This window comes from Pedobacter sp. Leaf170, assembly GCF_920984665.1.
In the GTDB taxonomy this organism is placed as follows: Bacteria; Bacteroidota; Bacteroidia; order Sphingobacteriales; family Sphingobacteriaceae; genus Pedobacter.
Map to the genome: position 1 here is coordinate 576717 of NZ_CAKLBP010000002.1, position 115343 is coordinate 692059.

Genomic DNA, 115343 nt, shown 5'->3' on the forward strand with positions numbered 1-115343 from the left:
GAAGGTAAGCCCTATACCGATGTAGAAATTAAAAATTTAGAGCGTGTTGCGGTAATTTCTAAAGAGACAAAGGAGGCTTATTTTGGTGATGTAAAATCAGTTATTGGTCAATACATTTCTGCTGATAATATTAACTATAGGGTTATTGGTGTAGTAGAAAATGTTCCGGGCTCGGTGCGCAATTTTACTGGAGATATGTACTTGCCATTTACACTTTCGAGAGATAAAAAAGATACCGGTTTAATGGGGTCATGTAATGGCGTATTGCTTGGTCGAACTGAAAGCGACTTACCCAAAATGAAGAAAGAATTTGCTCAAATGGTTAATAAATTGCCTATTCCGCCAGAGTTTGATAAAATTTATTGCAATGCAGATAAGCATTTAATTAGCATAACACGTAGAATGGCCGGAAATTCTACCGATGATGGTGTTACTAAAGTAATTACCATTGGCGGTGTTTTTGTTTTACTTTTCTTGCTGCTTCCAACCATCAATCTGGTTAACATTAACATCACCAGAATTATGGAACGTTCATCAGAAATTGGCGTCCGCAAAGCCTTTGGCGCATCTTCCAAAACCTTAGTTTACCAGTTTATTGTCGAGAATTTAATTTTAACTTTTATAGGTGGGTTGATAGGAATTTTGCTTTCTGTGCTGGTTATTTACCTGATAAATGATTCAGATTACATATCAAACTTCAACCTCAGCATGAATTTAAAAGTCTTTTTTATAAGTCTTTTAACATGCTTTTTATTCGGGTTAATTTCCGGAGTTTATCCGGCCTGGAGAATGTCTAAATTAAATATTGTTAAAGCTTTAAAGGCTTAAATCGCCATAAATAAAATATATATGTTTAAGCATCTATTTAAATTAATATGGAATAAAAGGAAGCAAAACTTTCTTTTTTTAACAGAAATTCTGATTTCGTTTCTGGTTGTGTTTGCTGTTTTTTCTTACATAACTTATTACTATCAGAACTATTCAAGGCCTTTAGGTTTTGATTATAACAGGGTTTGGGCAATTGCTTATAGCGGTGAGCAATTGTCTAAAAACCCTGATACCTTAACTACCTTTTATGCTAATCTGGAGAAAAGTTTAAAATCTATGCCAGAGATTAAAGAAGTTAGTTTTTCGCATTCTAATTTTCCATACTCTTCTAGTTTTATGAACAGAGGGTTAAAATATGGAAAGAAAGATTTTAATATGATTAATCATTACGTAGTTTCTAACGATTATAACAAAGTATGGGATGTGAAACTGAAATATGGCAGGTGGTTTTTGCCCGAAGATTTGGTTACGAAAGATAAAGCCATCATTATTAATGAATCTTTAAGACAGGAAATGTTTGGAAAGGAAAAGGGAATAGGTAAAATAATAGGCGATGAGAAAGAAAAGTTAAAAGTTATTGGCATTGCAAATGATTTCAAATCAGACGGAGATTTTGCACCGATGAATAACATCATGTTTGTGCAGCTTGATACAGCTAATTTAAAATGGACAAGTAACATTTTAATAAAAGTAAACGAAACTGCCGATGCAACTTTTGAAAGCAAGCTGTATAAATTTATGACAAGCACCACACGCAGTGCTGTAGAAATACAGCACGTTGATGAAATGCGGGCATCAAGAAACAGAACTACACTGATACCTATATTTCTGTTTGTAATTGTTGCCGCTTTCTTGATTATAAATGTTGCGCTTGGCTTGTTTGGCGTATTGTGGTACAACATTAATAAAAGAAAAGGAGAAATTGGATTAAGGCGGGCGATTGGTGCAAGTGGTGCCTCGGTATCTTTACAAATGGTTTTAGAATCATTAATACTAACTACAATTTCGTTATTATTAGGTTGTTTTTTTGCTGTTCAGTTTCCGCTGTTAAATGTTTTTGCCATACCTGCAAGCGTTTATGTTATAGCCATTTTATTAGCAATATTATTTATTTATACATTGGTTTTGGCTTGTTCGTTGTATCCGGGTAAGCAAGCGGCGGCAATTCATCCTGCCATTGCATTGCATGAAGACTAATTTTTTAACTTCGTATATGATTTTAGTTGTTGATGATGATATCGCGGTAAGAGCTTCAATTTCGCTTCTGCTAAAAGGAGCCGGGAATGAGGTGCTTACGGCTGATAATGCTGTTGAAGCTTTTGAAAGGGTGCAATCAAAAAAGCCTGATCTGATTATTTTAGATTTAAATTTTTCTAACGATACATCTGGTAAGGAGGGAATGAGTTTGCTTAAAAAAATCAGAGCGGTTGATACCAAAGTGCCAATTATTTTAATTACCGGATGGGCAAGTATCGAACTTGCAGTAGAGGGTATGAAACTTGGCGCCAATGATTTTGTTAACAAACCCTGGAATAACGAATATCTCTTACAAACCGTTGAAACCCTTTTGCAATTAAATGTAAGGCAAGCTATTTCTCAAAGCCGGAAATCACTAACAAAAAAATATAATTTCTCGCAAATTATCGGTGAAGATGCCGGGTTAATTAATATTTTAGAAACTATTGGTAGGGTAGCAGGAACAAATGCTTCTGTGTTAATTACCGGCGAAAGCGGTACGGGCAAAGAATTAATTGCAGAAGCTATACACGAGAACAGTGCCCGCTCTTTAAAGCCTTTTGTTAAGGTAAATTTGGGAGGCATTTCTACCTCATTGTTTGAAAGTGAAATGTTTGGCCATGTTCGCGGTGCCTTTACCGATGCTCGTTTCGACAGAATCGGGCGCTTTGAAATGGCCAATAAGGGCACAATCTTTTTAGATGAGATTGGCGATTTGGAAGCTTCTAGTCAGGTAAAGCTTTTAAGGGTTTTGCAAGATAGAACTTATGAAGTTTTGGGCAGCAGCCGAACCAAAACTGTTGATGCAAGGGTTGTTTGCGCAACCAATAAAAACCTGAACGAAATGGTAGGTTCGGGATTGTTTAGGGAAGATTTACTCTACAGAATAAACCTGATAACTATTCATTTGCCTGCGTTGAGGGAGCGTTCGGGTGATATCCCGCTTCTGGTAAATTTCTTTATCGAAAATATGAAAGAGCTCTACAATAGGCCAGATTTACAGGTTATACCCTCAGCGGTGCGTTGGTTGCAGCAATTGCCTTTGCCGGGAAACATTCGCCAGTTAAAAAATCTGGTAGAACGAACCGTTCTTATCAGCAATAAAAATGAATTAGGTATTGATGATTTTAAGTCGCAGTTAAATTTATCGCCTTTAAAAAACGATAAAGTGAAATTACCGGGTGTTGGTACCATGACTCTTGAGCAAATGGAGGCTGAAATGGTAAAGCAGGCTATGAATTTCCATAAAAACAGAATTACAAAAGCGGCTGCATCTTTAGGTATAACCAGAAATGCACTTTATCGCCGCCTGGAGAAGCATCAAATTCCTTTTAATGAAACTGAAGACTAAGTATATTTTATTTATCGTAATTCTGCACATCATTTGTTTGGTGCTGAGTTATTTCATTTTCCAAACAGAAAAGCTCATTTTCATCGTTTCTGAAGTTGCCATCTTATGCTCGGTTGTTATTTCTATCAATCTGTATAAACAATTAATTAGTCCGCTTACCTATTTAAAACAAGGAATTTCTGCAATTAAGGATAAAGATTTTAACGTAAAATTTGTAGAAACCGGCAAAAAAGAAGTTGATGAATTGGTTGGCGTTTATAACCGCATGATTGATGAATTAAGGGCAGAACGAACCCGACAGGAAGAACAGCATTTTTTTCTGGAAAAACTGATTCAAACTTCTCCAACCGGGATTATTACACTCGATTTTGATAAACAGATTAAACAGATTAATCCTAAAGCATTGGCGATTTTGAAAACAAATCCTGAATTGCTCGAAACACATATACACAACATGCAAACCGGTACTGCTAAAATGATTAGGATTGATGGCTTACATAACTATAAAGTGCAAAAATCTAAATTTATGGATAGGGGTTTTGAGCGCATATTTATTATGTTGGAAGAAGTAACTGCCGAAATTTTTGCAGCCGAAAAAGGGGTTTATAATAAGGTTATCAGAATGATGGCACATGAAGTTAACAACACAATTGGTCCGGTAAATTCGATAATGAATACTGCATTGGCTCAACAGAGTTTGTGGGCCAACGATAAAGAGTTAATGATAAAAAATGCGATGAAAGTAGCTATCGACCGAAATCAAAATTTGAGCATTTTTATGCGGAATTTTGCTGATTTAGTTAAGCTACCTAAAGCCAATCGTAAGCAGATTGATTTGGTTTCTTTGCTTATTTCGATAACGGAACTACTGCATTTTACACTTCAGGAGAAAAATATCGAATTCAAATTTAATATTCCAGATAAACCTTTTTTTATTCTTGCTGATGTAGAACAGATGGAGCAAGCGTTAATTAACATTGTAAAAAATGCTGTTGAGGCTATTGGAAAAAATGGTATAGTCAAAATCTATATAGATTTTGAAGATTATAGATTGGATATTTCTAACTCAGGAAATGGCATATCGCCAGAGCATGAAGACATGTTATTTAGCCCGTTTTTTACAACTAAGAAAGACGGACAGGGCATAGGCCTAACTCTGGTCCGGGAAATATTACTAAATCATAATTTTAGTTTCAAACTAAAAACCTATGGTATAGATGATACCAGATTTGAGATAAAATTTAAAGAAGGTAATCAGACATTTCCCATCTAAAATTAAGGCATTATTCTGCGGTATTTTTGCCTAATTTTTTATCTCTTCGTTTTTAAAATACTTTAGCTACAAATTAACTATCCATGTCGCTAAATCATCATCTGTAGATAAACCTATTTTTTTCCTGATTCTATATTTACGGCTTTCTACGGCTCTTAAAGATGTTTTGCTAAAGTATGCTATCTCTTTTGTATTAAATCCGAGTTTTAACTTAGCGCATAAATCTAAATCTGATGATAGAATATCGGGGGAGTGTTTAGTCAGCTTGTAGATAAAAACAGGGTGATGCTCTTTAAATTTAGCATAAAATGAGGGGTCGTTGTCTTTTACAAGATTGTTAATTTCTTTCAACACATCTTCGCTCAATTTATCTACCTGCAATTCCTCAAACTTCCTATTTAATAATGTTTTTTCTTGTTGATGGGTTTTAACTGAATTGCTATGCTTGTTTCGCAGATGAAAGAAGGCCAGGATAGATGCAATTACGGCAATAATAGCTGCCACAATTAGCGTAACGTAAGTCATCCGGCTTTTTTCGTGGTGAGTTTCTTTCTCAGCAAGTATAATTTCTGCAGTTACCTGAGAAGAAACTTTATTTGCAGCTGCAATACTATCAGTAATAGCTGCATACATGCTTGCGTAATTTTTAGCATTATCTTTATCGCCCAGTTTTTCGTAAAGCTGCGCAATTAACCTATAGCTTGCTTTTATATTGCCTACTCTTTTACCCTTTTGGGCAATTTTTAATGCGGTTTTATAATATAATAATGCACTATCTGTTTCATTTCGCTTTGTGTAAATCTGACCTAAACCCAGAAATGATTCTATGCTCAGTTTAAGAAGTTTTAGTTTTTCAGCCAATGCATTTGATGCTTCAAAATAATGCTTCGCAGAATCAAGCTGGCCTTTGTTGAGATAAAATGTACCAAGTAAAGAAGCATCAATTACCAATGCGTTTTTCAATTTTTTATTTGAAATAAATTGCTGGATATTATAACTTTTTTTTCGGTAGTATAAAACCGAATCTAAGTTAACAGGTACGGTTTTGTTGTTTTCAATATTCACCGCCCTTAATCGATATACTCTTCCTAAATTAAAATTCCTTAAATCCTTCTCTTCTATTTTTTTAGCATAAGTTTCAGATTCTAAGAGATATTCTTTACTCTTATTAAAGAAAAATAAATTTCCATAGCAATTCGCTTTTAATGCAAAGAGATGAGAAAGACTTGCAGGATTTTTTAATGCTCTAACTTCAGGCTCAATTTTTTGGATGGTTTTAAGTGCTTCATCGAACTTGCCACTATTATAAAGATTTACGCACCTTAAAATTAAAAAGGTTAACTGTTCCTTGTTGGTATTGGTGTGCCCTGGTTTGCTTTAATAGTTTTTGTATCATCAAATCACTGGAGTCAACATCAGTCATATCTCTTCCAATTAGATATGCTTTATCCATTGAGTGTTTGCTAGGCGATTGAGCAAAGCAAATCGTACTGATTAAAAAAATGATGACAAATAGTGATAATTTCAAAAAAAGGGTGATTTTAAAAGTTAAACATGGATACTAAAATAAATAAAAGGGAGGACTTGCTTAGCACAATTAGGAATATATTTTCTACATGTGCTTTTTGTATTAAAGAAAAAAGCTGCTTTACATTTGTAAAGCAGCTTCGTAGCCCGTAGGGGAATCGAACCCCTGTTTCCAGAATGAAAATCTGGCGTCCTAACCCCTAGACGAACGGGCCATTTTGATTTGCGATTTCGGATTTAAGTGTTACGATTGGTAAAATATACAATCATTAATCTAAAATCGCCATTCAACTTGGTAGCGGGGACACGACTCGAACGTGCGACCTTCGGGTTATGAGCCCGACGAGCTACCAACTGCTCCACCCCGCATTATATTTGGTGTTTTTAATTCGGCATTAGCTCTAACGAGCGTAATCCCGAAACTTCGGGACTCCACCCCGCATTATATACAACTCGTTTTTAGCTTGAATTAAATCCTTAACTCTGTTTCCGAATTGGAATGCAAAGATATAATTCGTTTCTTTGTAGTGCAAATTTTTTTTAAAAAATATTTTAATGGCACATAAAGCAGGTTTTGTTAGTATAATTGGTAAGCCAAATGTTGGTAAATCAACCTTGATGAATGTGCTTGTAGGCGAGCGACTTAGTATTATTACACCTAAAGCGCAAACCACAAGACACCGCATTTTAGGTATAGTAAATGAAGAAGAATATCAGATTGTTTTTTCTGATACTCCAGGTATTATCAAGCCCAAATATAGTTTGCAAGAAAGTATGATGAGCTTTGTTAATGGTTCTTTAACCGATGCTGATGTGCTTTTATTTGTGACCGACATTAACGAAACACACGATGAAGACGACGTTTTAGATAAATTAATTAAACGCGACATTCCAACAATTGTACTGATTAACAAAATAGATACAGCGTTACAAGAGCAGGTGGATGAAAAAATTGCTTATTGGCAGGAAAAATTAAACCCGGTGGCCATTTATGCAATTTCTGCTTTGCACAAACATAATGTTGATGGATTATTAGAACGCGTTCTGGAAATGCTGCCCGAACATCCACCATATTACGATAAAGAAGAATTAACCGATCGTTCTGAGCGTTTTTTCGTGTCCGAAATCATCCGCGAAAAAATCTTTTTAAACTACCAGAAAGAAATTCCATACAGTACCGAAGTTATTGTAAAAAGCTTTAAAGAAGAAGAATTACGTTCTGGTAAAGAAGGTGATTTAATGGTTAGAATAAGCGCCGAAGTTGTGGTAGAACGCGATTCGCAAAAAAACATTTTAATTGGTACGGGTGGTAAAATGCTTAAAAAAGTGGGTACCGAAGCCCGCCTCGAAATTGAGAAGTTTTTAGGAAATAAAGTTTTTTTAGAACTGTTTGTTAAAGTAATTCCCGATTGGAGAAGCAAAAAGAATTACCTAAAGAGCTTTGGTTACGATAATTAAGCGTACCTTTGCAGCCCGAAATAAATCGGTTAGTAGTTGATAGTCAATGGCTGATAGCCCAATCGTTTAAGCAGCTTGCCTAAACACCGCGACCATTAACTATAAGCCATTAACTATCAATAACACATACAATGAGTAATATTATCGCCATCGTAGGCAGGCCAAACGTAGGAAAAAGTACACTATTTAATCGTTTAACAGAAAGTCGGAAGGCAATTGTTGATGATATGAGCGGCGTAACCCGCGACAGGCATTATGGTGTAGGCGAGTGGACCGACAAACAATTTACAGTAATTGATACAGGTGGTTACGTTGCAAACTCAGAAGATGTTTACGAAGCCGCTATCCGCGAACAGGTAATGATTGCCATTGAAGAAGCAAGTGTGCTTATTTTTATGGTTGATGTTACAACCGGTATCACAGATTTAGATGATGATATTGCCCAGGTACTTCGCAGAAGTAAAAAACCTGTTTTTGTTTGCGCCAACAAAGTAGATAATACCGCTTTATACAACGAAGTTCATACTTTTTATGGTTTTGGTTTAGGCGAAGTTTACCCCCTGTCTTCAATGACGGGTTCTGGAACCGGAGAGTTGTTGGATGAAGTAATTAAAAGCTTTAACGATGAGCCTGAAGAAGAAAATGAATTGCCGAAAGTAACCATCGCTGGTCGCCCAAATGTGGGTAAATCTTCTTTGGTAAACGCTTTAATCGGTAAAGAACGCAATATTGTAACCGCAAACGCCGGTACAACACGCGATTCAATTAAAATTCATTACAACCAATTCGGTCACGAATTTATGTTAATTGATACTGCCGGATTGCGTAAAAAAACTAAGGTTAAAGAAAATCTTGAGTTTTATTCGGTAATGCGTACCATTAAAGCTTTAGAAGAGGCTGATGTTGTGGTATTGATGATTGATGCCCAAGAAGGTATCGAAAGTCAGGATATTAACATCTTCCACCTGGCCGAAAAGAATAAAAAAGGTATTGTAATTTTGGTAAACAAGTGGGATTTAATTGAAAAGAACACCAAAACCATGAAGGTTTTTGAAGATGAAATTAGAGAACGCATCAAACCATTTACCGATGTGCCTATCGTTTTCACTTCTGTTTTAAACAAACAACGTATTTTTAAATCTATCGAAGCAGCTTTAGAAGTTCATAAAAACCGTAGCAAAAAAATACCGACGTCAAAATTAAATGATATAATGCTGCCATTAATCGAGGCTTTCCCGCCGCCGGCACTAAAAGGCAAGCACATTAAAGTTAAATACATTACTCAAATTAACGGAACATCGCCAATGTTTGCCTTCTTCTGTAATTTGCCGCAGTACATTAAAGATCCGTACAAGCGTTTCATCGAAAATAAATTAAGAGAAAACTTCGATTTTTCTGGAGTTCCGATTCAAATTTATTTTAGACAGAAATAAGCAAGAGTTTTTAAAAATAATTAGAAAAGCAGGGTTCGCATTCCATAGGAGAAAGCAGCCCTGCTTTTTTGTTTCAATCCCCGAAGAAAAATCGGGGGATTTCCACGTCAATCAGGTTTAGTTACAAAGTAATGTGCTTTTGGGGTAGGTTAACCACCCCTTGCCTCAGTTTCACATACTCTAAAAAAGCCGTTGTCAGTCTGAGCCTGTCGAAGACCTTTCTTGCAACCGAAAAACGAAAAATATATATCCTTCGATAACTTGTATCGATGCTTTGGGAAACTCAAGATGATAATATTTGTTTTCTCCCTAAATTGATAACATTTCGTGTTGGTTTTTGCGCCACAAACCCACAAATATTTACACTACAGAAGTTTTTAGCCCCGGTTGAAGTGATACCCTGCAGGGCTGCGAAGCGCCCGAAGCGTATAAACGGAAAACGGGAAGAAATGTAAATTTATGTAGTGCAATTGCGCTTCAAAAAATTAAATCATCCAAATTATTGAAAATTTTATTTCAATTGCTTTCCGTTTCCCGCATAGGCAGAATAACGGCGATTTGATAATTTGTTATAAAATCCTCCGCGTATTCCATGTTTCAGTGGTAAAAAACATAATTTTACATCATGCAAATTGAAGTTAAGAACAGCACAGCTAAGGATATTGATAAAATTTTTGAGTTTTACGATATGGCCGTTGCCCACCAGAAAAAGGTTTTTAATAAACATTGGCAAGGTTTCAGCAGGGATTTGGTAGAAACTGAAATTGCCGAAAACCGACAATACAAAATTTTAGTTGATGGAGTGGTTGCCTGCATTTTTGCAGTAACTTTTGATGATAAATTAATTTGGGGCGAGCGGGATAAAGATTCCATTTACATCCACAGAATAGTTACACATCCTGATTTTAGAGGATATGCTTTCGTAAAAGAAATTATTAAATGGGCTAAAGGTTTTGCAGCCGGAAATAATATTGCTTTTATTAGAATGGATACCTGGGCCGATAATGAAAAGCTTTTGGAATATTACACTGCTTGCGGTTTTGACTATGCCGGTGTGGTAACTATGGAAAAAACTGATGGTTTGCCGAAGCATTATGAAGGCATAAGTTTAAGCTTGTTCGAAATTAGGGTTTAGCTGCCGCAGCTTTTAGTAATTGTAGCGAATGATTGATGGCTTTTGGTGTATTTCCATCTCCATGACCCGGAATTAAAATCTTTGCAGCAGGAAATTTATTCTGCAGGTTTTTTAAACTCTGAGGCCATTGTTTAACATTTGCTTCACCGATATAACCTAAATCTTCTGAATCGATACTTTTTACAAAGCAACCGCCGTACAATAAATTAGCTTTATCAAACCAAACCACAATATTATCTTTAGTATGCCCTTCGCCGGGAAAAAATGTCTGGATTTTGTAACCGCCAACATTAAAAGTTGTATCGCCATTAAAGGTAAATTGAGCGGTGGGTTTATTTGTTGCAGCTAGTATTTTATTGGTTTTAACTGTAGCGTAAGTTTTAATTCCTTTGGCTTTAAAAAACCCTAATCCTCCGGATCTGTCATCGTGCGAATGCGTTGCGATGGCCAATACCACTTTTTGATTATGCTTTGCCTTTATGCTATCCAAAAACGGTTGAAACTGTGTAGCATCCCAGGGTGCATCTATTACCACAACGCCTTGCTTTGTTACCAGGTAAATGGCATTCGCATCTACAATATCTCCTTTGTAAGTGTTATATGAGGTGTATTTGTATAAATTGGGCGCTAGTTTTTCAATTTTTAGTTTTGGGTTTTGGGCAAAAACACTCGAAAATATCAGGCAAAGCATTGCAGATAATACTGATTTCATAGGTTATCTTAAATTTAGTTTCCAGGTAAACATGCCTTCGCCTTCGGCAATTTTTACAAAATTATTTTTTTCTAAAACGGAGTAGGAAGCTACATTATCGATTTCTGTAGATGCAGTTATGATTTTTACTTCAGGTTGCGTTGCTGCCCATCTAATTAATCTGCCAACGGCTTCGGTCATATAACCTTTGTTTCTAAATTGTTCATAGGTTCCATAACCAATTTCAATTTCTCCATTGGCATCGGGTTCGCCAACAAAACATATATCGCCAACCAATTTCTCATCATCTTTTGATATGATTGACCATAAAGTATTATACAAATAGTTCTTGTTAGCATCTATTACGTTTGGCAAAATGGTTTCGCGAATGGCTTCTTGCAATTCATCAGAAATTACGTTATGGCCATGCTTAAGCTTAAGCTCGTTTTCTAACGAATTATCATTTCTAACGTATTTTAAAAGTTGGTTATGAGTTAAGGGATGCAAAATCAATCTGTCTGTTTCAAGTGTCATGAGTAATGCCTGGAATTTTATTTACTGCAAGCTGTTTAAGGCTTGTTTAACTACATTATCGTTTTGGTTTGCAGCTCTATAATAGCCAACATCGCCTAAATAGTATCTGCAAAGTAATGCTTTCAAATCATTTAAAATTAAACCTTTAGAATTGTAGAGTTGAAAACGGTCTATTTGCACATTTTTACGCTGCAGAAAACCGATAAAATCTTTAAAATCTAAATCGTTAAGGTTAAAGGTATTGATATTCTGTTCGATGTATGTGGAACTATATTTTGTTGTTAAAATATTAAACACATAATCAGAAAGCACTTTTTTGCTTACCAAAGTGTTGTAGAATTTATTGTAACCTGTAGTGTCGAGTTTTACAAAAACATCAGGCTGTATGCCGCCAACAGTTTTTGGTTTTCTTTGCGAAACATTTACGCCGTTATTTTTTTCGAGAGAATCTTTAAACGAAGTTAAATCTCCGGTAAGTTCGCCGTCGTTTAAGCGTTCATCTAATTCATGTTTGTAAGCATCGTAACCTTTTTTGTAAGATTTTTGGATACTCTTACCAGAAGGTGTATAGTACCTTGCAATGGTAAGGTTTAATGCCGAACCATCTTCAAATGCAAATTGCTCTTGCACCAATCCTTTACCAAAAGAACGGCGACCAACAATAACACCTCTGCCTAAATCCTGGATAGCACCTGCAACAATTTCACTCGCCGATGCGGTGTTTTCATTAATTAAAACAGCTAATTTTCCTTGCTGAAAAGCGCCACTGCCTGTGGAGAAATAATCGGTACGTGGTTCGTGCTTGCCTTGCGTGTAAACAATCAGTTTATTTTCGCCTAAAAACTGGTCGGCTAAACCTGTTGCCGCACTAAAATATCCACCTCCGTTATCGCGTAAGTCGAGTATTAGCTTTTTCATGCCTCTGGCCTTTAAATTATTGGCAGCTACAGAAAAATCATTATCTGTATTGGCGCCAAATTTACTAATGCGAACATAGCCAGTTTCGCTATTAATCATGTATGCGGCATCAACACTACTAATGTTAACTTTTCCTCTGGTTACCATTACGCGGTTTGGTAGCTGGTTTCCGCTATGCTGTAATAAAACATTAACACCACTTCCGGCTTTGCCTTTAAAACGACCGGCTAATTGATCTTTGGGTAAGTTTTTGCCGCTAACAACGGTAGAATCTATGCTTAAAATTTTATCGCCAAGTTTTATGCCTGCCTGGTAAGCTGGTCCATCTTTAATAACGCCCGTTACCATCATGGTGTCGTTAAGCATGTAGTATTCCAATCCAACACCTTCAAAATTTCCTTCCAAATCTTCCTGCATATTTTGCGCATTTGTAGGTGGCAGGTAAACGCTATGCGGATCAAGTTGGTGTAAAACGCTGTCGATAGGTAAATTCTGTAAAGAATCTGTATTGATATCATCTACATAATTTCCGTTGATGATGTGCAGAATCTCTTCAAGTTTTTCGGAGTTTGCGGCTAGTTTTGTAGGTTTTTGAACGCCATATCCCTGGTCTTTGATAAACTTAATACCCAAAACCATACCTACTATTAAAATTACAGAATAGCTTATGGCAATTAAGGCATTATTACGGGAGTTTTTTTTCATTAGCGTTGCTACAAATTTATGAAAATAAGCGGTTTGATTAATTTTTTAACGCATTTTTATCATCTTTTGTTTATCATTTTTAACATTAAATAACTTTAGTTAAGTGTTTGCTAAATTTTTGTGACACATATTTTTGTTTTTTTGATTAGTTTTTAGAAAGAATTTACCGAATTTTATCAAAATTAAATTTATGGATAGAGTTACCGAGCAAGAATCAAAATACAACGACATCGAAAAAATGTCGGTTTTGGAGGTTCTTCAGGGCATTAATAATGAAGATAAAACTGTTGCTTTTGCAGTGGAGAAATCTTTGCCTCAGATAGAAAAATTAACTTCGGCAGTAGCTGAAAGAATGAAAAAAGGCGGTCGCCTTTTTTATATTGGTGCAGGTACCAGTGGCCGTTTGGGTGTGGTTGATGCCTCAGAATGCCCGCCAACTTATGGTGTGCCTTTCGATTGGGTAGTTGGTATTATTGCCGGTGGCGATACGGCAATTAGAAAAGCCGTAGAGTTTGCAGAAGATGATGCAGAACAAGCCTGGAAAGATTTGCAGGAATTCGATATTAACGAGAAAGATTGTTTAGTTGGTTTAGCAGCTTCAGGCACAACGCCTTACGTTATCGGTGGTTTAAATACAGCCCGCAAAATTGGCGTTTTAACCGGTTGTATCGTTTGTAACACCGGCGGACCAATAGCTGCTGAATCAGATTTTCCGGTAGAAGTTGTAGTTGGACCTGAATTTGTTACGGGTTCTACAAGGATGAAATCAGGCACGGCACAAAAATTAGTTTTAAACATGCTGAGTACCACCGTTATGGTTCAGCTTGGACGTGTTGTTGGAAACAAAATGGTAGATATGCAGTTAACCAATAATAAACTGGTTGATCGCGGAACGCAAATGGTTGCTGATGAGTTGCACATTAATTATGATGAAGCAGCAGATTTGTTAAATCGTTATGGCAGCGTTCGTAAAGCGGTAGAAGCAGGGCAATTGAATTTATGATTGTAGATTTACGACTTACGGTTGCTGCAACCCAATTTCAAATAAACTGATTTACGATTTTTCAATCTAAAATCGTAAATCTTTAAATCAAAAATTTAAGAAATGCACGAGATAGAGCCGTATTATCAATGGAGGGATGAGTATATCTCGGCAGAAGATGAACGTTCGCCGTTTTACAATACAGAATATTCTGAGCTATACTTCGATAAGCAGATTTACAATTTTCTTTTACATCCCCAATGGGATGAATTTGGTTCGAATACCTTATACATGAAAGTGCTTTTTGTTGATTATGATAGAAGTTATGCCATTATTGAATTTATTGGAGAATGGAACGACGCTATAAATAATGACATCATGTTGCTTAAACGCGATATTTTGGAATTAATGATGGATGAAGGCATTAATAAATTCATCCTTATAGGAGAAAATGTACTCAATTTTCATTCATCTGATGATAGTTATTATGAGGAATGGTTTCAGGAGGTTGAAGATGGGTGGATTGTGGGCATAAATTTTCAGGAGCATGTAATCCGGGAGTTTAAGGATAACAGCATCGATTATTACATAAACTTTGGTGGCTCCTTTGATGAAATGCCTTGGCGTACACTAAAACCGTTACAATTCTTTAAAAAAGTTGAAGAGTTGCTGACAAAAAGATTGAATTAAAATATCTATTTTTATATAATTTAAATACACAAAATAAAAAATGGAACAACAAAATTATCAATATCAAGATAACAGCGTTTTTGTACAACAAGGCTCTGTTTCTAAAAAATTCTTTGCAAACGTATTTACCTGGATGTTTGTAGCACTTAGTCTCTCAACAATTGCGGCTTACCTATTTAGTCAGAACGAGCAATTGATGCAATATTTATTAACTGTTAATCCATCAACAGGAAAAGTTGGTATGTCTATTTTCGGTTACATCGCAATGTTTGCACCACTTGGTTTAGTTTTATTAATGGGATTTGGTTTGAGCAAGCTTTCATATACTTCATTAATTGGTGTATTTGTGCTTTATTCTGTTTTAACGGGCATTAGCTTAAGCTTTATTTTATTGGCCTATACATCTGGTTCAGTTGTAAGCTGCTTTGCAGGTGCAGCTGGCATTTTTGGTATTATGGCGGTAATGGGTTACACGACTAACATCGATTTAAGCAAATTCGGTCCGATTTTAATGGTTGGTGTAATTGCTTTGGTAATTGCTAGTTTGGTAAATATGTTTATCCAAAGTGAGCAATTTAGCTTGTTTATGGCTTTCATCGGTATCGCAATTTTTACCGCTTTAACCGCTTATGATGTTCAAAAAATTAAAAGAATTGGTGAAGGTATCGAAGCAAACGGCGAACAGGTTTTACAAGTAGAATCTAAGAAAATGGCCATCGTAGCAGCCTTATCTTTATATCTGGATTTTTTAAACATTTTCCTTTTCTTACTTCGTATTTTTGGAAGCAGAAAATAACTTGTAACAGAACAATATTTTAAAGGCTGCGCAATTTTGCGTGGCCTTTGTAATTTTATTTGGCTTCAAGGCGATAATTTTTGGAATTGATGTTGCTTTGTTGCATTTTTGTATGCTTATTAAGAAAGACGGAGGGATTAGACCCAACGATGTCTTAGCAACCTGTGCCCACACAAGGTGCTAAATTCTAATCTCAGCAGTGGCGAGAGAAGATAAGTTAAGAAGGTAAATCAATCTGCCAACTTTTTAAATAAGCTTTAAGTATCAGGTATAAAGTATCAAGTATCAAGACGCACGTCTATATTTTGTGCTAATTATCTGCAGTTAGATTGATGTCTGGGAATCTTGATACTCGATACTAACTACTTGCTACTAGAAACAACAAATGAGTATAAGAGAAGAACTAGAGAAACGTATTTTGGTAATTGATGGTGCGATGGGTACCATGATTCAGCGTTATACGTTAACTGAAGAGGATTTTAGAGGGGAGCGTTTTAAGGATCATCCTTGTGATGTTAAGGGCAATAACGATTTGCTTAACATAACTCGTCCGGATATTATTAAGGCCATTCACCTGGAATATTTAAAAGCAGGTGCCGATATTATCGAAACCAATACCTTTAGTACGCAAAGGATTTCTATGGCAGATTACCAGATGGAAGATTTGTCGTACGAATTAAGTTTTGAGGGTGCTCGGGTTGCTAAAGAAGCTGCGTTAGAATTTATGGCTGAAAACCCAGACCGCAAATGTTTTGTTGCAGGTGCTATTGGTCCAACCAATCGTACGCTTTCTATGTCGCCAAATGTTAACGACCCAGGTTATAGAGCTATCTATTTCGATGAATTGGAAGAAGCCTATTACGAGCAGGTTCGTGGTTTGGTAGATGGTGGTTCGGATGTATTGCTTATTGAAACCATTTTTGATACTTTAAATGCAAAGGTGGCAATTGTGGCCATTAAAAAATACGAAGAAGTTATCGGTCGTAAGCTCGAAATTATGATTTCGGGAACCATTACCGATGCTTCTGGCAGAACATTATCCGGTCAAACAGCCGAGGCTTTTTTAAACTCGGTTATGCATGCAAAACCTTTGAGTATTGGTTTCAACTGTGCTTTGGGTGCAAAAGAAATGCGTCCGCATATTGAAGAATTAGCTACAAAAGCTGGTTGTTATGTTTCTGCTTATCCAAATGCAGGCTTACCAAACGAGTTTGGCGCTTACGATGAGCAACCGCATGAAACCGCTCATTTGGTAGATGATTTTATCCAGTCGGGTTTTGTTAATATTGTTGGTGGTTGTTGCGGTACCACGCCAGACCATATTGGCTGCATCGCAAAAAATGCAAAAAAGGCAGCGCCACGCAAAATCCCAGCTATTGAACCATTTATGCGTTTGAGTGGCTTAGAGCCGGTAACCATAACACCTGATAGTATTTTTGTAAATGTTGGGGAAAGAACCAATATCACAGGCTCGCCTAAATTTTCAAAACTTATTTTAGGTGGCGATTATGAAGCAGCATTAGCAGTTGCACTGCAACAGGTTGAAGGTGGCGCTCAGATAATCGATGTAAATATGGACGAAGGCATGCTTGATTCAGAAGCTGCCATGTCGAAATTTTTAAACCTTATTGCTTCAGAACCTGATATTGCAAAGCTTCCGATTATGGTCGATTCATCTAAATGGTCGGTTATAGAAAATGGCTTGAAATGTTTGCAAGGTAAAGGGATTGTAAATTCAATTTCACTTAAAGAAGGCGAAGATAAGTTTAAAGAAAGCGCCCGTAAAATTATGCAATTCGGCGCTGCCGTTGTAGTAATGGCTTTCGATGAACAAGGTCAGGCCGATAATTACGAGCGTAGAAAAGAAATTTGCAAGCGTAGCTATGATATTTTAGTTAACGAAATCGGTTTCCCACCGGAAGATATTATTTTCGACCCGAATATTTTAACGGTAGCAACGGGTTTAGAAGAGCATAACAACTACGCTGTTGATTTTATAAATGCCACAAGGTGGATAAAAGAAAACCTTCCTCATGCTAAAGTAAGCGGCGGTGTTTCTAATATTTCTTTCTCATTTAGAGGAAATAATGTCGTTCGAGAAGCGATGCACTCTGCATTTTTATACCATGCCATTCAGGCGGGTTTAGATATGGGAATCGTAAATGCCGGCATGCTCGAAGTTTATCAGGAAATTCCACCAGAATTATTAGAACGTGTAGAGGACGTGCTTTTAAACAGAAGGGAAGATGCTACAGAGCGATTGGTTGAATATGCAGATACTGTAAAATCAAAAGGTAAAGAACTTGTTAAAGATGAGGAGTGGAGAAAAGGAACGGTTGAAGAACGCCTTTCACATTCTTTGGTTAAGGGAATTGTAGAGTATTTGGATGATGATGTTGAAGAAGCCCGTCAGAAATACGCTCGCCCGATTCAGGTAATTGAAGGCCCGTTAATGGATGGGATGAACATTGTGGGCGATTTATTTGGTGCCGGTAAAATGTTTTTGCCGCAGGTTGTAAAATCAGCAAGGGTAATGAAAAAAGCTGTTGCTTATTTATTGCCTTTTATCGAGCAAGAAAAATTAGATAATCCGGATCAAAACCAAAGTTCATCGGCCGGTAAAGTTTTGATGGCAACCGTTAAGGGAGATGTTCATGACATTGGAAAAAACATTGTTGGTGTTGTACTGGCTTGTAACAACTTCGAAATTGTAGATATGGGCGTGATGGTTCCGGCACAAGACATCATCAAAAAAGCAAAAGAAATTAATGCAGATATTATTGGTTTAAGTGGGTTAATTACGCCTTCTTTGGATGAAATGGTACATTTCGCCAAAGAAATGGAGCGTGAAAATTTCACTATCCCTTTAATTATTGGTGGCGCAACAACTTCCCGAATTCATGCTGCGGTTAAGGTTGCTCCGAACTATTCTGGTCCGGCTATACACGTTCTGGATGCCTCAAGAAGTGTTACGGTTTGCAGCACTTTAATGAATCCGGAAACCCGGGATGACTATATTGCAGGCATCAAAGCTGAATACGATAAGGCTCGTGAAGCACATTTAAACAAACGTTCTGATAAACGTTTTAAAACTTTAGAAGAAGCTAGAGCAAATAAATTTAAGATAGATTTTAAAGCTGAACTTCCTATTCCGGCGTTTACCGGTACAAAGGTTTTTGATAATTATCCTTTAGAAGAATTAGTACCATACATTGATTGGACGCCCTTTTTCCATACCTGGGAATTACGCGGAAGTTATCCGAAGATTTTTGACGATAAAAATGTTGGTGATGAAGCCAAAAAACTTTTTTATGATGCACAAGTATTGTTGAAACGTATTCTTGATGAAAAATTACTAACAGCGAGAGGCGTAATTGGTTTCTGGCCGGCAAATGCAGTTGGCGATGATATTGTTTTGGATGTTAGCGGGAAAATGGAAAATGGAACGGAAAATTCCACCACTATTCACACGCTTCGCCAGCAGGCCGAAAAAGTTGACGGGCAGCCGTATTACGCTTTATCAGACTTTATTGCTCCGAAAGAATCGGGCATACAGGATTATTTTGGTGGTTTTGCAGTTACAACAGGGATTGGTATAGATGCTTTGGTTGAAGAATTTGAATCAAAACACGACGATTATAACAGCATCATGGCGAAAGCCTTGGCCGATCGTTTAGCAGAAGCTTTTGCAGAGCGCATGCATGAGCGTGTTCGTAAAGAATTTTGGGGTTATGCAAAAGACGAAGATTTAAATAATCAAGCTTTAATTAAGGAAGAATATGCAGGTATTCGTCCGGCGCCAGGTTACCCGGCTTGCCCCGAGCATACCGAAAAAGGTACTTTATTCGCCTTGCTAAATGCTGAAGAAGAAATAGGTCTTCGTTTAACAGAAAGTTATGCCATGTACCCAACAGCTGCCGTTAGCGGATTTTACTTTGCAAACCCAGAATCGAGATATTTTGGTTTAGGTAAAATAACTAAAGACCAAGTAGAGGAGTATGCCAAAAGAAAAGGTATGGAGTTGGAAGAAGCAGAGCGATGGTTGAGCCCGAATTTGGCATATTAGTTTTTTGGTATTTAGTACTTAGTGTAAAGTAATTAGACAAGATGCATAATTTCAGAGATCTTAAAGTTTGGAAAATGGGAATTCAAATATCGAAATCGGTATTTCAGCTCACCAGAACTTTTCCTGCAGAAGAAAGATATTCTTTAACATCTCAAATAACCCGCTCGGCTATATCGATACCATCAGATATTGCAGAAGGCTGTGGTAGAGCATCAGCTAAAGAATTCAATCGGTTTTTAAGCATAAGTTTAGGCTCTGCATTTGAATTAGAAACGCAGATAATATTAGCTTTCGAGTTCGGATATATTGATAAAATCAATTATGATAGAACAATAATTCAAATAAACGAAATACAAAAAATGATAAGTGGATTGCAAAGAAGTTTAAGCCTCTAATCATAATACTCAATACTTTATACTAAGTACTAAATGAAAATTACGCAACATATTCAAGAGGCAAAAGGTAAAACCTTATTCTCATTCGAACTCTTACCGCCGATTAAAGGACAAAGTATACAATGGATTTACGATGCGATTGATCCTTTATTGGAATTTAATCCACCGTTTATTGATGTAACTTCTTTACGCGAAGATTACATTTACAAAGAGCAGGAAAATGGTTTATTGCAAAAAGTTTCTTACCGCAAACGTCCGGGAACGATAGCCATTTGTGCAGCAATCATTCATAAATATAAAATTGATGCCGTTCCGCATTTAATTTGCGGCGGTTTTACTAAAGAAGAAACAGAAAATGCATTAATCGATCTGCAGTTTTTGGGTATTGATAATGTTTTGGCCTTACGTGGAGATGCCCGTGCCGCCGATCATTCTTTTGTGCCAACTAAAGGTGGCCATTGCTACGCTACAGATTTAATCGAGCACATCAAAAATCACAACGAAGGCAAATTTTTGCATGAAGATGTAGAAACTTTCAAAAGCGATTTTTGTATCGGCGTTGCCGGATATCCAGAAAAGCATTTTGAAGCTCCGAATTTAAATGCAGATTTTAAATTTTTGAAAAAAAAGGTAGATATGGGTGCTGAGTTTATCGTAACCCAAATGTTTTTTGATAATCAGAAGTATTTCGACTTCGTAAAAAAATGCCGGGAGAACGATATTAATGTACCGATTATACCGGGTTTAAAACCGATAAGCACATTAACGCAATTAAATGTGTTGCCAAAAATTTTCCATATCGATTTACCCGATGAACTTACGGACGCATTATCTCATGCAAAAAGCAATGCTGAAGCAAAAGAAATTGGTACAGAAGCCATGATTAAGCAATGTAAGGAGCTAATCGATTTTGGTGTTCCAGTGTTGCATTTTTATACCATGGGCAGGCCAGAGCAAACTAAGCAAATTGCAAAAGCGATTTTTTAAAATTTAAGTGTTTTTGCCAAAGGCTTTCTACGCTTTTGGGAAAATTACAAAACATTGATCTTAGCTTTTTTGTTAAACAATTTATACAACTTATCTTTGTAAGAATGAAGTTTATAAATTTTAAATATGTTTTAATTATTTGCGTAACACTAACCTTATTTTTTAAGGTGAGCAATGTGATGTCGTATTTAAAATTTTCTACCTCAACTATTGAATACACAGCACTAGCTGATGATTCTGAAAAAGAAGAGAAGAAAATTGAAAGTGAATACTTTGATGATCAACTTTTCGCTAATTCTTCCTTTCAGGTATTTTCAGCATCACCGGAGAAATTACCGGTTTCTGGAGATTCCTTTGTTTTAGCCCACTCTATTGAGGTTTTAACGCCTCCACCATCTATTTAAAGATAGTTTTTTCGTAAACAAATCTTTTTTCTCTGCCTAAAAAACAGTTTAGGCATCATTCATTTTTTTTTAATTTAATTATATCATAATATGAAACGAGCAATTTCACTCGCGGTATTTTTTGTAGCCGCATCATTTTCTCTTAGTGCACAAGAAGTTGTACAAAACAATGTTAAGCCTCTAAACAACTCTTTAGAAATGGTTTCTAAATTACAGCCGGTAAGTTTTAATTACGATAAAGCATGGGCCGAAAAGTTGAAACTTCCATCAACACCACAATATGGATTTGTTGGTTCAGATGCCAAAGCGGCCGTGCCATCAGTAGTTGCAGTGCAGGCAAAACAATACGCGGCAGGTAAAAATGCTTTTAATTCTGCTACGATGACTAAGGTAGATTACGAACGTTTAATCCCGCTTTTGGTTGGAAGTATAAAAGAACAACAACAGCAAATTGACGATCTTAAACGCGAATTGCAATTATTAAAAACACAAAAAGGTGAGTAGTAATGATAGGAATCAGCCGGAAGAAATTCCGGCTTTTTTATGCTTTACCAATTTATTTCATTCAATGCTTTTTTATAATTCTCTTTATCAAAACGATAAAGATTTGGTGCCTTATGTGCGCCACCTTTTCTAGGTTCATCGAGTTTAACCAAAATATTATAGCGCATAATTTTGCGGTAGAAATTACCTCTGTTTAATTTCTGACCAAGAATGGTTTCATACAAAGCCTGTAGTTCAGGCATGGTAAAGGTTTCAGGAAGTAAATTATATCCTATCGGTTTGTGGCTTATTTGTTCTCGCAAAGCTTGCAAAGCTTTTTGTAGGATATTCTTATGATCCATCACCAAGTTTGGAATGTTTTCGATAGAAATCCATTCACAAGAATCCGAATAAACATCAGTTACAGGATTAACATCATTGTGATTTACCAAGGCATAATAGCCCAAGGTTATGAAGCGTTGCTTATGCCATAAATTATCTGGATAGTCTTTAAAATAATCCTCTGAACGGTTCAGGTTTCCAAATACGCCAAAGGCATTTAAAAAAACTTTATCGGCTCCGGTTCTTTCAAAAAGTATACGTTTCGCCGCATCATCAATTGATTCATCTTTGTAAACATAGCCACCAGGAAGCATCCAGCTTTGTTCGCCTTTTAGCTTTGGCATTAGCACATTTAAACTGTTATTATGAAAGCCAAAAACCACACAATCTATAGAGATATGCGGTAACGCATTTTCCCATAATTCTGCACTTGCATCTTGAACTTCTTTAACAATCATCGGCTAGAATGTTTATAATAGGATACATCCAAAATAAATAAATTGTTTCCTATTTTTTGAAAACCTTAAGAGTTTGGATATAATTTTATGTAATGCTGAGACTTTCAGAATTTAAATTACCACCGCTCTTAATGATTCTGTTTTAATCTGCATTCTTTAACAAATAACTTTTAAATCCTTCAAAATCAGCACCTAATTTATCTGCATGATGTGCTTTGCTCTGTAGCGCTTTAACCTGTTTTGGAATTTCTATTTTAGCAGCAATATCTACAGGGAAAATATCTGGAAATTTGCAGGCATGTGCAGTAGATAAAAATACCGCTGCACTTTTATCTTCAGGATTTTCCTTTCTAAATTTTTTAATGGCTAAGTAGGCAATTGCCGTGTGCGGACAAGCTACATAATCAAATTTAGCATCTATCTCTTTGATGCCTGCAAGTGTTTCTTCATCATTAAAACGATAAGAAGTAATTATGTTTTTTAATGCTTCAACATCGTTATCAAATAAATCCATAATACGAACCCAGTTGCTTGGTGCACCAACATCCATTGCATTTGAATAGGTTTGTGTTGATGGTTTTGTTTCATAAACACCTGATTCTAAAAAGCGGGGAACGGTATCGTTAATATTGGTTGCAGCAATAAATTGTTTCACTGGTAAGCCTAATTTGTAGGCCAATAAACCAGCACCAATGTTTCCAAAATTTCCACTCGGAACGGAGAAAATTAAATCAATTAATCCTTGCTTTTTTAACTGCGCATAAGTGTTAAAGTAATAGAAGGTTTGCGGAATTAATCTAGAAATATTTATTGAATTAGCAGAAGTTAAACGGAATTTCGCGTTCAGGTCTTTATCGGCAAAAGCTTGTTTAACCAAGGCCTGGCAATCATCAAAAGTTCCTTTTACTTCAATGGCTCTAATATTTTGTCCGTTAGTAGTTAGTTGTAGTTCCTGTATCGGGCTTACTTTTCCCTCTGGATAAAGAATGGTAACTCTGGTATTTGTTACACCTAAAAAACCTAAGGCCACTGCACCTCCAGTATCGCCGGATGTAGCCACTAAAACATCTAGAAGCTGTTCGCCATCTTTTAGAAAATATGCCATTACGCGACTCATAAAACGAGCACCAAAATCCTTAAATGCTAATGATGGTCCGTGGAAAAGCTCCAACACAAAAGTTTTTTCATCTAGTTTTACCGCAGGCGCATCAAAATTAATAGCATCATCAATTAATGCTTTTAAATCATCAGCAGGAATTTCATCTTTTAATAATGCCGAAGCAACTTTATTTGCAATTTCAGGCAAGGTATATTTTTCAATATGTTCTATAAAATCCGCATCAAGCTGAGGAATTTCTACAGGCATATATAAGCCCTTATCTTGCGGCATGCTATTAAAAACAGCCTCTTTAAAAGAAACGCTTAGGTTTTTATTGTTGGTTGAGTACAATTTCATGGTTTAAGTTGTAGGTAATAAGTAATACGTTATAAGTTTTGAACTAGCAAACTTATAACGTATCACTTAAATAACTCTCGGTCCTTCGGCGTTAACCGAAGAAACAAAAGCTTTGCTGTTAATATTAATTTTATGTAGATGTTGTTGTTGTGCTTTGGTTATTTTTTTTGCCGTTTCTTCATCTTTTGTTAAGGCAAAAACCGATGGTCCTGAACCTGAAATACCAAAACCAATAGCGCCGTTTTCCATTGCCAGATTTTTCATCTCATCAAATCCAGGAATTAAAATAGAACGCGTTGGTTCAACCAAAACATCTTTCATGCTTCGGCCGATAAGGTCGAAATCATTCATAAATAATCCGCTTACCAGGCCTGCAACATTTCCCCATTGGGTAACTGCATCTTTTAAAAATACCTTGCTGCGAATCATCTGTCGGGCATCTTTTGTAGGTACATCAACTTCAGGATAAACAATTGCTGCATACATTCCGGCCGGGGCTGGGAGCGAAATTACATCAAGTGGTTCGTAACTTCTAACCAAAACAAAGCCACCCATAATTGCTGGAGCAACGTTATCTGCATGGCCGTAACCGCAAGCTAATTCTTCACCTTTCATGGCAAAAGGAACCAACTCTTTTGGCGTTAGTAAATCGCCCATTAGCTTATTAATAGCAAATAAACCCGCAACCGTGCTTGCCGAACTAGAGCCTAAACCGCTACCAATTGGCATCTTTTTGTGCAATTCAATTTCAACGCCAATATCTAATCGGTTAATGTGTTTCAAATAATGCTGTACGCTGGCACTCACGGTATTCTTAGCCGCATCTAAAGGTAAACGGCCATCATCGCCAGTAATTTTTTTGATGACAACACCCGGTGTTTCGGTTAAACACATCTCAACTTCATCGCCAGGCTCATTTACAGCAAAGCCCAATACATCGAAACCACAAACTACGTTTGCAACCGTTGCCGGAGCAAAAACTTTTATTTCTTTCATAATTAGAATAAGGATGAAGGGTTAAAGATTAAAAACCTTACGTCAACTCTTCAGAATTTATCTTCTTGTTTTTTGAATTTTTTGGTATCTGTTTAATTTTATAAGAACAGTCAGTCTGAGTTTATCGAAGACCTTTACCTAAAATGCTTCGACAAGCTCAGCATGACAATATCTATGCTTTTAACTTAAAGAACCTACATTTATAATATCTGCGAAAACGCCTGCAGCCGTCACTTCTGCGCCTGCACCTGGTCCTTTAACCACCAGCGGACGAGATTTATACCTGTCTGTTGTGAAAGAAATAATGTTATCACTTCCAGAAAGCATGTAGAAAGGATGGCTGTCATCAACCATTTGAAGACTAATTTCTACATTGCCATCTTCCAGTTTTCCAATGTAGCGTAACACTTTCCCGTCGCTCGCCGCTTTGGTTTTCAAATGCTCAAAATATGCTGCATTTTTCTGTAATTCTGAATAAAAATCTTCAACAGATGTTGCGTTTAAACATGCATCTGGCAAAATATTATCAATTTTTACATTTTCTGCTTCTAAAGGATAACCCGCATCTCTTGCCAGAATTAACATTTTACGCATGAAATCTTTACCATTTAAGTCATCACGCGGATCGGGTTCGGTGTAACCCAACTCTTGTGCTTCTTTAACCGTTTCGTAAAATCCGGCATCGCCCTTAAAATTATTGAAGATATAAGAAATGGTTCCCGATAAAATTGCTTCGATTCGGGCAACTTTATCGCCACTCATCATCAGTTCTTTTAACGTTCGGATAATTGGTAAACCTGCGCCAACATTGGTTTCGTAATAAAAATCTACACCAAATTTGCGGGCAGCATCTTTAAATGATTTGTATTGCGCAAAATCTGCTGAGTTTCCTTTTTTATTGCAAGTAACAACTGAAATGCTACTTTCAAAAATACCCTGGTAAAATTCGATTGGTGTTTCTGCTGCGGTATTATCAACAAAAACGCAATTTGGTAAGTTTAAAGTTTTCATGCGGTCTACAAAAACAGCTAAATCTGCTTGTTCGCCTTTATCATTTAGCTCATTTTCCCAATCTTCTAATGATAATCCTTCAGGATTAAAAATCATTTTACGGGTATTGCTAATGCCTGCAACTTTCACTTGCAAATCGTTATTTGCTGCCAAAAATGGCATTTGTTCTTTCAGTTGGTTAAATAATGTTTTACCAATATTTCCGGTTCCAAGGCAGAAAATGTTAAGGGTGCGTTTTAAGTCGGTGAAGAAAGCATCGTGAACGGCATTTACTGCTTTTGATAAATCGCCTGCGCTGATGATGACCGAAATGTTATATTCTGATGAACCTTGGGCAATTGCCCTGACATTGATACCATTTCTGCCCAAAGCATTGAACAATCGTCCGCTCATACCTGGTGTGCGCTTCATGTTTTCGCCTACGATTGCTAACACGGCTAAATTATTTTCAACCTCTGGTAAAGCCAGTTTATTGGCATCTAATTCAAGCTCAAACTCTTTCTTAATCAGTGCAATTGCCTGATTTGCATCGGTTGGTTTAACAGCAAAAGTGATACTATGTTCTGATGATGATTGCGTAATCAACACCACATTAATTTGTTCCCTAGAGAGTAGTGAAAACAATCTGCCACTAAAACCTGCTTTGCCAACCATACCGCTTCCGGTTAGATTAATAATGCTGATATGGTCGATAGAAGAGATTCCTTTTATTGGTAAACTCGATGCTTTAACATCGCTTTTTATGTATGTTCCTGAAAAATCTGGCTGAAATGTGTTTTTGATAACAATCGGAATTTTCTTCATGAAAGCCGGAATCATTGTTGGCGGATAAATCACTTTCGCCCCGAAATAACTTAATTCCATCGCTTCGGTATAGCTCAATTCTGGTAATGAAAATGCTTTTTTAACGATGCGTGGATCGGCGGTCATCATACCGTTAACATCTGTCCAGATTTCAATTTCCTCTGCATTTAAAGCTGCGCCCCAAACGGCTGCAGTGTAGTCAGAACCGCCGCGACCTAAAGTAGTTACGCGACCAGCTGCATTGCTCGAAATAAAACCGGTAACAAATAAAACATTGCTCTTATTGGCCTGATAGAAGTTATTAATCAACATTTCAGTTAATTCTGTATCTACTTTTGCCTGCCCAAAATTGCTATCGGTTTTAATTAATTCAGCACCATTTACGTATAATGCATTATTAAATTGTTGCGATGCAATGTGCGCAATCATGAAAGAGGAGCAACGTTCGCCGTAGCTTAAAATCTGATCTTTAGTTTGCAAGCTCAGTTCGCGGAGATTGGTTACGGCCTGTAATAAATCTTCTAGTTCGTTAAAGAAGATTTTTAAACGCGTAAAAACCGGATTTTGGGCTGCTGCCGGCAAAAGCGAACGGATAACTGCGAAGTGTTTCGCCTCAATGTCCTTAATGCCAGCATCGTAATCTTCGCCACGCTCGGCTTTTTCGGCCATATCGGTTAGCAAATTGGTTACGCCACTCATTGCCGATAATACAACTACCGGATTGCTCTGTAATTTTTCTTTGGCTACTATGCTCAGCAGCGTTTTAATGTTCTCGGCCGAACCTACGGATGTGCCGCCGAATTTTAATACTTTCATTATTTTATATAGTTTTTAACTGATTTATTTTTAAGGCTTTTAATTTACTATGAGCTTAAATTTTCAATCAGTTTCGGTTTAAGAGTTAAAAAAAAAGCGTCCCGATTTGTATCGGGACGCTTTCTGTGTTTTTATGTTAATTCAACTTACAACAAATTAGCCCCGCTGGTTTATCCCGGTGGTAATAATAATCGTTGTAATAATTGAAGTGTTAAAAATCATTCGCTAATGGTGTATTTTGTACACTGTAAAGTAGCAGATTATTTTTCTTAAATGCAAACAATTTTTAATTTTATTTAAAATTGTTTTAATAAAACGTTTAATTAGATTGAATGCTAGCATTTTTTGAACTGAAAACTAATGTGGGTTTTAGGGGTACGGATTTTTGCTGCCATCGTTTTTTCAAAGAGGTGTGACTGCAGGGCTGGGTGCAATCTACTTCGAGAGATGAACAAAAAATATTTCTATGTCTGTCAGGTTAAAAGGTACGCTCGTCATTGCGAGGCACGAAGCAATCTTCGAGCAGTCGCAAATCAAACCCAAAGTTGTAGGGATTGCTTCGTACCTCGCAATGACGAAATGTCGATTGACAGGTTTTGAATATTATTAAATATTGGTAAATTTTGTGCAATTCCATAATTTATATGCATAAATTATTAGCGCTTGAATTGTTACTTTTCGAAAGGTTCATATTGACGAATTGGAAAGGATTTTGTGCAACACCTTTAGTCTTTAAACCTGATTGACGCGAGCATGGAGCGCAGCGGAATAAAGCAGAAAGCAGGGAGAACGTTAAAATGAAACACAGGTTTTGCTTTTCAAATCTTTATAAATTCGCCTTCTATTTTTACTTCTTACATCTTCCATCCTTTTCATACCTTTGTTGCAAAATATGCAGGGCTTAATTATTAAATCTACGGGGAGCTGGTACAATGTTTTGGCCGATGATGGCGAACGTTATGACTGCCGTATTGTAGGGAAATTCAGAATTAAAGGCATTAAAACTACAAACCCAATTGCAGTGGGCGACCGGGTAAAATTCGACCTCGAAAAAGGTAGCAAACAGGGCTTGATTAATGAATTATTGCCACGTAAAAATTATATTATCCGCAAGTCGATTAACCTAAGTAAGCAGGCTCAAATTTTGGCTGCAAACTTAGATATGGCTATTTTGATAGTAACGCTGGCCTCTCCAAGAACATCTTTAGGTTTTATAGACAGGTTTTTGGTAACTGCCGAAGCTTACGATGTACCTACGGTTTTGGTATTTAACAAACTGGATTTGTTTAGCAAAGAAGGTTTAGAAATTCTGCAGGATTTTAAAGAAATTTACGAAAAAATAGGATATGCAACTTACGAGGTTTCGGCTTTGAAGGGCATCAATATTCCGGTTATTCAAGATTTAATTACCGATAAAATTACATTGATTTCGGGCCATTCTGGTGTTGGAAAATCGAGTTTGATTAACGCTTTATTGCCAGATAGAGATTTGCGAACCGGCGAAGTTTCTGATTGGAGCGATAAAGGGCAACATACTACTACATTTGCCGAAATGTTTGAGTTGCCACAAGGTGGTTTTATTGTTGATACGCCTGGAATTAGAGAATTAGGTGTTATTGATATAGAAAAAGAGGAGCTGGGTCATTTCTTCAGAGAGATTTTTAAAACTTCGCACAATTGCCGTTTTAATAATTGCAAACATGTTAACGAACCTGGTTGTGCGGTAATTGAAGCGGTTAATAATGATGAAATTGCGGTTTCGAGATATGAAAGTTACCTGAGCATTTATCATGGCAACGATACCAGGCATTAACTGCTGTTTTTTACAATAATTTCAAAATACTTATCTTTCGCATTATAATATCCCAAGGTTTAATATGCGAGCAGTTTTACAAAGAGTTACACAGGCTAATTGTGTTGTTGATGGTAACATTACCGGACAAATTGAAACCGGTTTTTTAGTGCTTTTGGGCATTGAAGATGCAGATACAATTGAAGATTTAGATTGGCTGGCTCAGAAAATTGTAAATATGAGGGTGTTTTCTGATGAAAACGACCTAATGAATAAGGCTCTTGCCAATGTTAATGGAAGCATTCTTTTAATCAGTCAGTTTACTTTATTTGCGGCTACCAAAAAGGGCAACCGCCCGGGATTTACCAGAGCAGCGAAACCTGATATCGCCATTCCACTTTACGAGAAAATGATTGAAAAGCTGTCGGCTTTGCTTGGTAAAAAAGTAGAAACTGGGATTTTTGGTGCAGATATGAAAATCAGTTTGCTTAATGATGGTCCGGTAACCATATTAATCGACACGAAAAATAAGGAGTGATGAAAGAAAAAAAATCGCCCTTTCTTGAAACAATCATACTTTCGGGCTTTATCTTACTTAAATTTGTTTTGAGTTATGCGTTGGTTAATAATGTTTATGAGCTTCATCGCGATGAATTTTTACATTTAGATCAGGGCCGTCATTTAGCAGCAGGCTTTACCTCAATTCCACCATTAACAGCCATATTTTCGGTAATTATAAATCTGCTTGGTGGAAGTGTTTTCTGGGTAAAATTTTTTCCAACATTATTTGGCGCATTAACTATGCTTTTCGCCTGGCAAATTGTAGATGCTTTGAAAGGTAATTTAATTGCCAAATGTTTGGTGGCACTTGCATATTTATGCTCTGTGTATTTAAGAATTAACATACTTTATCAACCAAATTCATTTGATGTTTTAGCCTGGACGGCCATTTACTATTGCCTTTTAAAATATTTTGAAGATCAGCAAATCAAATATCTATACTATTTTGCTATTTGGCTGGGCTTAGGTTTTCTTAATAAATATAATGTGATGTTTTTGGTTTTGGGAATATTGCCGGCTGTTCTCATTTTACCGAACCGAAAAATTTTTCAGAATAAACACTTATATTTTTCGGTACTCCTTGCGTTTTTAATCATATCGCCGAATGTAATATGGCAAATTGGACATCATTTTCCGGTAATAAGCCACATGAAGGAACTTGCAGAAACGCAATTAGTAAATGTAAAACGGTCTGATTTCTTTAAAGAACAAATCCTGTTTTTTATAAATGTGGTATTTATTTGGCTAGCGGGTTTCATTGGCTTAGCCATCTATAAACCTTTCCGTAAGCACCTTTGGGTTTTATTTTCTTATATTTTTACCATATCAATTTTTAGTTATTTCAATGCCAAATCCTATTATGCATTAGGTTTATATCCGGTTTTATTAGCTTTTGGAAGTGTTTACCTTACTATTGTTATTGGCAGAAAATACGTGATTTATGGGCTGCTTGTAGTTTTGACTGTTGGATCATTTTATTACATAGTTCCAATCTTGATGCCGGTATACTCGCCAATTGAAATTGTACAGCATAAAAAACGTTTTGAAAAAGTAGGTGCTTTGCGTTGGGAAGATGGAAAAAACCATAATTTACCACAGGATTATGCGGATATGCTTGGTTGGAAAGAGTTAGCAGCAATTGTAGATTCAGCTTACGCAAAAGTTAAAGATAAAACTGCAGTTGTTGTACGTACAGATAACTACGGGCAAGCAGGAGCAATTAATTATTATTCGAAATTTAAAAACATAGATGCAGTTTCTTACAATGCCGATTATCTTTATTGGTTTAAGATGGATAAACCTATAAAAGATTTAATTTTGATAAGAGAAGCAGGTGAGAGCGATCCTGAACGTAAGAAAGAGCAACCTCTTTTTGAAAAAATAACCAAAATTGGTGAATTGAGGAATACATTTGCAAGAGAAAAAGGTACAACAGTTTTCCTTTTGGAAGGTGCCAAGATAGACATTAATACTAGGCTGAAATTAGAGATAGAAGAACGTAAACATGACCATTGAAGAAGCACAACAAACTGTAGATAGGTGGATTAACACAACCGGTATCCGTTATTTTAATGAGTTAACCAATACGGCTATCTTAATGGAAGAAGTTGGCGAAGTTGCCCGTATTATGGCTCGCAAATATGGCGAGCAATCTTTTAAAAAAAGTGATGAAGAGGTAAACCTGGCAGATGAAATGGCTGATGTACTTTTTGTTTTAGTTTGCCTGGCAAACCAAACGGGCATTAACTTAACTGATGCCTTTGAGAAAAACTTGCAAAAGAAAAGCATCCGCGATGCGGATAGACATAAAAATAACGAGAAATTAAAATAGTAAAAAGCGTTAGCCTACAAATTCCATTAAAGTTCTGTAAGCCACGAAGCGATTTTTAAACTTTGCATTTAAATCTTCTTGTAGTGCCGGGGCATACTTTTCCTGATATTCGTTGTAATTTTCCTGGCTATCAGCTACGTATTGTGCGCAATAGGTAACACCTTCATTCGGAGAATCTACAACTTTTAAAAGGCGGTGAGATGCAAACATACCAGTAGCCATAACCGCTGGAATATGGATTTCTGTCATCCAATTAAACCACTCTTCGGCGGCAGTTTCTTCTAATATTAGGGTTACATTATATAAAAGCATGGCACAAATATAATTAATTAGCTTGGCTAACAAACTGAAATTGATTAGAGCGCCACAAAATGTAAATGTTATTATTTTTTTAATAAGTGAGAAATTTTTAGAACTTAGTGTTTTGGAATCATAATCACCCCCTAAATGAAATTCTTCCGTCCATATAGATGCTTTAAAGCATTTATTATTATTGCAATTTTAACTACAATTTGCTTTTTTGCATTTGTATCGGAAGATAGGCATGTTTTTGCACCAAATTTTCTGTTAAGTTCTTTGGCAGATTTGTATTCCTTTTTTCAATTTCCAACCCATACATTTTTGTGGAAATTTTTTAGTTCAAACACTTTCTTATACTTTTTTGGCTTGGTATTTAATTGTGCGCTCTATGCATTTATTATCGAAACCGGATTAGCCTTAGAAATGCAAAAACGCTATGGAAAAGAGGAGAGAGAAAACAAGGGTGCCGAAAACTAAACGCCGTCGCCGCGTAAATTTCTAAACCTTTTACGTGCTTCTGCGGTAAACATACTACCCGAATAATCGGTTATCAATTTTTGGAAATATATTTTTGCCTGCACCAAATCATTCAATTTTTTCTCGTACAAATCTGCAAGTGTAAAAAGCGCATCGTCAGTCCAGATTCCATCCTTATAATTTTCATCAACTTTCTTTAACATTGCCACAGCGTTTTCATATTGTTCGGCTTTAATAAATATTTTGGCTTTACTCATCAATATCGCATCGGCAAGTGTATTTTGAGGAAATGCGATTGAGATACTGTCTAGCTTTTTTATGGATTGCTCCGGTAAGTTTCTAAAAACCAACATTTCTGCATCAGCATACATTTTTAAAGCACTGCTATCGCCAGGTGTTTGAATGTTATCAGATATTAAAAGACTTAAATTTAAAGCATCGTTGGCAATTAGTTGGCTTGTTGCAGCTTTTAACACCATACATTGCCCCATGCTGTATTCAAAATTACCCTGGTAAAAAGAAAGTTTCGCACTTCTGAAACGGGCTTCATTACCAATGGGCTGCCCCTCAAATTGTTTACTTACCTGTTCATAAACTAAAAACGCTTCCCATGGTTGTTTGGTTAAAATGTAAATATCTCCTAAATCTAATTTAAGCTGCCCACTTTCCTGCGGACTTAAACCAGGCAATTTCAACGCTTCTTCTAAAGCGAGTTCTGCTTTTTTGGGCTGATTTAAATAATATGCCTGCAAAATCGACCACTTTTTAATCGCAAATAAAGTGTTTTTGTTTTTGCCGTTTTCATCTAACAAAACCTGATAATCTTTTGCTAAAATGTCTAAATCTGCCACCTTAAATTTCCCTTTGGTTTGAATGTTATATTTAGTGTTTAACAGTTCTATTTTGGCTGGCAAATAGTATTGATTTTCTTTGCCTTTCGTTATCAAATATTCGTAGGCCTTTATCGCTGCTTCGTATGCTCCATTATCAACAAAGGTGTAAACTGCATTAAATAAGGTTGTTCCATCTGCCTTTGTGCGTTTATCATAAGCAATAAGCTGGCGCAAGGCCATATCGTATTCTTGCTGCTGAATGTAATTCCAGGTTAATAGCTGAATGTAAATTTCTTCATCAGGAGCTTTCTGAATCTTTTTTAAAATTCCGGTTTGAAAGGTTTGATAATCTGCTTTATCTTCAAAAATCATTGATAAAACGGCTTCCGCCTGAGGAAGCATTTGCGGTGCAGTTGGTAAAATGTCTAAATATTCCTGCATCAGCATTGGCTTATCCTTTTTAAAACGATAAATATTTAATAATTCAAAAGCAAATGCCTTTTCATCATTTAAAATTTTTCTACCATGTTTAAAAGTTTGTATGGCATAATCGTAATTTTCGAAGCGATAAAAGTTGTTGGCTAACATTCTTATCCTAAATTCATCTTTAGGGAGCTTACTAATCACCTCTGAGAAAATTTTATTGGCTGCAGATGCATCACCTTTCTCTTGTTGCAGTTTACCCAGGGCCACAGTATACATTTCATTATCTGCAGATTGTTTGATTTGCTTTTTTACCGTTTTCTCTGCTAAATCATATTTTTTAAGTTTCAATAGAACATTAAAATAGATGTCAAAGTAGCCTTCATTATTAGGGCTTGCAAATATTTTCTCCAGCAAAACGGCAGCTTTTTCATATTCACCATCCTGATAATATTGGATGGCAAGCGATGCATCGTCATTTGCAATCTGTCTTCCAGGGCGAAAGTTCTGAGCATTTGATGCGATGCTAATCAATAATAAAAAACTTAGGATAATAGACTTCATTCTTAAAATATTCGTTTTAAATGTAACATTTTAATACCTAATTCTTTAAACTCAATCAACTGATAAAACGTATTTTAAATGTTACTTGTATTTTATTTTGACTATTTATTTTAAATACTAAATTGGAATCGATCGGGTGTTTTAAATGTTAGTAACATTCTTACTGTAAAATACCTTTTAGCTATCAGGTTATTATATTTTTGTCGTCCCAAACGAAGAAGATTATGGTGAAAAGAATTATTTTATTGGTTTTAGTAGCTTTTATTTGGGCCTGCAAAGGCACCAAAAAAGAGGATACTATTCCTGTAGATAATTTTTTCAGAACGCAGGATAAAGCTTATTATCATGTATCGCCCGATGGCAAAAGCCTTTCTTATCTTAAACTTCAGGATAAAAAATTAGATCTTTTTGTAGAAGACATTGAAGCCGGAACGGTAAAACAGCTAACGCATCTAAAAGAAAAAAGCATCAGTTTTTATTTTTGGACCAGTAATAACGAGTTGATTTATTATACCGAGGATGAATCTAAAGAGCGAAAATCAGATTTATTTGTAGTAAGTAAAGATGGCAGCAAGCAAAAGCAACTGAGCTCGAACGAGAAAAACCGCCTTCGCGTAATAGAAGATCAACTTATTGATGATAAATATATTATTGTAGCTTCTAACAAACGCGATTCTACCGTTTTTGATGTTTACCGTTTAAATGTTCGTACGGGTAACATGGAAATTGCGGCGAAAAACCCTGGCAACATCACCGAATGGGTAACAGATAATAAGGGCATCTTAAAAATTGCTGTAGCAAGTGATGGTGTAAACGAAACGCTTTTATATCGCGAGAATGAGCGCCAACCATTTAAAGCCGTAACATCCAATAATTTTCAAACTACGTTACAACCTGTTGCCTTTTCTGAGAGTGAAGCCGATGTGCTTTATGCCATTTCTAATGTAAATAGAGATAAAAATGCTTTGGTAGTTTTGGATTTAAAAACCGGTAAAGAGAAACAGGTTTTATTTGGTAATGATACTTTGAACGTTATTGATGCGAAATACTCCAAAGCGAAGAAGAAAATGATGTTCGTTACCTGTGAATCGTGGAAGAAGGAAAAGTATTACTTAGACGACAGCACCAAAACTACCTACTCGAAAATTGACCAGCTTCTACCGGGTGCAGAATGGCGCATTATGGATAAAGATAAAAATGATAATGTTTTTGTGGTTAGAACTTATACGGATAGAAATCCGGGTTCATATTATTTGTATGTAGTTAATCAGAATAAAATTAAGAAACTGGCTGATATTAACCCTTCAATTAAAGAGGAGGAAATGAGTGAGATGAAGCCAATTAACTATAAAACTAAAGATGGCTTAACCATAAATGGCTACCTAACTTTACCGAAAAACAAAAAACCAACAAATTTACCTGTAGTGGTTTTACCACACAACGGACCCGGAGGCAGAAATACCTGGGGTTATAATGCCGATGTTCAGTTTTTTGCAAACAGAGGTTATGCTGTTTTACAGGTTAACTATCGCGGCTCGGCTGGTTATGGCAAATCATTTTACGCCGCCGGTTTTAAACAATGGAGCGATAAAATTCAGGATGATGTAAATGATGGGGTGAGGTGGCTTATTGACCAAAAAATTGCTAACCCTAAAAAAATTGCCATTTATGGTAATGGTTTAGGCGGATTTATTGCATTAAATTGTTTGTATAAAAATCCTGATATTTATAGTTGCGGAGGTGCTAACTCTGGCGTAATTAGTTTATTTAGCTACTTAACTACAATACCGCCATTCCTTAAGTCGAATTTGCAGATGTATTACGAAATATTTGGAAACCCTGAAACTGATACCGATTACATTCGTTTCGCTTCGCCTGTTTTTCATGCTGATAGATTTAAAGCGCCTGTGTTTATTGCACAAAACCCTAAAGACCCACGAGTAAACGTTGCGCAAGGTGTTCAGTTTGTAAAAGAGCTTAAAAAACGTAATGTATCTGTAACGTATATCGAGAAAGAGGAGGGGCCTAATCCGGTTTTAAGGCAGCAAGGCAGAACGGCATTATATAAATCTTTAGAAGAATTTTTACAGGTAAACCTGATTAAGAAGTAGGTTATGTCCTTGGAAAAGAAAAGTGGTTATCGTAAAAATTTCTCATTGAGTGTCACTTTCATCGTGCTCATCTCAATTTTATTCATCCTTTCGCTTTTTTTAGCTTTTAATTACAGTAAAAAATCTATCGAGAATGAATTCGTATCAGAGAAGGTTAATGTTTTAGAGCAGAGTATACAACCATACAATGAGTTTTTTCAGAATAAAATTCCTGAAGTTTCGTACTACAATGGCTTTTTAGATTCTGCAACCGCATCCAAATTTGTAGATACGATAACCGTAAAATATCCTTTTGTTTCTAAAGTTACTTTTTACGATTCGGAGGTTAAAAATACGCCTGTAAAGGATGGCATGAACGCCGGGCATTTCTCCATCGGACCAAAATCTATTTTTCAATTCGGAAAAAGTGTTAAGCCCGATTCGATTAAGTTGTTTTCTGAAGAAGATACCCGTTCTTTTAAAGTTAATGATGATTTTAATGGAATGGCTTTAAAGCTTGTACGTTTTATCGATCAGCTGGATACCGCATCGGTGCCCTCTCAGGAAGAGCTGTTTACCAATTTTTCTGTTGTTTTATCTAACAAAATAACTTACCTAAACATTCCTCGGCAGGAAGATTTAAAAATGTATAAGGCCATGCTTCAGCGTAAGCTAGATCCGGCACCAATTTATCAACAAGATATGTTGGTTTTTCAATTGAATCCTTACAAAATAAAAGTGATTAATACGCGTCCACTTTTATATCAAAGCATTAAAGTAGAGCCATTAACTTATGATCCGATAGATAACTCAGACGAAAATATTAACACAGAAATTGCATTGCCGGGTGCTTTCTCAGATTTTAAGCTCTATTTCACATCCTCAAAATCATATATTAAAAAAGAAATTTTTATTTACTTTTTACCAATTGCCCTGGTTTTGCTTTTGGTTTATGGCGTATTGTTACTTGTTGCGTTTTTAATATATAGAAACTTAAACATCAACAGTAAAATGTTTAAACTGCAATACGATTTTGTAAACAACCTTACCCATGAATTTAAAACGCCTGTTAGCGTAATTAAAATTGCTGGTAACAACATTAAAAGTGCAACATCATTAAGCCAGAAAGAGCAGCATCTTTACGGCAAAATTTTAGATGAAGAGGCTGATAAATTAAATGGTTTGATGAATAAATTGCTTGCTTTTACGCAAATTGAAAACAAAGCCATTAAACTTAACCAGGAGGAAGTTAATATAAAGGATTTTATAGAGAGTACGATTGAATCTCATACGCTAAAACATCCTGATTTTGATATTACGTATGAAATTGTAGGCTTTAGAACATTTATAACCGATCCGGTTTTATTGGGTAGTTTATTCGATAATTTAGCAGAAAATGCCTACAAATATTCTAAACCGGATAACAAGAAATTGCATATTAGCGCAAAGCTGATTAAAGGTGTTTTGGTATTTCGTTTTGCAGATAAAGGTATCGGCATTCCATCATCAGAATTAAATAATATATTTAAAAAGTTTTTCCGTATTCAAAACGAATATAACCAAATGGGAAGCGTTGGCTTAGGTTTGGCATTTTGCAAAGAACTGGTTAACTTTATGCTTGGCGAAATTACTGTTAAAAGCAAGGTTGGCATTGGTACCGAATTTAAAATTGTACTGCCTTATAATACTTAATATGTTTTTAAAGCTGTAATGCTTAGCATGCCCCTTAAAATTTGCTTATTTTTAATGCGCTAAATAGATTTAAAAATTGAAATATTGTAATGTTAGAATGATTAATTTGCGTTTACAAAATTTAACCTTTCAACACTTTAATATTACAACCCTAAACACACATAAATGTCTAAAGAAGTAAAAATATTAATTGTAGAGGATGATGAAAACCTTCGTTTTCTTGTGGCACATCGCTTAAAGGCCGAAGGCTATAACGTTCTTGAAGCAAACGATGGCGAAGCTGGTGAACGCATGATTTTAGCAGACCAACCTGATATTGTTTTATTAGATTGGATGATGCCTGGTAAACAAGGTGCTGAAGTTTGTGAATCGGTGCGTAAGCAAGGTTTTGAAAATCTCATTATTATGATGACCGCCAAAGCGCAGGATGTAGATAAGATTGATGCTTATAATTTTGGTGCATCAGATTACATTACGAAGCCTTTTAATATGGATGTTTTGGTTGCCATGCTGGAAAGCAAAGTTAAATTCATCGTTAATAAAGATTCGGCAGAAATTCATCGTTTTGGCAGCATGGAGCATCATCCAAATATCCATACTTTATTTAGAGATGGAAAAAAGATAGAGCTTACCATTTTAGAGAATCGTATTTTGCTTTACTTTTTACGCAATCCTGGTAAGGTAATAAACAGAGATGAGTTAATGCTTGTAGTTTGGGGTTACAACTCCGACGTAAATACACGTACACTTGATATGCATATCGTACGTTTACGTAAGAAAATAGAATTAAATCCTGATAATCCGCAGTTGTTGCAAACAGTGCGTGGTGTTGGCTATCGCTTTAATGCAGGGTAGGTTTCTCCTTTCATCATTGCAAAGCATGAAGCAATCTCTCTTCTTTTAGATTGCTTCGTGCCTTACAACTACAGGAATTTCTAATCTTCTTTAAGCTCTTTTTAGCGTGAAAAGCGTAATCTCTGGCAAAACGCCAACTCTGCCCGGATAACCTAAAAAGCCATAACCAACATTAACATAAAGCTGTTGTTGTTGCTCGCGATATAAACCTGCCCATTCTTTATAAATATATTGAACCGGGCTCCATTGATATTCTTTTAAGCGAACACCAAATTGCATTCCATGGGTGTGCCCGCTAAACATTGCATCTATTTGAGGATATTTTTGTAAAACTTCGCCACGCCAATGAGACGGATCGTGACTTAGCAGAAGTTTAACCGGTAAATCATCTGTATTTTCTACAGCAAGTTCCATCTTACCATATTTAGGAAAACGACCCATTCCCCAGTTTTCTATGCCTAAAATCCCAATTTCTTCACCATCTACTTTTAAGCGACGATTTTCGTTCATCAATAAATCGTAACCCATTATTTTGTGGACATCAATAATATCTTTCAGGTTTTTTACTTTGGCCGGTGATGATTCTTTACCGAAATAATAGTCGCCATAATCATGATTACCAAGCGTTGAGTAAACACCTAAAGGCGCTTTAACTTTTGCGAAAATATCTTGATATTCTTTAACCTCATTGGTTAAGTTGTTAACCAAATCTCCGGTAAAAAAAACAAAATCTGGCTTTTCGGCTAATAACATTTCTACACCACCTTTAACTGCTGTTTTATTATAAAAACTGCCAGAGTGAATGTCTGAAATTTGTGCCATCGTTATACCATCAAATGCTTTTGGAAGATTGGGTAAGATTAAGTTTACCCTTCTTACCTGATAATCATAAGCGCCAGAAATAATGCCCCAGCTTAATGATGTTAGTGGAACTGCAGCCGCGACCAGACCAGCTTTTACTAAAAATTCTGAACGTGAAATAGGCTCAGCCTCGCTGATAGGCTGGTCTGCAATTATTTGTTTCTTAGGGAATATTTTGATGAATAATCTTCTAACATCATCAAAAATTAAAAAAGGAAGCATAGCCAATTTACAGGCTACGGTTAAAAAGAAAGCAACTAAAATAACTGCTCTCAGTGTTAAAAATAAATTAAGGTATATTCCAGCGAAAACGCCGGCAATTAATAAAATGCTAAAGCTCCAATATAAAATTCCAAATATTTTTTTAGTTGATGGTTTCCAATTTTTGAAAACCGCAACAATTGCCCGGTAGCAGTAAATATCAAAAACTGTAATTAGAATGCAAGCTGCAATTATAAAAGGTAATCTGCCCATGTTGGGTTATCGGGTTAAATTAAAAAGCTTTGAAAAATCTCTCCCCATTAAAGAAATATTTTTCAAAGCTAACAATGCATAATTAATTATTATCTGAAATCGTCTTCGTCTTCTTCCTCGTCAAATTCAGCGTTGAATAAACTGCCGAACATATCTGAGAACCCAAAACCTCCGTTAAGAAAGTTTTTGCTTAACTGCGAATATTCTGCCAAACCATGCAATACAAATTCCATTAAAAGTAATGTCTGGTTTTCACTTAATTTTGGATGGAATTTTTTAACTAAGTCATAAAGTCCGGGTACCAACATCAAAGCTTTTTTGTATTGATTGTTGCTTAAAACATCAGTTAAATCAACGTTGTTTCCATCGGTAAACCATTCAGTAATTTCGGTATATGGGTTGCCTGTTTTTGTTTTCTTGGCTTTTTCCGGATCTGGAAAATAGCGGGCAAACATGGTTTTTACTGCCTTTCCAATCAATGTGGTAGCCACATGTGCCGGACCTTCCAATTCGCCCTCGTAAACTAATTCTATCTTACCGGTTATTGCCGGGATAATTCCAGCTAAATCTGATAAACGAACAAAAGTGTTTTTCTCTCCAGAGATTAACATTCTACGTTCAGCAGTGCTGATTAAATTCTCGTAAGCCGAAATGGTTAGCCTTGCAGAAACACCAGATTTTTGATCGATATATTCACTTTTACGAGCCTCGAAAGCAATCTGTTCTACTAAATCTTTAAGTAAACCATCTGCTTCAATATTTTCTTTTTGCTCTTTTGTAAGCTTAGCTTCCTGAAAAGTAATTTTACGAGAAACCTCGATGCTTTTTGGGTAATGCGTTAAAATCTGACTTTCAATTCTATCTTTCAATGGCGTTACAATGCTGCCACGGTTGGTGTAATCTTCTGGGTTTGCCGTAAAAACGAATTGAATATCCAATGGTAAGCGTAGCTTAAATCCACGGATTTGAATATCCTTTTCTTGCAACATGTTAAACAAAGCAACCTGAATACGGGCTTGCAAATCTGGCAATTCATTAATAACAAAAATGCTTCGGTGTGCACGTGGAATTAATCCGAAATGGATAACTCGCTCATCGTTATACGTTAACTTCAAGGTAGCGGCTTTTATCGGGTCAACATCCCCAATTAAATCGGCAACGGTTACATCTGGCGTAGCCAATTTTTCAGTATATCTTTCGCTTCTGTGCAGCCACGCAATTTCGGTTTCATCACCTTTGGTTGCAATTTCATTTTTTGCATACCACGAAATTGGATTCAACGGATCATCGAAAATTTCGCTTCCTGCAACATAAGGTACATACTCATCTAATAAATTTACCATTAAACGGGCAATACGCGTTTTTGCTTGTCCGCGTAAACCTAAAAGTAAAATATTGTGGCGAGATAGTATGGCCGTTTGCAATTCGGGGATTACGGTTTCATCATAACCGATAATGCCTTCAAATTCAGTTTTTTTATCTTTCAGAACTTTAATCAGATTTTCTCTGAGTTCTTCTTTAACGCTTCTTGATTTATAATTTGTTGCCTTTAACTGGCCTAAAGTTGTGTTTTGCATATAATTGTGTTGCGTGTTATGGGCTATGTGTTAAAAGGTTAGACATTTAAACCCTTTAACTTTCAACCTTTAACTTATTTAACCGTTTTCCTTCTGTTTTTAATATAATCTTCAAAAATGTATTCACCTAATCCGTTAAGTGAACTATAAAAAGCCCTGCCGCCGTTTATTTCGGTAAACTGACGAACAAATTGTTGCAGATAAGGGTCTTTTGCAATCATAAAGGTTGTAATTGGGATTTTTAAACGCTTGCATTGAGCGGCCATATTCAAGGTTTTGTTAATTACCTTTCTATCCAAACCCATACTATTTTTGTAATATTTACCATTTTCTTTTAAACAGGTTGGTTTTCCGTCTGTAATCATGAAAATTTGTTTGTTGTGCGTTTTTCGCCGGCGAAGTAAATCTGTTGCCAGTTCTAAACCTGCAAAGGTATTGGTATGGTACGGGCCAACTTGCAGATAGGGCAAATCTTTAACGGTTATTGGCCAGGCATCATTACCAAAAACAACAATATCCAAAGTATCTTTTGGGTATTTGGTTTTAATCAGCTCGGCTAAAGCCATAGCCACTTTTTTTGCAGGTGTAATTCTATCTTCGCCATACAAAATCATCGAATGCGAGATATCAATCATCAACACGGTAGATGTTAGCGTTTTAAAATCCTTTTCTTCAACTTCTAAATCTCTGTCTGTTAAAGTGAAATCGCCAATACCATGATTAATTTGTGCATTTTGGATAGAAGCCGTCATATCAATCTGGTCTAAACTGTCGCCAAAATTATACTCTCTTCTATCAGCATTTTTTTCCTCGCCTATGCCGCTTTGGTTGCTATTGTGGTTACCGCGACCAGACTTTTTAAGTTTTCCAAAAATCTCATCTAAAGCAGATTTTCGAATGGTTTGTTCGGTTTTGGCTGTAATTTTAAATTCACCAGATTGATTATCCTCAGTTAAATAACCCTTATCTTTCAGGTCATCGATAAAATTCCCGATGCCGTAATCATTGTTTGTTAATTTATATTGTTTATCAAGTTCATTTAGCCAGCTTAGTGCCTCAGCGGCATCACCGGCAGTATAATTTAGCAATTCGCTAAATAATTTAAGCAACTCCTCAAACCCACCTTTTGGCGTTTCGCCAGGCTTATAATCAGAAAAACGGAAACCTCTCATGTGCTTTTAGTAACAGATTACTAAAGGTAAAAGTTTCAACGTGTATTAATTTAAGCGTGGTGTCATAATTTAGTTATGAGTCATAGCAGAAATTGGTTATGGAGAAAATTCAAAATAATAAGGACGTTCCCCAATGCCGATGAAAAACCGGGAAAGGGTCGGGCTTTCCAGGGCTTCGCTTCGCTGCGGTACCGATGAAAAATCGGTACTAAACCTTTCCTGCCTACCGAAGGCAGGCAATCCCTAACGCAAAACCCAGCGTATTAAATCAGAATACAGTAATAATGGAGATTGCAAATTGGTTCGGTTTTACTTTCTGTATTAGACTGAGTTTTGTAGCAAAAAATCTGTGGCTAACCTAAAGCCATGTGGTAAATCTTTTTATTGTACTCTGGGTTTGCACCAGGCTGCGATGCCACGAAAGCACCAACTTTACAAGCATTATCTAAAATTGTTTCCATTGGGTAGGCTTGCAGGTAACACGCTACAAAAGTTGCTAAAAATGCATCGCCTGCACCAACTGTATCTGCCACCTTAACTTTGTAGCCGGCATGCTTAAATAATTTACCATCTTTTAAAACGCATGCGCCTTTATCGCCAAGCGTAAGGCAAATAATTTCGATGCTAAAAGTAGATGCCAGCTGTTTCAGTAGCTGTTCGTTTGAATTGCCTGTTAAGCCAAAAGCTTCTTTTACCCAAACAATTTCCTCTTCGTTTATTTTTAAAATATCTGCTTTGGTTAATAATTGTCCAATCAGTTCCTTTTCAAAAAATGGTGCCCGCAGGTTAATATCGAATATTTTTGTTTTAGCAACCTCCAGCAATGAAAGTACCGTTTTTCTTGATGTTTCATCCCGGCAGGTTAAGCTACAGTAAACAAAAGCATCAGCATTTTGCACTGCGTTCAATACATCAAAGGTAAGTTGAATGGCATCCCAGGCCACTGGTTTTACAATATTATAAGTGGCTTGTTGCGTTTCATCAAGTTTAACTTCTACGGTACTGGTTGGCAAATTACTGGTTTGAATTAAATCTGTTGGAAAGTGCTGATTACTTAAAAAATTTATTAGTTCTTCCCCAAGTTGATCTTTACCGATGGCACTTATAAATTTGCTTTCAATGCCTTGTTTATGCAAATTTAAAGCTACATTCATCGAAGAACCACCTGCATTTCTTCTTTCCGGGAAAACATCCCATAAAATTTCACCAATAGATGTTACTGTTTTGCTCATAGATATTACTTTGTATAAAGAAACAAATTTCTATAGCTTTTAAATGAAATAAAACGCATATTTATTTTTTAATTTACAATCATGCGTATTCGAATCATTCTCTTCCTGTTATCAATTTCTTTGTTTGCCCAGGCGCAAACGCCAAAAGACAAAACGGCCATTTTAAAAGTTTTAGAAACCCAACGATTGGCCTGGAACAAAGGCGACCTTGAAACTTTTATGCAGGGTTATGTAAAAAGTGATAGCCTGCTTTTTGTTGGTAGCAGCGGATCAACTTATGGCTGGCAAAAAACTTTAGATAATTACCGAAAAACTTATCAAGGCAAAGAAGGGATGGGCCAGTTAACTTTTGGCATTAAAAAAGTAGATTTTTTAAATAAAGATGTGGCATTTGTTTTAGGTAGCTGGTATTTGAAACGAGAAAAAGATGAACCTCAAGGTTATTTTACGCTACTTTTTAAAAAGCTTAATGGAGAGTGGAAAATTTTTGTAGACCACTCGAGCTAAGCAACTGCCTTGATTTTTTTAAACTTCGATTTAAAGTATTGAAGCGAAAAAATAGTAAGTAAAATTCCAATTACCGATAAAATAATTACGCTATTGGAGAAAAACGTTACCCAGTTTAATTTTACTTTCAGAATTTCTTTGCTGAATAAAACACCTATACTGCCTACGTAACCGAAAGAATCGGCAATGTAAATTAAAAATCCTACGTTGCTGGTGTACTTAAAAGTAGAAATCAATCTATCAAAAAATACCGCATTAAAAGGTATGTAAACCATGTAAAGCCCCAATCCGGTTAGTGTCATCCACCAAATTGGCGGCAACATTTGGGCTTTAAAAAGTAAACTAAAAGTACCAGCGAATAAAAACCCAATTAAAATAAAGTAATGCGCCAACTGTAAAGCCTTAAAGTTGTTTTTAATCAGCACCATGCTGCCAATTAATATCAAAACAATTAATGTTATTGGTGTTTCAGTTTTGGCGAATATGGAAGGCTGATTAAAAAAGCCCATCTCTTTCCACATTTCGGCGCTGAAATTATCTCTGATATCTCTAAAAATGGTAGCGAAACAATAAATAATTACGCAGGCCAGTAATCCCCAGAAAAAATCTTTAATAAATAACTTTCTATCGGCGCTGGTCATTGGAATGCGTTCTGCCCTGTGTTTTATGTCTTCAGCATCAGGTGGTGGAATTTTTTCCATCAGATAGATAAAGAACATTAGCGGCATCGCAAAAACCAAACCCGTGTAAAAGGGTATCAAAAATTCAGAAATATTAAAGCTTAAGCTTAGCCACAAGCCAACAGATTTTACAAAACCAGATGCAAAAATAAAACTCACGGCTAAGGTTGCGCCTATAAAATCGGTACTTCGCCTACCCTCAACATAAGAAAATACAACGCCCCAAAGCATACCTAACGGAAAACCGTTTACAAAAAGAAAAATTACGTTGTATGGAATTGGCGTAATGGCAAAAAACAGCCAGCTTAACCACGAGATACCGGTTAACACAATAATAATTTTGCCGCGTCCGGTTCTTTTTAATTCTGAAATAAACTTTATGCCATAAAATTTGGCCAGCAAATAACCAAGCATTTGCGTAATAACCAACACGGTTTTGTAGCCGTAACCCGCAATGGTTAAACCATCAAAAGTTGCAACCGTAAACGATTTCCGAAAACCAAAAATCATGGTATAAGCTAAAAAAACCACAACAGCTGCGTATAAACCGGTTTTAAATTGCTGATTGTTTTTCAAAGCCATATTTGAAGATAGCCTATTTTTTTAGAAAAGCAATGTTGTCACTTTTGGCAATTTCAGCCCTTCTTTACACTATATCTTTTCGCTACGCTCAAAGGATGCCGTTTCAATAAGGTTTAAATAACAACCTTCTGCAATTCTTCTGAAACTTTGCATCCCTCAGGGCTAATCTAAAACAGCTTTATTCACCTAATTTAAAATCTTTGTAGTAGTAATCTTTATCAGCATCTGTTAAATGGCGAATAACGCGGCAAGGATTTCCGGCAGCGAAAACATTATCGGGTATATCACGGGTAACAATACTTCCTGAGCCGATAACCACGTTCGAGCCAATGGTAACACCAGGATTTATCACCACGTTTCCACCAATCCAAACGCTGTTGCCTATGGTTACTTCTTGTGCCCATTCATATTCCTGATCGCGTAAGTGTGCATGTATAGGGTGCCCGGCTGTGTAAATGGCAACGTTTGGAGCAATAAAAACGCTATTGCCAATACTAACTTTAGCGCAATCTAAAACCACCAGGTTAAAGTTTGCATAAAAGTTATCGCCAATTTCGATATTGTAACCATAATCGCAGCGAAATGGTGGCTCTACGTAAAACATTTTTTCTGTTTTGCCAAATAACCGCTTTAGTAACTCTTTTCTTTGCTTTATAAATTTTGGCGCCAGGTTGTTAAACTCGTGAACAATTTCTCTGGCTTTTAATCTTTCTTGAGCTAATTCAGTTCCACCGGCTTGGTAAGCTTTACCGGCAAGCATTTTTTGTTTTTCAGTCAGTATTTCGTTTTCCATCTATCGAAGATAAAAAAGTTTATGAATTGCACCAATTCGACTTAATATCATGACAGCAAACTCACGTAATGTTAAAATTTCCAAAATAAAAAAACGGGGCAATCGAATAATCGACTGCCCCGCTGAAATTGCTTTCCCCAAACCGATTAAACGGTTTAAATTGTATTTTATTTTATGGTTTTCCTTTTGCTAATGCATTTTCTGCAATAACCACAGCTTTTTTCTCTCTCCAATGTGCATATTTCTCTTTAAAAGCCATTTTAATCAAGCTATCTACGGCGCCATGTCTAAACAAACTCCACACACTTGCAACTTTACGAGAGATAGATTGATCCCAGGCACGAAGGCTTAATGAGAAAGAGCCATCAACATATTTCATCCAGTGCCACATACCGGTTGGCATAAATAAAGTATCACCATGCTCTAAAAATACTTCGTAGCCTTCTACACCTTTTAAAGCCGGGAATTTCTCAAAATCCGGATTATCTACCTTGTAATCTTCTAAGGCATAAGTTGCATTTGGCAGGCAGTATAATCTATCTTTCCATTTATAATCAAAAAGGATAATGTGTTTTCTACCACCAAAATGGGTATGGAAAATATGAGGTAAATCAATATCGTAATGTAAAAACGTTACCGAGTTTGAACCACCAAAAAACATCGCAGGCATACTTTCTATAAATCCTCCCATTAAATCTTTGGGTATTTTTATATCGTTAATTAAGCTTGGTACTTTTTTAAACAAGTTGAAAAAGAAAATGCGAAGTTCTGTAGGTTCGCGTTTTATCAAATCCAAGTAATCGCCAAATTTCATGTGTGCCGTGGCGGCATTGATAGGTTTTGATGGATCGGCTTTAGAATTATCATACAATGGCACTTCTAAATCACCCCCAATTTCCTTTAAATATTCAGTTGTCCATTTTTCTCTTGCGGGCCAATCTTTAGTAAGGCCTCTAATTACCAAAGGACGTTTAGTTTTCAGATAATTCTTCTTAAATTCCTCTGGTGTGATATTCTCAACAATATCTACAGGTTTTAAAATGAAACTCATGGGCTTAAAATCGGCTGTTTATACCGAATAACAAATGTGTGAATTTTATTTAATAATTTTGTTACGAACCTTCATTTGTGACGAAAATCACTTATTTCTATCTTAACAATTTTTTAATAATTAATTGTTACGCCACAACTTTCTGTTTAATTATTTCATTGTATGCTGCATCCCACAAATCAATACGACTTTGCAGTGCCAGTTTTGCAGTTTGTTCTGCTTCTGCCCAAAAAGTTTCGTTTTGCTCGCAAAGTTTCTCCGTCATAGATAATGCTAAGTGGCTATGGTGGTCGCCATCTACTTCAATATGTCGCTCCAGGTAATATTTAAAAGTAGAAACATGCTCTGGCTTTGTACTATTTAAATCGTTAACCATACTAAAAAACATATTTGGTATTAAATCCTCTCTGCCAAAAGTAAAACTTGCCGCCTGCAAATGTGCTTTATTGTTGTTAATGGTTTCAAAAGTTGCCTTCACAAAATTTCTTGCTGCAGCTGGCACCTGTGCAAGTTCAAAAGCCATATCAAAATCTCTCCCGTTTTGTAAAGAAGTTAAGAAGTTTTTTATCGATTTTATATTTGCACCGCACTGCTCCATCGCATCTATATACATTTCAAAGTGGCTTTTTATGTTTCCATTTGCATCAACATCGCTTTCTTCGCCTGCAACAATCTCGTTTATCAACTGGCGTGAAACAGCATCGCCAACCGGAAACCAAGGTAGTGTTGTACAGGTTAAATTTATTTGTAGCGATTTAAGTAACGACATAAAATCCCATACGGCGTAAATATGGTGTTCCATAAAAACTTGCAAATCTTCTAATTCACTAATTTCGCTGTAAACTTTATGGTTAATAATTTGCTGCCTTAACGGCTCAATATTTTGCTGAATTTTTAAAATGTTGGGATTCATTGTTGTCTATTTTAATAATCAAATGTTTAAGCGCAGCTGATTATTCTATTGAGCAGTAAAATTATGTACATAATCATCATCAATAGTAAAATATTAAAAAACCTGAAATAAGGCTGACAATTAACATTAATGCTGATTAATAAACACAAAAAAACGCTTCTACCTAAGTAGAAACGTTTAAGTTATAGTATCAGGACGTGAATTATTTTGGCATCAAAACAGTGTCAACAACGTGGATAACACCATTTTTCTGATTAACATCGGCAATAGTTACGGTGCTCATTCCACCTTTTTCATCTTTCAAAATAAGCTTTTTACCTTCCATCCAAGCCCAAAGTTTACCGCCTTGTACAGTAGTAAGCTCTGCTTTACCACCACCAGCTTTAATTGCTGCAGCAATTGCTTTACTATTCATTTTACCGGCAACAACATGGTAAGTTAAAATTTTTGTAAGTGTAGCTTTGTTTTCTGGTTTAACTAAATTATCAACTGTTCCTGCAGGTAATTTATCAAAAGCTGCATTGGTTGGTGCAAATACGGTGAATGGTCCGGCACTTTTTAAAGTTTCTACCAAGCCTGCTGCTTTAACCGCTGCAACTAGAGTTGTGTGGTCTTTTGAGTTTACCGCGTTATCAACAATATCTTTAGTTGCATACATTGCTGCACCACCAACCATTGGGTTTTTTTGAGCGTAAACCTGACTTGTAAATGCCATTGTAACAACAGCAATTGCAGATAAAATTAATTTTTTCATTATTTCTAATTTTTAAGTTTTTGTTATTTGATTCCATTTACGATAGCATACCGATGCTTGGATTTTAATAAGTAGAAATCTTTATGTAAATTATTGATAATGAAGGGTTTTATTTTTATTTTGAAAGATACTGAAGATGTATTTTTGAATGTTAGTCCGCCTTTTCGCTAAATCTTTTTTGCCGCAACACTTAACTTAGAAATACTATTTATTAAAGTGCTCAGGAAACTTTTTATTTTAATCAAAGGCAAAAAAGTATACCGCCTCAATACGGTTTATTTTACGCGGGTTTTTGCTAATATTTAAGTTGCTATTGCAAAGGGTTAAGTAACTTTTGCCTCCCTAACTTTTTTCGAAAATATTTTAGGGAAAAAGCGCTTAAGTAAAACTGCTTTGGTTTCTTTACCACCAATGTTAACTTCTTCCTTTTTGGCCGAAACTGCTTTTACAATTTCTTTTGCACAATCCTCTGCACTCATTCCATTCGCTTGTGCATCATCCATTGTTCCTTGCGTTTTGCCGCTTGCCGTTAGCGCATTTACAGAAACATTTGTTTTAATAAATCCGGGGCAAACAATTGTGATGTCTATATTTTTATCATAAACTTCTGAGCGTAAAGAATCAAAATAGCCGTGTAATGCATGTTTTGATGCCGAATATGCAGAACGTAATTTGGTGCCAAATTTACCAACCAAGCTACTTACTACAACAATTTGTCCGCCACCGTTTGCTATCATATTTTTAACAACACTTTTACTTAAAACGGCTGTACCCCAAAAATTTGTAGCCATAATTTGCTGTTCCGTTTCTGTATTTGTTTCTAAAGCCAAACTCCGCTGACTAACACCTCCGGAGTTGATAAGCAGATCAATTTTTCCGAAAATTTTGATGGCATCTTCAGCCTTTTGTTCTAAAATTTCGGTTTCACTTAAATCGAAAGGTAAAACATGTACATTAAAAGAATTTTGGCAGTTTCCTTTAACTCTAAATAATTCATCACGGTTTCGGGCAGAAATAATGAGCTTGTGGCCGGCTTTAAAATATTCGTAAACTAAAGCTTCGCCAATGCCTGATGAAGCGCCTGTAATCCATACAATTTTAGACATAGGTTTTATTTAAGTTAATGATTGAATTATAAATTATTGATTGATAGAATGAATAAGTGATGAGTTGGAGCATCCATAGATTTGGATATTGATACATTAAAAATTCAATCCTTCAAACTTCACTCATTCTCAATTATAAATAATTCTGATGCAATATAATCAGCAAAAAGCTTTCCGTTTTCGCTCAATTTTATGGTGTTATTTTCAATATTTAGCCAATCTTTATTTTCAAAACGGCGTAAATTATGCTTGGTTTCTTCAAGAAAATCTTTACCAAAATCTGTTTCAATTTTTTGCAAGTCGGTTCCCCAAATTGTCCTCAATGAAGTCATTATGTATTCGTTAAATCTATCATTTAAACTTAATTCTTCAACAACCTCTGGTAGTTTATTGCTTTGAAGGCGCTCTATGTATAAAGCATTATTTGCCGGATTCATATATCGGTTTCTGCCATCAAAACCATGTGCCGATGGGCCAATTCCAATATAATCTACACCTTTCCAATAATTGGTATTATGAATGGCATAAGCATGGGGTTTTGCAAAATTTGATATTTCATAATGCTCAAAACCTGCATTTTTCAGTTTTTCCATCAGTATTACAAACTGCGATGCACTTTGATTGTCATTTACCGGGCTTTGCTGTTTCATTTTTATGGCATGCGCTAAGGCTGTTCTAGGCTCAACCGTTAAAGCGTATGCAGATACGTGAGGGACACTCAGCTCTATAGCTTTTTGAATGTTTATTTCCCATTTATCATCAGTTAAAAGCGGAAAACCATAAATTAAATCTAATGTTAGGTTCTCAAACCCTGCATCCTGACTTCTTTTGATGCAATTTTCTGCTTCATCTGCGTTATGTGCCCGGTTCATCCAAACTAAATCCTCATTAAAAAATGACTGAACGCCAACGCTAAAGCGATTTACAGGTAACTGTTTTAGTTCCTTTAACTTTTGAGCTGTCAAATCATCAGGGTTGGTTTCGATAGTAATTTCAGCATCAGCGCTAACAGAATAAGTTTGATTTATCGCATCAAAGATTTTTTGCAATGCCGCTTGAGATAGGATAGAAGGTGTTCCTCCACCAATATAAATACTTCCAACCTGTCCGTTTATTCTATCTTTTTTAAATTTGATTTCTTTGCATAAACTTTCAACCATTTCATCGGCATACTTTAGCGATGTACTAAAATGAAAATCGCAATAGTTGCAAGCCTTTTTGCAGAATGGAATGTGAATATATATACCTGACATTGGCGCAAAGATACATCATATAATAAATCCATTTATTTTCTTTAGGTAAACAATGATTAAACAGCTATTTTTGCAGCAACAACTCTTACTATTAAATGCTTAAACACATTCTAATCCTTTTTACATTAATTTTTTGTGCAGATTTTGCCTTTGCACAGCAAATTTCACCCGTAAAGGATAGTGTTTCAGTAGCTAAATATAGTTATAGAAGATATAGAGTTGATTCTGCAACTTTAGCAAAACAAAAGTTTGTAACGGATTCTATCATTCGCCATACGTGGGTATTAGCAGATAGTGCCATAAATAAAAATGCCTTAATTGATAGCGTTCAAAAAGAATATCTGTTTCCAACCCTTGATTTACGTGCCTGGCAACTTAAATACAAAGATTTTAAGAAAAAGGAAAATCCATACCAATTAGGTAAATCTATACCAAAAGGAAATGTTTATCTTCTTGGTTTTATATTTATCATGTTAGTTGTGTTTGCTATTTTGAAGAATGCTTTTTCAAAACAACTATCGGCAATAGTACAGTCTTTTTTTAGTAATCGTATTTTAAACAACATCAATAAGGAAGATAACTTATTTAGTTCCTGGCCCTTTTTACTTTTATTTATACAATTCGGATTCATTTTAGGAATGTTTTTCTTTCTCGTTGCACAGTATTATAATATGTATCAGGCAATGGATGGTTTTAAATTTTTCTTCTCTATATCTCTGATAATTATTGTTTTTTATGCCTTAAAACTTTTGATTTTAAGATTCTTAGGTTTTCTGTTTAACATGCAGAAACCAGTAGGAGAGTACATTTCTATATTATATTTAAGTTATTTTAATGCTTCATTATTGTTTATTCCTCTAGTTGTAGCATTTGCCTTATCGCCTTTGAAATATGGCGCCATATACATCGGGATTGCCATTCTCCTGCTGGTAATTATATTTGCTTTTCAGCTACTTAGGGCGGGTATCACCATACTCTCAAATAATAAGTTTTCTAAAATGCATTTATTTTTGTACTTTTGCGCCCTCGAAATATGTCCTATTTTAATACTAATTAAAACGATAGGGCTGTAGCAGAAATAAAGGAAAATGCAAGAAAACAACGACTCTAGAATCCGTAAAGTAAAAAGTATTTTAGTTACTCTACCGAAACCTGAAACTGAAAAATCTCCTTACTATGATTTGGCTAAAAAGCATAATTTAAAAGTCGATTTTAGGTCCTTTATTCACGTTGAAGGCGTGCCTGCAAGAGATTTCAGAAAGGATAAGATTAACCTTGCGGATTTTACAGCTGTAATTTTCACAAGCAGGAATGCCGCAGATCATTTTTTCAGAATTTGTGAAGAAATGCGTTATGATGTTCCTGCCGAACTTAAATATTTCTGCTTATCTGAAACAATTGCTTTATATCTTCAAAAGTACATCCAATACCGTAAACGTAAAATCTTTTTTGGTAAGCAAACTGCTGCAGATTTAGCAGAAGTTTTAAAAAAGCATGCTAACGAGAAATTTTTGTATCCTTGTTCTGATGTAGCAACTGAAGATACGATGAAATTTCTGGAGAAAAGCGGTTATGATTTTACACCTGCTGTTTTATTTAGAACTGTGGTGAGCGACCTATCTGACCTTGCTGAGGTTTTTTATGACGTAATTGCATTTTTTAGCCCATCTAGTATTCAATCCCTATTCAAAAATTTTCCCAACTTTAAACAGAACAATACCCGTATTGCCGCGTTTGGAGTAAATACGAGCAAAGCTGTAACCGATATGGGTTTAGTTGTTGATATTGCTGCGCCAACTCCTGGAGTACCTTCAATGACAATGGCCATTGAGAATTACATCAAAGTTTCGAATAAATAAAAAATAATCCCTATATTTTTTTAATTAGTAATAATAAACCGCAACTTTTTGAGTTATAGCAGGATAACGTCTTGTTTGTAACGGAAATATTAGGTCTGAGACGTTTGAAAAACTGTTCTTATACCCATATTAATGAGGTTTCGTGTAAATTTCTTGCTTTTATTATTTATTTAAATGATTTTTGATACAATTCCTAATTGTGTTTTTACACTATAAAAAAATATGAAGAAAATTTACCTTCTGTCTATATTGGCTGTGACAGTATTGCTTGCTAGCTGTGGTCATGGTGGCCAAGGTGAGCTTGTTGGCTCTTACAACCGTAAATTTAAGAATCAAAGAATTCCATTAGGTATGGTTTATATTCCACCAGGGCATACACCACTTGGTGGTTCTGATGAGGATATTACCTTCTCTCAAGCCGGACCAAGCAGAATGACTACCATTCCTGCTTTCTTTATGGATCAAACTGAAATTTCTAATGCTGAGTATCGCCAATTTACTAAATGGGTTCGCGATTCGATTGCTATTGTTGCAATGGGTTATCCGCAACAATATATGATGACTCAAAAAGGTGCAGCAGCTAATGCATTGGGCGGTGAAAAATATATTGATTGGAAAAAGGTCGGTAATGGCTCGGGCATTTGGAGCGGTAAAGGGAAAGGTGCGAATGCTGCTAATGCAAGTCAGCTGGATAATATGTACTATTCTGGCTTAGATGCTTTACCAGGTAAAAAGGAAATTGATGTTCGCAAACTTGAATACGCTTACGGCATATTAAATTTTGATAAAGCTGCTATTGGACATAAAGATCCTAACAGCAAGCGTCAGGATTATATTGATAGGTATACCATTGCGGTTTATCCGGATACAATGGTTTGGAAAACAGATTATTCATATTCGCAAAATGATCCAATGGTTAGAGGTTATTTTAACCATCCATCTTATGACGATTATCCGGTTACAGGTGTTAGCTGGGAGCAAACACAAGCTTTTGCACATTGGCGTACACAATTATACCAAGGCGTAGCTTCTGCCAGAAAGATGCCTGCTAATGCAAGAGCAGATTACAGGTTGCCATCAGAATCTGAATTTGAATATGCAGCAAGGGGTGGTAATACAAAAACTAAATATCCATGGGGCGGTCCATACATCAGAAATACTAAAGGATGCTTACAGGCTAACTTTAAACCTGGTCGTGGAGATTACTCTAGCGATGGTGGTATTTATACAGTCGGTGTTCGTTCTTATTTCCCTAATGATTACGGTTTGTATAATATGGCTGGTAATGTGGCCGAGTGGACACAAACCGCTTATAACAAATCAGCGGCGCCACTTTTACATGATTTAAGCCCTAACTTTACTTATGTTGCCGGAAAAGAAGATAGCAAATATTTAAAACGTAAAGTGGTTAAAGGTGGATCATGGAAAGATACAGGCTATTTCTTACAGAATGCGGTATCAACTTATGAATATCAAGACCAACAAAGATCTTACATAGGTTTCAGATGTGTATCATCATTATATGGTACAGATTTAAGAAATCGTAACTAACAATTCAAACAAACTAAAAACTAAAGAAAAACATTTTAAGAAATTTTTTATGGCAGCAAAGAAACAACCAAGTTGGTTACACGTAGCGATTTCATGGGGAGCAAGTGTTGTAATTATCGGAGCATTATTTAAAATATTGCACCTGGGCGGAATATTGGGTAACTATATGATTGGTGCAGGCTTAGGTATTGAGGCTTTATTGTTCTTTTTAACCGGATTTTTCCCGCCAGAACCAGAACCAGCATGGGAAAGAGTTTATCCGGAATTGAGGGAAGATTTTAAAGGAGAGTTGCCTGTTGCTTCAGCTAGACCACAAGCGGTAGCAGTTTCTGCTCCAACGTCAGCAGCTTTAGATAAAATGTTAGCTGATGCAAAGGTTGGTCCTGAATTAATTGAAAGCTTAGGTAACGGTTTACGCACATTTGGCGATAAAGTAGCGGCTATTTCAAATGTAGCTGATGCTTCTACTGCAACAAACGAATTTACAAGTAAAGTAAAAACTGCTTCTGCAGGATTTGATAATTTAAGCGTTTCTTTTGAAAAGGCTACCGCTAATTTAAAAGCTATGGGCGATAATAGTGTTAATGCTCAGGCTTATCACGATCAGGTTAACAACTTAGCTAAAAACTTATCTGCTTTAAACGCAGTTTACGAATTAGAGTTACAAGATTCTTCTGCACACTTAAAATCGATGAACAAATTCTATTCAAACTTATCACTTACCATGCAAAACTTTAACGAATCGATGGAAGATTCGAAACAGTTTAAAGAAGAAGTAAATAAGTTGGCTAAGAACTTATCATCACTTAATGCCATTTATGGTAACATGCTTTCGGCTATGAACAGCCCAAGAGTTTAATTATTTTAATTTTAACTTAATTAGAAAAGCTACATAAGAAATGGCAGGCGGAAAAGAAACAACGAGGCAGCGGATGATCAATATCATGTATTTGGTATTGTTGGCTATGCTTGCCCTTAACGTATCAGACACAATATTAGATGCCTTCAAAAACATCAACGATAGTTTAGATACTTCAAAAAATAATGTTAATACAAGTATTGAACAACTTTTTTCATCTTTCGAAAATTCAAAATTAAAGGAAGAACCAGCAAGAGCGCAACCTATTTATGATAAAGCTAAACAGGCAAAAGCAGCGGCTGATGATTTGAACAATTACATCGAAAGTATTAAGAAGAAATTTACAGTTGCCGGCGATGGTATAAATCCCGAAACTGGTGATTTAACCAACAGAGATAATCAGGATATTTCTCCAAGTATCATGATAAATCAAAAAGAAGGCGCAAAACTTAAGGATAAAATTAATGCAACCCGCGAGAAATTAATTTCTTTGCTCGATGCACAGGATAGAGCCTCGGTTACGTTTTCTTTAGAGGCTAAAGATCCGGCTAGAAAAAGAAAAGGAAACTGGGAAGAAACACTTTTTGGTGAAGGTACGCCATTAACTGCTGCAATGACCATTTTAACTAAACTTCAAACAGATACTAAAAACGCTGAAGCTGAAGTGGTAAAAAAGTTATTCGGAAATATGGATAAGGCTATTGTTAACATTGATAAGTTTGCGGCTGTTGCAGTTGCGCCAACTTCTTATGTTATTCAAGGTCAGCCCTACACTGCAGAGGTATTTTTAACTGCAAGCGATTCAAGATCGAACCCTGATATTAGCGTTGGTGGCGGTAAGCTGAATGTAAAAGAAGGTAAGGGAACTTACACTGGTGGTACTGGTAGTGTAGGTGTTTTCAAGTGGGTTGGAACAATCCGTGTGCGCCAAACTGATGGTCAGATTAAAGAATACAAAACACCTGAACAAACATATCAGGTTGCAAAACCTTCTGCAAGCGTTTCATCAGATAAAATGAATGTAATTTATGCAGGTATTCCGAATCCGTTCTCTGTATCTGCTGCAGGTTTTCCATTAGAAAGTGTTAATGCTAGTGCATCAGGTGCATCTATGAGTAAAGTTGGTGCTGGTAAGTATAACGTACTTGCAAGTGGTTCGCTGGTTGGTTCAGAAGTTTCAATAAATGTTACCGCATCAAATGCAGGTAAAACGGTAAGCTTAGGCTCTCAAAAATTTAGAGTTAAAGCTATTCCTGCTCCAATTGCAAAAGTTGGTGGTAGAATTGGTGGAGATGTTTCTTCAGTACAATTAAAAAGTGAAACAGAAATTGAAGCAGATTTGGATGATTTCCCATTTGATGTTTCTTTTAAAATTTTAAGATATAAAATAACAGTAATTAAACCACGCTCTGAAGCGGTTACGATAGCAGGTAGCGGCGGTAATTTTGCTGGTGCTGTTAAAAGTGCGATGAATGCAATAACACCGGGCTCAAAAGTTTTCTTTGATGATATTGTATCTCAGGGACCAGATGGCCGTCAGAAAATTTTGCCTTCGGTTTCATTTAACGTTAAATAATAAAACGATGAAAAGGATTATAAGCTTTGCGGTTTTAGTTTTATCAACAGGTTTAGTTTACGCTCAAACGCCTTTAAAGAAAAAGGCGCCGGTGCAGCAATCAACGAGTAATGTTGTTACTCCTGTAGATTCAACCAAAAAAGTTTCAGTTAAAAAGAAACTTAAGGTGCCACCAAAAGATGGTTTCTATGCCCGTAAAGATATTGATAGTACGGAAATGGTACCTTTTGCAGATGTGCGTGAAGAGGATGTTTTTTATGCAAAACGTATCTGGAGAGAGATTGATTTAAGAGATACGGTGAATTCAGTTTTAAAATCACCTAAATCTAGATTAATTGATGTTTTAATTGCTTCAATCAAGGCAGAAGAATTAACAGCCTATGCGCCAATTGATAGTGTTTTAAACGAAGATGATGCCTTTCATATGCCTTTAAGTGCAGATTCTGCTGCAAGAAATGCGCTTGGAACATCAGAGGTTTCTAACAATAAAACAGGTACAGTAACTACTGTTGTTAATGATTTCAATCCTGAATCATTCTTAAAGTTTAGAGTTAAAGAGGATTGGATTTTTGATACAAAACGCGGAATTTTCGAACCTCGTATTGTTGGTATAGCGCCTTTAAAATTCAATGAAATTTCTAAAGTTTGGCAGCCGGTATTTTGGGTAAGTTACGATGAGTTAAGACCGATTATCGCTCACAAACGATTGATAAATACCAATAACGATGCATCAACCTTGAGTTTCGATGATTTTTTTATCCGCAGATTATTTAGCAGTTATATTGTTAAAGAATCTAACCCGGGTGATAATAAACTGAGGGATATTATTTCAGACCCAAGAGAAAGATTGATGGAATCTGAAAGAATTAAAAAAGCTGTTCTTGATTACGAGCAAGGACTTTGGGAATACTAAAAAAGCAAAAGGCTTCGACTCAACATCGAAGCCTTTTTTTTGGCCTATTCTTATTGCAAGGCATGAACAATCTTAAATATGGTTACTTCTTGCCTTTTCGCTATTGATAAAATTTAAGGTGCTTTACGCTTCCTTAAAATATTCTAAAAGTGTTACCGTTTGTTTTTTGTTCAAAACTTCCGAAAGTTCTTTCTCTGTAGCTTCTCGTATCTTCTTTACAGATTTGAAATGCTTCAGTAATTTATTAGCGGTAGTTTTTCCAATGCCTTCAATTTGATCCAGTTCTGTCTTTAATGTGCCTTGATCGCGTTTTTTTCTGTGGAAGGTAATTCCAAAACGGTGGGCTTCATCTCGTAACTGTTGAATAATTTTCAGAGTTTCAGATTTTTTATCCAAATAAAGCGGATATGAATCGCCGGGATAAAATAACTCTTCTAATCTTTTAGCAATGCCAATAACAGTAACCTTGTTGTAAATACCCAAGTTTTTTAAACTTTTAACTGCCGATGATAGCTGCCCTTTACCACCGTCAATAATGATAAGTTGAGGTAGAGGCTGGTCTTCTTCTAACATGCGTCTATAGCGCCTAAAAACGGCTTCTTCCATGGTTGCAAAATCATTCGGACCTTCAACGGTTTTAACATTAAAGTGGCGGTAATCTTTTTTAGAAGGTTTTGCATCTTTAAAAACCACAATTGCCGAAACCGGATACTTACCTTGAAAGTTAGAGTTATCAAAACATTCTATATGACGAGGTAATTGCGTTAAACGCAAATCCTTTTGCATTGTGGTTAAAATGCGATCAACCCTTAAATCTGGGTTAAGTTTTTCGTATTGATTTAATTTTTCCTTTTTAAAGAATAGTACGTTTTTTTGAGAAAGTTCGAGTAGTTTCTTTTTCTCACCTAATTTCGGAACGGTGAATTTTAGATTATCATCTTCTAAAGAAAGCTCAAAGGGTACAATAATTTCTTTAGATGTACTGTTAAATTTGGTTCTAAAATCTAGCATCGCTAATGTTAAAATCTCATCATCACTTTCATCCAATTGTTTTTTAACCTCTATGGTTTGCGTTTGAATGATTGTACCATTCATCACTTTTAGGTAATTCACAAAAGCATAACGCTCATCCGATGCAATACTCACTACATCAACATTGGTTATAGCGCTATTAACAACCGTAGATTTACTTTGGTATTTTTCTAATACTTCTAATCTTCTGGCGTATTGATGTGCCTGTTCAAAGTTTAATTCTTCTGATGCTTTTTTTATTACACCTTTAACATCGCGGATAACATTAACGATTTTACCGTTTAAAATTTCTTTAATCTCGCCAATATTTTTATCATAGTCGGCTTCACTTTGTAATGCCTGGCAAGGTCCTTTACAGTTTCCAATCTGATACTCCAGGCAAACTTTAAACTTTCCTTCAGCAATATTTTTCTCGTTTAAAGGTAAATTACAGGTACGTAAAGTGTAGGTTTCCTTAATTAAGTCGAGTATGGTATGCATCATACCAATCGAGCCATAAGGTCCAAAATAAGTTGAACCGTCTTTTATAACTTTTCTGGTCCAATATATACGAGGGAAGTGCTCATTTTTTACAATTATCCAGGGGTAGGTTTTATCGTCCTTTAAGTTAATATTAAACTTTGGCTGATGCTTTTTAATTAAGCTATTTTCGAGTAACCAGGCATCAATTTCTGTATCAACAATGGTAAAAGTTATCTTCCTGATGCGAGAAACCAGCACTCTAGTTTTACCGTTAAACTGGCTTTTATCGGTATTAAAGTAAGATCCAACGCGATTTCTTAAATCTTTGGCCTTGCCAATATACATCAGCTTCCCTTCAGCATCCCAGTATTGATACACCCCAGGTTTGTGGGGTATTGCCGTTAGTGCTGTTTTATGGTCGAAACTGCTCATTAATATTTTTATGGGATTTTGTAATGTGCTTTAATAAAATTTTGGGCGTGCCCCCAAGCTGCGCAAGGGGTCAGGCTATTCGCTTCAAGTCCGCACCCGATAAAACCTGTGAAACAAGAAAGCAGACCTTTTAAAAATTTTAGGCAGAGCTTAAATCGGGTTTGCGGGCTTTTACGCTGCTATCCTTCACGCAAAACCTAGAAGCCTAATCTTTCGTCAAGCTCTGTAGTGCCTTCTTCTTGCTGTTGGTATTGGTTACAGTCAAACACAATGGAAACACCGGATTTCGGTGCTTCAAAATCTGCGTGGCTAATCTTCAGCTTCGGATTGGCGTAAACACGTTTAATAAAGCCTGCAAAAATTGGTAAAGCCGTATTTGCACCTTCACCAAGGTTGGTACTTATAAAGTGAAAAGCACGGTCTTCGCAACCTGTCCAAACCCCGGTAACCAATTGCGGCGTAATTGCCATAAACCAACCATCAGAGTTATTCTGCGTTGTGCCGGTTTTGCCACCTATTGGTGCATTAACGTGGTATTTGTAATTTAATCTTGACCCCGTTCCACCTGTTACTACACCTTTAAGCATTCTGGTCATCACATAGGCCACTTCTTCGCTCATAATTGGTTTAGGTATTGGTTTCTGAGAAAATAACACCACGCCATTTTTATCTTCAATTCTTAATAAATAAACTGGTTTCGTGTAAACGCCTTTATTGGCGAAAGCGCCATAAGCCCCAACCATGTTATAAATTGATGAATCAAAAGTACCCAAAGCAATTGAGGGATAAGCCGGAACATCTGGAATACCCATTTTAGTGGCTAAAGTTGATACCGCAACCGGCCCAACCTGCTTCATTAAATATGCCGTAACATAATTCTGAGAAAAGGCCAGTGCTTTTTGTAATGTTATAGAACCCGCTAAAGGTTTTCCTGAAGATTTTGGTGTCCATGGGTCGCCATAACCATCAATAGTAACCGGAACATTTGGAACGGTTAAGCATGGTGAAAAACCATTTTCAACGGCTACAGCATAAGTAAATGGTTTAGCTGTTGAACCAACTTGTCTGGTTCCCATTTTTACCTGGTCATATTTAAAATGCTCATAGTTTATACCGCCAACCCAGGCTTTTACATATCCTGTTGATGGGTCCATACTCATCATCGCATTGCGCAAAAGCATTTTATAATAACGAACAGAATCTATAGGCTTCATAGTAGTATCAACATTACCTTTCCAGGTGAAAATGGTTAATTCTGTAGGTGTGTTAAATTCTGTTTTAATTTCTTCATCGGTTTTACCATCAAGTTTGGCAGCCTTATAACGGTCAGAACGTTTAATGCCCTGTTCAATTTGTAAGGCTTTGTCTTTAAAAGGATTTCTTCCTTTCCAGCTGTTAATAAACTGTGCCTGAAGCGTTTTCATGTATTCTCTTTGAGCAGCTTCGGCATATTCCTGCATATCGTAGTTTAATGTTGTGTAGATTTTCAATCCATCACGGTCTAAATCATACGATGAACCATCAGGTTTAGTGATACCTTGTTCCTCGAAAATATTTTTAATATCTGCTTTAAGTACCGATCTAAAATATGGCGCAATACCATCATTAACAGTTGCAGCATTAAAACGTAAACCAAGTGGTTTTTCTTTCTCGATATCAAACTGGGTTTGAGTCATATAATCAGACTTCACCATCATGGCCATTACTGTATTTCTACGACCTCTTGATCGCTCCGGATTGCGGGTAGGAGAATACATGGTAATACCTTTCTGCATACCAACTAATGTTGCTGCTTCGGTAATGCTTAATTTATCTGGTGTTGTATTAAAGTAAACTCTCGCTGCCGACTTAATACCATAAGCCTGGTTGCCAAAATCTACTGTATTTAAGTACATGGTAATAATCTCTTCTTTGGTGTAGTTGCGCTCTAACTTAACCGCCACAACCCATTCTTTAAATTTTTGCATTACCCTTTTAAAGAAATTTCTTTCCCTGCCTTCCTCAGAAAATAAATTTAAGGCCAGCTGCTGCGTAATTGTACTGCCGCCTTGCTTTTTACCAATTAAATTGTAGCCTATTATGGTAAATGTTCTTTGAAAATCTATACCTGAGTGATCTTTAAAACGAGTATCTTCTGTTGCAATTAAGCTATTAATTACATTCGGGGAAATATCTTTATAGCTAACATTTGAGCGGTTTTGAACAAAATATGTTCCTAAAGGTCTGCCATCATCTGCAATAATTTCTGAGGCCTGATTGCTTTTTGGGTGTTCAATATCTCTAAATGAAGGCAAAGTTCCGAAAAGACCGAAGCCAAGCATAGAGATAAAGATGGCAAAGATTGCAATTCCACCAATTACAATTTTCCATATCCTTAAATTATACCTTTTAATATCAGCTTCTGAAATAGATTTTTTCATTCGTGTAATGTTGTTTTTGTTGTTCTGAACCTTTAAACATTAAAGAAATTAACGTTTATTAATTCATGCACTAATAATTGTTTTTGTAAAACTCAATATATTCGTCAATACTATTCTTACTTGTGAGTTTATCGAAATTCTCTTTACTTATAATAAAGCTTCTGTATTTTGTAACTGGCACTTTCATTATATTTTTCAACTGCCCTTTTATACTTTCTTCATAAATCTTGGCATCTTCCATATCTACAAAGCTTGTTACGTAAATTAGTTGGTTCTCATCTAACTCCACCAATTTATGGGCCAAATCATTATCCGGGTAATTACCTCTGTTAAATTGGCCAATTCCAAATCTGGAAGAGCTCAAAGTTAAGGATGCATCCGAAACATCTATCACATAATAATAAGTATTTGATGTAGCAACACTAAAAATGCTGCTTGGTTTGTTTTCTGCAGGTTTATTTGCCGCAACCGCTTCAGGCTGTTTTACCGTTATTGGAGCTGGTTTATTATCTGCTGCAGCATTAATGTTTTCTATTGGTTTAGGCTTGCTTTCTGCATTTGGCGCTTGTGTAACAAAGCGAGGTTCATTAGAGTCGAAATCTACCAATGCCACCGGACGCAGTTTAAAAGCTTCAATATTTGCCTCAATATATTTTAAATGATCCCTAACCAACGGCACAATGATTAAATCATTAGGATATAATGCAGTAATCGAATTAAATTCATTTAATAAAGCATCCACTTTCGATGTTCTGCCAACTGCAATTGCTTTTAAATAGGCATATTGTGGTGCTAAGCCACTATTGGGATAAGCAAGAAGATTTTCATTTACCTGTTTAATCACATTGCTGTAATCTTTTCGGGCATAATTTTCAAAAACATTATTGTACTGTTCATTAATGGTGTTTTCTAACTGATCTTGTTTTGAAGAATAGGCAGGATCGATAATTATTTTTGCAAAATTTGATTGAGGAAATTTACTCAGCACCTGTTGCTTATAATCGTTCGACTTAGCTGGATCTGAATCTTTATAATTTAAGTATAAACTGTAGTAAATAGCATCCAAATGATTGTTTTCTGGATATCTCTTCAGTAATTCAAGGTAAATCTTATTGGCTTCTGCTACATCATTCAACTCTTGTTGATAAAAACTAGCTATCTCGAAATAGGCATCGATGATTTTTTGATTCGATGCTTGTAAAAGTTGAGGTGTTAAGGGTAAATTATCTAAAAATTTTTTCTCAATTGAAGTTTGAGAATTATCTGTCTGCGCATTTTGTACTAAAGATGGATTATTTCCTAATGCCACATTTCCACCGGCTAAAATCTGGTTATTATCCTGAGCAGAAGAACGCACGCTTTGTCGCCAGTTATCTTCTAATTGTCGGTTACCCCAGCGCTTTTTAAAATCAGCAAAGCCATTACTTATTGCTGTACTATTATTAAAGTAAAAAGTATTGCCCGCACCATTTGATAAATTTGAATTTAACGATTGATTAGGCATAGCAATATTGTTTAGGAGTTCATTGCCTGTAGAGCTTACTGGTATAGAAACATCTACCTTTGGACGTAAATAATCTTGTACCTTAGCAGCACGCTCAGCTTCGGGCAAACGAGCTATGAATTGAGCTGTATCTTCTTTAGAAATTAGGTTAAATCTATCTGCTAAATACTGTAAGTTATTTGCTTTTTTAACGATGTTATCGTAATCAGAGAAACTTTTTGGCAAAATAGTTACCGCACTATCATAATATAATTTTGCTCTGATGTAATTTTTAAACTCTTTAAAATTTAAATCTGCAACTCTTAAGTAAGATAAAGCTTTTTGATTCTGGTTTTTAGTGCTTTTCTGTATCGATTTTTGGTAATTTTCTTCCGCTTTCAAATAATTACCTTCGGTTGAGAAAAGTTCGCCAACCTGATAATAGATTTGATCTGTATAATCGAAGTTTTTATCATCCTTTAATAAAGTTAGCAAGGCTTGCTCCTCATTAATTTTATAGCCACTTATTATTGCCCTAAGTTTAATGCGATTTAAATTTGCGTGGAAATACATCTCGAAAGGCGCATTGCTGTTTTCTACTTTTGTAAAATTGATAAAAGCATTTTGATAGTCTTTTTCCTTCTCCTGTAGCTGTGCAAGAATGTATTGCCATCTAATCCTAAGCTGCTTTTCATCAGCAAGCCTGATTGCATTTTCTAAAAGTAAAATAGCTTCTTTGTTTCTTTTTTGATAAATGCGCATTTGTGCTGTTGTAGCCAATGGCTCGGCGATGTCTTTTTTCAAATTATCTGCAGAGCGAAGCATGGTGTCTAAAATTTTATCGGCGAAAGCCATGTTATTTAACTGCATCTGGCTTCTTGCCTTCCAGTTCATAGCCATTACAAAAGCTTTCAAATTACTATTGTAGGTTTTTGCTACGTAATCAAAATATTCTGATGAAATAAAATAATTCCCTTTCAGGTAATTGGCACGGCCAAGTAACATGTATGCATCGTCGATATAATTACTAAAGCTTTTCTCATTAATAATTGCCTGTCCTTTAAAAATAACTTCATCTAATTGTTTATTCTCCATTCCTGGAGTTAAAACCAGATTTACCTGAGGCTCGGGATCTAAATAAACAGGAAGAATTTGCTCGTAATTATCTGCATAACTTTGTAATAAGCTTTCGTTATACTCAGTTAGTAAAACATTTGAATTATATATATAGTTATATCTTGCCGTAAGGTTTTGCATCTTACGATCTAGGCCTGTATTCTTATTGGCTACACAACCAAAGACGAATAATAAGCTTATGAATAAAAGGATGGGAGATAAAGTTTTTAAGGTATATTTTTTCAAGTATTATTGATTGCTTTTTTAATATATACAATAACAAAATGTAAGTAAAATTATTTTACTTAGCAATAGATTTAATTACTCAAAGTTAATTATTTATTATATTAAACCGATGGATAAACCTAAAGACGAGAATAACGGAAAGAAGTATAGCGGGATGGCAAAATATTCTGCCATTGGTTTTCAAATGATTGCAACAATTGGCTTATTAACCTTTATTGGTTATAAAATTGATGAATATCAGAAAAATGAATCAAATATTATTACTGCAATCTTTGCTTTAGTTGGGGTTATTTTAGGTTTATATCAGGCCATAAAACAAGTTACAAAGCCATAATTTATCTTCTTTAATACTGATTCTGCGTAATCAACCATCTCAAATTGTCAGGATTACCTGATATTCTTAACTATATATCCACTCATTTTCGTTTCTTTTTTGAATGTTTACATAATGTAGCGACTTGGTTTTAAAAATCTTATCTTTGCAGAAGTTTAATAATCAAGAAAATATCTATCAGAAATTGACCCTAACCAAATTTACCAGTTATTATTTTATTCTTGTTGGCTTACTAATTGGTTTTGCTGTTGCCTTACCATTAGTTTTTCCCGGACTGCAAATTCTGGTTGGTAGCTTTTGGCTAATTTTTGGCTTCATTGCAGGCATTACATACATCGCATATTTTTTAGCATACGTAGGTATAAACAGAAATCCCGAAGCGGGAGTAATGGCAATTTTAGGCTCTGTTATTTTGAAGATGATTTTTTGTATGGCTTTTGTGCTGATTTACAGTATAAATACAAAGGAAAACGGGCTTCTCTTTGTTGTTAATTTTTTTTCTGTTTATTTATTGTTTACAGCCTTTGAAATGTACTGTTTGTTACGTAACTTGCGCCACCAAAATTTAAAGTAAAAAACTGCCAATAAATGGATTTTAACCAAGTTTTTATGTCGAAAGTTGTTAAGGTAATTGTTGTTTTTACGCTTTTAACGGCGTTTTTATCTATCAAAAATAATACTTTCGCTCAAGTTGATAGTGTAGCTTCTTTACCTGTAGATACTGCTGTAGCACCTACTCAAGAAGCTGGCGCTGTTGTAAATCACAGCGAAGCGCATGAAGAAAAAGAAAAAGGTTTTGATATCACTTCTTTCATTTTTCACCACATTAGCGATAGCCACTATTTTACACTTTTTGGTCACGGAGACCATGGTTTCCATTTACATTTACCAATTATTCTTTGGACAAACAGCGGTTTAGTAACTTTTAGTTCATCAGATTTCAAATTTAATGATGATGGCACTCAGGTTGTTGAAAAAAATGGACAACGTTTTGCAATGGCACATAATAAAATTTATTATGCCAATGCAACTGCAAATGAACATGGCGCTTTTGTTTCTCACGAAGTTAAAGATGGCGCTGAAGTTGTAACCAATGCTCGTCCGCTGGATTTTTCTATTACTAAAAACGTTTTCAGTATGCTTTTATCAGTAATAATATTGGTAATTGTGTTTACAATAGTTGCTTCATCATACAAAAAAAGACAAGGCAAATCTCCAAAAGGTATGCAGTCTTTCTTAGAGCCAATCATTTTATTTGTTCGTGATGATATTGCCAGACCAAACTTAGGTCATAAGTATGCAGCTTTCATGCCTTACTTACTATCTGTGTTTTTCTTTATCTGGTTAAACAACATTTTAGGTTTAGTTCCTTTCTTCCCGGGAGGCGCTAACGTAACAGGTAATATTGCTTTAACGGTTGTTTTAGCTGCCTGTACATTTTTAATCATCACTTTTAAAGGTAACAAATACTATTGGGGGCACATCCTTAATCCTCCTGTGCCTTGGTGGCTAAAGCCATTAATGATTCCTGTTGAGATTTTTGGTATTTTCACAAAGCCAATCGCTCTTGCAATCAGGTTATTTGCAAACATTACTGCTGGTCACATCTTGGTAATGTCTTTATTATGCTTAATTTTTATTTTTAACTCGCTTTGGATTGCTCCGGCTTCAATTTTCTTTGCTGTATTTATCGGCTTAATTGAATTTTTGGTTGCGTTTATCCAGGCGTTTATATTTACCATTCTTTCGGCCTTATTTATTGGTATGGCTGTAGAAGAACACCATTAAGAACATTATTGTTAAATTAATATAAATAAATCAGAAAATGACTGGAACATTAGCTGCAATCGGCGCAGGCTTAGCTGCAATAGGCGCTGGATTAGGTATCGGTAAAATTGGTGGATCTGCAATGGAATCTATTGCTCGTCAACCAGAAGCCGCTTCAAAAATTCAAACTGCTATGCTTATCGCTGCAGCCTTTATCGAGGCGGTTGCTTTATTCGCAGTAGTAGTTTCTTTGATTGCAAAATAATCAAAGAAAAACTCTACAAGAACCTTTTCGGGATTGCCGCGAAGGTTCTTGTTTAAATTACGTTGTTAAAAGAATATTAATTATATAAGATGGATTTATTAGTTCCTGAAATTGGCTTGTTGGTATGGAATACCATTGCATTTTTACTATTGGTTTTTCTATTAGGTAAGTTTGCCTGGAAACCGATTATGAATGCTATCCACGAGCGTGAGCAAAGTATTGATGATGCTTTGAACAAAGCTGAGTTAGCAAAACAAGAGATGGCTCGTTTAACAAGTCAGAATCAAGATTTAATGCAACAAGCACGTGCTGAACGCGATGAAATTTTGAAAGAAGCTAAAACATTAAAAGACAGCATTTTAAACGAGGCTAAAAAACAAGCTCAGGTTGAAGGTGCTAAACTGATTGAAAAAGCTAAAATCGAAATCGAAAACCAAAAGAAAGTTGCTTTAGCTGAAGTTAAAGGTCAGGTTTCTACATTATCGTTAGAAATTGCGGAACGTGTTTTACGTAATCAATTAGATGATAAAGCTAAACAAGAAGTTTTAGTAGCCGACTTGTTAAAAGGCGTTGAATTAAACTAGGTTATAAGTATTACGTTTTAAGTTTTAAGTATTGGGCTATAGTTTAGGGTTAACCGCAATTATAACTTACAACTTATCACTTACAACTTACAACTCAAAATATGTCAGAAATTAAAGTTGCAAGCAGGTATGCCAAATCATTAATAGATTTAGCCGTTGAAAACAACGCTTTAGAATCTACTTTTAATGATATGGTTTTATTTGAAAAGGCAGTTGATGAAACTCCTGAACTAGAAGCGATATTAAAAAACCCAATTGTACCTTTAGATAAAAAGACTGGTATTTTAAATGGTATTTTTGCTGATAAAGTAAGTAAGTTAACGATTGCTTATTTTAAAATTGTGGTAAGTAAAGGTCGTTCGGCTATATTATTTGCTACTGCAAAACAATTTGTGGAGCAGTATAATAAAATTAATGGTATTGTTACTGCTGATGTAATTTCTGCAACGGTTTTAAGTGCTACAGCCAAAGAGGAAGTTATTGCCATTGTTAAAAAAGAATTAGGCGCTAAACAAGTTATTATTAACGAAAAAGTTGATGAGAAACTTATTGGTGGCTTTATTTTAAAAGTTGGTGATAAACAATTTGATGCAAGTATTGCCAGCGGATTGAATAAGCTTAAAAAAGAATTTGCTGTTTAGTTAGTATTGAGATTTGAGTATTGAGTATTGAGATTTGAGTATTGAGTATTGAGATTTGAGATTTGTGAATTGAGATTTGAAAATTGAGGGATACTGAAAAAACAAAAGAACTACAGCATAAAATAATATAAACCCGATTGACAGCGGAAATACTTTTGCAAACCTTATAGCTTAAATATTAAGGTGCAAAATAAACCTATAAGGTTTTAGTAAAAGATTGAAGCAGAAAGCGGGACTAGAATAACAAAAGAACTACAAGATTTACATTTACAAAAAGATATAATTAAAATTATGGTAGAGGTAAGACCAGACGAAGTATCGGCAATTATTAGACAACAATTGGCTGGCTTTAAATCAGAAACCGAACTGGAAGAAGTTGGTACCGTGTTGCAAGTAGGCGACGGTATTGCCCGTGTTTACGGTTTAACTAAAGTTCAATCGGGTGAGTTGGTTGAATTTGCAAACGGCCTGCAAGGCATTGTATTAAACCTTGAAGAAGATAACGTTGGTGTGGTACTTTTGGGTGCTTCTGACGAGATTAAAGAAGGTGATACAATTAAACGTACTAAGAAAATTGCCTCTATTAAAGTTGGTGAAGGTATGCTTGGCCGCGTGGTTAACACTTTAGGTGAGCCATTAGATGGTAAAGGACCAATTTTAGGCGACACTTACGAAATGCCATTAGAGCGTAAAGCTCCAGGTGTGGTTTTCCGTCAGCCGGTAAATGAGCCTTTACAAACTGGTATTAAAGCAATCGATGCAATGATTCCAATTGGTCGTGGTCAACGTGAGTTGGTTATTGGCGACCGTCAGATTGGTAAAACTGCAGTTTGTATCGATACCATTATCAACCAAAAAGAATTTTACGAAGCAGGCCAACCTGTGTATTGTATTTATGTAGCGATTGGTCAGAAAAACTCTACCGTTGCTAACATTGTACGTACTTTAGAGGAAAACGGCGCTTTACCATATACAGTTGTTGTTGCTGCTTCGGCTGCAGACCCTGCTCCAATGCAGTTCTACGCTCCGTTTGCTGGTGCTGCAATTGGTGAGTTTTTCCGTGATACTGGTAGACCGGCTTTAATTGTTTATGATGATTTATCTAAACAAGCTGTGGCTTACCGTGAGGTATCATTATTATTAAAACGTCCTCCAGGTCGTGAGGCTTATCCAGGAGACGTTTTCTACTTACACAGTCGTTTATTAGAAAGAGCCGCAAAAATTAACGCAAATGATGATATTGCACAAGCAATGAATGATTTGCCAGAATCTATTAAACATCTTGTAAAAGGTGGTGGTTCATTAACAGCGCTTCCAATTATCGAAACACAAGCTGGTGACGTATCGGCGTATATTCCAACTAACGTAATTTCGATTACTGATGGGCAGATTTTCCTGGAGTCGAATTTATTTAACTCAGGTATTCGTCCGGCTATTAACGTAGGTATTTCGGTATCACGTGTAGGTGGTAATGCTCAAATTAAATCGATGAAGAAAGTTGCTGGTACTTTGAAATTAGACCAGGCACAATACCGTGAGTTAGAGGCTTTCTCTAAATTCGGTTCTGATTTAGATGCTGCAACTAAATCTGTTTTAGATAAAGGTGCACGTAACGTACAAATGTTAAAACAAGCGCAATTTTCGCCATTAAGTGTTGAGAAACAAGTTGCAATTGTTTACGTGGGTACTAAAAACCTAATGCGTACTGTGCCGGTTGAGAAAGTAAAAGAATTTGAAACTGAATATTTAACACAATTAGAAATGCGTCATCCTGAAACTTTAGCGGCATTAAAAGCTGGTAAATTTGATGATAACATTACTGGTGTTTTAGATACAGTAGCAAAAGAAATTTCAAGTAAATACTAAGAATGTTATAGGTTTTAAGTTATAGGTTTTAAGTTTTACACTTACAACTTATAACTTAGTACTTACAACCAAAAATAAGAATGGCTAATTTAAAAGAAGTAAGAAACCGAATTGCATCGGTACAATCAACACAGCAGATTACCAAAGCTATGAAAATGGTTTCGGCGGCTAAGTTGAAACGTGCTACTAATGCAATTATCGCTTTACGTCCTTATGCAACTAAACTGAAAGAAATTTTAGAAAATCTTTCTGCAAGTTTAGAAGGTTCTTCATCGCCTTTTATTCAAGAGCGTGAACCTAATAAGGTTTTAATTGTTACTGTTTCATCAAACCGTGGTTTGGCCGGAGCTTTTAACATGAACGTAATTAAAGCGGCCAACAATTTAATTGCTGAAAAATATAGCAAGCAGTTACAAAATGGTAACGTTAGCATTATTTCTATCGGTAAAAAAACACAAGATTTTTACGAGAAACGCAAATACAATGTTATTGGCAACAATAACGAAATATATTCTGCCTTAACTTTCGAAAACGTAACTAAAGTTACTGATGCGATTATGGCTGGTTTTGAAAAGGGCGATTTTGACAAAGTAGAACTTGTATATAACCGTTTCAGAAATGCAGCGATACAATATATTACTACTGAACAATTACTACCACTTCAAAAAGCAGAAGAGCCTACAAAAGCTGAAGTTAAAGCAACAAATGTTGAATATATTTTAGAGCCTTCGAAAGAAGAAATTGTAGAGCAATTAATTCCAAAGTCAATTAAAATTCAGTTATACAAAGCGGTGTTAGATTCTCACGCATCTGAGCATGGCGCACGTATGACATCGATGGATAAAGCAACTGAAAACGCTGGTGAGTTATTAAAAGCCTTAAAACTTTCTTATAACCAAGCTCGTCAGGCAGCAATTACAACTGAGTTAACAGAGATTGTAAGTGGTGCAGCAGCATTGAACGGATAAACGACATTTGTCATCCTGAGCTTGTCGAAGGATTATCAAAAAAATCCCATTTCTTAATTGAATTGGGATTTTTTGTTATGTTATAAATTTTCTAGTATAAAACTAATACCTAATTCTCCTCGTGTCCCCAGTTGCACTTTAGTTTTATTATCTACAGAAAGAATATTATGCATAGAATCTTTTTGCCAAAACATGTCGTCAAAACGGAAAGCTTTTCCTTTGGCCATACCGCTAATATTTGTAACATGCAATAAATTGCCAGTAACTTGTAGGTTTACATAAATCGTGTCAGAAATTGCGTTTGGTTTTAATATTGATTTAACTGTATTAACCGGAAGATTTACGTAAGAATTCAAATCCAAATCAAAACTGCTGTTGTTTTTAATTTGATAGCTGATGTCACCAGGAAAGACTCTGATTTTAATCTTGGTGGCTTTATCATAAACAGTTAAAGTCACTTCAAAAACTCCTGAAGTTTTATACTGATGTTTAGCTTTACTTCCTGTAGTTTCAATGGTTCCATCGCCGTAATTCCAAATGTAATTACTTCCGGCAGTCGCATCTTTTGCTTCAAGTTCAATCGATTGTGTTAAGTACAGTGATTTTTTATCAATGCTGAATTCGGTAGTACTAATTTCCGGACTTTCTTTCTTGCATGCAACAAGAAAAAAAAAGGCCATGCTAAGCCCTAATAAAGATTTAAATTTCATAATATAGATTTATTTGTGTGTGATTCAAATCTAATTAAAAAACTCAACTAACAATGTAGTCGTTTGCCGATTTTATTATTTTATTATGAATGTTACCGATTCGGTTTTATAGTAAAATCTGCCATCAATTCTATAACACTTATCTTTGCTTTATAATTTTAAACAATGAGAAAATACAGCATCATCATACTAATACTTGCTCCATTTTTTGTAAAAGCACAATTACCTGCAAGAGATTACACCAATGCCGTTTTATGGCAGCAAACCTCAGGCGAATACAAAGCACTATGTTTTCAAGCATATAACTTTGCTCGTTTGTCTTTAAAGGAAGCTTTATGGGCCGATACCAGTAAAAAACCGAAATGTGTTATTGTAGATATTGATGAAACCGTATTAGATAACTCGCCGTTTCAAGGCCATGAAATTAAAAAAGGCTTAAGTTATAATCCTGCAGATTGGACAGAATGGACAAATTTATCAAAGGCAGATACTGTTCCGGGTGCTTTGGCTTTTTTAAAGTTTGCCGTCTCTAAAAACATCGAAACTTTTTACCTCAGCAATAGAGATGAGAAAGATTACAGCGCAACCCTTAAAAATTTGCAGCAATTTGGTTTCCCTTATGCAGATGATGCACATCTGTTGGTATCGAAAGGAACATCTAACAAAGAACCCAGACGGCAGAAAATTGCCGAAACACATAATATCTTAATGCTATGCGGCGATAATTTGAGCGATTTCTCTAACATTTTCTATCGCGAAAATAAAAATACTACAGAGCAGGTTAATGCAAATCAAACCTTATTTGGTGTAAAATATATTGTGTTGCCAAACCCTATGTATGGCGATTGGGAAAAACCTTTGTACAAAGGAGATAATTTAAACGATAAAGAGAAAGCAAAACAACGTTTAGAACGATTAAAAAGTTATTAAACTTTATAAATATTCGGCAATAAGTATTACTTTTGCTGCATCATAAAAATAAATATTATGGAAAACACAGAATTAAAGCACAATACAGAAAGTATGAAAACGGCTAACCAGCCAGGAATTTATAAATTGATGATTTTTGGTGTATTGGTTTGCATGGTTGGTACTTACGCTCGTTTTGCATTCGATTCATGGGTTTTATCATTAGTATCATGGATTATCCTTTTTATTGGCGCAATCATCAGCATCAAAGGTGTATTCAAAATTTTAGACGCATAAAATATTTTCTCTTTAATATAAAAGCCAATCATGTTTTAATTATGTGATTGGCTTTTTTGTTTGTCTATTTTTTTCTTTAGTAAAGCAAGGTTCGGTTTCGTTTTTTTACCGATAGTCCTGCCATTCGCTTTACTTGCCTCTTAAAAATTCGGCTACGTGTTCGCTGCTGTCAGGTTTAGTTTACACAGGTCAAGCTTAATATTTGTGGTTTTACAGGCAGAATTCAATATTCTTGACCACAGATTTACTGATTACAGGTCATTTTATAATCTGTAAATCTGTGGCTACAATTTTAACATAGCAACAATCTATATTTATCAACTATTAATTATGAGTGGGTTACCTAAATCACTTTTTTGTATAAAGGGAAAAAGACGATTAAACTAACCAAAACGTCAAGAAAAATCTAATGGCCATTAGATAATATTTTACAATGATTATAAAATTTAAACCATCAAATCATGAAAAGGAATATTATTGCTATAGCCATAATTTTAGGCTTGTTCGGCTGCCAAAATGCTGAAAAAAATCACGAATCTGTTGCATCAACTGATGCTGTAGCGCTTGACAGTGCTTCTGTGGCGAACGCCGATAACACTGAAAAAATTGTAAAAACTGCCGACATGCGGTTTCGCGTAAAAGATGTACAAAACACTAAAGAGAAATTAAGTAAGGCAATTAAAGCCGAGGGCGGCACTGTCGCAGAGTTTTCCATTCAAAGTGTGGTGCAAGGAACCGATAAGGTAAAACAGTCTACAGATTCTTTAAAAGAAATAACTTCTTACCGTACCGAAGGTTATCTGGTTGCAAAAGTGCCATCAGATAAATTAGATGAATTTACCAATACAATTGCTAAAATGGCGGTGTTTATCGATAATCAATCGCTCAAACTAGACGACCAAAGCATTGCTTATCTGGCTAATAAATTAAAGGCTGAAAACCGGATAGAAGCAGTTAGCAGAATTAATAAACTGGCGACAAAGAAAAGCCCGAATGTAGAAACCTCATTAATGATTAAAGATGATTTAATTGATAAGAAAATCGAAAATATGTTGATTGATAGCAAAGTGAAATACAGCAATATTACACTTAATTTTTATCAGGATAATACCATTAAAACGATGATTGTAGCAAATGACAATATTTACGATTATAAGCCTGCTTTCGCTACCCGTTTATGGTTAAATATTGTAAATGGCTGGAGTATTTTTATGGAATTTATTTTAGCAATCGCTAATTTATGGATGCTGATTTTAGTAGGGGTTTTAGGAGTGGTTGTATTTAGATATTACCGAGCAAGGAGAGCTTAAGCTTTCATCGCCACGTTATGAAAAGGCACGAAGCAATCTCTTTAGTTAGAAAGATTGCTTCGTGCCTCGCAATGACGGAATCGGAAAGAAAAAAGGAATTTACATTGTTGCTAAACCATCGGTCGGTATCTCACCGACCGAAATTAATTCTATTTCTTGGCTTTCGCCACCAAACCCTTAACCTTGGTTTTGTTATCCACAACAAATGATTCCCAGCCTGAATAAGTTTTTGATTTTCCACCGGTTGTTATCTTTTGAAACGAATGGCAAACCGCAACGGCTAAACCATCAGTTGCATCCAAAAATTCTGGGGTTTCTTTAAAGTTTAATAAGCGCTGCAACATGGCGGCAACTTGTTCTTTAGTGGCATTCCCGTTTCCGGTAATCGATTGCTTTATCTTTCTGGGCGAATATTCGGTTACAGATATATTTCTTGATAAAGCTGCTGCAATAGCAGTGCCTTGTGCTCTGCCTAGCTTTAAAAGCACCTGAATGTTTTTACCATAAAACGGAGCTTCAATTGCCAAAACATCAGGATTGTATTGGTCGATGAGGACAACGGTTTTTTCAAAAATGCGTTGAAGCTTAAGAAAAGGATCGTCTAAATGAGTCATTTTTACAACACCCATACTCAGCAGTTCGGTCTTATTTCCCTTCTCCAAAATTACTCCATAACCCATTACCGCTGTACCTGGGTCGATACCCAAAATTACCCTTTCCTTTTTTTCGCTCAACATTACAGCAATATTAAGCATATTTGCAAACTAAAAAGAGCAAGTTGACCGCCACAAACAAAAAAATATTTTCAATATCCATTAAATCCATTATTGTTGTCTTGGCCTTTTGGTTTATTTACCACAAGCTTGTGGCTAATGAAAACCTACATAATTTCCGTCAGCTTTTGAGTAATATTCCACAGATGCAAATTACGCTTGTAATTGGCTTTGTATTTCTACTCATGTTTGTGAATTGGTTTCTCGAATCGGCCAAATGGAAATATTTAATGCAAAGAATTGAGCGCATTAGCTTTTACAGAGCTGTAGAATCAGTTTTCTGTGGATTAACGCTGGCAATCTTTACCCCAAATAGACTAGGTGAATATGGCGGCAGGGTTTTCTTTTTATCGCCAAAGCGCAGAATAGTAGGGGTGGTTGCTATGGCGGTAGGAAACATTGGGCAATTGGTTTTAACGAATGTTTTTGGTGCCATTGCCCTAAGTGCCTTTATCTATCGGTTTATGAATTTAGATTACCGATTGTTTTTTGCTATTGAAGTAGTTGTCGTGGTTTTTTGTCTGTTCTTTTTGGTTTTCTATTTCAACATCAGGTGGTTAAACGGAATACTTCTATCATTTGAAATCACCAGAAAATATAAGAAGTTTTACAGCATTTTGGGTCGCTACAAAAAAGGAGAGCTTTTCAAAATTTTAATGTTTTGCCTTGCCCGCTACTTTGTGTTTAGCTCTCAATACTTTATCCTTTTTACGTGGTTGATTCCCGGACTACAATATCTGGATATTATAATGATGATTTGCATTCTGTTTTTCGTTCAATCAACCTTACCATCTTTAGATTTGTTCGATGTTGGAATCAGGAGCGTAACTGCTTCTTATTTTTTCAGCTTCATAACCAAGCAAGATGTGGCAGTTATTGCATGTACAGCTAGTATTTGGCTTATAAATATTATTATTCCTGCTATATTAGGCACATATTTCGTTTTTAAACTCAATTTTTTTGGAAATCCTAAATCTGATTAGTCTATTTTCTGCCTTATTAACGCTCGTTTATGCTCTTCTGGTAATCAGTTTTATTAGAGGATGGCATAAATTGGTCTATTTTAAATCAGGTAACACAATATTAAATACCAAAGTTTCGATAATTGTAGCTGCCCGTGATGAGGAAGATAATATCGGTAAAACCATTACTGATTTAACCGCTCAGAATTATCCAAAACATCTAACAGAAATTATTATTATCGACGACCATTCTACTGATAAAACGGCAGAAATTGTTTTAAGTTATGCAGATAAAAATGTTAAACTAATTAAGTTAAACGAAGATAAAGCGCTCAATTCTTATAAGAAAAAGGCAATACAAACCGCAATAGGTACCTGCTCTGGAGATTTAATTATTACAACGGATGCTGATTGCCGCATGGGAGAGAAATGGTTATCAACCATTGTGGCATTGTACGAGGAAAAAGATTACAAAATGATTTCATCCCCGGTAGGATATTTTCAAGAAAAAAGTTTGTTTGAGCAATTACAGTCTCTAGAATTTTTATATCTGATAGGTTTAGGCGCATCTACCATTGGCAATAAAAAACCATCTACTTGCAATGGGGCAAACCTGGCTTATGAAAAAGCAACTTTTTATGAGGTTGGTGGCTTTACCGGAATCGATGATTTAGCCTCAGGCGATGATGAACTATTACTCCATAAAATTGCAGCCAAATACCCTGATAACATAGGTTTTTTAAAAAATCGAGATGCCATTGTTTATACTCATGCCAAAGAAAATTTAAATTCATTTATTCAGCAGCGCAAACGTTGGGCATCAAAAAGTACGCGATATAAAAACAAAGGCATAATAATTTTAGGCGTTTTTGTATGGATTTTCAACCTAAGCATTCTTGCAAATTTTACAGCGGGTTTATTCCTTCCGGGATTTTTAACCATCACATTTTATCAGTTGTTAGTTAAGATTATTTTAGAAGGTTTATTTTTATGGGATGTAACCAGCTTTAGCAAAAGACGAAGTTTATTGGTTTTTGTGCCATTTTTAAGCATTTTGCACATTCTATACATCATATTTATTGGTGTAGCAGGCAATAGCGGAAAATATAACTGGAAAGGAAGAATGGTTAAATAATGGATAATAGCCCATCAAAAAAAGTTTGGATAAAATTTAGAAGGAACAAGCTAGCACTTAGCGGGCTTATTTTTATTTTATTATTGATAGTGATGGGTATTTTAGGCTATTTAATTATGCCTGATAATTCTCCAAACGCGAATAATCAAATGGTACAGATTGCGAAGGAAAAGCCCGGAGCAAGATTTACTTTTATGATTATTGAGCGCTATGCGAATGTTGAAAAGGTAGGTTTTTTCGAAAAGATGCTAAACGGTCAGAAACCTAATTTCAAAAGCATTCCAATTACAGGTTATAGAATTGCTGGAGATAATGTTTTCGCAACAGAATTTATCGGCGAAGAAAAAGCACCAGAAACCAAATATAATTTAAAAGATTTGTGCCCAAATTGCACATTACCATCAAAATTGGGTTCTCCAGAAATGCTTTTTTCTCAAAAAAATATTTACCAAAAAACTTTCCTTCTCGGAACTGATATTTATGGTCGTGATTTATTGAGCCGCCTGATTCTAGGGATTCGGGTTTCATTGTCAGTAGGCTTAATAGCGGTTTTAATTTCACTTTTTATCGGTGTAAGTTTAGGCGCTATTGCTGGTTATTTTGGCGGTAAAACCGATGCTGCAATAAGCTGGTTTATGAATGTCGTTTGGTCGCTACCCTCGCTTTTATTAGTTATCGCCATTTCATTTGCTTTAGGAAAAGGTTTTTGGCAAATTTTTATCGCAGTGGGTTTGTCTACCTGGGTAGATGTAGCCCGGTTGGTTCGCGGACAAGTAATGGCGCTTAAAGAGGTAGAATTTGTAGAAGCGGCCAGAGCTTTAGGATTTAGCACAGCCAGAACCATTGCAAGGCATATTTTACCTAACATCGCCGGACCAATTTTAGTTGTGGCCTCTGCAAATTTTGCCTCTGCAATTTTGTTAGAAACGGGTTTAAGTTTTTTAGGATTTGGCGCACAACCACCTATGCCAAGCTGGGGCAGTATGATTAAAGAACATTATGGCTATATTATTATGGATGCGGCATATTTAGCTGTTCTGCCTGGTTTAGCCATTATGTTAACGGTTTATGCTTTTAACGTTTTGGCAATTGGCTTACGTGATGCTTTTGATGTGAAAGCACAAAACGTTAGCGTTTAACTTTCTTTTTCGAAGCTTTTGCTAGAGGATTGAAATCTAACGCTAATTTTATCCAAAAATCCAATTCATCATTGCGGTTCAACACATCTTCAGAAACCAATACAAATCCATTCATTACTTTGTTTCCCATTGTCATTTGTTCCCAGCCATCTTTATTACTTAGGTTTCCCAAATCATCCGGATTTAGTCGAAGCATTAAATTTCTTTTAGAAACACCTATGCACATTTTTGCATCAACCATAAAAATCAAGCTGCTAAACATTTCCTTTTCTTCAACATCAGGCAAATGCATTAATCTTTCGGCAATTCTAAAGGCTAATGTTTCATTATATTTCATCATAATTAATGTTTAAAACTAATTTAATCAATCCTTATCCGTTAGGCAAAAATTAAGCGTTATTCTTTAAATTTGCGCTATGTTGTTAAATTGTTATCAGGAAGAATTTTTAGAAGCAGGCTGCGATGAAGCGGGGAGAGGTTGCTTGGCAGGTCCTGTTTTTGCAGCAGCCGTAATCTTGCCTAAAGGTTTTGTGCTGGATGGTTTAAATGATTCTAAACAATTAACGCATGAACAACGTGATTTGCTTCGTCCAATTATCGAAAAAGAGGCTTTAGCCTGGGCAGTTGCCTCCTGCGATCATGAAGAAATTGATAAGATTAACATCTTAAATGCCTCTTTTTTGGCAATGCACAGAGCTGTAGAAAAACTGCATACACAACCAGGTTATCTGGTTATCGATGGTAATCGTTTTAAAGCTTACCCTCAAATTCCGCATAGTTGTATTATTAAAGGTGATGGAAAATATTTAAATATTGCTGCTGCATCGATTTTAGCTAAAACCCATCGCGACGAATTTATGACCAATCTCCATTCAAATTATCCGCAATATAATTGGGGAAAAAACAAAGGTTATCCAACTATTGCACACAGGAGAGCGGTATTAGAAATCGGTCTTTCGCCATTTCATCGTAAAACATTTAATGTTCGTGCTCCGCAGTTGGAATTGTTTTCAAAAAACGCCTAATTTTCGTATTTTCACAACGCTGTGAAAATTTTACTCATAACTAAAAGAGTTCCGTTCCCGCCAAATAGCGGCTATCCAATTGTGGTTTATAACACCATGAAAGGTTTGCTACAACTTGGTGCAGATATTACTTTGTTCAGTTTAAACCCGGCAAATTCCAGAATAGATATTGAAGAAATTACCGACCCTGTTTTCGAGAAAATTAAATGCCATAGCTGTGATTTAGATACCCAGGTAAATGTTTGGTCTGCATTTTTCAATATTTTCACTAACGAATCTTATAACGTTTCCAGATATTTTGATGAAGAGGCTGCCAGAACTCTGGAAAATATACTCCGCGAAAATGTTTTTGATGTTATCCAATTCGAAGGTCTTTTTGTAGTTCCATACCTTGATATCGTTAAGGCTAACAGTAACGCAAAGCTGATTTACAGAGCACACAATATTGAGTTTACCATGTGGGAACGCCGTTCTCATTCAGAAAGTTTCTTAGTTCGCAGGAAATATTTGGCATTTTTGGCGCAACGTTTAAAAGCCTACGAAACCGAGCAGATTAATCGTTTCCATCATATTTTTGCCATTAGCGAACCTGATAGGCAAAGCATTTTAATGTTTGGTTGTGAAATCCCGATGTCGGTTTTCCCTGTTGCGATAGATTTGGAAAACTATAAAATCGATAGCAGTAAAACCAGTTTCCCAACGCTTTTTCATTTAGGTGCAATGGATTGGCGACCAAACCAGGAAGGTTTAGAATGGTTTTTAGATGATATTTGGCCAGATATCGAGAAACTGAACAAAGACCTTCGTTTTTATATTGCCGGAAAAAATATGCAAAAGCATTTTTTTGAATACGACTCTGATAATCTGATTGTAGAAGGCGAAGTTTTTGATGCCGTAGAATTTATGAATTCGAAGGCCATTATGATTGTGCCACTCATTTCAGGTACAGGCATGCGGGTAAAAATTATTGAAGGTATGGCAATGAAGAAATGCATTATTGCAACACCAACAGCTGCCGAAGGTATAAATTGCCGTCATGGACACGATATTTTAATCGCCAATTCTGCCGATGAATTTTACCGCTCCATTTTGCAATGCATTATAAATCCTAAAAGATGGCTGGAGATTGGCGAAAACGCCAGAAAGACGGTAGAAAACGAACACGGGGTGCATTTGGTTGCCGGAAACATGCTTAAAGTTTACCAAGAACTTATTCTGAACTGAAAGCCACAGTAATTTAAGCAGTCACGTTTTTCAGTTCATTTTCCAGCTTATCAAAATTTTCTTCATTCTTATCTGTAACATAAGGCTTTAATTTATTGCACTCTGCAACCGAATCAAATAGCATTTTGAAAACAATTTTTGTCTTGCCTTTTTCTAATTCTTCAAAGGTGAATAATACTTGAAAAAGTGGCTTAGAGTGGCGCTTCCAGGCAATTAATGATGGCTTTTCAATTTTAATAAATTCGCACTCATTGGCATAATTTCCTTTGTCTGGCCCATGCATCACGAAATTCCATTTACCACCTACTCTAAAATCGAATTCGTTAAAAGTATTCGTAAAACCAGCTGGTCCCCACCAGTTTTTTAAATGATTTGGCTTAGAAAATGCCTCAAAAACCTGTTCAATTGTTGCATTAACAATTCGGCTGCTCACTATCTCGCTATCTGGCGTGGTTATAATTATTGCTGTGCTCATTTTTTACAAATTTTTCCTCAATTTCAGTTCCTCTTTAATAGCCTTTAATTTGCCAAAATTTATAATAAAAATAGGGATTATTGCAATTGGTATCACAGATTGCGCACTTAAACCCTTCTTAAAGGCCATAAAAATATTTATTATAATCAGCACTAACAGTGCCCCTCCTAACATTGCAGTAATGCCTTTCATTGATTTTTCGGTTTTAATCAATTCTTCGGTGCTCATTTCGCTGTATTTCTTTGCCATCATTTTACTTGGTTTATATTTGAAGTTAAATATTTTTTTGAAGCGCAATTTTCTGTACACTTTGGTTACGAAAGTCCCGCTATTGCTGCAAGTCCGCTCCCGATAGAAAAAATCGGGATGCGTGCTTTCCGCTCTATCGGGGCTATTGTACAGGTTAAACTTCACTATTTAAGGTTCTAGAAAAGCTAAAGGATTAAATGTTTTTATGTTGGATTCGAAAACCACGCATGGCCACTAATGTCTATAAGTTAATTTGAACTATCATTCCTCATTCGTCAATGCGAAGCAAGAAGTAATCTACCATCGATATTAATAGGATTGCTTCGTGCCTTGCATTGACGATATTTTCTACAGCTTCTTTAAAATACTGATATAGATTTCCAAAATCATACAAAATTTCTGATAAAATTTAACCGAAAACATTGCCTTTTTCTTAGTAGTTTTGCCGCCAACTATTTATTAAGCATGAAAAATACAGCTTTAACAGAAAAACACATCGCATTAGGCGCTAAAATGGTTCCATTTGCAGGCTATAATATGCCCGTAACTTACGAAGGTATAAACGCAGAACATGCAACCGTTCGTAATGGAGTTGGTGTTTTTGATGTTAGTCACATGGGCGAATTCATTTTAAAAGGCGAAAATGCTTTGGATTTAATTCAACGTGTTACCAGTAACGATGCATCTAAACTTTATGATGGTAAAGTACAATATTCTTGTTTGCCGAATAAAGATGGAGGTATTGTGGATGACCTTTTGGTTTATCGCCTGGATGAAAAAACATATATGCTTGTTGTAAATGCATCGAACATAGAAAAAGACTGGAACTGGATAAACCAGTTTAATGATAAAGCTGTTGAAATGCACAACATTTCTGATAAAACTTCTTTATTGGCTATTCAAGGTCCGAAGGCAGCTGATGCTTTGCAAAGTTTAACAGAGGTTGATTTGGCCTCAATGGAATATTATACTTTCGTTAAAGGTACTTTTGCAGGCGTAGAAAATGTTTTAATTTCTGCAACTGGTTACACCGGTGCTGGTGGCTTTGAAATTTATTTTAATAATGAGGATGCAGATAAAATCTGGGATGCAATTTTTGAAGCGGGTGCGGCATATAACATTAAACCAATCGGTTTAGGTGCTCGTGATACGTTACGCTTAGAAATGGGTTTCTGCTTATACGGAAACGACATTGATGATTCAACTTCGCCACTTGAAGCTGGTTTAGGCTGGATTACTAAATTCTCTAAAACATTTACAAATGCTGAGGCTTTACAAGCTCAAAAAGAAGCTGGTATTCAGAAGAAATTAGTTGGTTTTGAAATGATTGATAGAGGAATTCCTCGCCATGATTATGAAATTGCTGATGCAGAAGGCAACATCATTGGTAAAGTTACTTCTGGTACACAAGCGCCCTCGTTACAAAAGGCAATTGGTATGGGTTACGTTGCTAAAGATTTCGCTAAAGAAGGTTCAGAGATTTTTATTAATATCCGCAATACACCAATTAAAGCCAAAGTTGTTAAGTTCCCGTTTTATAAATAAATTAGTTGTAGGTTTTAAGTTGTAAGTTATACGTTCTGGGCTTACAACTTAAAACGTATAATTTTCACTTTGTAAATAAATTAGTTGTAGGTTTTAAGTTGTAAGTTATACGTTTTGGGCTTACAACTTAGAACGTATAATTTTCACTTTGTAAATAAATTAGTTGTAGGTTTTAAGTTGTAAGTTATACGTTTTGGGCTTACAACTTAAAACGTATAACCTAAAACCTATAACATTCACCGTGTCGAAAAAAATTGAAGTTTGTTTAACGCCTGCCCTGATTGATTTATATGATATTGAACAGAGTATTGTTGTAGTTATTGATATTTTGAGGGCTACATCTTCTATAACTTATGGGATAGAAAATGGGGCAATAGCCATTATCCCGGTTGCTAATGTAGAAGATTGCTTAACGTTTGCAGATAAAGGTTATCTATTGGCCGCAGAACGTAACGGCGAGGTGGTTGAAGGCTACGATTTCGGCAATTCGCCATTTTCTTATACAACAGAAAAAGTTGCCGGTAAAACCATTGTGCTTACCACAACAAACGGTACTAAAGCGCTTCATTTGGCAAATAAGCGAGCGCATCAGGTTGTAATTGGGTCTTTTTTAAATCTCGATTCACTTTGTGAATATCTGGCAAAGCAAGATAAAAATGTATTGCTTTTATGTGCAGGCTGGAAAGACCAGTTTAATTTAGAAGATACTTTATTTGCCGGAGCAGTAGTAAATAAACTGCGTAAAAACTTCGAACATTTTGATGATTCGAGCGTAGCCGCTGAAGATTTGTATATTTTAGCAAAGGATGATTTAAGAAAGTATCTGCATAAATCGTCTCACAGCAATCGTTTAGCACAGCTGAATATAGAAGAAGATGTTGTATTCTGTTTGCAGCTAAATGTTTGTACAGCAATTCCGGTTTTGGATGGAGAGCGCTTGGTTAAGTTGAGATAGACTATTCTATTTAAGGAACTTGATGGTTCTCCAATTTATTTTGTAGGTTAATGGAAAAAAATCTATTTAGTTACAAAGATTTCTCGGCTTTGCTCGAAATGACGGATAAGATCGGGCTTCATATATCACTTCGTAATCAATTCTCTAATCGCTGGTGTGTTTTTAATAACATTTAAGGCTTCTTCGTGCGCCAACCAATAAATATCTTCAGCACGTTTCATATCGAAGGTGCTAATGGCGCCTAAGCCTTTTGGTTCGATAACTACATTGCAGAATTTCGCTTTACGCTCCATATCATGGTTTATAGACATTAATCCGGCACGACCTAGCAAATTTGTTATACCCGTAATTTTATCTACTGCTTTTAGATGATTGCAGGATGAACCGATGATAAAATCACAATCGTTCATTAATGGTTCAACAGGAAAATTATTTAAAATTCCGCCATCAACATACATCTGGCCATCAATCATAATCGGTTTAAAAATACCTGGAATGCAACTTGATGCATGAATAGCCCGAATTAAAGGTCCTTTAGTAAAATAAACCAATCTGCCTTCGCTAAAGTTTACAGCCGCAATTGTTAATGGAATTTTAAGTTTCTCAATAGAATCTTTAGGGAAATATTCTTTTAATATTAAGGATGTATTTTCGATATTAATTAATCCCAATGAACCAACAGCCGGACGAACAAAACGCCATAATTTTGTTTTCAGAAATATATTCAGTCCTTCTTCAGGATCTATTCCTGCTGCAAAAAATGAACCTGCTATTGCACCTGCGCTTGTACCGCTAATTTGACTAAAAGTTATGCCTAGATTACTAAATGCCTTTAAAATACCCAAATGTGCAATTCCTCTGATTCCGCCGCCTGATAGTACAATTCCAACTTTTTTTGGTTTTATTATCGCTTCTTTAATAGGTTGATTTGTCATTGGCTCGGTACTAATTATCTTATATGTTAGACTTTGGTATTGTTGAATTATTACATCAATTTTATTGCAGATTATTTCCGTTTGGGTTTATATTTTGATTGATTCAATATTTTTTGTGCATCATTTTCTGCCATAAGCTGTTGCAAAGTAACATCAGGATGGGTTTCCATATATTTTTTTACAATTTGCCATCCTGTAAATACGCCCAATTTTGGTGCCGAATCTCGGTTTTCACCCAATCCGGGAGTAAACGGGCCTTCAGAAAGAAAAACCTGTATTTTTTGGTAATCGGTTTCATACAAGAAATTGTTTTCCAAAAAGTATGCCCATATATCTGTTTCAAAATTCTGTGCCCAACCGAGTTGGTTGTTTGTGTAACCAATTTTTATAGAATCTGGAATATTTTCAGGTAAAACCTGGTCTAAGAAATATAAAATTTTCCCCTGAAAAATCATTTTCGATAAGAGCGTCCGGTTCTCATCAGGTTCGTGAAAAAGTTCTTCATGTGCATAGGTTTCTGCAACCCGCGGTATAATGTATTCACGAGCAAATCTCTTCGATAAGTAAAGTGGAACACTTTTAACTATGGCCGTGTAAAATTTACTGTCTTTTCCTAAAAACATATCCAAGCCTATGCCTAAATAATTATCGCCGACTGGCATTTGATAAGCAAAGCCAGATACAAAAGATATAATTTTAGGAATTTTTGCTTTCGGATAATAGTATTTGATGTACTTAAAGGTTTCGGTTAAGCCTTCTTCCTGAGCCTTTAAATTTGGATATACACTATCAACTTCTTTTGTTAAATCTGTGTAAGCTTTATCGGCATATAAATTTGCTAAAGATTCGGTGTTGCTGTATCTACTATCCAGAATTTTATGAAGAAAATCATCATAAAAAACACCATATTTTGTATTTAGCTTTTTATCAGTTTCATTAACATCATTTGTTTTTCCAGAATATAGTTCTTTCTCAAAACGCTCAATCTTAATATCAAGTTTTATATTGCTAACATCTGGCCGTTTGCTTTGCCTACAGGAAATAAATACTAAGGCAAAAAGAAAAATTAGATAAATTTGCTGGTGTTTTATATTATACTTCATTATAAACAAATATAAAACACATAAGGTATGAAAAGAATAATGACCGTTTTAATTTTTCTCGATCATTAACCGTTACCTTGTACTAAACTTTGACATATTCTTTTAATTTTTTACAGTACATGAAGATAGCTCTAGCTCAACTTAATTATCACATTGGTAATTTTGAAGCCAACACACAAAAAATAATCAGCAGTATTCAAACTGCAAAAGGTAAAGGTGCCGATTTGGTGGTTTTTGCTGAGCTTGCCATCTGTGGTTATCCGCCACGCGATTTTTTAGAATTTGATGAATTTATCTCGCTCTGCGAAAAATCTGCCCTGCAAATTGCTGAACATTGTACAGATATAGCCTGTATTATCGGTTTACCCATAAAAAATGATGTTTTGCAAGGGAAAGATTTATTTAATGCTGCCTTTTTTATTGAAGATGGAAAGGTAAAGGCGGTAACTAAAAAGGCATTGCTGCCAACCTATGATGTTTTTGATGAGTATCGTTATTTTGAGCCGGCAACAAAATTTCAGTGTATAGCATTTAAAGGGAAAAAAATAGCCTTAACCATTTGCGAAGATTTATGGAACATAAATGATAACCCATTGTATGTTTCAAATCCGATGGATGAGTTGATAAAAGAGCAGCCTGATGTTATGATTAATATTGCGGCCTCGCCTTTTTCTTACACGCATGATGATGAACGCATAAAAGTATTATCAGATAATGCAAAAAAATATAATTTGCCGGTTTTTTACGTAAACCAGGTTGGTGCGCAAACAGAGATTATTTTTGATGGTGGCTCTTTAGTTTTTGATGCTGAAGGCGCTACCAAAGCAGAAATGAAATATTTTGAAGAGGATTTGCAGGTTTTTGATTTAAATGAAATTGAAAATGTTAAAAATAAATATCCGGCAGCGCCGCGATTAACAGATATTGAGCAAATACACGATGCTTTGGTTTTAGGTATTAGAGATTATTTTCAAAAATCAGGTTTTAGTAAAGCTGTTTTAGGTTTATCAGGCGGTATTGATTCTGCTGTGGTTTGTGCTTTAGCTTGCAGTGCACTTGGAGCAGAAAATGTAATGGCCGTTTTAATGCCGTCTAAATTTTCTTCCGATCATTCTGTTCAGGATGCGCTTGATTTGGTGGAGAACATTGGTTGCATGCACGAAATTATTCCAATAAAAGAAGCTGCCGAAGCTTTTGATAATATGCTGGCGCCAGCTTTTAAAGGTTTGCCTTTCAACTTAACCGAAGAAAATATCCAGGCTCGTATTCGCGGAATTATTAATATGGCAATGAGTAATAAATTCGGCTACATTCTACTTAATACATCAAATAAAAGCGAATGTGCCGTGGGCTATGGAACATTGTATGGCGATATGTGTGGTGCAATAGGTGTAATTGGCGATGTTTACAAAACACAGGTTTTTCAGCTTGCCAGATACATCAATACAGAAAAGGAAATTATTCCGGTAAATACCATAGTAAAACCACCATCGGCAGAATTAAGGCCAGGCCAAAAAGATTCAGATTCGTTGCCTGATTACGACTTGCTGGACAAAATCTTACACCAGCACATCGAATTAAAGCAAGGTTCAAAAGCAATAATTGCGCAAGGATATGATGAAGCTTTAGTGGCAAGGATTTTAAAAATGGTTAACATTGCCGAATTTAAACGTTACCAAACGCCACCAATTTTGAGGGTTTCTCCAAAAGCTTTTGGAATGGGCAGGCGGATGCCGATTGTAGGAAAATATTTGAGTTAGTTTAAAAATATTCGGGAGGGCTTGGGCTATCTGTCTAATTTTAAGTAATTTGCATGTATAATCCCAACCTCTCTATTAATGTTAAGCTACTACAAACCTATCCTTACCAGCGAAATGCGGCGTTTGATAACCCAGCATTCCTTATCTTTTGAACATTTGCCCGGTGTTGTCATTGTACATGAAACTCAAAACTGGGAAGTTGCTTATATGAATAAGCGAGGTTTGGATCAACTTAAATTGAGTTTAGAGGATGTTTGCGAATTAAGCAATACCGAATACTATCATAGGTATTTTAATCCGGAGGATGCAAGGGATTATGTGCCGAAAATCATTGCTTTTATGGAATCAAATCGCCATGAAGATACCTTAAGTTATTACCAACAATTAAGGTTTCCGGATACTGATGGCTGGCGTTGGCATTTATCGAGTACTAAAATATTTATGAAAGATGATGCCGGATTACCACTCTTATCATTAACCATATCTATACCAATTGATGCGATGCATCACATGGCTGCAAAAGCTGATAGATTATTAGATGAAAATAATTTCCTCAGAAACAACTACGGAAGTTTCTCTAAATTGAGCAAGCGTGAAAAAACGATTTTAAAAGAAATGGCTTTGGGCAAAAGTTCTAACGAAATTGCCAATGAATTACACATATCGCCAACAACTGTAGATACGCACCGAAGAAATATCCGCGATAAACTGAATACCAAATCCTCTTTTGAAATTTCAAAATATGCCAGAGCCTTCGATTTGATTTAAAAGAAAAAGCGCTTGTATTTCTGCAAGCGCTTTTTTAAAATGATTGTCTTCTATACTAAAGTTGCATCAACCTTAATTGTAGTGTTTAATAATTTAGAAATCGGGCAGTTTTTTTCTGCATCTGCAACCAATTCGTCAAATTTTTCTTGAGTGATATCTGGTATTGAAGCTGTTAATGTTAAATGCGATTCAACAATTTCACCTTTTGATGGATCTAAATTGATTTCACATTTCGTTTCTAATTTATCTGCAGTGAAACCAGCTTCGCCTAAGTTTGCAGAAAGTTTCATGGTAAAACATCCAGCATGTGCCGCTGCAATTAATTCTTCAGGGTTTGTACCAACACCTTCGGCAAAACGCGAATTGAAAGAGTATTGTGTATTGCTTAAAGTTGTGCTTTGCGTAGTAATATTACCAGCGCCTTCTTTAATAGAACCTTGCCAAACGGCTGTAGCATTTCTTTTCATCTTTTTTAATTTTGAGTTGATTTTAGATTGTTAACAGATAAAGATAATTATATGTTTGCTGATAAAATGCAAGTACAGATTAAGAAATTTGTTTCAAGCTATACGAGAATTAATTTGAATCGGGTTGATTGCTTGTAAATGTCTTCCAATTCGCCATTAGCGACTGAATTAGCAAAATTCCAACGCCAATCATAATAGAAATATCGGCAAAATTGAAAACGCCTGTTTCAAAAATTTTAAAATCGAGGTGCATAAAATCAGTTACCGAACCGTATTTAATTCTATCGTATAAATTTCCAATACCACCACCAATTAAAAAGCATAATGCAATTTGAAAACTTGTTGGGAGCTTTGGCTTGCTGTAAAGATAAAACATTCCGTAACCTAAAAATAAAAGCGGCAATCCGGTCAAAATTATTAACCTAAAAATATAGGGCATTTGGTCGCCCAGACTTAAAAAGGCGCCACTATTTTCTACTTTAGTTAGTGTAAAAGTATCTTTGATAATGCTAATATGTTCGTATTCGCTGATGTTATTTCTGGCAATGTTTTTCGAAATTTGATCGCAACCAATATTTAGAAGCAGTAAAATTGTTAAAAGCACTAAACGAACCGTTTGCTTTGATTTCATAATTTTTTATTAACGGATAATATCTGCATCTACAGGTGTGTAGCCTAAATGTCGGCTTAGCGACATGATTTGCCCTTTGTGATGAAACTCGTGTGTAATGGTATGTGTAAATAACCTTAATGGTGATATCTTAAGTATATCGCCATTTCTTTGGATTTCAATTTCAGTCTCGTAACTGCCTTCAAATTTGTGAAGGAAAGTATTTATGTAGCTATCAATCTCTTCAAAATAAGTAATGCAATCAGCGATATCTTTATAATATGAAAAAGGCTTGAACTCTTGCTGGATGTTTAATGCTCTTAAACCAATCCACGCGGCATAAGTATCGCAAATGTGTACTAAAAGGTTGCGAATAGAGCCACGACCGAAGCTGCTATTTTCAGTTAAAAAATCTTCAATGCTCATGGTTTTTATATATTCAATTATGGTATTTCTTGAATATAAAACGTAAGCGTATTGCGAAGTAAGCGTATTTTTTATTTCTTCACCCATTTTCTGTATGGAATAATCATGGCTAAAATAATAGCTGCAACACAAAGTAATTTGGCAATCACATCACCACTTTTTACGTAAAAAGTAATTTCATCATTCAAATTAATTTCTGCCTTTATTGCAGTTCTAGTCCACCATTTTGTACTCTTTAAAATATCTCCTCTTTGATTAATGAAACATGAAATTCCGGTATTGGCCGAACGTGCCACATCTCTACGGGTTTCAATAGCCCTCAATCTGGCATACATTTCATGTTGAGATTTTCCTGAAGTATTTCCCCACCAGCCATCGTTGGTAATAATTGCGATGAACTGTGCACCATCTTTTACCTGTTTGCCAATCCAATCGCCCCAAAGGCTCTCATAGCAAACAACAGGCGCCGCACCTATACCGCTTTGCGCATACAATACGCTAGGTTCTTCCTGCCATCCCCAACCACTTACTGCGCCACCAAGTTGAGCAAAAACGCCATCTAAAAACGAAAATATTTTAGGAAAAGGCATTTTTTCGACCCCAGGCACTAATTTGGATTTATGATAAAATTGAACGTTAGCAGAATTTTCTACCTGCATGGCCGAGTTGAAATTATCGTAAAACATTCCATCCCTGGGTTTTGCAGAAAGTGTTTTTTTATGAGGGTACCATTTAATTGATTCAATACCAGTAATGAGCGTTCCGTTTTTATACTTACTTAAAAAATTTTGAAGATTTTGTAAGGTTTGAGAATTGTGAATTCGGTCTTCATCATCGTAAGTTGGCAAGGCTGTTTCAGGCCAGATAAAATATTCGGTATTGCTTTGCCCCAACGAATCAGATAAATGCGTTAAAATTTGAAGTTGTTCATTAGCAGAAATACTTTCAAATTTTTGATAAGGATCTATATTAGGCTGTACAACAACAACATTGCTTGGCGTTCCTTTTTGCTCTGCATTGTAATATTTGGTTAACGAAATCCCGATAGGAATGATAACAATTACTGCCCAAATTGCTGCAGTTCTGTATTTTAAATATCCGATTTGCGATTTTAGTTTTTTATAAGCTTCAAAAGCTACGATGTTGCTTAACAAAATCCATAAAGAACCACCATAAATACCTGTGCTATCGTACCATTGTGCCAGTTGATGCATGCCTGCTAAGCCATTACCTAAGGTCATCCAAGGGAAAGCTAAATCCCAGGTTTGCTGTAAATATTCTAAAGCAATGTAAAAAGAAATTAGGCCCAAATAGGCTATTTTCTTACTTGTATATTTAGATAACCTGTAAAAGAGCCAAAAGGCAAATGTCATTAATAAAGCACCTAAACCATAGGGTATAAGCGAAATCGGAATGGCGATAATTTTTCCATTATATGCACTTATAGCATTATAAACCCAATAGATTGATGCCGAATTCCAGATTAAAAACGTTAAACCCGCCGTTAAAAAAATAGCTCTTCCGCGTTTTTTAATTTCTCTTTTGGAGATATCTTCCAGTGCAATAAGTAGCGGAACTAAGGCAATTAACAATAAAGGTGTTGTAAATGGCATTGGTGGCCATGCAAGCCATAGTAGAAATGCGCTTAATAATGCTAATAGATAGGTTTGTTTTTTGCTCATAATTTAGCCTGATTAGGCGAGATGTCATCCTGAGCTTGTCGAAGGATTGTAATGCGTTTCGACAAGCTCAACGTGACAGTACTGGGAAATCTATTTCTACAAGCTATCTAAAATAGCTGCTTTTTTGGCTTCGTACTCTTCTTGAGTTATCAAATGTTTATCATACAAAGTTTTAAGCTTACGTAGTTTTAATGTTGTTTCGTCTTCCGGTTCTTCTACAACTTCTGCAATTTGAATAGGCTCAGGCTCAGCAATTATTTTTTCTACAGGAGCAATATCGGCAAAAGCCTGCGGTGCTGTACTAGCAGTTGTTGCCATAGCACGATTTTCCTCTAACTTTTGCTGATGTAACAACTCTTTATAGGCCTCTAATTGCTGATTTGCGGCCTGATGTAATTTCCGGGCTTGTACTTTCGGAATAAACTCAGTAACAATGTTTTCTCCATGCTGTGGCACACAAATAAATTTAGAGCCGAAAAACTCCTCTTTAAAAGAAACTTCTTTAACACTTTTCCATGAAATGTCTTTGAAATTCATTGTCAAACCTAAATTACCTGGCTCACAATAAAAAATTCTTTTGTTTGATACTGCAATGCTATCTGGCAACAAGTTTACAGCCGGCTTTTTTTGAACAGCCAGGTATAATATTTCCTCGCCTGCTGTTAAAAGATCGTTTAGTTTACCGATAACCTTTTCTACAGCTTTCGGGTCTTGTTCGTCACTTAAGAATCTATCTATGCTTATCATTTTTTAAATATTAATTTGAGCCGTTAATCAGCTTCATTGTATTTATTTTTACTTTTCGATGCAGGTTTTCCTGCAATGCAAATTACAAATTCTCCTTTTAAAACATTGTTTTCAAAATGTGATTTTATCTCCACTAAAGTTCCTCTAACCGTTTCTTCGAACATTTTTGTTAATTCTCTACTTACAGATGCTTGCCTATCCTCACCAAGGTATTGTGCAAATTCTTCTAAAGTTTTTAATAAACGGTGCGGACTTTCATAAAGTATAATCGTTCTTTCTTCTTCTGCTAGTTTTTTAAATTTCGTTTGTCTGCCTTTTTTTACTGGTAAAAATCCTTCAAAACAAAAAGCATCAGCAGGTAAGCCAGAATTTACCAAAGCAGGTACAAATGCAGTAGCGCCAGGTAAACATTCAACTGCAATATTATTTTTTATCGCTTCGCGGACAAGAAAAAAACCCGGATCGGAAATGGCAGGTGTTCCGGCATCAGAAATTAAAGCAATCTTTTGCCCTTCCTGTAAAAATTTTATAATCTCAGATGTTGCCTTATGTTCGTTATGTTGATGGTGAGAGAAAACCTTTTTATCAATGCCAAAATGCTTAAGCATTGGTGCGCTGGTTCGGGTATCTTCAGCAAGAATTAAATCGCATTCTTTTAATATTCGAATTGCCCTAAAAGTCATGTCTTCGAGGTTGCCAATTGGTGTGGGTACGAGAAATAGTTTGCCGTCCATATTTTTTGTATGCTCGTCATTGCGAGGAGGAACGACGAAGCAATCTTTTTGGAGAGAGATTGCCGCACTACGTTCGCAATGACGACTTAATTATTATCTTTGCTAAAAAATTAAATAATGCTGCAAGTTAACTATATCCGCGAAAATAGAGAGAAAGTTTTAGAACGTTTGAGTAAGCGTAACTTTAAACAACCAGAGTTGGTTGATGAAATCATCAAAATTGATGAAGACCGTCGTTCTACTCAAACTTCGCTTGATAGCCTTTCTGCTGAAGCAAATGCAGCTGCCAAACAAATTGGGGATTTAATGCGTGCCGGCAAAAAGGAAGAAGCCGAAGCCATTAAAGCACAAACAGCATCGCACAAAGAAAATATTAAAATGCTTACCGAAAAATTAAATGAGCTCGAAACCGCTCAATTTAATTTATTGGTATTGCTGCCAAATTTACCTCACGATTTAGTGCCTAAAGGTTCTACCGCTGAAGAGAATGAAGTGGTTTTGGTACATGGAGCTCCAGCTCAGTTACCTGAAAATGCAAAACCGCACTGGGAATTGGCAGCAAAATATGATATAATCGATTTTGAACTCGGCGTTAAAATTACTGGCGCAGGTTTTCCGGTTTATAAAGGAAAAGGGGCGAGGTTACAACGTGCTTTGATTAATTTCTTTTTAGATGAAGCAATTGCTGCGGGCTATAAAGAAGTGCAGGTACCACATTTGGTAAATGCGGCATCTGGTTTCGGAACTGGTCAGTTGCCAGATAAAGAAGGACAAATGTACCATTCAACTGTTGATGATTTATACTTAATTCCCACAGCGGAAGTTCCGGTTACAAACTTGTACCGCGATGTTATTATAAAGGAAGAAGATTTACCAATTAAAAATACAGCATACACGCCATGTTTCCGTAGAGAGGCGGGTTCTTATGGTTCTCATGTTCGTGGTTTAAACCGTTTGCATCAATTTGATAAAGTAGAATTGGTTCAGGTAACTCACCCGGATAAATCTTACGAAACACTGGAAGATATGAGTACTTACGTACAAAGCTTATTGCAAAAATTAGGCTTGCACTATCGCGTTTTACGCTTATGTGGTGGCGACATGGGTTTCGGTTCTGCAATGACATATGATATGGAAACCTGGAGCGCATCGCAAGAGCGTTGGTTAGAAGTTTCTTCAGTATCAAATGTTGAAACTTTCCAAAGTAACCGTTCAAAAATTCGTTTTAAGGGTAAGGAAGGGAAAACGCAATTGGCGCATACCTTAAATGGAAGTGCATTAGCGTTGCCACGTATTGTTGCTTCAATTTTAGAAAACTATCAAACAGAAAACGGCATCAAAATTCCTGAAGCTTTGGTGAAATATATGGGTTTCGATATAATTGATTAAGAACTTTTGTCGATTCTCTTCAATTGAGAGGCACGAAGTAATCTAAGCTTAGAGATTGCTTCGTGCCTCGCAATGATAAACGCCAATCTTTCTTTCCACCTCGCTCGAACCGATGCTATTTTAACAATGAAATTAACCTTCAGCCTAAAATTTCTATTTATTTTTCTGGCGATTTTTATTGTAGAAGTTTTAATAGCAAAATATTTGGATGATGCTTTTATCCGTCCGTTTGGTGGTGATGTTTTGGTTGTGGTTTTGATGTATGCTTTCTTTAGAATTTTCCTGAAAACGAATTATAAAAATCTGGCTTTAGGTGTCTTGATTTTTTCTTTTGTTATTGAGTTTTTACAGGCAACTCATTATGTAAATTGGTTAGGTTTGCAGGATAGTAATTTTTGGACAATTGTTTTGGGCACTCACTTTTCAGTTTACGATTTACTGGCTTATTTTATTGGTTATATAATTTGTTTGTTGTTTAAAGATTGATTTATGGATTTGGTCGTCATTTCGACCTTAGCGGAGAAATCTTTGGAAATGCATCTATTTACAAAGATTTCTCCATTTCGCTACGCTCCAGTCGAAATGACGACTAATAGGATATTCGATTCAATTAGGAACTAGGTTAAGAGGTATTATGCTTTAGCCACCACGTCATTGCGAGGAACGAGGCAATCTATTTTGAAGCTGAGATTGCTTCGTGCCTCGCAATGACGACCGCCTTTGTGTAACTTATGTTTCCAACTTCAAAAGTTGTTCATAAGCGTTTCCTTGTAAATTCAACAACTTTGCAAATGCTGGTTCGGTTTTATAACCTTGCTTTCTTAAGGCGATAATTTGCTGCCTAAAATCTTCGCCTTTTTCTAAAAGCAATTTATGTTCAACTAACATGTGGCGATAAGCATTTTGCTGTTGTGTTGGAATGTTTTGTCCGAAAATTTCAAGTTCAAAATCGTCGATAAAAAAGTTAGCTTTTATTGAATTGAAAGTAGCGTTTTCTGAAATGATAAAGCCTTGTTCATGCTGAAATAACATTACGAGGTGATTTTTGAATTCTTCTTTATCAATGAAACAGCAAATAATATCTAAATCACTTTTTTCAATGTCGATATTAATGGGGATGGTACCAACCAGAATGGGAGCGAAGCGATTAAGCTTTTCTAAAATATTGTTTTTGGATAGAATTAGATAAGCTTTCTTTTGCCTTTCGTTTCCGGCGTTTAAGTAAGTTATATCAAGAAAATTTATCATTTTGTTTGACGCCATGCATCTGTAGTTCTTAGCAGTACCCAAAGTTAATAAACCCGATAGTATGAATGCCAATGCGGCTCAATTCTTTCGTTATTTTTTAGTGGAAAGATGGTTAAAGTACAGGCTTCATTGGCAGTAAGGATAGCGGGAAGAAACATTGATTTTAGTAGCGGGATTGCTTTTCAAAAAACATACTTTAGCCCATTCTTCATTGCGAGGCACGAAGCAATCTCCTTTGGATTTGCTACAGTATTAAGACTAATTCGTGCCTTGCAATGACGGGAATAAAAAAAATCCCATTTCAATTAAGAAATGGGATTTATATAAATCGTTGTTGTTCTTCGACAAACTCAGAATTACAAGTCTCAATCTTCTACAATCTCACTATTGATGCTTACTTCATCTTTTACATCTTCTTTAAAATAATTTTTTTGGAAGATTAAAATAAGTATTACACCAATTGAGATGGCGGCATCTGCAAGGTTAAATACCGGGCGGAAGAATACAAATTCATCGCCACCCCAAATTGGAATCCAGCTTGGAAAGTGCCCTTGCGCTATTGGAAAGTACAGCATATCTACAACACGGCCGTGAAACAAACCTTCGTAGCCATAAATTTTGCCGTAAAATACCGAATCGATAATATTACCTAATGCGCCTGCAAAAATAAGGGCAACATTAATAATTAAACCGCGATGGTATTTATGTTTAATTAAATAATGCAAACCATAACCAATACCGGCAACTGCAACAATTCTAAATAAAGATAAAGCCAGTTTACCAAACTCCCCGCCAAATTCCATGCCGAAGGCCATACCATTGTTCTCGGTAAAATGGATAATAAACCATTTACCTATAATGTTAAACTCCTGCCCAAGGTACATGTGGGTTTTAATCCACGTTTTTAAAACCTGGTCGGCAAGTAAAACTAAAAAGATAACAATTAAAGGTTTTGTATAGCCTTTCATTAATTCTGCTTTAATTTAGCTTCCATGCTCAAAGTAGCGTGAGGAACCGCACGTAAACGTTCTTTTTGGATTAGTTTACCTGTTTCGCGACAAATGCCATAGGTTTTGTTTTCGATACGAACCAATGCATTTTCAAGGTTATCAATAAATTTTTTCTGGCGGGCAGCTAATTGATTGATTTGTTCTTTTTCCATTGTTGCAGAACCATCTTCTAAAGTTTTGTAAGCGCCAGATGTATCTTCTGTGCCATTAGCGTTTGGGTTGCTTAATGATGATGTTAATGCATTAAGTTCTTCTTTAGAACTGCGTAATTTATCTTGAATTAATTCTTTAAATTCCTGAAGTTCACTGTCTGAGTAGCGGGTTTTGTTACTGTTTTCCATGGTTTTAATTTAGTTTTCTAATATATGGATTTTATATTTTAGTTACTGAAATGCTTAACTCAACATCATCAATAACAATTTTGTTTGCATTTGTTACAGTATCCATTAATTCTAGTTCATCGGCTAAAATTTCTGCGCAAATGTATGCCTTGTTTTTAGCAACTGCATTAGTTACCAGATTATCATTTTGTAAAGAAACCTTAATTCTATCGGTTACCTCAAAGTTTAATTCTTTACGTAAATTTTGTATTCTGTTAACCAACTCACGCGAAATTCCTTCTTGTTTCAACTCTTCAGAAATGGTTACATCTAAAGCAACAGTTAAGCTGCCTAAATTAGTTACCTGCCATCCCGGAATGTCTTCTGCAATAATTTCTACATCAGTTAATTGCACATCATAGTTAATACTTTCGCCAAGTTCTGGATTGGTTGAAATGCTAATTTGTCCGTCTTTCTCTAAAGTAAAAATATTTTCCTGACTGAAATTGTTAATTGCATCGGCAACGGCTTTCATGCTTTTACCAACTTTTGCACCTAAAACTTTAAAATTTGGTTTTACTTTTTTCTTTACAATGCCATGCGTATCGGTAATAAATTCGATATGCTTGATGTTCGTTTCTGAAAGAATATAATCTGCTACTTTAGAGATTTTTTGTTCGAAATCGCCATTTAAAGATGGAATTAAGATTTTCGCTAAAGGTTGGCGAACGTTTATGCTTGATTTTTTACGTAATGATAAAACCATTGATGAAATATCCTGCGCATAAACCATACGTTCGTTTAAATCATTGTCGATTAAGCTAGTATCTGCATTTTGCCATAACGTTAAATGAACAGATTGAGCTGCAGTTTTATCGGTTACCGTTAAGTTTCTATATAACCAATCGGCAAAGAAAGGTGCAACCGGGCTCATCAGCTGTGCTAATTTTTCTAAACAAGTGTAAAGTGTTTCGTATGCAGCACATTTATCATCCGTCATTTCGCCTTTCCAAAAACGGCGGCGACTTAACCTGATATACCAGTTGCTTAAATGCTCATCAACAAAGGCTTGGATAGCACGGGTTGCTTTTGTAGGCTCGTAAGTATTATAACTTTCATCAACTTCGTTAATTAAGTTTTGCAATAACGATAAAATCCAACGGTCTAATTCCGTTCTATCTTCAACTTTACTTAAATTATTTTTGTCGATTTCGAACTTATCGATATTTGCATACAATGCAAAAAACGAGTAAGTGTTGTAAAGCGTTCCGAAAAATTTACGGCGAACTTCTGCAATTCCTTCAATATCAAATTTTAAGTTATCCCAAGGGTTTGCATTCGAAATCATGTACCAACGCGTAGCATCGGCACCATATTCATTAATGGTTTGAAATGGGTCTGCAGCATTGCCTAAACGTTTAGACATTTTCTGTCCGTTTTTATCCAATACCAAACCATTAGAAACTACATTTTTATAAGCCACTTTATCGAAAACTAAGGTAGAAATGGCATGCAAAGTATAAAACCAACCACGGGTTTGGTCAACACCTTCGGCAATAAAATCTGCAGGGAAATCCTGATTTTCATCAATGGTTTCTTTGTTTTCAAAAGGATAGTGCCATTGCGCATAAGGCATAGCGCCCGAATCGAACCAAACATCAATTAAATCACTTTCCCGACGCATTGGCTTGCCTGACGGAGAAACTAAAGTAATTCCATCAACTACGTTTTTATGTAAATCGATGAGGTTATAGTTCTCTTCAGACATGTTGCCAATTTCAAATCCTTTAAATGGATTTTCTTTTTGGAAACCTGCTGCGATAGATTTCTCAATAGCGTTATAAAGTTCTTCAACCGAACCGATTAAAACTTCTTCTTTTTTGTCTTCAGTTCTCCAGATCGGTAGCGGAATGCCCCAATATCTGGAGCGAGATAAATTCCAGTCGTTCGCATTTTTTAACCAGTTACCAAAACGACCTTCGCCGGTAGATTTCGGTTTCCAGTTAATGGTTTCATTCAAATCGAACATTCTGTCTTTAACGTCTGTTACTTTTATAAACCACGAATCTAAAGGATAATATAAAAGTGGCTCATCAGTTCTCCAACTATGCGGATAACTGTGAACATATTTCTCGACTTTAAAAGCTTTATTTTCTTCTTTTAATAAGATAGCAAGCTCAACATCAACTGATTTCTCTGGTGCTTCGCCCGCATTGTAATATTCGTTTTTAACATATTTGCCAGCAAAAGGACCAACATGTTTTGTAAATTTTCCTTGTAAATCTACCAATGGAACAAGAATGTCATTTTCATCCATTACCAACATTGGTGGTATTTCAGGAACGGCTTCTTTAGCAACTTTAGCATCATCTGCACCAAAAGTTGGGGCAGTATGAACAATACCGGTACCGTCTTCTGTGGTTACAAAATCTCCGGAAATTACTCTGAAAGCGTTTTCGGGGTTGTTATATGGTAAAGAATAAGTTAAAAGTTGTTCATATTTAATGCCTACCAATTCAGTTCCTTTGCATTCAGCAAGAATTTGGTAAGGAATTTTCTTGTCGCCGGCTTTAAAATTTGCAAAATCTTCAGCATCATTACTTTCGAAAAAAACTTTACTGAATTGCTTACCAACCAGGTTTTTTGCTAAAATTACATTGGTTGGTAAAAATGTGTATTGGTTAAAAGTTTTAACCAAAACGTAATCAATTTTCGGTCCGACAGTTAAAGCGGTATTTGATGGTAAAGTCCATGGCGTTGTAGTCCAGGCAAGGAAATAAGCCTCTTCCGACCCATCTTGTAGAGGATAAGAAGTATTAAAAGCCTTCAAGATGGAATTTTCACTTCCTTCAATTGCAGTTAGAGGGCTTTTAAACTGCGCAACAATTGTTGTGTCGGTAACATCACGATAAGCGCCAGGCTGGTTTACCTCATGAGAGCTTAAACCTGTTCCAGCTTTTGGCGAATAGGGTTGGATGGTGTAACCTTTGTAGATTAATCCTTTATCATAAATCTGTTTCAAAAGCCACCAAACCGATTCCATGTATTTCGATTTGTAGGTAATATATGGGTCGTCCATATCAACCCAATAGCCCATTTTTTCAGTTAAATCGTTCCACACATCGGTGTAACGCATTACTGTTTTTTTACAAGCTTCGTTATAATCTTCGATAGAAATTGTTCTACCGATGTCTTCTTTTGTAATGCCTAATTCTTTTTCTGTACCAAGCTCTACAGGCAAACCGTGGGTATCCCAGCCCGCTTTTCTTTTAACCTGAAAGCCTTTTATTGTTTTATAGCGGCAAAAAATATCTTTAATAGCACGAGCCATTACGTGGTGAATCCCCGGCATGCCATTTGCAGATGGTGGTCCTTCATAAAAAGTAAACGGATTGGATTTCGGGCGAGAAGAAATGCTTTGTTCAAATATGTTCTCTTCTTTCCAAAAATCCAGTATTTCTTGCCCTATTTTGGCAAGGTCTAATTGTTTAAATTCGCTATACATCAATCAAGTACCTCAAAAAATTAAGGTTGCAAAGTTAAAGTTTTTCGCTCAAATTTGGTAGTTTTGATGTAAATACTTTTAACGTGAAATTATTTAATATTGGTCTCTTACTCATGATTATTGCGGTAATTGCATTGCCAATTGTAGCCGTTATTAATCCTTCGAATCGCGATTTTGTGCTGTACGCATTTTATTTCTGCGGCCTGCTCGAACTAATTGGGCTAATCTTTGTTTTAGTTCATATTGTAAAACTTAAAAGAAATACACCATGATAAAGCTATTGAAATTACAAAAAGCTGTTTTAGTGCTTATACTCGGTGTACTTTCCTTCATCGCCTACCGTATTTTATCAGCATACGAAGTAAGCTGGGCCCGTTACATGCAAATCCTTTCGGGCGTATTGGTTATGGTTGGTGCGTTTTGGATGTTGTATCCAATTCTCTTTGCTAAAGATGATGGCGATGGAAAGGCAGAAATTATTACCGACCCAACGGTTGAAGTGCCTGTAGAAGCGGAAGAGCAAAAGCCTGCCACTGAGTAATATTAATATTTGGTCTTTAGAGCTGTCATCATGCTGAATTTATTTTAGCATCTCTATCGTTGTAATTTATGACATTCTTTTTATTTTTATTTTGGAAAGCAAAACCTGTGTTTCATTTTAATGTTCGTCCTGCTGTTCGCTTTACTCGCTCCATGAAAAATTTCGCTCATGCTCGCTACCATCAGGTTTAGATAAATCTGGCAGAATAGGAAACTTCGTTTTTACCTGTAAATAGCTTACAACATAACCCACGATTTAAATCGTGGGCTTAATGGTCAAACTCGCCAACATTCTTTACCGATTCCTCATCAGAAACCACTTTCCTAACTTTCTTTTTATCTAACCATAAAACCAAAGCTGGTAATAAAGTTAAGTTAAAAATCAACGCAACGAATAAAGTTATCGAAAGGAGCAAACCTAAAACAACCGTTCCGCCGAAAGTAGATGCTGTAAAAATCCCAAAGCCGAAAAATAAAATTAGCGCAATATGGGTCATGCTCACCCCGGTTTCGGTAATCGTATCCGTAATTACTTTTGGAACAGAAAAATTAGTCAGATTTAATTCTTGTTGGTAGCGGGTTAGGAAATATATAGTTTGGTCTGAGGCTAAACCAAAAGCTATGGTAAAAATTAAAATCGTCGAAGGTTTTAGTGAAATGCCAAAATAACCCATAATTCCGGCAGTAATAATTAAAGGAACAATGTTTGGTAGCAATGAAATGAACATTATCCCTAAACTCTTAAACTGTGCTAAACGTAGAAGCGAAATCAATACAATTGCTAAACCTATACTTTCAAACAAATGTTTTAGCATGTAATCTGTCCCTTTTGAAAAAATTACACTTGAGCCTGTTAACTGTACATCAAATTTGTCAGGAGGTAAAATACTATCAATCCGAGGTTTTAATTCGGCCATAATTGCATCTAAACGTTTAGAGCCAACATCAGCCATTTGGAAACTAATTCTGGTGCTTTGATTATCCTTGCTTACAAAATTGGTCAGCAAACTAGCATTGCCCTTACCTCCACTGGCAATATAAGCCAGAATAAAGTTTTTCTCCATATTATCCGGCAGGCGAAAGAAAGTAGAATCATTATTGTAAAATGCTTGAGTAGCATATTTTAATCCCATATTAACCGAAATGGAACGCGAAAATTCTGGATATGATGAAATCATTTTCTCCATTTTTTCCATCCTCTTCAAGTTAGTTAAATTGAAGACGCCATTTTTCTTCTTTGTATCAACGCTAACTTCAAGCGGTAAAATGCCTTCAAAATTTTTCTCAAAGAATTTTAAATCTGCCAAAATCGTTGAGCTTTTAGGCAAGTCATCAACAACGTAGCCATTCACATTAATTTTCATCACGCCAATAACTGCTATGATTGAAATTACAATCGTAGCAAAATAAATAGCAGCGCTTTGCTGCTGAACAAGTTTATCAGTTTTAACTAATATTTTATGCAAAAACCCTTCCTCAATGTGGTTTTGAGCTTTAAGTTTTGGTGCGGGTAAATAGCTAAAAATAATCGGGATTAAGCATAAACACATTAACCAGGTTATCATCACATTTATTGATGCTACACTACCAAACTGCATCAGCAGTTCACTACCTGTAAAATATAAAACACCAAAGCCTATTGCTGCCGTAATATTAGCGATAAGCGTTGTAACCGCAATTCTTTCTATAGTTACACTTAATGCAAGCTCTTTTGAGAGCCCTTTTCTTATTTCATTTTGATATTTGTTAAGTAGAAGTATGCTATTTGGTATTCCTATAATCACAATTAGCGGTGGTATTAGCCCTGTTAAAATTGTCAGCTCAAACCCAAATAAAACCAAAGTGCCCACACTCCAAATCACTCCCATTATTACAACTAAAATCGGGAAGAAAACAGCAGAAAATTTCCTAAAGAAGATTAATAAAATTAGTGCAGAAACTAAAATTGATAATCCTAAAAACAACACAAACTCATTACTTACTAATTTGCTAACCGCTGTACGTATATAAGGTAAGCCCGAAATATGGACTTGTATTTTTGTGTCTTTTTCAAATGCCTTTGCTTTAGTTTCAATCTCTTTTAAAATAGGATTACGTTCGGCAGTATTTAATATTTTAGTATCAAACGTTATCGCCATAAGCGTAGCATTTTGCCTATTGTAAACCAATCCTTCAAAAAATGGTGTATTGTGTAGGGTATTTTTGATAGAATCCATTTCTGAATCCGTTTTTACTAATCTACCAGGAATTGCTTTTAATGTAAATTTTTGCCCAACAGTATCTTTTTCTAACTGAAAAATTCTACCTGATGATAAAACTTGTTTGATGCCTTTTAACTTTTGGATATCATTAGAAAGCTGAACCCATTTATTATAGGTTTCCTTTTTAAAAATATTTGGCGATTGTATTCCAATCACCATTACACTACCATCTTCGCCGAAGGTTTTTTTGAAGTTGTTGTATTTGATGAATGCACTATCAGTAACGGGTAAAATTTTACTTCCGGTGTATGAAAGTTTTACATTTTTGGCTTGATAAGCCATGAAAACCGTTCCTATAACAAAAAATAAAATAATTGCAATACGGTTTTGAAGAATAAACCTGGATAGCTTAACCCACATGAGTAATCTAGTTTTAAATTATAATGACAACAGCAAAACTAATCTTATTTATAAATTGGAGTCGATTTTTACGCAATTAAATTTGCACAAATAACATACTTTTGAAAAAAATGTTTCAGTAACATGTTGCACAAAGTTAGGGGTATTGTATTAAAAACCACCAATTACAGCGAGAGCAGTGTAATCGTACAGGTTTTTACAGATAAATTCGGAATGCAATCTTACCTAATAAACGGTGTTAAAAAACCAAAGGCGAAGATTAAGATGAATATGCTGCAATCCTTACATCTTTTAGATATGGTCGTTTATCATAAAACAAACACAAGTATTCAGCGGGTTTCTGAGGTTAGGCAGGTTCCGGTATTTAAAACGATTCCTTACGATATTGTAAAAACAAGTATTGTAATTTTTTTGAACGAGGTGCTGTATAAGAGTATTCGTCAGCAATCGGCAGATGAAGGTTTATTCGATTACATTTTTAATTCAATTGCCTGGTTTGATGAAAATGAAGAACTTAATCCAAATTTTCATCTCTCTTTCTTGCTTAAATTAACACGGTTTTTGGGCTTTTCTCCAAATGAAAGAAGAAGAACAGACCAGGTTTATTTTGATTTACAGGAAGGGGAGTTCCTATCAAGAGTGCCCATACATTCTAATTACCTTCAGTTAGATGATGCTTTAGGTTTTATATCCTTATTTAATACATCACTCGAAAAAATATCAGATATAAAAATGAGCAATAACCAAAGGCGCTTTTTGCTTGATAAAATATTGGTTTTCTACACCTTACATACCGCCTCTTTTGGTGAAGTGCAGTCGCATAAGATTTTAGAAACCCTGCTGAGCTGAAAAAAAATAAAAAAGATTTGTGAAAAAGGATTATAGCGCTATATTTGCATTCCCAAAAGGAAAGGGAAATTAGCTCAGCTGGTTCAGAGCACCTCGTTTACACCGAGGGGGTCGGGGGTTCGAACCCCTCATTTCCCACACTAAGCCTTTCATGGAGTTGGAAGGTTTTTATTAAATAATGCAATCCTTTAAATAAAGGGAAATTAGCTCAGCTGGTTCAGAGCATCCCGACATTATCAGTCGGGAGGGTCGGGGAACTCAAGAGTTGAAATATTGAAAATAGGGAAATTAGCTCAGCTGGTTCAGAGCACCTCGTTTACACCGAGGGGGTCGGGGGTTCGAACCCCTCATTTCCCACACTAAGCCTTTCAGGAAACTGCGAGGCTTTTTTTGTGCCATAAATTCTATCATTTTTTTAAAACTCTTAATATAATATCCGAAATTGGCATTCTGAATTATATTCAATGTTCAATAAAATTGTCCAGTTCATTTTCTTTGGAAACTATTTCGTAGGGCTTTTAGCTGTTGCGCTAACCATTGAAGCCACCGTACAATTAAGATTACCTTTTAATTCCTTAAATTATTACCTGCTTCTTTTTTTTGCACCAACCATCTACTACACCTACGCGTATACCAAAGCATCTACCAGTCTATCCAGCTTAAACCTTCGAAATACATGGTATTACAATCACCGGAAATTTATAGCAATCAGCCAGGTTGTATTAATCGTTTTATGTGGTGTTTTGGCTGTAAACTTACTCTATCAAAATTTCAATAATATTTTAAAACTGCCATTTAGTTATTGGGTGGCAATTGTAATTATTATAACAGCCGGAAGTATGTATTATGGTTTGCTGCCCAAGTCTTTTATCAATTTTAATCTACGAAGTACAGGATGGTTAAAAGCTTTTGTAATAGGTTTTGTATGGGCCTGTTGTGTAAACGTTTTACCATTAATTATGTTGAAGATAGAGACTGGGATAGGTTACCATGACTCCGTTTTATGGACATGGTTATTCATCAAAAACTGGATGTTTTGCACAGTAAATGCCATCATCTTTGATATTAAAGATTATCCAACTGATGCGAATAAGCATTTGAGAACGTTTGTGGTTCGTTATGGATTAAGAAAAACAATTTTCAATATTTTAATTCCTTTATTGTTAGTTGGCTTACTCTCTTTGGCTGTATTTGCCAGTTACAAAGGTTTTGGTTTGCCACAAGTTTTATGTAACGTGCTTCCATTTATTTTAACACTGTATGTCGCATACGCCATGCACAAGCGTAAGAATATTTTATTCTACTTAATTGTTATAGATGGCTTAATATTGTTTAAGGCTCTTTGTGGCATTTTAGGAATGCAATTTGTAAAGTGATTAACAATTAAAAAGATTTAAATTTTGGCTGAAAACTATGATAAAATAGCAAAATATTACGATAAATTGAGTCGTTTTATATTTGCCAAAGCTCAGGTTAACGCACAAATAAATCAGCTCCATTATATTTCAAAAGGTAGTAAATTATTAATTGTTGGGGGTGGCACTGGCTGGATTTTAGAAGAAATTTCAAAAATTCATAGTTCTGGTTTAACCATAGTTTACATCGAACTTTCCAAAAAAATGATAATACTTTCTAAGTCTAGAAACAGGAAGCAAAATCGGGTTGAGTTTATTCATCAATCAATTGAAGATTATGATACAAGGCATTCTTTCGATTTTATTTTGACACCATTTTTATTTGATAATTTTTCACGGCAGCAAGCTCCATTAGTTTTTGATAAGTTACACCATTTCCTAAAAAATAATGGAAAATGGTTTATGGTAGATTTTACTCTGGAATACAAATCCGGACAATGGTGGAAATCCTTAATGCTGAAATCAATGTATTTATTTTTTAGGTGGTTTAGAATGATTCAGGTTTCAGAATTAATTGAGATGAAACCTTATTTCCTGAAACGAAATTATTTAATTGTTGAGGAATCATTCTATTATAGAAACTTCATCAGAGCTACAATTTTTTTGAAATCGAAATGACAAATATTTAAATGCAACAAAATTGCTTTTAAATATTAATTCATATTTTTGGATAAAATTGTAGTATGGATTTCGAAGTTATAATTATTGGTGGCAGTTATGCAGGTTTATCTGCGGCATTAGCTTTGGGTAGAGCAAAACGTAATGTATTAATTATAGACTCGAATAAGCCTTGTAACAAGCAAACGCCACATTCGCATAATTTCTTAACGCATGATGGTGAAACTCCAGACGAAATTTCTACTAAATCAAAAGCAGAAGTTTTAAAATATCCAACCATAAAATTTATTGATGGGGAGGTTGCTTCTGCAAGAGCTGTTGAACTCGGATTTGAAGTCGTACTATCGAGTGGCAATAAATTTTCATCAAGAAAAATACTTTTAGCAAGTGGTTTAAAAGATATTATGCCAGATATTATTGGTTTTAAAGAGTGCTGGGGCATATCTGTAATTCATTGTCCGTATTGCCATGGTTACGAGGTTAAAGACGAGAAAGTAGGTTTGTTGCTTAATGGAGATATGGCTTTCGATATGGCGAAAATGGTAAACCATTGGAATAAGGAGGTTGCAATTTTAACCAACGGCCCATCTAATTTATCCAAAGAACAAACTGCTAGGCTTAAATCAAAATCAATAAATATTATAGAAACTGAATTATTTGAAATAGCACACAAGGATGGTTATTTAAGCAGAATTATTTTTGATAATGGCGAATCTATTGAGTTGGCCGCAGTTTACGCTAAACCGAAAATGGTTCAGCATAACAATTTGTATATAGATTTAAATTGCGAGATTAACGAAAATAATCTTTTGGTTGTTGATGCCTTCCAAAAAACAACTTCAAAAGGTGTTTATGCTGCAGGCGATTGTGCTACATTATTTCGTGCTCTATCTGCTGCAATTGCAGCAGGAACAATGGCTGGAGCAATGATGAATAAAGAGTTAATATGGGAAGATTTTTAATCCTGATTAAAATACAATTGCTCCTGTAATAGTTGCAATGAACATGATTGCCATCACGATTCTATCTGCATTAATCCATTGATCTTGTGTTAATGGATCGGCAACTTTCTTGTCAACTTCAGATTTTTGCCTTGTTATTCTAAATAGAGATGTGTCTAATTTAATAATCATAGGAAATGTTTTTATAGGTTATTTTCTATAAAACAAATCTTGATCCAAAAACACATCAAATTGTTGAAATGTGGATAAATCGTATTTTTTGTTAAAGAATTGATATTTATGCGGTTATGTGAGCGAAAACACACTTTATTTTATAAAATCACTGACTTTAATTAACTACATAAGTTCTTCTTTAATCCGCTGAAAATTAATTCGTTAACTTTCTTTAGTATTATTAAGTTTACTATGCTTTTTTCCGTACCAGAAGTATATTGCCAAACCAATAATTAACCAAACGGCTAACCTTAACCATGTTTCCCATGGAAGAAAAACCATCATTGCAATACAGGTTAAAATCCCTAAAATTGGAATAAGCGGTACCAATGGCACTCTGAAAGGTCGCTTAGCATCAGGGTCTGTTTTTCTTAGTATCAAAATGCCTACACAAACCATTAAAAAAGCTAACAATGTGCCAATGCTCGTCATTTCGCCCACCACATTGATTGGAACAAATGCTGCGAATAAACCAATAAATGCGCAAAGCATGATATTTGACTTCCAAGGTGTTTTAAATTTAGGATGAACTTCTGAAAAAATCTTCGGTAACAGTCCATCTTTACTTATGGAGTAAAACATTCTCGATTGAGCCATTAAATCAATTAAAATTACCGAGGTATAACCAATCAAAATGGCAAGTATAATTGCCTGACTTAACCAGCCATAAGGAGTTTTTTCGATGGCGATTGCAACAGGCGCTCCACTATTTGCGAAGTCTTTATAATTTGCCAAACCTGTCATAACATGGCCAAACAAACCGAATAATACGGTACACACTAAGAGCGAACCAATAATCCCGATAGGTAAATCTCTGGATGGATTTTTAGTTTCCTGGGCGGATGCAGCCACAGCGTCGAAGCCGATAAATACGAAAAATACTAAGCCTGCACCGCGTAACACGCCGCTCCAGCCAAACTGACCAAAAGTGCCGGTGTTTTCAGGAATGTAGGGATGATAATTTGCCGGGTCGATGTATTGCCAGCCAAGTGCAATGAAAACCAGTACAACCCCAACTTTTAAAAACACAATTATTCCATTTACAATTGCCGAACCTTTTGTACCTCTGATTAATATGGTTGTCATTAATACAACTACCAATGCCGCAGGTATGTTTACGATTCCGTTAACGGTTGTTCCATCAGCAAGCTTCGCGGTTTCAAAAGGCGATAAAGTAAGCTGCGGAGGGAGATAAATATTTAAGCTTGCTAAAAATCGGGTTAAATATTGCGACCAGCTAATCGCCACAGTTGCGCAACCAACAGAATATTCAAGAACTAAATCCCAGCCGATTATCCAGGCAAAAAGCTCGCCCATTGTAGCATACGAGTAAGTGTATGCACTTCCGGCAACGGGAATCATCGAAGCAAATTCTGCATAACATAGTGCCGCAAAACCGCAACCTAATGCAGCAATTACAAATGATAGTGTTACTGCAGGACCAGAATGATTTGCTGCGGCTAAGCCAGTGATGGAAAATAATCCGGCACCTAGGGTTAAACCAACACCAATTAAAATTAAATTGATTGGGCCTAAAGTTCTTTTTAACGAACCTTCGCCCTGTTGATTGGCTTCAGCAACAATGCTGGCTATAGATTTTTTCATGAAAACTAAATAAGAAGTGCAAAATTACCAAAATATATTAAATCTACCTTATTTGTAGTGATTTGTTTTTGTGTTAGTATCAGAATTTTAGAGACAAAAGTAAAGTCGTCATTTCGACCGCAGTGGAGAAATCTTTTAAAATAGCTTAAAGATTTATCGGCTTTGCTCGAAATGACGGTAATTTTTTAAATTTCAGCGTTAAGGTTCATCGTCATTCCCACGTAGGCGTGAATCTTAAAGCGAATGAAGTATAAAACTCATCACCTAATTAACTTTATTTTTTGCAAAAACCGAAGTTATCTAAACCAGATTGAGCCAAATAGCTCCCGATTTAAACAGCTGAATAGTGTCTGTTATTGATGCTCTCTTTTTGCACAGGCTACATCGGGACTATAGGCGAAAGCGGGACTGATTTAACCCAAAAATTACTGAATTTGCTTTTCAAAAAATTACAGGTAATGCCTTTTTTGTCAAAAAATTAAAATTTTATAATTTGATAATAAAAATTATTGTACTGATTTACAGTTTGTTATGAATTATTTTAAATTTATTTTAGTACTATGTATTGCATAGTACAATTTAAAACATATATCTTTGTATTATGATAGCAGAAAATACGCAAACACAAATGCGGAAGGGAATTCTGGAATACTGTGTTTTATCAATCATCGCAAGAGGAGAAATTTATGCCTCAGATATTATTGCTGAATTAAGGTCGGCAAAGCTTTTGGTGGTTGAAGGCACATTATATCCATTATTAACCAGGCTTAAAAACAATGGTTTATTAAGCTACAACTGGGTAGAATCTACCTCAGGGCCTCCACGCAAATATTATACTTTAACTGAAGATGGTAAGGGCATTTTATCTCAGCTCGACCAAACCTGGCAAGAACTTGCTTACGCTGTTGGCGTTTCGCAAAAAGGCGCCAATTCGTAAAATTTTAAAACCGCAAAGAAATGGAAAAGACCATCATCATAAATATAGGCAATACCATCATCCATATTGAGGAGAGCGCCTACGAGCTTTTAAAAGCTTATTTAAACGAAGTAAAACAACATTTTTCTAATCATGCTGATGATTTGGAAATTGTAACAGATATAGAAAACCGTATTGCAGAACTGCTTACCGAGCAAATGGATGAGCAGAAAAAACAAGTTGTAGATGCTACAAACGTAAATTTTGTAATTAGCCAAATGGGCAGTGTACAAGATTTTGATGCCGTTGAAGAAGGTGAGGAGCAACCAGTTATAAATACTAGTTTCCAACAACAAGCCACTGATAAAAAATTGTACCGCGATATGGATGAGCGTGTTGTAGCCGGCGTTTGTGCAGGTATTGCGCACTATTTAAATTTCGATGCAAAATGGATTAGAGTTGCCATGATTTTACTCGCACTTGTAGGTGGCTCGGGTATTTTGGTTTATGTTATTTTATGGATAATTATGCCAAAGGCGAAATCTAGAATTGAGAAAATGGAGATGCGTGGCGAGCCTGCAAATCTTCAAGGTTTTCAAAGAAATTTAGATGAAGAATTGCAATCGGTTAAAGAACGTTTGGCCGAAGCAAACAGACATGCTCAACCAATTTTCAGCAGATTTGGAATGTTTATAGGCGAATTTTTTGAGTGGCTGGGCAGATTTATTTCTGGTAGCGGAAAGCTAATATTTAAAATTATTGCTGGCTTTATCATCGTATTTGGAGCCGGATTATTATTAGCCTTAATTATATCTACAGCTGCTTTTATGGGGTTTTTAGATTCAAGCGTATATGATTTGTTTCCATTTTCTATTGTAAGTGAAAGTTATAGGGGTGTAATACTATTCTGGGCATTTATTACACTTTTTGTACCGCTACTAGCTTTGGTTTTGTTTTCAATAAGAGTTGCTTTTAACCGCCAGGCAATTAACAAAACACTATCTTTTGCTTTGTTAATTATTTGGTTAGCAGGAGTTGCCGGAACAGGTTATTACGTAGCAAAAATTTCGTCAGAATTTAAAGAACATGCAGAATTAACGCAATCAACCGATTTAAAAAGCTTTGCTACCTATACTATTGATATAGATAAAAGCAAATATTTCAGTAAGGAAGATAGTGCGGCCTACCATATTGATGATAGTAATAAAAATCAAATTGTTGTGGATGATTATGGTGACCATCCTTTTAGAATGCCAAGTTCTGTTAGAATAAGTATTGAGAAAGGCGAGGGAGCGGCAAGCATTACACAAACCTACGAATCGCAGGGAAAAACCTTTCAGCTTGCATTACAAAGTGCAAGAAGCATAAATTATAATTTTACACAACGTGAGGATAAACTAATTTTTAACCCAAGGTTTCAGTTAGTAAAAGGTACAACCTGGAGAAACCAGGAAGTTTGGATAAAACTGAAAATCCCGGTAGGTACAAAACTTATTCTTAAACATGATGCGTACCGCTATATTAATAATTATGGCGCCTGGGATTGTGAAGATAAAGAAAATGACAACGACGATTTTAGTACATGGGTGATGACCGAAGACGGTTTAAGATGTATTGCACAGCTAAAAGAAGAAGCTTTGAATAAGAAAAAGTTAAACAGTGAGCTTTTGGATTTGGAGCAATTACGCAAAGAAAGACGTGTGGATACGGTTTACCAGGATTCAATATCTGCCAGAATTAGAGAAGTAAAAGAAGAATTAGGTATCAATACTGAAGAAAATACCGCTAATCAATAAACAAAAATCTGATAGAATTACTAAGTTGATGGCTTTAGAAGCCTCGACTTTGTAATTCTCCATAAGCTTTAAAAACATGAAAATATTATTTACGCTAATTGCATGCTTTTTGGCATGTGGGGCTTCCTTTGCCCAAAAAATCAATAAACTTTCCGGGAAAGTTATTGATGAAAAAGGTGTGGCTTTGCCTTTTGCAGCGGTAAGAGTTTTAAATTCTCCGGATACGATGATAGTAAAGAGCGGTTCTACCAATGTTGATGGAGAATTTAATTTTGATGATTTAAAATCTGGTAATTACGTTCTATCTGTTTCGATGGCTGGTTATAAAACCACAAAAACAGCAAGTTTTGCATTACTTAATGATTTGAAAATGAATGCCATTACCGTTGAGAGCACGGTGAAACAATTAAAAGAAGTTAGCATAACGGCTAAGAAACCTTTTGTAGAGCATCAAATTGATAAAACCGTTTTAAACGTAGAAAGCAGCATTGTATCATCAGGAGGTACAGCCTTAGATGTTTTGGAAAAAGCACCGGGTGTACAAATTGACAGGCAAAATGAACAAATTAAACTGAATAATAAGACTGGTGTTACCATTATGGTTGATGGAAAAACCAATTTTTTATCAGGTGCTGATATTACAACATTGCTTAGTAATATGAGTAGCGACCAGATTGCAACCATTGAGTTAATTACCAATCCATCTTCTAAATATGATGCATCTGGAAATGCCGGGATTATCAATATCAAGCTTAAAAGAAATAAAGCTTATGGTACAAACGGAACCATTTCTGTAAATGGTGGGCAAGGTATAATGCCCGATTCGCCAACTGATTTAGTTCGTGCAGGTGTAAACCTAAATTTAAATCACCGCGAAGGCAAATGGAATGTTTTTGGAAACGGCGCCGTAGCTAGAAAGTCGAATTATAACAATACAATTGTTAACCGAACTACTTTCGCCAATGGTTTATCGAGTGCTTTTAATCAGGATTTTGAAAGAAAAAATAAAGGTGTAGGTTTTCAGGGTAAACTTGGTGCAGACTATTATGCTTCAGAAAAAACTGTTTTTGGTGTAATGGTGGATGCGAATACGGTTAATACCAAGCTCGATAATTTTAGCAATACTTTTATCAGGGAGCTGCAATCGAATGTTGCGAGTACAAATTCTGTATTGCAAAATGCGTATTCAAAATCGCCGGCTAATAATTTTACGGCTAACTTCAACATCAAACACGATTTTAATAAAACAGGTAAAAACATCACTTTCGATGTGGATTATTCAAATTTCAATAATAAAAGAGATGAGCAATTTGATGCCCGTTATTTAAACCAGGCCGGACAACAAACCAATGCAACTTTGTTAAGAAATAATACCGATGCAAACATAGATATTTATGCGGCCAAAACAGATTTAACCTTGCCTGTTAATAAAACCATGAAATTTGAAACTGGTTTGAAAAGCAGCTACGTAGTAACTAATAACGATTTCCTTTCAGAACAATTTTTATCGGGTAACTGGCAGAACGATTTAGGCAAATCAAACAATTTTATCTATAAAGAAAACATAAATGCGGCCTATGTAAATTTTGCTAAGGAGTGGAAAGTGTGGCAAATTCAGTTGGGTTTAAGAGCAGAGCATACACATTCTAACGGAAATTCGATTACCAGCAACAAAGAGGTTGATAGAAATTATTTATCGCTCTTTCCAACTGTTTTCATCAATCAAAAAATTACCGAAAATAATAACATCCGTTATTCTTACAGCCGCAGAGTAGATAGACCAAATTACCAACAGCTTAACCCATTTGCGTTTTACATGGACCCATACGCGGTTGACCAGGGAAATCCGTATTTAAAGCCACAGTTTACTGATA

The 115343-nt window shown here is 35.7% G+C and carries 105 protein-coding genes, 4 tRNA genes and 1 riboswitch (2 of these 110 cut by a window edge); of the genes, 62 read left to right on the forward strand and 47 right to left on the reverse strand.

Annotated elements, in window-relative coordinates; genetic code table 11:
* The 4 genes in view from LUA90_RS07515 to LUA90_RS07530 are tightly spaced (at most 21 nt apart) and all read left to right on the forward strand, a layout consistent with a single transcriptional unit that may run on beyond the window.
* On the forward strand, positions 1-828 hold the 3' portion of the coding sequence (locus LUA90_RS07515) for an ABC transporter permease (protein ID WP_231458974.1). Its footprint begins 402 nt before the window's first position; the window shows 828 of its 1230 coding nt (coding positions 403-1230); its start codon lies beyond the left edge, outside the window; its stop codon occupies positions 826-828.
* A gap of 21 nt (positions 829-849) precedes the next feature.
* A complete protein-coding gene (locus LUA90_RS07520) occupies positions 850-2025 on the forward strand; it encodes an ABC transporter permease (protein ID WP_231458975.1) in 1176 nt (391 codons plus the stop codon).
* Positions 2015-3415 (forward strand): sigma-54 dependent transcriptional regulator, encoded by a 1401-nt coding sequence (locus tag LUA90_RS07525; protein ID WP_231490679.1) that lies wholly within the window; start codon positions 2015-2017, stop codon positions 3413-3415. Before LUA90_RS07520 ends, LUA90_RS07525 begins: the two co-directional genes overlap by 11 nt.
* Complete coding sequence (locus LUA90_RS07530; protein WP_231458977.1) at positions 3399-4688, forward strand: PAS domain-containing sensor histidine kinase; 1290 nt, start codon at positions 3399-3401, stop codon at positions 4686-4688. The genes LUA90_RS07525 and LUA90_RS07530 overlap by 17 nt, the downstream gene beginning before the upstream one ends.
* Before the next feature lie 66 nt (positions 4689-4754).
* Here LUA90_RS07530 and LUA90_RS07535 read toward each other — a convergent pair whose 3' ends face one another.
* From LUA90_RS07535 to LUA90_RS07550, 4 genes are all read right to left on the reverse strand, one after another.
* Positions 4755-5651: a tetratricopeptide repeat protein gene (locus LUA90_RS07535; protein ID WP_231490680.1), complete on the reverse strand. Its 897-nt coding sequence runs from the start codon at positions 5649-5651 to the stop codon at positions 4755-4757.
* Positions 5652-5991: 340 nt separating this feature from the next.
* The gene (locus LUA90_RS07540; protein WP_231490681.1) at positions 5992-6141 is read right to left on the reverse strand and encodes a hypothetical protein; all 150 of its coding nucleotides are present in this window, start codon (positions 6139-6141) and stop codon (positions 5992-5994) included.
* Positions 6142-6358: 217 nt separating this feature from the next.
* Positions 6359-6430, reverse strand: a tRNA-Glu gene (locus tag LUA90_RS07545).
* A 78-nt stretch (positions 6431-6508) separates the two neighbouring features.
* Positions 6509-6584: transfer RNA gene (locus LUA90_RS07550), tRNA-Met, on the reverse strand.
* Between the two features lie 186 nt (positions 6585-6770).
* On the opposite strand from LUA90_RS07550, the gene era reads away from it, so the two are divergent.
* The 3 genes from era (at position 6771) to LUA90_RS07565 (ending at position 10241) form a co-directional block, all read left to right on the forward strand.
* Positions 6771-7673, forward strand: a complete 903-nt coding sequence (gene era, locus LUA90_RS07555) for a GTPase Era (RefSeq protein ID WP_231458979.1) — start codon at positions 6771-6773, stop codon at positions 7671-7673.
* A gap of 131 nt (positions 7674-7804) precedes the next feature.
* Positions 7805-9106, forward strand: a complete 1302-nt coding sequence (gene der / locus LUA90_RS07560) for a ribosome biogenesis GTPase Der (RefSeq protein WP_231458980.1) — start codon at positions 7805-7807, stop codon at positions 9104-9106.
* A gap of 625 nt (positions 9107-9731) precedes the next feature.
* Entirely contained in the window at positions 9732-10241 is a 510-nt protein-coding gene (locus tag LUA90_RS07565) for an N-acetyltransferase (RefSeq protein WP_231458981.1), read from the forward strand.
* Here LUA90_RS07565 and bla read toward each other — a convergent pair.
* Genes bla through LUA90_RS07580 form a run of 3 tightly spaced genes read right to left on the reverse strand, consistent with a single transcriptional unit; the run spans position 10231 to position 13089 of the window.
* Positions 10231-10953 carry a BlaB/IND/MUS family subclass B1 metallo-beta-lactamase gene (bla, locus tag LUA90_RS07570; RefSeq protein WP_231458982.1) on the reverse strand — a complete coding sequence of 241 codons (723 nt, stop codon included), beginning with the start codon at positions 10951-10953 and terminating at the stop codon, positions 10231-10233. The two genes, LUA90_RS07565 and bla, sit on opposite strands and share 11 nt — an antisense overlap.
* A gap of 3 nt (positions 10954-10956) precedes the next feature.
* On the reverse strand, positions 10957-11466 hold the full coding sequence (locus LUA90_RS07575) for a GNAT family N-acetyltransferase (protein WP_231458983.1): 510 nt from the start codon (positions 11464-11466) through the stop codon (positions 10957-10959).
* Positions 11467-11487: 21 nt separating this feature from the next.
* Positions 11488-13089 (reverse strand): S41 family peptidase, encoded by a 1602-nt coding sequence (locus LUA90_RS07580; protein ID WP_231458984.1) that lies wholly within the window; start codon positions 13087-13089, stop codon positions 11488-11490.
* A 190-nt stretch (positions 13090-13279) separates the two neighbouring features.
* Here LUA90_RS07580 and murQ point away from each other — a divergent pair, with 190 nt between their 5' ends.
* From murQ to LUA90_RS07620, 8 genes are all read left to right on the forward strand, one after another.
* Positions 13280-14092, forward strand: coding sequence for an N-acetylmuramic acid 6-phosphate etherase (gene murQ / locus LUA90_RS07585; RefSeq protein WP_231458985.1), 813 nt, complete (start codon positions 13280-13282; stop codon positions 14090-14092).
* Positions 14093-14194: 102 nt separating this feature from the next.
* Complete coding sequence (locus LUA90_RS07590; protein ID WP_231458986.1) at positions 14195-14761, forward strand: hypothetical protein; 567 nt, start codon at positions 14195-14197, stop codon at positions 14759-14761.
* A 40-nt stretch (positions 14762-14801) separates the two neighbouring features.
* Complete coding sequence (locus tag LUA90_RS07595; RefSeq protein ID WP_231458987.1) at positions 14802-15557, forward strand: Bax inhibitor-1/YccA family protein; 756 nt, start codon at positions 14802-14804, stop codon at positions 15555-15557.
* Between the two features lie 113 nt (positions 15558-15670).
* Positions 15671-15776: riboswitch (SAM riboswitch) on the forward strand.
* 166 nt (positions 15777-15942) lie between these two features.
* Positions 15943-19623 (forward strand): methionine synthase, encoded by a 3681-nt coding sequence (metH, locus tag LUA90_RS07600; RefSeq protein ID WP_231458988.1) that lies wholly within the window; start codon positions 15943-15945, stop codon positions 19621-19623.
* A gap of 41 nt (positions 19624-19664) precedes the next feature.
* On the forward strand, positions 19665-20018 hold the full coding sequence (locus LUA90_RS07605; protein ID WP_255717627.1) for a four helix bundle protein: 354 nt from the start codon (positions 19665-19667) through the stop codon (positions 20016-20018).
* A gap of 33 nt (positions 20019-20051) precedes the next feature.
* The gene (locus tag LUA90_RS07610; protein WP_231458990.1) at positions 20052-21005 is read left to right on the forward strand and encodes a methylenetetrahydrofolate reductase; all 954 of its coding nucleotides are present in this window, start codon (positions 20052-20054) and stop codon (positions 21003-21005) included.
* Between the two features lie 104 nt (positions 21006-21109).
* Entirely contained in the window at positions 21110-21409 is a 300-nt protein-coding gene (locus tag LUA90_RS07615; RefSeq protein ID WP_231458991.1) for a hypothetical protein, read from the forward strand.
* 90 nt (positions 21410-21499) lie between these two features.
* Complete coding sequence (locus LUA90_RS07620; protein ID WP_231458992.1) at positions 21500-21913, forward strand: tail fiber domain-containing protein; 414 nt, start codon at positions 21500-21502, stop codon at positions 21911-21913.
* Between the two features lie 44 nt (positions 21914-21957).
* Here LUA90_RS07620 and LUA90_RS07625 read toward each other — a convergent pair whose 3' ends face one another.
* The 4 genes from LUA90_RS07625 to thrA all read right to left on the reverse strand — a co-directional run bounded on the left by LUA90_RS07625 (position 21958) and on the right by thrA (position 27775).
* The gene (locus tag LUA90_RS07625) at positions 21958-22692 is read right to left on the reverse strand and encodes an NUDIX domain-containing protein (protein WP_231490683.1); all 735 of its coding nucleotides are present in this window, start codon (positions 22690-22692) and stop codon (positions 21958-21960) included.
* 142 nt (positions 22693-22834) lie between these two features.
* Positions 22835-24148 carry a threonine synthase gene (thrC, locus tag LUA90_RS07630; RefSeq protein WP_231458994.1) on the reverse strand — a complete coding sequence of 438 codons (1314 nt, stop codon included), beginning with the start codon at positions 24146-24148 and terminating at the stop codon, positions 22835-22837.
* Between the two features lie 66 nt (positions 24149-24214).
* The gene (locus LUA90_RS07635) at positions 24215-25144 is read right to left on the reverse strand and encodes a homoserine kinase (RefSeq protein ID WP_231458995.1); all 930 of its coding nucleotides are present in this window, start codon (positions 25142-25144) and stop codon (positions 24215-24217) included.
* 180 nt (positions 25145-25324) lie between these two features.
* On the reverse strand, positions 25325-27775 hold the full coding sequence (thrA, locus tag LUA90_RS07640) for a bifunctional aspartate kinase/homoserine dehydrogenase I (protein ID WP_231458996.1): 2451 nt from the start codon (positions 27773-27775) through the stop codon (positions 25325-25327).
* Between the two features lie 892 nt (positions 27776-28667).
* On the opposite strand from thrA, the gene rsgA reads away from it, so the two are divergent.
* From rsgA to LUA90_RS07660, 4 genes are all read left to right on the forward strand, one after another.
* The gene (rsgA, locus tag LUA90_RS07645; protein ID WP_231458997.1) at positions 28668-29588 is read left to right on the forward strand and encodes a ribosome small subunit-dependent GTPase A; all 921 of its coding nucleotides are present in this window, start codon (positions 28668-28670) and stop codon (positions 29586-29588) included.
* A 64-nt stretch (positions 29589-29652) separates the two neighbouring features.
* A complete protein-coding gene (gene dtd / locus LUA90_RS07650) occupies positions 29653-30105 on the forward strand; it encodes a D-aminoacyl-tRNA deacylase (protein ID WP_231458998.1) in 453 nt (150 codons plus the stop codon).
* A complete protein-coding gene (locus LUA90_RS07655) occupies positions 30105-31643 on the forward strand; it encodes a glycosyltransferase family 39 protein (RefSeq protein WP_231490684.1) in 1539 nt (512 codons plus the stop codon). The genes dtd and LUA90_RS07655 overlap by 1 nt, the downstream gene beginning before the upstream one ends.
* On the forward strand, positions 31633-31959 hold the full coding sequence (locus LUA90_RS07660) for a nucleotide pyrophosphohydrolase (RefSeq protein ID WP_231459000.1): 327 nt from the start codon (positions 31633-31635) through the stop codon (positions 31957-31959). The genes LUA90_RS07655 and LUA90_RS07660 overlap by 11 nt, the downstream gene beginning before the upstream one ends.
* A gap of 9 nt (positions 31960-31968) precedes the next feature.
* Here the strand turns inward: LUA90_RS07660 and LUA90_RS07665 are convergent, their stop codons facing one another.
* Positions 31969-32271 carry a DUF4286 family protein gene (locus LUA90_RS07665; protein ID WP_231490685.1) on the reverse strand — a complete coding sequence of 101 codons (303 nt, stop codon included), beginning with the start codon at positions 32269-32271 and terminating at the stop codon, positions 31969-31971.
* A 135-nt stretch (positions 32272-32406) separates the two neighbouring features.
* Between LUA90_RS07665 and LUA90_RS07670 the strand changes: the two genes are divergently transcribed.
* Positions 32407-32736, forward strand: coding sequence for a hypothetical protein (locus LUA90_RS07670; protein ID WP_231459002.1), 330 nt, complete (start codon positions 32407-32409; stop codon positions 32734-32736).
* On the opposite strand, the gene LUA90_RS07675 is transcribed toward LUA90_RS07670, so the two are convergent.
* Complete coding sequence (locus LUA90_RS07675; RefSeq protein WP_231490686.1) at positions 32733-34556, reverse strand: tetratricopeptide repeat protein; 1824 nt, start codon at positions 34554-34556, stop codon at positions 32733-32735. The genes LUA90_RS07670 and LUA90_RS07675 overlap by 4 nt on opposite strands.
* Positions 34557-34780: 224 nt before the next feature.
* Between LUA90_RS07675 and LUA90_RS07680 the strand changes: the two genes are divergently transcribed.
* The 3 genes from LUA90_RS07680 (at position 34781) to LUA90_RS07690 (ending at position 39193) form a co-directional block, all read left to right on the forward strand.
* Entirely contained in the window at positions 34781-36667 is a 1887-nt protein-coding gene (locus tag LUA90_RS07680) for a prolyl oligopeptidase family serine peptidase (RefSeq protein WP_231459004.1), read from the forward strand.
* A gap of 3 nt (positions 36668-36670) precedes the next feature.
* Positions 36671-38338 carry a sensor histidine kinase KdpD gene (locus LUA90_RS07685; protein WP_231459005.1) on the forward strand — a complete coding sequence of 556 codons (1668 nt, stop codon included), beginning with the start codon at positions 36671-36673 and terminating at the stop codon, positions 38336-38338.
* Between the two features lie 165 nt (positions 38339-38503).
* Positions 38504-39193, forward strand: a complete 690-nt coding sequence (locus tag LUA90_RS07690; RefSeq protein ID WP_231459006.1) for a response regulator transcription factor — start codon at positions 38504-38506, stop codon at positions 39191-39193.
* A gap of 90 nt (positions 39194-39283) precedes the next feature.
* On the opposite strand, the gene LUA90_RS07695 is transcribed toward LUA90_RS07690, so the two are convergent.
* The 4 genes from LUA90_RS07695 to LUA90_RS07710 all read right to left on the reverse strand — a co-directional run bounded on the left by LUA90_RS07695 (position 39284) and on the right by LUA90_RS07710 (position 44509).
* Positions 39284-40528 carry a metallophosphoesterase gene (locus LUA90_RS07695; RefSeq protein ID WP_231459007.1) on the reverse strand — a complete coding sequence of 415 codons (1245 nt, stop codon included), beginning with the start codon at positions 40526-40528 and terminating at the stop codon, positions 39284-39286.
* 89 nt (positions 40529-40617) lie between these two features.
* A complete protein-coding gene (locus LUA90_RS07700; protein ID WP_231490687.1) occupies positions 40618-42105 on the reverse strand; it encodes a sigma 54-interacting transcriptional regulator in 1488 nt (495 codons plus the stop codon).
* A 74-nt stretch (positions 42106-42179) separates the two neighbouring features.
* Positions 42180-43277, reverse strand: a complete 1098-nt coding sequence (locus LUA90_RS07705; RefSeq protein ID WP_231459009.1) for a VWA domain-containing protein — start codon at positions 43275-43277, stop codon at positions 42180-42182.
* A gap of 353 nt (positions 43278-43630) precedes the next feature.
* Complete coding sequence (locus tag LUA90_RS07710; protein WP_231459010.1) at positions 43631-44509, reverse strand: carbohydrate kinase; 879 nt, start codon at positions 44507-44509, stop codon at positions 43631-43633.
* Positions 44510-44590: 81 nt separating this feature from the next.
* On the opposite strand from LUA90_RS07710, the gene LUA90_RS07715 reads away from it, so the two are divergent.
* Positions 44591-45016, forward strand: coding sequence for a DUF4440 domain-containing protein (locus tag LUA90_RS07715; protein WP_231459011.1), 426 nt, complete (start codon positions 44591-44593; stop codon positions 45014-45016).
* Here the strand turns inward: LUA90_RS07715 and LUA90_RS07720 are convergent.
* From LUA90_RS07720 to hemW, 7 genes are all read right to left on the reverse strand, one after another.
* Positions 45013-46278: a DUF5690 family protein gene (locus tag LUA90_RS07720; protein ID WP_231459012.1), complete on the reverse strand. Its 1266-nt coding sequence runs from the start codon at positions 46276-46278 to the stop codon at positions 45013-45015. The genes LUA90_RS07715 and LUA90_RS07720 overlap by 4 nt on opposite strands.
* Positions 46279-46456: 178 nt before the next feature.
* Positions 46457-47071, reverse strand: coding sequence for a sugar O-acetyltransferase (locus tag LUA90_RS07725; protein ID WP_231459013.1), 615 nt, complete (start codon positions 47069-47071; stop codon positions 46457-46459).
* A 172-nt stretch (positions 47072-47243) separates the two neighbouring features.
* Positions 47244-48122, reverse strand: coding sequence for a cupin-like domain-containing protein (locus LUA90_RS07730; RefSeq protein ID WP_231459014.1), 879 nt, complete (start codon positions 48120-48122; stop codon positions 47244-47246).
* Between the two features lie 127 nt (positions 48123-48249).
* Positions 48250-49035, reverse strand: coding sequence for a DUF3050 domain-containing protein (locus LUA90_RS07735; protein WP_231459015.1), 786 nt, complete (start codon positions 49033-49035; stop codon positions 48250-48252).
* Positions 49036-49237: 202 nt separating this feature from the next.
* On the reverse strand, positions 49238-49789 hold the full coding sequence (locus LUA90_RS07740) for a fasciclin domain-containing protein (protein ID WP_231459016.1): 552 nt from the start codon (positions 49787-49789) through the stop codon (positions 49238-49240).
* A 323-nt stretch (positions 49790-50112) separates the two neighbouring features.
* On the reverse strand, positions 50113-50895 hold the full coding sequence (locus tag LUA90_RS07745; RefSeq protein ID WP_231459017.1) for an SDR family oxidoreductase: 783 nt from the start codon (positions 50893-50895) through the stop codon (positions 50113-50115).
* 119 nt (positions 50896-51014) lie between these two features.
* Positions 51015-52148, reverse strand: a complete 1134-nt coding sequence (gene hemW, locus LUA90_RS07750; protein ID WP_231459018.1) for a radical SAM family heme chaperone HemW — start codon at positions 52146-52148, stop codon at positions 51015-51017.
* Between the two features lie 95 nt (positions 52149-52243).
* On the opposite strand from hemW, the gene LUA90_RS07755 reads away from it, so the two are divergent.
* From LUA90_RS07755 to gldN, 6 genes are all read left to right on the forward strand, one after another.
* Positions 52244-53221 carry a DUF4271 domain-containing protein gene (locus LUA90_RS07755; protein ID WP_231459019.1) on the forward strand — a complete coding sequence of 326 codons (978 nt, stop codon included), beginning with the start codon at positions 52244-52246 and terminating at the stop codon, positions 53219-53221.
* Positions 53222-53236: 15 nt separating this feature from the next.
* A complete protein-coding gene (locus tag LUA90_RS07760) occupies positions 53237-54007 on the forward strand; it encodes a uroporphyrinogen-III synthase (RefSeq protein WP_231459020.1) in 771 nt (256 codons plus the stop codon).
* Positions 54008-54229: 222 nt separating this feature from the next.
* Positions 54230-55558 (forward strand): SUMF1/EgtB/PvdO family nonheme iron enzyme, encoded by a 1329-nt coding sequence (locus tag LUA90_RS07765; RefSeq protein ID WP_231459021.1) that lies wholly within the window; start codon positions 54230-54232, stop codon positions 55556-55558.
* Positions 55559-55607: 49 nt separating this feature from the next.
* Positions 55608-56417 (forward strand): gliding motility protein GldL, encoded by an 810-nt coding sequence (gene gldL / locus LUA90_RS07770; protein WP_231459022.1) that lies wholly within the window; start codon positions 55608-55610, stop codon positions 56415-56417.
* 40 nt (positions 56418-56457) lie between these two features.
* Positions 56458-57993, forward strand: coding sequence for a gliding motility protein GldM (gldM, locus tag LUA90_RS07775; RefSeq protein ID WP_231459023.1), 1536 nt, complete (start codon positions 56458-56460; stop codon positions 57991-57993).
* 7 nt (positions 57994-58000) lie between these two features.
* Positions 58001-58906, forward strand: a complete 906-nt coding sequence (gene gldN, locus LUA90_RS07780; protein ID WP_231459024.1) for a gliding motility protein GldN — start codon at positions 58001-58003, stop codon at positions 58904-58906.
* A 123-nt stretch (positions 58907-59029) separates the two neighbouring features.
* Here gldN and uvrC read toward each other — a convergent pair whose 3' ends face one another.
* The 3 genes from uvrC to LUA90_RS07795 all read right to left on the reverse strand — a co-directional run bounded on the left by uvrC (position 59030) and on the right by LUA90_RS07795 (position 65992).
* Entirely contained in the window at positions 59030-60832 is a 1803-nt protein-coding gene (gene uvrC, locus LUA90_RS07785; RefSeq protein WP_231490688.1) for an excinuclease ABC subunit UvrC, read from the reverse strand.
* Between the two features lie 197 nt (positions 60833-61029).
* Positions 61030-63252, reverse strand: coding sequence for a transglycosylase domain-containing protein (locus LUA90_RS07790; protein ID WP_231459026.1), 2223 nt, complete (start codon positions 63250-63252; stop codon positions 61030-61032).
* Positions 63253-63322: 70 nt separating this feature from the next.
* Positions 63323-65992, reverse strand: a complete 2670-nt coding sequence (locus LUA90_RS07795) for a gliding motility protein (RefSeq protein ID WP_231459027.1) — start codon at positions 65990-65992, stop codon at positions 63323-63325.
* A gap of 214 nt (positions 65993-66206) precedes the next feature.
* Here LUA90_RS07795 and LUA90_RS07800 point away from each other — a divergent pair, with 214 nt between their 5' ends.
* From LUA90_RS07800 to atpG, 8 genes are all read left to right on the forward strand, one after another.
* Positions 66207-66431 (forward strand): AtpZ/AtpI family protein, encoded by a 225-nt coding sequence (locus LUA90_RS07800; protein WP_231459028.1) that lies wholly within the window; start codon positions 66207-66209, stop codon positions 66429-66431.
* 145 nt (positions 66432-66576) lie between these two features.
* On the forward strand, positions 66577-67005 hold the full coding sequence (locus tag LUA90_RS07805; RefSeq protein ID WP_231459029.1) for a hypothetical protein: 429 nt from the start codon (positions 66577-66579) through the stop codon (positions 67003-67005).
* 14 nt (positions 67006-67019) lie between these two features.
* Entirely contained in the window at positions 67020-68219 is a 1200-nt protein-coding gene (atpB, locus tag LUA90_RS07810) for a F0F1 ATP synthase subunit A (RefSeq protein ID WP_231459030.1), read from the forward strand.
* A 37-nt stretch (positions 68220-68256) separates the two neighbouring features.
* Positions 68257-68463, forward strand: coding sequence for an ATP synthase F0 subunit C (atpE, locus tag LUA90_RS07815; protein ID WP_010601523.1), 207 nt, complete (start codon positions 68257-68259; stop codon positions 68461-68463).
* 89 nt (positions 68464-68552) lie between these two features.
* Entirely contained in the window at positions 68553-69047 is a 495-nt protein-coding gene (locus LUA90_RS07820; RefSeq protein WP_231459031.1) for a F0F1 ATP synthase subunit B, read from the forward strand.
* A gap of 101 nt (positions 69048-69148) precedes the next feature.
* Complete coding sequence (gene atpH, locus LUA90_RS07825) at positions 69149-69688, forward strand: ATP synthase F1 subunit delta (RefSeq protein ID WP_231459032.1); 540 nt, start codon at positions 69149-69151, stop codon at positions 69686-69688.
* Positions 69689-69979: 291 nt separating this feature from the next.
* The gene (gene atpA, locus LUA90_RS07830; protein WP_231459033.1) at positions 69980-71554 is read left to right on the forward strand and encodes a F0F1 ATP synthase subunit alpha; all 1575 of its coding nucleotides are present in this window, start codon (positions 69980-69982) and stop codon (positions 71552-71554) included.
* A gap of 80 nt (positions 71555-71634) precedes the next feature.
* Positions 71635-72522 (forward strand): ATP synthase F1 subunit gamma, encoded by an 888-nt coding sequence (atpG, locus tag LUA90_RS07835; RefSeq protein ID WP_231459034.1) that lies wholly within the window; start codon positions 71635-71637, stop codon positions 72520-72522.
* 80 nt (positions 72523-72602) lie between these two features.
* Here atpG and LUA90_RS07840 read toward each other — a convergent pair whose 3' ends face one another.
* A complete protein-coding gene (locus LUA90_RS07840) occupies positions 72603-73232 on the reverse strand; it encodes a PKD domain-containing protein (RefSeq protein WP_231490689.1) in 630 nt (209 codons plus the stop codon).
* Between the two features lie 165 nt (positions 73233-73397).
* Between LUA90_RS07840 and LUA90_RS07845 the strand changes: the two genes are divergently transcribed.
* The 3 genes from LUA90_RS07845 to LUA90_RS07855 all read left to right on the forward strand — a co-directional run bounded on the left by LUA90_RS07845 (position 73398) and on the right by LUA90_RS07855 (position 75748).
* A complete protein-coding gene (locus LUA90_RS07845) occupies positions 73398-74162 on the forward strand; it encodes a 5'-nucleotidase, lipoprotein e(P4) family (RefSeq protein ID WP_231490690.1) in 765 nt (254 codons plus the stop codon).
* Positions 74163-74219: 57 nt separating this feature from the next.
* On the forward strand, positions 74220-74438 hold the full coding sequence (locus LUA90_RS07850) for a hypothetical protein (protein WP_231459037.1): 219 nt from the start codon (positions 74220-74222) through the stop codon (positions 74436-74438).
* Positions 74439-74899: 461 nt separating this feature from the next.
* Complete coding sequence (locus LUA90_RS07855) at positions 74900-75748, forward strand: DUF4349 domain-containing protein (RefSeq protein WP_231459038.1); 849 nt, start codon at positions 74900-74902, stop codon at positions 75746-75748.
* A 149-nt stretch (positions 75749-75897) separates the two neighbouring features.
* Here LUA90_RS07855 and ruvC read toward each other — a convergent pair whose 3' ends face one another.
* On the reverse strand, positions 75898-76485 hold the full coding sequence (ruvC, locus tag LUA90_RS07860) for a crossover junction endodeoxyribonuclease RuvC (RefSeq protein WP_231459254.1): 588 nt from the start codon (positions 76483-76485) through the stop codon (positions 75898-75900).
* Between the two features lie 128 nt (positions 76486-76613).
* On the opposite strand from ruvC, the gene LUA90_RS07865 reads away from it, so the two are divergent.
* Genes LUA90_RS07865 through LUA90_RS07875 form a run of 3 tightly spaced genes read left to right on the forward strand, consistent with a single transcriptional unit; the run spans position 76614 to position 79757 of the window.
* Positions 76614-77504, forward strand: coding sequence for a hypothetical protein (locus LUA90_RS07865; RefSeq protein WP_370635309.1), 891 nt, complete (start codon positions 76614-76616; stop codon positions 77502-77504).
* Positions 77482-78618, forward strand: coding sequence for a glycosyltransferase (locus LUA90_RS07870; RefSeq protein ID WP_231490691.1), 1137 nt, complete (start codon positions 77482-77484; stop codon positions 78616-78618). The genes LUA90_RS07865 and LUA90_RS07870 overlap by 23 nt, the downstream gene beginning before the upstream one ends.
* A complete protein-coding gene (locus tag LUA90_RS07875; protein ID WP_231459040.1) occupies positions 78618-79757 on the forward strand; it encodes an ABC transporter permease in 1140 nt (379 codons plus the stop codon). Before LUA90_RS07870 ends, LUA90_RS07875 begins: the two co-directional genes overlap by 1 nt.
* Here LUA90_RS07875 and LUA90_RS07880 read toward each other — a convergent pair.
* Positions 79747-80097 (reverse strand): TfoX/Sxy family protein, encoded by a 351-nt coding sequence (locus LUA90_RS07880; protein ID WP_231459041.1) that lies wholly within the window; start codon positions 80095-80097, stop codon positions 79747-79749. The genes LUA90_RS07875 and LUA90_RS07880 overlap by 11 nt on opposite strands.
* A 76-nt stretch (positions 80098-80173) precedes the next feature.
* Between LUA90_RS07880 and LUA90_RS07885 the strand changes: the two genes are divergently transcribed.
* Positions 80174-80782 carry a ribonuclease HII gene (locus LUA90_RS07885; protein WP_231459042.1) on the forward strand — a complete coding sequence of 203 codons (609 nt, stop codon included), beginning with the start codon at positions 80174-80176 and terminating at the stop codon, positions 80780-80782.
* Between the two features lie 21 nt (positions 80783-80803).
* Positions 80804-82006 carry a glycosyltransferase family 4 protein gene (locus LUA90_RS07890; protein WP_231459043.1) on the forward strand — a complete coding sequence of 401 codons (1203 nt, stop codon included), beginning with the start codon at positions 80804-80806 and terminating at the stop codon, positions 82004-82006.
* 13 nt (positions 82007-82019) lie between these two features.
* Here the strand turns inward: LUA90_RS07890 and LUA90_RS07895 are convergent, their stop codons facing one another.
* The gene (locus LUA90_RS07895; RefSeq protein ID WP_231490692.1) at positions 82020-82481 is read right to left on the reverse strand and encodes an SRPBCC family protein; all 462 of its coding nucleotides are present in this window, start codon (positions 82479-82481) and stop codon (positions 82020-82022) included.
* Between the two features lie 3 nt (positions 82482-82484).
* On the reverse strand, positions 82485-82673 hold the full coding sequence (locus tag LUA90_RS07900; protein ID WP_231490693.1) for a hypothetical protein: 189 nt from the start codon (positions 82671-82673) through the stop codon (positions 82485-82487).
* Positions 82674-83195: 522 nt separating this feature from the next.
* Between LUA90_RS07900 and gcvT the strand changes: the two genes are divergently transcribed.
* Complete coding sequence (gene gcvT / locus LUA90_RS07905; protein WP_231459046.1) at positions 83196-84275, forward strand: glycine cleavage system aminomethyltransferase GcvT; 1080 nt, start codon at positions 83196-83198, stop codon at positions 84273-84275.
* A 241-nt stretch (positions 84276-84516) separates the two neighbouring features.
* Positions 84517-85230: a 2-phosphosulfolactate phosphatase gene (locus LUA90_RS07910; RefSeq protein WP_231459047.1), complete on the forward strand. Its 714-nt coding sequence runs from the start codon at positions 84517-84519 to the stop codon at positions 85228-85230.
* A 125-nt stretch (positions 85231-85355) separates the two neighbouring features.
* On the opposite strand, the gene LUA90_RS07915 is transcribed toward LUA90_RS07910, so the two are convergent.
* Together LUA90_RS07915 and gldB are read right to left on the reverse strand one after the other, a co-directional pair.
* Positions 85356-86165: a patatin-like phospholipase family protein gene (locus LUA90_RS07915; RefSeq protein ID WP_231459048.1), complete on the reverse strand. Its 810-nt coding sequence runs from the start codon at positions 86163-86165 to the stop codon at positions 85356-85358.
* Between the two features lie 71 nt (positions 86166-86236).
* Entirely contained in the window at positions 86237-87268 is a 1032-nt protein-coding gene (gene gldB / locus LUA90_RS07920; RefSeq protein ID WP_231459049.1) for a gliding motility lipoprotein GldB, read from the reverse strand.
* 119 nt (positions 87269-87387) lie between these two features.
* Between gldB and LUA90_RS07925 the strand changes: the two genes are divergently transcribed.
* Both LUA90_RS07925 and LUA90_RS07930 read left to right on the forward strand, forming a co-directional pair.
* On the forward strand, positions 87388-89028 hold the full coding sequence (locus tag LUA90_RS07925) for an NAD+ synthase (RefSeq protein ID WP_231459050.1): 1641 nt from the start codon (positions 87388-87390) through the stop codon (positions 89026-89028).
* A 78-nt stretch (positions 89029-89106) separates the two neighbouring features.
* Positions 89107-89796 carry a response regulator transcription factor gene (locus LUA90_RS07930; RefSeq protein ID WP_231459051.1) on the forward strand — a complete coding sequence of 230 codons (690 nt, stop codon included), beginning with the start codon at positions 89107-89109 and terminating at the stop codon, positions 89794-89796.
* 50 nt (positions 89797-89846) lie between these two features.
* Here the strand turns inward: LUA90_RS07930 and LUA90_RS07935 are convergent, their stop codons facing one another.
* The 6 genes from LUA90_RS07935 to rsmI form a co-directional block, all read right to left on the reverse strand.
* Positions 89847-90263, reverse strand: a complete 417-nt coding sequence (locus LUA90_RS07935) for an OsmC family protein (protein ID WP_231459052.1) — start codon at positions 90261-90263, stop codon at positions 89847-89849.
* A 109-nt stretch (positions 90264-90372) separates the two neighbouring features.
* Entirely contained in the window at positions 90373-90894 is a 522-nt protein-coding gene (gene lspA / locus LUA90_RS07940) for a signal peptidase II (protein ID WP_231459053.1), read from the reverse strand.
* Between the two features lie 9 nt (positions 90895-90903).
* Positions 90904-91386 carry a DinB family protein gene (locus LUA90_RS07945; RefSeq protein WP_231459054.1) on the reverse strand — a complete coding sequence of 161 codons (483 nt, stop codon included), beginning with the start codon at positions 91384-91386 and terminating at the stop codon, positions 90904-90906.
* On the reverse strand, positions 91371-92981 hold the full coding sequence (gene lnt, locus LUA90_RS07950) for an apolipoprotein N-acyltransferase (protein ID WP_231459055.1): 1611 nt from the start codon (positions 92979-92981) through the stop codon (positions 91371-91373). The genes LUA90_RS07945 and lnt overlap by 16 nt, the downstream gene beginning before the upstream one ends.
* Positions 92982-93077: 96 nt before the next feature.
* Positions 93078-93728 (reverse strand): PH domain-containing protein, encoded by a 651-nt coding sequence (locus tag LUA90_RS07955; protein ID WP_231459056.1) that lies wholly within the window; start codon positions 93726-93728, stop codon positions 93078-93080.
* 23 nt (positions 93729-93751) lie between these two features.
* Entirely contained in the window at positions 93752-94462 is a 711-nt protein-coding gene (gene rsmI, locus LUA90_RS07960; RefSeq protein ID WP_231459057.1) for a 16S rRNA (cytidine(1402)-2'-O)-methyltransferase, read from the reverse strand.
* A gap of 117 nt (positions 94463-94579) precedes the next feature.
* Between rsmI and serS the strand changes: the two genes are divergently transcribed.
* Both serS and LUA90_RS07970 read left to right on the forward strand, forming a co-directional pair.
* Positions 94580-95851: a serine--tRNA ligase gene (gene serS / locus LUA90_RS07965; protein WP_231459058.1), complete on the forward strand. Its 1272-nt coding sequence runs from the start codon at positions 94580-94582 to the stop codon at positions 95849-95851.
* 126 nt (positions 95852-95977) lie between these two features.
* Entirely contained in the window at positions 95978-96337 is a 360-nt protein-coding gene (locus tag LUA90_RS07970) for a DUF2809 domain-containing protein (RefSeq protein ID WP_231459059.1), read from the forward strand.
* Between the two features lie 243 nt (positions 96338-96580).
* On the opposite strand, the gene LUA90_RS07975 is transcribed toward LUA90_RS07970, so the two are convergent.
* The 4 genes from LUA90_RS07975 to ileS all read right to left on the reverse strand — a co-directional run bounded on the left by LUA90_RS07975 (position 96581) and on the right by ileS (position 101934).
* Positions 96581-97099 (reverse strand): DUF4269 domain-containing protein, encoded by a 519-nt coding sequence (locus LUA90_RS07975; protein WP_231459060.1) that lies wholly within the window; start codon positions 97097-97099, stop codon positions 96581-96583.
* A 365-nt stretch (positions 97100-97464) separates the two neighbouring features.
* The gene (locus LUA90_RS07980; RefSeq protein ID WP_231459061.1) at positions 97465-98067 is read right to left on the reverse strand and encodes a lipoprotein signal peptidase; all 603 of its coding nucleotides are present in this window, start codon (positions 98065-98067) and stop codon (positions 97465-97467) included.
* Positions 98067-98450: a TraR/DksA C4-type zinc finger protein gene (locus LUA90_RS07985; RefSeq protein WP_231459062.1), complete on the reverse strand. Its 384-nt coding sequence runs from the start codon at positions 98448-98450 to the stop codon at positions 98067-98069. The genes LUA90_RS07980 and LUA90_RS07985 overlap by 1 nt, the downstream gene beginning before the upstream one ends.
* A 31-nt stretch (positions 98451-98481) precedes the next feature.
* On the reverse strand, positions 98482-101934 hold the full coding sequence (ileS, locus tag LUA90_RS07990; RefSeq protein WP_231459063.1) for an isoleucine--tRNA ligase: 3453 nt from the start codon (positions 101932-101934) through the stop codon (positions 98482-98484).
* A gap of 268 nt (positions 101935-102202) precedes the next feature.
* On the opposite strand from ileS, the gene LUA90_RS07995 reads away from it, so the two are divergent.
* Entirely contained in the window at positions 102203-102475 is a 273-nt protein-coding gene (locus LUA90_RS07995; protein WP_231459064.1) for an isoleucyl-tRNA synthetase, read from the forward strand.
* A 268-nt stretch (positions 102476-102743) separates the two neighbouring features.
* On the opposite strand, the gene LUA90_RS08000 is transcribed toward LUA90_RS07995, so the two are convergent.
* Positions 102744-105095 (reverse strand): RND family transporter, encoded by a 2352-nt coding sequence (locus LUA90_RS08000; protein ID WP_231490694.1) that lies wholly within the window; start codon positions 105093-105095, stop codon positions 102744-102746.
* A gap of 123 nt (positions 105096-105218) precedes the next feature.
* On the opposite strand from LUA90_RS08000, the gene recO reads away from it, so the two are divergent.
* The 6 genes from recO to LUA90_RS08030 all read left to right on the forward strand — a co-directional run bounded on the left by recO (position 105219) and on the right by LUA90_RS08030 (position 108939).
* On the forward strand, positions 105219-105944 hold the full coding sequence (gene recO / locus LUA90_RS08005) for a DNA repair protein RecO (protein WP_231459066.1): 726 nt from the start codon (positions 105219-105221) through the stop codon (positions 105942-105944).
* A 63-nt stretch (positions 105945-106007) separates the two neighbouring features.
* A tRNA-Val gene (locus tag LUA90_RS08010) sits at positions 106008-106082 on the forward strand.
* Positions 106083-106226: 144 nt separating this feature from the next.
* Positions 106227-106301 (forward strand) — tRNA-Val (locus LUA90_RS08015).
* Between the two features lie 107 nt (positions 106302-106408).
* Entirely contained in the window at positions 106409-107320 is a 912-nt protein-coding gene (locus LUA90_RS08020) for a hypothetical protein (protein WP_231459067.1), read from the forward strand.
* Positions 107321-107344: 24 nt separating this feature from the next.
* Complete coding sequence (locus LUA90_RS08025; protein ID WP_231459068.1) at positions 107345-107977, forward strand: class I SAM-dependent methyltransferase; 633 nt, start codon at positions 107345-107347, stop codon at positions 107975-107977.
* A gap of 65 nt (positions 107978-108042) precedes the next feature.
* A complete protein-coding gene (locus LUA90_RS08030; protein WP_231459069.1) occupies positions 108043-108939 on the forward strand; it encodes an NAD(P)/FAD-dependent oxidoreductase in 897 nt (298 codons plus the stop codon).
* Between the two features lie 6 nt (positions 108940-108945).
* On the opposite strand, the gene LUA90_RS08035 is transcribed toward LUA90_RS08030, so the two are convergent.
* Together LUA90_RS08035 and LUA90_RS08040 are read right to left on the reverse strand one after the other, a co-directional pair.
* Positions 108946-109110: a hypothetical protein gene (locus LUA90_RS08035; RefSeq protein WP_231459070.1), complete on the reverse strand. Its 165-nt coding sequence runs from the start codon at positions 109108-109110 to the stop codon at positions 108946-108948.
* A 204-nt stretch (positions 109111-109314) separates the two neighbouring features.
* Positions 109315-110757: an amino acid permease gene (locus LUA90_RS08040; RefSeq protein ID WP_231459071.1), complete on the reverse strand. Its 1443-nt coding sequence runs from the start codon at positions 110755-110757 to the stop codon at positions 109315-109317.
* A 601-nt stretch (positions 110758-111358) separates the two neighbouring features.
* Between LUA90_RS08040 and LUA90_RS08045 the strand changes: the two genes are divergently transcribed.
* The 3 genes from LUA90_RS08045 to LUA90_RS08055 form a co-directional block, all read left to right on the forward strand.
* On the forward strand, positions 111359-111694 hold the full coding sequence (locus LUA90_RS08045; RefSeq protein WP_231459072.1) for a PadR family transcriptional regulator: 336 nt from the start codon (positions 111359-111361) through the stop codon (positions 111692-111694).
* 20 nt (positions 111695-111714) lie between these two features.
* On the forward strand, positions 111715-113469 hold the full coding sequence (locus LUA90_RS08050) for a PspC domain-containing protein (protein ID WP_231459073.1): 1755 nt from the start codon (positions 111715-111717) through the stop codon (positions 113467-113469).
* A 76-nt stretch (positions 113470-113545) separates the two neighbouring features.
* A protein-coding gene (locus LUA90_RS08055; RefSeq protein ID WP_231459074.1) for an outer membrane beta-barrel family protein crosses the window boundary here: on the forward strand, positions 113546-115343 show its 5' portion. It continues 653 nt past the right edge of the window; the window shows 1798 of its 2451 coding nt (coding positions 1-1798); its start codon is at positions 113546-113548; its stop codon lies beyond the right edge, outside the window.

What these genes read in the sequence shown, in the direction of transcription:
- LUA90_RS07520 (WP_231458975.1), top strand. Translation starts at nt 850, where the DNA reads ATGTTTAAGCATCTATTTAAATTAATATGGAATAAAAGGAAGCAAAAC.
- LUA90_RS07525 (WP_231490679.1), top strand. Translation starts at nt 2,015, where the DNA reads ATGAAGACTAATTTTTTAACTTCGTATATGATTTTAGTTGTTGATGAT.
- LUA90_RS07530 (WP_231458977.1), top strand. Translation starts at nt 3,399, where the DNA reads ATGAAACTGAAGACTAAGTATATTTTATTTATCGTAATTCTGCACATC.
- LUA90_RS07540 (WP_231490681.1), bottom strand. Translation starts at nt 6,141, where the DNA reads ATGGATAAAGCATATCTAATTGGAAGAGATATGACTGATGTTGACTCC.
- era (WP_231458979.1), top strand. Translation starts at nt 6,771, where the DNA reads ATGGCACATAAAGCAGGTTTTGTTAGTATAATTGGTAAGCCAAATGTT.
- der (WP_231458980.1), top strand. Translation starts at nt 7,805, where the DNA reads ATGAGTAATATTATCGCCATCGTAGGCAGGCCAAACGTAGGAAAAAGT.
- LUA90_RS07565 (WP_231458981.1), top strand. Translation starts at nt 9,732, where the DNA reads ATGCAAATTGAAGTTAAGAACAGCACAGCTAAGGATATTGATAAAATT.
- bla (WP_231458982.1), bottom strand. Translation starts at nt 10,953, where the DNA reads ATGAAATCAGTATTATCTGCAATGCTTTGCCTGATATTTTCGAGTGTT.
- LUA90_RS07575 (WP_231458983.1), bottom strand. Translation starts at nt 11,466, where the DNA reads ATGACACTTGAAACAGACAGATTGATTTTGCATCCCTTAACTCATAAC.
- LUA90_RS07580 (WP_231458984.1), bottom strand. Translation starts at nt 13,089, where the DNA reads ATGAAAAAAAACTCCCGTAATAATGCCTTAATTGCCATAAGCTATTCT.
- murQ (WP_231458985.1), top strand. Translation starts at nt 13,280, where the DNA reads ATGGATAGAGTTACCGAGCAAGAATCAAAATACAACGACATCGAAAAA.
- LUA90_RS07590 (WP_231458986.1), top strand. Translation starts at nt 14,195, where the DNA reads ATGCACGAGATAGAGCCGTATTATCAATGGAGGGATGAGTATATCTCG.
- LUA90_RS07595 (WP_231458987.1), top strand. Translation starts at nt 14,802, where the DNA reads ATGGAACAACAAAATTATCAATATCAAGATAACAGCGTTTTTGTACAA.
- metH (WP_231458988.1), top strand. Translation starts at nt 15,943, where the DNA reads ATGAGTATAAGAGAAGAACTAGAGAAACGTATTTTGGTAATTGATGGT.
- LUA90_RS07605 (WP_255717627.1), top strand. Translation starts at nt 19,665, where the DNA reads ATGCATAATTTCAGAGATCTTAAAGTTTGGAAAATGGGAATTCAAATA.
- LUA90_RS07610 (WP_231458990.1), top strand. Translation starts at nt 20,052, where the DNA reads ATGAAAATTACGCAACATATTCAAGAGGCAAAAGGTAAAACCTTATTC.
- LUA90_RS07615 (WP_231458991.1), top strand. Translation starts at nt 21,110, where the DNA reads ATGAAGTTTATAAATTTTAAATATGTTTTAATTATTTGCGTAACACTA.
- LUA90_RS07620 (WP_231458992.1), top strand. Translation starts at nt 21,500, where the DNA reads ATGAAACGAGCAATTTCACTCGCGGTATTTTTTGTAGCCGCATCATTT.
- LUA90_RS07625 (WP_231490683.1), bottom strand. Translation starts at nt 22,692, where the DNA reads ATGATTGTTAAAGAAGTTCAAGATGCAAGTGCAGAATTATGGGAAAAT.
- thrC (WP_231458994.1), bottom strand. Translation starts at nt 24,148, where the DNA reads ATGAAATTGTACTCAACCAACAATAAAAACCTAAGCGTTTCTTTTAAA.
- LUA90_RS07635 (WP_231458995.1), bottom strand. Translation starts at nt 25,144, where the DNA reads ATGAAAGAAATAAAAGTTTTTGCTCCGGCAACGGTTGCAAACGTAGTT.
- thrA (WP_231458996.1), bottom strand. Translation starts at nt 27,775, where the DNA reads ATGAAAGTATTAAAATTCGGCGGCACATCCGTAGGTTCGGCCGAGAAC.
- rsgA (WP_231458997.1), top strand. Translation starts at nt 28,668, where the DNA reads ATGCAGGGCTTAATTATTAAATCTACGGGGAGCTGGTACAATGTTTTG.
- dtd (WP_231458998.1), top strand. Translation starts at nt 29,653, where the DNA reads ATGCGAGCAGTTTTACAAAGAGTTACACAGGCTAATTGTGTTGTTGAT.
- LUA90_RS07655 (WP_231490684.1), top strand. Translation starts at nt 30,105, where the DNA reads ATGAAAGAAAAAAAATCGCCCTTTCTTGAAACAATCATACTTTCGGGC.
- LUA90_RS07660 (WP_231459000.1), top strand. Translation starts at nt 31,633, where the DNA reads ATGACCATTGAAGAAGCACAACAAACTGTAGATAGGTGGATTAACACA.
- LUA90_RS07665 (WP_231490685.1), bottom strand. Translation starts at nt 32,271, where the DNA reads ATGCTTTTATATAATGTAACCCTAATATTAGAAGAAACTGCCGCCGAA.
- LUA90_RS07670 (WP_231459002.1), top strand. Translation starts at nt 32,407, where the DNA reads ATGAAATTCTTCCGTCCATATAGATGCTTTAAAGCATTTATTATTATT.
- LUA90_RS07675 (WP_231490686.1), bottom strand. Translation starts at nt 34,556, where the DNA reads ATGAAGTCTATTATCCTAAGTTTTTTATTATTGATTAGCATCGCATCA.
- LUA90_RS07680 (WP_231459004.1), top strand. Translation starts at nt 34,781, where the DNA reads ATGGTGAAAAGAATTATTTTATTGGTTTTAGTAGCTTTTATTTGGGCC.
- LUA90_RS07685 (WP_231459005.1), top strand. Translation starts at nt 36,671, where the DNA reads ATGTCCTTGGAAAAGAAAAGTGGTTATCGTAAAAATTTCTCATTGAGT.
- LUA90_RS07690 (WP_231459006.1), top strand. Translation starts at nt 38,504, where the DNA reads ATGTCTAAAGAAGTAAAAATATTAATTGTAGAGGATGATGAAAACCTT.
- LUA90_RS07695 (WP_231459007.1), bottom strand. Translation starts at nt 40,528, where the DNA reads ATGGGCAGATTACCTTTTATAATTGCAGCTTGCATTCTAATTACAGTT.
- LUA90_RS07700 (WP_231490687.1), bottom strand. Translation starts at nt 42,105, where the DNA reads ATGCAAAACACAACTTTAGGCCAGTTAAAGGCAACAAATTATAAATCA.
- LUA90_RS07705 (WP_231459009.1), bottom strand. Translation starts at nt 43,277, where the DNA reads ATGAGAGGTTTCCGTTTTTCTGATTATAAGCCTGGCGAAACGCCAAAA.
- LUA90_RS07710 (WP_231459010.1), bottom strand. Translation starts at nt 44,509, where the DNA reads ATGAGCAAAACAGTAACATCTATTGGTGAAATTTTATGGGATGTTTTC.
- LUA90_RS07715 (WP_231459011.1), top strand. Translation starts at nt 44,591, where the DNA reads ATGCGTATTCGAATCATTCTCTTCCTGTTATCAATTTCTTTGTTTGCC.
- LUA90_RS07720 (WP_231459012.1), bottom strand. Translation starts at nt 46,278, where the DNA reads ATGGCTTTGAAAAACAATCAGCAATTTAAAACCGGTTTATACGCAGCT.
- LUA90_RS07725 (WP_231459013.1), bottom strand. Translation starts at nt 47,071, where the DNA reads ATGGAAAACGAAATACTGACTGAAAAACAAAAAATGCTTGCCGGTAAA.
- LUA90_RS07730 (WP_231459014.1), bottom strand. Translation starts at nt 48,122, where the DNA reads ATGAGTTTCATTTTAAAACCTGTAGATATTGTTGAGAATATCACACCA.
- LUA90_RS07735 (WP_231459015.1), bottom strand. Translation starts at nt 49,035, where the DNA reads ATGAATCCCAACATTTTAAAAATTCAGCAAAATATTGAGCCGTTAAGG.
- LUA90_RS07740 (WP_231459016.1), bottom strand. Translation starts at nt 49,789, where the DNA reads ATGAAAAAATTAATTTTATCTGCAATTGCTGTTGTTACAATGGCATTT.
- LUA90_RS07745 (WP_231459017.1), bottom strand. Translation starts at nt 50,895, where the DNA reads ATGTCTAAAATTGTATGGATTACAGGCGCTTCATCAGGCATTGGCGAA.
- hemW (WP_231459018.1), bottom strand. Translation starts at nt 52,148, where the DNA reads ATGTCAGGTATATATATTCACATTCCATTCTGCAAAAAGGCTTGCAAC.
- LUA90_RS07755 (WP_231459019.1), top strand. Translation starts at nt 52,244, where the DNA reads ATGCTTAAACACATTCTAATCCTTTTTACATTAATTTTTTGTGCAGAT.
- LUA90_RS07760 (WP_231459020.1), top strand. Translation starts at nt 53,237, where the DNA reads ATGCAAGAAAACAACGACTCTAGAATCCGTAAAGTAAAAAGTATTTTA.
- LUA90_RS07765 (WP_231459021.1), top strand. Translation starts at nt 54,230, where the DNA reads ATGAAGAAAATTTACCTTCTGTCTATATTGGCTGTGACAGTATTGCTT.
- gldL (WP_231459022.1), top strand. Translation starts at nt 55,608, where the DNA reads ATGGCAGCAAAGAAACAACCAAGTTGGTTACACGTAGCGATTTCATGG.
- gldM (WP_231459023.1), top strand. Translation starts at nt 56,458, where the DNA reads ATGGCAGGCGGAAAAGAAACAACGAGGCAGCGGATGATCAATATCATG.
- gldN (WP_231459024.1), top strand. Translation starts at nt 58,001, where the DNA reads ATGAAAAGGATTATAAGCTTTGCGGTTTTAGTTTTATCAACAGGTTTA.
- uvrC (WP_231490688.1), bottom strand. Translation starts at nt 60,832, where the DNA reads ATGAGCAGTTTCGACCATAAAACAGCACTAACGGCAATACCCCACAAA.
- LUA90_RS07790 (WP_231459026.1), bottom strand. Translation starts at nt 63,252, where the DNA reads ATGAAAAAATCTATTTCAGAAGCTGATATTAAAAGGTATAATTTAAGG.
- LUA90_RS07795 (WP_231459027.1), bottom strand. Translation starts at nt 65,992, where the DNA reads ATGCAAAACCTTACGGCAAGATATAACTATATATATAATTCAAATGTT.
- LUA90_RS07800 (WP_231459028.1), top strand. Translation starts at nt 66,207, where the DNA reads ATGGATAAACCTAAAGACGAGAATAACGGAAAGAAGTATAGCGGGATG.
- atpB (WP_231459030.1), top strand. Translation starts at nt 67,020, where the DNA reads ATGGATTTTAACCAAGTTTTTATGTCGAAAGTTGTTAAGGTAATTGTT.
- atpE (WP_010601523.1), top strand. Translation starts at nt 68,257, where the DNA reads ATGACTGGAACATTAGCTGCAATCGGCGCAGGCTTAGCTGCAATAGGC.
- LUA90_RS07820 (WP_231459031.1), top strand. Translation starts at nt 68,553, where the DNA reads ATGGATTTATTAGTTCCTGAAATTGGCTTGTTGGTATGGAATACCATT.
- atpH (WP_231459032.1), top strand. Translation starts at nt 69,149, where the DNA reads ATGTCAGAAATTAAAGTTGCAAGCAGGTATGCCAAATCATTAATAGAT.
- atpA (WP_231459033.1), top strand. Translation starts at nt 69,980, where the DNA reads ATGGTAGAGGTAAGACCAGACGAAGTATCGGCAATTATTAGACAACAA.
- atpG (WP_231459034.1), top strand. Translation starts at nt 71,635, where the DNA reads ATGGCTAATTTAAAAGAAGTAAGAAACCGAATTGCATCGGTACAATCA.
- LUA90_RS07840 (WP_231490689.1), bottom strand. Translation starts at nt 73,232, where the DNA reads ATGAAATTTAAATCTTTATTAGGGCTTAGCATGGCCTTTTTTTTTCTT.
- LUA90_RS07845 (WP_231490690.1), top strand. Translation starts at nt 73,398, where the DNA reads ATGAGAAAATACAGCATCATCATACTAATACTTGCTCCATTTTTTGTA.
- LUA90_RS07850 (WP_231459037.1), top strand. Translation starts at nt 74,220, where the DNA reads ATGGAAAACACAGAATTAAAGCACAATACAGAAAGTATGAAAACGGCT.
- LUA90_RS07855 (WP_231459038.1), top strand. Translation starts at nt 74,900, where the DNA reads ATGAAAAGGAATATTATTGCTATAGCCATAATTTTAGGCTTGTTCGGC.
- ruvC (WP_231459254.1), bottom strand. Translation starts at nt 76,485, where the DNA reads ATGTTGAGCGAAAAAAAGGAAAGGGTAATTTTGGGTATCGACCCAGGT.
- LUA90_RS07875 (WP_231459040.1), top strand. Translation starts at nt 78,618, where the DNA reads ATGGATAATAGCCCATCAAAAAAAGTTTGGATAAAATTTAGAAGGAAC.
- LUA90_RS07880 (WP_231459041.1), bottom strand. Translation starts at nt 80,097, where the DNA reads ATGATGAAATATAATGAAACATTAGCCTTTAGAATTGCCGAAAGATTA.
- LUA90_RS07885 (WP_231459042.1), top strand. Translation starts at nt 80,174, where the DNA reads ATGTTGTTAAATTGTTATCAGGAAGAATTTTTAGAAGCAGGCTGCGAT.
- LUA90_RS07895 (WP_231490692.1), bottom strand. Translation starts at nt 82,481, where the DNA reads ATGAGCACAGCAATAATTATAACCACGCCAGATAGCGAGATAGTGAGC.
- LUA90_RS07900 (WP_231490693.1), bottom strand. Translation starts at nt 82,673, where the DNA reads ATGAAAGGCATTACTGCAATGTTAGGAGGGGCACTGTTAGTGCTGATT.
- gcvT (WP_231459046.1), top strand. Translation starts at nt 83,196, where the DNA reads ATGAAAAATACAGCTTTAACAGAAAAACACATCGCATTAGGCGCTAAA.
- LUA90_RS07915 (WP_231459048.1), bottom strand. Translation starts at nt 86,165, where the DNA reads ATGACAAATCAACCTATTAAAGAAGCGATAATAAAACCAAAAAAAGTT.
- gldB (WP_231459049.1), bottom strand. Translation starts at nt 87,268, where the DNA reads ATGAAGTATAATATAAAACACCAGCAAATTTATCTAATTTTTCTTTTT.
- LUA90_RS07925 (WP_231459050.1), top strand. Translation starts at nt 87,388, where the DNA reads ATGAAGATAGCTCTAGCTCAACTTAATTATCACATTGGTAATTTTGAA.
- LUA90_RS07930 (WP_231459051.1), top strand. Translation starts at nt 89,107, where the DNA reads ATGTTAAGCTACTACAAACCTATCCTTACCAGCGAAATGCGGCGTTTG.
- LUA90_RS07935 (WP_231459052.1), bottom strand. Translation starts at nt 90,263, where the DNA reads ATGAAAAGAAATGCTACAGCCGTTTGGCAAGGTTCTATTAAAGAAGGC.
- lspA (WP_231459053.1), bottom strand. Translation starts at nt 90,894, where the DNA reads ATGAAATCAAAGCAAACGGTTCGTTTAGTGCTTTTAACAATTTTACTG.
- LUA90_RS07945 (WP_231459054.1), bottom strand. Translation starts at nt 91,386, where the DNA reads ATGGGTGAAGAAATAAAAAATACGCTTACTTCGCAATACGCTTACGTT.
- lnt (WP_231459055.1), bottom strand. Translation starts at nt 92,981, where the DNA reads ATGAGCAAAAAACAAACCTATCTATTAGCATTATTAAGCGCATTTCTA.
- LUA90_RS07955 (WP_231459056.1), bottom strand. Translation starts at nt 93,728, where the DNA reads ATGATAAGCATAGATAGATTCTTAAGTGACGAACAAGACCCGAAAGCT.
- rsmI (WP_231459057.1), bottom strand. Translation starts at nt 94,462, where the DNA reads ATGGACGGCAAACTATTTCTCGTACCCACACCAATTGGCAACCTCGAA.
- serS (WP_231459058.1), top strand. Translation starts at nt 94,580, where the DNA reads ATGCTGCAAGTTAACTATATCCGCGAAAATAGAGAGAAAGTTTTAGAA.
- LUA90_RS07970 (WP_231459059.1), top strand. Translation starts at nt 95,978, where the DNA reads ATGAAATTAACCTTCAGCCTAAAATTTCTATTTATTTTTCTGGCGATT.
- LUA90_RS07975 (WP_231459060.1), bottom strand. Translation starts at nt 97,099, where the DNA reads ATGATAAATTTTCTTGATATAACTTACTTAAACGCCGGAAACGAAAGG.
- LUA90_RS07980 (WP_231459061.1), bottom strand. Translation starts at nt 98,067, where the DNA reads ATGAAAGGCTATACAAAACCTTTAATTGTTATCTTTTTAGTTTTACTT.
- LUA90_RS07985 (WP_231459062.1), bottom strand. Translation starts at nt 98,450, where the DNA reads ATGGAAAACAGTAACAAAACCCGCTACTCAGACAGTGAACTTCAGGAA.
- ileS (WP_231459063.1), bottom strand. Translation starts at nt 101,934, where the DNA reads ATGTATAGCGAATTTAAACAATTAGACCTTGCCAAAATAGGGCAAGAA.
- LUA90_RS07995 (WP_231459064.1), top strand. Translation starts at nt 102,203, where the DNA reads ATGATAAAGCTATTGAAATTACAAAAAGCTGTTTTAGTGCTTATACTC.
- LUA90_RS08000 (WP_231490694.1), bottom strand. Translation starts at nt 105,095, where the DNA reads ATGTGGGTTAAGCTATCCAGGTTTATTCTTCAAAACCGTATTGCAATT.
- recO (WP_231459066.1), top strand. Translation starts at nt 105,219, where the DNA reads ATGTTGCACAAAGTTAGGGGTATTGTATTAAAAACCACCAATTACAGC.
- LUA90_RS08020 (WP_231459067.1), top strand. Translation starts at nt 106,409, where the DNA reads ATGTTCAATAAAATTGTCCAGTTCATTTTCTTTGGAAACTATTTCGTA.
- LUA90_RS08030 (WP_231459069.1), top strand. Translation starts at nt 108,043, where the DNA reads ATGGATTTCGAAGTTATAATTATTGGTGGCAGTTATGCAGGTTTATCT.
- LUA90_RS08035 (WP_231459070.1), bottom strand. Translation starts at nt 109,110, where the DNA reads ATGATTATTAAATTAGACACATCTCTATTTAGAATAACAAGGCAAAAA.
- LUA90_RS08040 (WP_231459071.1), bottom strand. Translation starts at nt 110,757, where the DNA reads ATGAAAAAATCTATAGCCAGCATTGTTGCTGAAGCCAATCAACAGGGC.
- LUA90_RS08045 (WP_231459072.1), top strand. Translation starts at nt 111,359, where the DNA reads ATGATAGCAGAAAATACGCAAACACAAATGCGGAAGGGAATTCTGGAA.
- LUA90_RS08050 (WP_231459073.1), top strand. Translation starts at nt 111,715, where the DNA reads ATGGAAAAGACCATCATCATAAATATAGGCAATACCATCATCCATATT.